The sequence below is a fragment of the Achromobacter sp. LC458 genome (assembly GCF_001005835.2).
Classification (GTDB): domain Bacteria; phylum Pseudomonadota; class Gammaproteobacteria; order Burkholderiales; family Burkholderiaceae_B; genus Achromobacter; species Achromobacter spanius_B.
Genome location: NZ_LBHW02000014.1, coordinates 1 through 115,343 on the forward strand (window position 1 = coordinate 1; position 115,343 = coordinate 115,343).

The 115,343-nt window shown below is 65.7% G+C and carries 96 protein-coding genes (1 of these 96 running past the window's edge); 46 read left to right on the forward strand and 50 right to left on the reverse strand.

Annotated elements, in window-relative coordinates:
• From YH64_RS30540 to YH64_RS13680, 3 genes are all read right to left on the reverse strand, one after another.
• The coding region (locus tag YH64_RS30540) for a YbfB/YjiJ family MFS transporter (RefSeq protein WP_143215379.1) at positions 1-1,413 on the reverse strand (1,413 nt) is incomplete at its 3' end.
• A gap of 177 nt (positions 1,414-1,590) precedes the next feature.
• Positions 1,591-2,454 carry a LysR family transcriptional regulator gene (locus YH64_RS13675; RefSeq protein ID WP_046804790.1) on the reverse strand — a complete coding sequence of 288 codons (864 nt, stop codon included), beginning with the start codon at positions 2,452-2,454 and terminating at the stop codon, positions 1,591-1,593.
• A 16-nt stretch (positions 2,455-2,470) separates the two neighbouring features.
• On the reverse strand, positions 2,471-2,839 hold the full coding sequence (locus tag YH64_RS13680; RefSeq protein ID WP_046804895.1) for a VOC family protein: 369 nt from the start codon (positions 2,837-2,839) through the stop codon (positions 2,471-2,473).
• 93 nt (positions 2,840-2,932) lie between these two features.
• On the opposite strand from YH64_RS13680, the gene YH64_RS13685 reads away from it, so the two are divergent.
• The gene (locus YH64_RS13685; RefSeq protein WP_046804791.1) at positions 2,933-3,157 is read left to right on the forward strand and encodes a hypothetical protein; all 225 of its coding nucleotides are present in this window, start codon (positions 2,933-2,935) and stop codon (positions 3,155-3,157) included.
• Here the strand turns inward: YH64_RS13685 and YH64_RS30710 are convergent.
• Positions 3,110-3,487 carry a CrpP-related protein gene (locus YH64_RS30710; RefSeq protein WP_370512746.1) on the reverse strand — a complete coding sequence of 126 codons (378 nt, stop codon included), beginning with the start codon at positions 3,485-3,487 and terminating at the stop codon, positions 3,110-3,112. The genes YH64_RS13685 and YH64_RS30710 overlap by 48 nt on opposite strands.
• 149 nt (positions 3,488-3,636) lie before the next feature.
• On the opposite strand from YH64_RS30710, the gene YH64_RS13695 reads away from it, so the two are divergent.
• Positions 3,637-4,116 (forward strand): carboxymuconolactone decarboxylase family protein, encoded by a 480-nt coding sequence (locus tag YH64_RS13695; RefSeq protein ID WP_046804792.1) that lies wholly within the window; start codon positions 3,637-3,639, stop codon positions 4,114-4,116.
• Positions 4,117-4,126: 10 nt separating this feature from the next.
• The gene (locus YH64_RS13700) at positions 4,127-4,882 is read left to right on the forward strand and encodes an SDR family oxidoreductase (RefSeq protein ID WP_046804793.1); all 756 of its coding nucleotides are present in this window, start codon (positions 4,127-4,129) and stop codon (positions 4,880-4,882) included.
• Here the strand turns inward: YH64_RS13700 and YH64_RS13705 are convergent.
• The 3 genes from YH64_RS13705 to YH64_RS13715 all read right to left on the reverse strand — a co-directional run bounded on the left by YH64_RS13705 (position 4,774) and on the right by YH64_RS13715 (position 7,541).
• Entirely contained in the window at positions 4,774-5,874 is a 1,101-nt protein-coding gene (locus YH64_RS13705; RefSeq protein WP_082134468.1) for a LysR family transcriptional regulator, read from the reverse strand. The genes YH64_RS13700 and YH64_RS13705 overlap by 109 nt on opposite strands.
• Positions 5,875-6,116: 242 nt before the next feature.
• The gene (locus tag YH64_RS13710) at positions 6,117-6,533 is read right to left on the reverse strand and encodes a cupin domain-containing protein (protein WP_046804794.1); all 417 of its coding nucleotides are present in this window, start codon (positions 6,531-6,533) and stop codon (positions 6,117-6,119) included.
• Between the two features lie 135 nt (positions 6,534-6,668).
• A complete protein-coding gene (locus YH64_RS13715; protein WP_046804795.1) occupies positions 6,669-7,541 on the reverse strand; it encodes an RNA polymerase sigma-70 factor in 873 nt (290 codons plus the stop codon).
• Between the two features lie 249 nt (positions 7,542-7,790).
• Here YH64_RS13715 and YH64_RS13720 point away from each other — a divergent pair, with 249 nt between their 5' ends.
• Positions 7,791-8,723, forward strand: a complete 933-nt coding sequence (locus YH64_RS13720) for an MBL fold metallo-hydrolase (protein WP_046804796.1) — start codon at positions 7,791-7,793, stop codon at positions 8,721-8,723.
• 32 nt (positions 8,724-8,755) lie between these two features.
• On the opposite strand, the gene YH64_RS13725 is transcribed toward YH64_RS13720, so the two are convergent.
• The 17 genes from YH64_RS13725 to YH64_RS13805 all read right to left on the reverse strand — a co-directional run bounded on the left by YH64_RS13725 (position 8,756) and on the right by YH64_RS13805 (position 25,096).
• The gene (locus YH64_RS13725) at positions 8,756-11,170 is read right to left on the reverse strand and encodes a TonB-dependent receptor (RefSeq protein ID WP_255444424.1); all 2,415 of its coding nucleotides are present in this window, start codon (positions 11,168-11,170) and stop codon (positions 8,756-8,758) included.
• Positions 11,171-11,387: 217 nt separating this feature from the next.
• Positions 11,388-12,476 carry a FecR family protein gene (locus tag YH64_RS13730; RefSeq protein WP_082134469.1) on the reverse strand — a complete coding sequence of 363 codons (1,089 nt, stop codon included), beginning with the start codon at positions 12,474-12,476 and terminating at the stop codon, positions 11,388-11,390.
• The gene (locus YH64_RS13735) at positions 12,463-12,963 is read right to left on the reverse strand and encodes an RNA polymerase sigma factor (protein ID WP_046804798.1); all 501 of its coding nucleotides are present in this window, start codon (positions 12,961-12,963) and stop codon (positions 12,463-12,465) included. The genes YH64_RS13730 and YH64_RS13735 overlap by 14 nt, the downstream gene beginning before the upstream one ends.
• Positions 12,964-13,067: 104 nt before the next feature.
• A complete protein-coding gene (locus YH64_RS13740) occupies positions 13,068-13,802 on the reverse strand; it encodes a helix-turn-helix domain-containing protein (RefSeq protein WP_046804799.1) in 735 nt (244 codons plus the stop codon).
• Positions 13,803-13,980: 178 nt separating this feature from the next.
• Positions 13,981-14,646 carry a response regulator transcription factor gene (locus tag YH64_RS13745; protein WP_082134470.1) on the reverse strand — a complete coding sequence of 222 codons (666 nt, stop codon included), beginning with the start codon at positions 14,644-14,646 and terminating at the stop codon, positions 13,981-13,983.
• The gene (locus tag YH64_RS13750; RefSeq protein WP_046804801.1) at positions 14,631-15,719 is read right to left on the reverse strand and encodes a PAS domain-containing sensor histidine kinase; all 1,089 of its coding nucleotides are present in this window, start codon (positions 15,717-15,719) and stop codon (positions 14,631-14,633) included. The genes YH64_RS13745 and YH64_RS13750 overlap by 16 nt, the downstream gene beginning before the upstream one ends.
• A gap of 175 nt (positions 15,720-15,894) precedes the next feature.
• Positions 15,895-16,419: a flavodoxin family protein gene (locus YH64_RS13755; RefSeq protein WP_046804802.1), complete on the reverse strand. Its 525-nt coding sequence runs from the start codon at positions 16,417-16,419 to the stop codon at positions 15,895-15,897.
• Between the two features lie 28 nt (positions 16,420-16,447).
• Positions 16,448-16,903, reverse strand: a complete 456-nt coding sequence (locus YH64_RS13760; protein WP_046804803.1) for a CBS domain-containing protein — start codon at positions 16,901-16,903, stop codon at positions 16,448-16,450.
• A 167-nt stretch (positions 16,904-17,070) separates the two neighbouring features.
• Positions 17,071-17,496 (reverse strand): universal stress protein, encoded by a 426-nt coding sequence (locus tag YH64_RS13765; protein WP_082134471.1) that lies wholly within the window; start codon positions 17,494-17,496, stop codon positions 17,071-17,073.
• A gap of 101 nt (positions 17,497-17,597) precedes the next feature.
• Positions 17,598-18,443: an N-acyl homoserine lactonase family protein gene (locus tag YH64_RS13770; RefSeq protein WP_046804804.1), complete on the reverse strand. Its 846-nt coding sequence runs from the start codon at positions 18,441-18,443 to the stop codon at positions 17,598-17,600.
• The gene (locus YH64_RS13775) at positions 18,440-19,747 is read right to left on the reverse strand and encodes an alpha/beta fold hydrolase (RefSeq protein WP_046804805.1); all 1,308 of its coding nucleotides are present in this window, start codon (positions 19,745-19,747) and stop codon (positions 18,440-18,442) included. The genes YH64_RS13770 and YH64_RS13775 overlap by 4 nt, the downstream gene beginning before the upstream one ends.
• Entirely contained in the window at positions 19,692-20,432 is a 741-nt protein-coding gene (locus YH64_RS13780; RefSeq protein WP_046804806.1) for a GntR family transcriptional regulator, read from the reverse strand. Before YH64_RS13780 ends, YH64_RS13775 begins: the two co-directional genes overlap by 56 nt.
• Before the next feature lie 117 nt (positions 20,433-20,549).
• Positions 20,550-21,263 (reverse strand): ABC transporter ATP-binding protein, encoded by a 714-nt coding sequence (locus YH64_RS13785; protein ID WP_046804807.1) that lies wholly within the window; start codon positions 21,261-21,263, stop codon positions 20,550-20,552.
• Positions 21,260-22,000: an ABC transporter ATP-binding protein gene (locus YH64_RS13790; RefSeq protein WP_046804808.1), complete on the reverse strand. Its 741-nt coding sequence runs from the start codon at positions 21,998-22,000 to the stop codon at positions 21,260-21,262. Before YH64_RS13790 ends, YH64_RS13785 begins: the two co-directional genes overlap by 4 nt.
• On the reverse strand, positions 21,993-22,970 hold the full coding sequence (locus YH64_RS13795; RefSeq protein WP_143215380.1) for a branched-chain amino acid ABC transporter permease: 978 nt from the start codon (positions 22,968-22,970) through the stop codon (positions 21,993-21,995). The genes YH64_RS13790 and YH64_RS13795 overlap by 8 nt, the downstream gene beginning before the upstream one ends.
• Positions 22,967-23,827, reverse strand: coding sequence for a branched-chain amino acid ABC transporter permease (locus YH64_RS13800; protein WP_046804809.1), 861 nt, complete (start codon positions 23,825-23,827; stop codon positions 22,967-22,969). Before YH64_RS13800 ends, YH64_RS13795 begins: the two co-directional genes overlap by 4 nt.
• Positions 23,828-23,875: 48 nt before the next feature.
• Positions 23,876-25,096 carry an ABC transporter substrate-binding protein gene (locus YH64_RS13805; protein ID WP_046804810.1) on the reverse strand — a complete coding sequence of 407 codons (1,221 nt, stop codon included), beginning with the start codon at positions 25,094-25,096 and terminating at the stop codon, positions 23,876-23,878.
• 228 nt (positions 25,097-25,324) lie between these two features.
• Here YH64_RS13805 and YH64_RS13810 point away from each other — a divergent pair, with 228 nt between their 5' ends.
• From YH64_RS13810 to YH64_RS13820, 3 genes are all read left to right on the forward strand, one after another.
• Positions 25,325-25,738 carry a carboxymuconolactone decarboxylase family protein gene (locus YH64_RS13810; protein ID WP_046804811.1) on the forward strand — a complete coding sequence of 138 codons (414 nt, stop codon included), beginning with the start codon at positions 25,325-25,327 and terminating at the stop codon, positions 25,736-25,738.
• Positions 25,735-26,649, forward strand: a complete 915-nt coding sequence (locus YH64_RS13815) for an NAD(P)-dependent oxidoreductase (RefSeq protein WP_046804812.1) — start codon at positions 25,735-25,737, stop codon at positions 26,647-26,649. The genes YH64_RS13810 and YH64_RS13815 overlap by 4 nt, the downstream gene beginning before the upstream one ends.
• A gap of 114 nt (positions 26,650-26,763) precedes the next feature.
• Positions 26,764-27,741, forward strand: a complete 978-nt coding sequence (locus tag YH64_RS13820) for a tripartite tricarboxylate transporter substrate binding protein (protein ID WP_046804813.1) — start codon at positions 26,764-26,766, stop codon at positions 27,739-27,741.
• Positions 27,742-27,760: 19 nt separating this feature from the next.
• Here YH64_RS13820 and YH64_RS13825 read toward each other — a convergent pair whose 3' ends face one another.
• On the reverse strand, positions 27,761-28,651 hold the full coding sequence (locus tag YH64_RS13825; protein ID WP_046804814.1) for a LysR substrate-binding domain-containing protein: 891 nt from the start codon (positions 28,649-28,651) through the stop codon (positions 27,761-27,763).
• A 134-nt stretch (positions 28,652-28,785) separates the two neighbouring features.
• Between YH64_RS13825 and YH64_RS13830 the strand changes: the two genes are divergently transcribed.
• The 4 genes from YH64_RS13830 to YH64_RS13845 all read left to right on the forward strand — a co-directional run bounded on the left by YH64_RS13830 (position 28,786) and on the right by YH64_RS13845 (position 33,326).
• Positions 28,786-29,832 carry a tripartite tricarboxylate transporter substrate binding protein gene (locus YH64_RS13830; protein ID WP_082134472.1) on the forward strand — a complete coding sequence of 349 codons (1,047 nt, stop codon included), beginning with the start codon at positions 28,786-28,788 and terminating at the stop codon, positions 29,830-29,832.
• Between the two features lie 91 nt (positions 29,833-29,923).
• Positions 29,924-31,303, forward strand: a complete 1,380-nt coding sequence (locus YH64_RS13835; RefSeq protein WP_052946014.1) for an MmgE/PrpD family protein — start codon at positions 29,924-29,926, stop codon at positions 31,301-31,303.
• A gap of 77 nt (positions 31,304-31,380) precedes the next feature.
• Complete coding sequence (locus YH64_RS13840) at positions 31,381-32,394, forward strand: tripartite tricarboxylate transporter substrate binding protein (RefSeq protein WP_082134473.1); 1,014 nt, start codon at positions 31,381-31,383, stop codon at positions 32,392-32,394.
• A 32-nt stretch (positions 32,395-32,426) separates the two neighbouring features.
• Positions 32,427-33,326 carry an NAD(P)-dependent oxidoreductase gene (locus tag YH64_RS13845; RefSeq protein WP_046804815.1) on the forward strand — a complete coding sequence of 300 codons (900 nt, stop codon included), beginning with the start codon at positions 32,427-32,429 and terminating at the stop codon, positions 33,324-33,326.
• Positions 33,327-33,380: 54 nt separating this feature from the next.
• Here YH64_RS13845 and YH64_RS13850 read toward each other — a convergent pair whose 3' ends face one another.
• The 4 genes from YH64_RS13850 to YH64_RS13865 form a co-directional block, all read right to left on the reverse strand.
• Entirely contained in the window at positions 33,381-34,445 is a 1,065-nt protein-coding gene (locus YH64_RS13850) for a hypothetical protein (RefSeq protein ID WP_046804816.1), read from the reverse strand.
• Between the two features lie 252 nt (positions 34,446-34,697).
• Positions 34,698-36,029: an MFS transporter gene (locus YH64_RS13855; RefSeq protein WP_255444430.1), complete on the reverse strand. Its 1,332-nt coding sequence runs from the start codon at positions 36,027-36,029 to the stop codon at positions 34,698-34,700.
• Positions 36,030-36,035: 6 nt separating this feature from the next.
• Complete coding sequence (locus tag YH64_RS13860) at positions 36,036-37,046, reverse strand: NAD(P)-dependent oxidoreductase (RefSeq protein ID WP_143215381.1); 1,011 nt, start codon at positions 37,044-37,046, stop codon at positions 36,036-36,038.
• A gap of 98 nt (positions 37,047-37,144) precedes the next feature.
• Positions 37,145-37,798: a hydrolase gene (locus YH64_RS13865; RefSeq protein ID WP_046804818.1), complete on the reverse strand. Its 654-nt coding sequence runs from the start codon at positions 37,796-37,798 to the stop codon at positions 37,145-37,147.
• A 265-nt stretch (positions 37,799-38,063) separates the two neighbouring features.
• Between YH64_RS13865 and YH64_RS13870 the strand changes: the two genes are divergently transcribed.
• Positions 38,064-38,960 carry a LysR family transcriptional regulator gene (locus tag YH64_RS13870; protein ID WP_046804819.1) on the forward strand — a complete coding sequence of 299 codons (897 nt, stop codon included), beginning with the start codon at positions 38,064-38,066 and terminating at the stop codon, positions 38,958-38,960.
• A gap of 74 nt (positions 38,961-39,034) precedes the next feature.
• Here the strand turns inward: YH64_RS13870 and YH64_RS13875 are convergent, their stop codons facing one another.
• The 3 genes from YH64_RS13875 to YH64_RS13885 all read right to left on the reverse strand — a co-directional run bounded on the left by YH64_RS13875 (position 39,035) and on the right by YH64_RS13885 (position 42,583).
• On the reverse strand, positions 39,035-41,320 hold the full coding sequence (locus YH64_RS13875) for a bifunctional diguanylate cyclase/phosphodiesterase (protein WP_046804820.1): 2,286 nt from the start codon (positions 41,318-41,320) through the stop codon (positions 39,035-39,037).
• Between the two features lie 78 nt (positions 41,321-41,398).
• The gene (locus tag YH64_RS13880; protein ID WP_082134474.1) at positions 41,399-41,575 is read right to left on the reverse strand and encodes a DUF3606 domain-containing protein; all 177 of its coding nucleotides are present in this window, start codon (positions 41,573-41,575) and stop codon (positions 41,399-41,401) included.
• Between the two features lie 81 nt (positions 41,576-41,656).
• Positions 41,657-42,583 carry an oxidoreductase gene (locus YH64_RS13885; RefSeq protein WP_046804821.1) on the reverse strand — a complete coding sequence of 309 codons (927 nt, stop codon included), beginning with the start codon at positions 42,581-42,583 and terminating at the stop codon, positions 41,657-41,659.
• A 252-nt stretch (positions 42,584-42,835) separates the two neighbouring features.
• Between YH64_RS13885 and YH64_RS13890 the strand changes: the two genes are divergently transcribed.
• From YH64_RS13890 to YH64_RS13905, 4 genes are all read left to right on the forward strand, one after another.
• The gene (locus tag YH64_RS13890; protein ID WP_255444432.1) at positions 42,836-45,082 is read left to right on the forward strand and encodes a hypothetical protein; all 2,247 of its coding nucleotides are present in this window, start codon (positions 42,836-42,838) and stop codon (positions 45,080-45,082) included.
• Positions 45,083-45,092: 10 nt separating this feature from the next.
• Positions 45,093-45,359, forward strand: a complete 267-nt coding sequence (locus tag YH64_RS13895) for a hypothetical protein (protein ID WP_052946016.1) — start codon at positions 45,093-45,095, stop codon at positions 45,357-45,359.
• Positions 45,360-45,420: 61 nt separating this feature from the next.
• Positions 45,421-47,565, forward strand: a complete 2,145-nt coding sequence (locus YH64_RS13900) for a phosphocholine-specific phospholipase C (protein ID WP_046804822.1) — start codon at positions 45,421-45,423, stop codon at positions 47,563-47,565.
• A gap of 66 nt (positions 47,566-47,631) precedes the next feature.
• Positions 47,632-48,516 carry a LysR substrate-binding domain-containing protein gene (locus YH64_RS13905; RefSeq protein ID WP_046804823.1) on the forward strand — a complete coding sequence of 295 codons (885 nt, stop codon included), beginning with the start codon at positions 47,632-47,634 and terminating at the stop codon, positions 48,514-48,516.
• 74 nt (positions 48,517-48,590) lie between these two features.
• Here the strand turns inward: YH64_RS13905 and phnX are convergent, their stop codons facing one another.
• From phnX to phnD, 5 genes are read right to left on the reverse strand one after another with little or no spacing between them, the layout of a single operon-like run.
• Positions 48,591-49,430: a phosphonoacetaldehyde hydrolase gene (gene phnX, locus YH64_RS13910; protein WP_082134475.1), complete on the reverse strand. Its 840-nt coding sequence runs from the start codon at positions 49,428-49,430 to the stop codon at positions 48,591-48,593.
• Between the two features lie 59 nt (positions 49,431-49,489).
• On the reverse strand, positions 49,490-50,581 hold the full coding sequence (gene psrA, locus YH64_RS13915) for an iron-containing alcohol dehydrogenase PsrA (protein WP_046804825.1): 1,092 nt from the start codon (positions 50,579-50,581) through the stop codon (positions 49,490-49,492).
• Between the two features lie 25 nt (positions 50,582-50,606).
• Positions 50,607-51,425 (reverse strand): phosphonate ABC transporter, permease protein PhnE, encoded by an 819-nt coding sequence (phnE, locus tag YH64_RS13920; RefSeq protein WP_046804826.1) that lies wholly within the window; start codon positions 51,423-51,425, stop codon positions 50,607-50,609.
• A gap of 1 nt (position 51,426) precedes the next feature.
• Complete coding sequence (gene phnC / locus YH64_RS13925) at positions 51,427-52,236, reverse strand: phosphonate ABC transporter ATP-binding protein (protein ID WP_046804827.1); 810 nt, start codon at positions 52,234-52,236, stop codon at positions 51,427-51,429.
• A complete protein-coding gene (phnD, locus tag YH64_RS13930) occupies positions 52,233-53,123 on the reverse strand; it encodes a phosphonate ABC transporter substrate-binding protein (RefSeq protein WP_082134486.1) in 891 nt (296 codons plus the stop codon). The genes phnC and phnD overlap by 4 nt, the downstream gene beginning before the upstream one ends.
• Positions 53,124-53,236: 113 nt before the next feature.
• Between phnD and YH64_RS13935 the strand changes: the two genes are divergently transcribed.
• The gene (locus YH64_RS13935) at positions 53,237-54,112 is read left to right on the forward strand and encodes a LysR substrate-binding domain-containing protein (RefSeq protein WP_046804828.1); all 876 of its coding nucleotides are present in this window, start codon (positions 53,237-53,239) and stop codon (positions 54,110-54,112) included.
• A gap of 211 nt (positions 54,113-54,323) precedes the next feature.
• On the opposite strand, the gene YH64_RS13940 is transcribed toward YH64_RS13935, so the two are convergent.
• From YH64_RS13940 to YH64_RS13955, 4 genes are all read right to left on the reverse strand, one after another.
• Entirely contained in the window at positions 54,324-55,637 is a 1,314-nt protein-coding gene (locus tag YH64_RS13940; protein WP_052946017.1) for a 3-hydroxyacyl-CoA dehydrogenase, read from the reverse strand.
• Between the two features lie 23 nt (positions 55,638-55,660).
• The gene (locus YH64_RS13945) at positions 55,661-56,812 is read right to left on the reverse strand and encodes an acetyl-CoA acetyltransferase (RefSeq protein ID WP_046804829.1); all 1,152 of its coding nucleotides are present in this window, start codon (positions 56,810-56,812) and stop codon (positions 55,661-55,663) included.
• Positions 56,813-56,903: 91 nt separating this feature from the next.
• Positions 56,904-57,311, reverse strand: coding sequence for a Zn-ribbon domain-containing OB-fold protein (locus tag YH64_RS13950; RefSeq protein WP_255444435.1), 408 nt, complete (start codon positions 57,309-57,311; stop codon positions 56,904-56,906).
• 272 nt (positions 57,312-57,583) lie between these two features.
• Positions 57,584-58,513 (reverse strand): LysR family transcriptional regulator, encoded by a 930-nt coding sequence (locus tag YH64_RS13955; RefSeq protein WP_082134477.1) that lies wholly within the window; start codon positions 58,511-58,513, stop codon positions 57,584-57,586.
• Positions 58,514-58,785: 272 nt separating this feature from the next.
• Between YH64_RS13955 and YH64_RS13960 the strand changes: the two genes are divergently transcribed.
• The 11 genes from YH64_RS13960 to YH64_RS14010 all read left to right on the forward strand — a co-directional run bounded on the left by YH64_RS13960 (position 58,786) and on the right by YH64_RS14010 (position 76,098).
• Positions 58,786-62,103, forward strand: a complete 3,318-nt coding sequence (locus tag YH64_RS13960) for a carboxyl transferase domain-containing protein (RefSeq protein ID WP_046804831.1) — start codon at positions 58,786-58,788, stop codon at positions 62,101-62,103.
• A 14-nt stretch (positions 62,104-62,117) separates the two neighbouring features.
• Positions 62,118-64,583, forward strand: a complete 2,466-nt coding sequence (locus YH64_RS13965; RefSeq protein WP_370512747.1) for a CoA transferase — start codon at positions 62,118-62,120, stop codon at positions 64,581-64,583.
• 54 nt (positions 64,584-64,637) lie between these two features.
• Positions 64,638-65,645 carry a tripartite tricarboxylate transporter substrate binding protein gene (locus tag YH64_RS13970; protein ID WP_046804833.1) on the forward strand — a complete coding sequence of 336 codons (1,008 nt, stop codon included), beginning with the start codon at positions 64,638-64,640 and terminating at the stop codon, positions 65,643-65,645.
• Between the two features lie 289 nt (positions 65,646-65,934).
• Positions 65,935-66,705, forward strand: a complete 771-nt coding sequence (locus YH64_RS13975) for a hypothetical protein (protein ID WP_143215382.1) — start codon at positions 65,935-65,937, stop codon at positions 66,703-66,705.
• 578 nt (positions 66,706-67,283) lie between these two features.
• Positions 67,284-69,422, forward strand: a complete 2,139-nt coding sequence (locus YH64_RS13980) for an ATP-dependent endonuclease (RefSeq protein ID WP_046804835.1) — start codon at positions 67,284-67,286, stop codon at positions 69,420-69,422.
• On the forward strand, positions 69,422-71,200 hold the full coding sequence (locus tag YH64_RS13985) for a UvrD-helicase domain-containing protein (RefSeq protein WP_046804836.1): 1,779 nt from the start codon (positions 69,422-69,424) through the stop codon (positions 71,198-71,200). The genes YH64_RS13980 and YH64_RS13985 overlap by 1 nt, the downstream gene beginning before the upstream one ends.
• Positions 71,201-71,304: 104 nt before the next feature.
• Positions 71,305-72,360 carry a hypothetical protein gene (locus YH64_RS13990; protein WP_221935902.1) on the forward strand — a complete coding sequence of 352 codons (1,056 nt, stop codon included), beginning with the start codon at positions 71,305-71,307 and terminating at the stop codon, positions 72,358-72,360.
• Positions 72,361-73,130: 770 nt separating this feature from the next.
• The gene (locus YH64_RS13995; protein WP_046804837.1) at positions 73,131-74,111 is read left to right on the forward strand and encodes a tripartite tricarboxylate transporter substrate binding protein; all 981 of its coding nucleotides are present in this window, start codon (positions 73,131-73,133) and stop codon (positions 74,109-74,111) included.
• A 114-nt stretch (positions 74,112-74,225) separates the two neighbouring features.
• Positions 74,226-75,008: an aldolase gene (locus YH64_RS14000; RefSeq protein ID WP_046804910.1), complete on the forward strand. Its 783-nt coding sequence runs from the start codon at positions 74,226-74,228 to the stop codon at positions 75,006-75,008.
• A 141-nt stretch (positions 75,009-75,149) separates the two neighbouring features.
• The gene (locus tag YH64_RS14005; protein ID WP_046804838.1) at positions 75,150-75,704 is read left to right on the forward strand and encodes a helix-turn-helix domain-containing protein; all 555 of its coding nucleotides are present in this window, start codon (positions 75,150-75,152) and stop codon (positions 75,702-75,704) included.
• Positions 75,705-75,732: 28 nt separating this feature from the next.
• Positions 75,733-76,098, forward strand: a complete 366-nt coding sequence (locus YH64_RS14010; protein WP_046804839.1) for a cupin domain-containing protein — start codon at positions 75,733-75,735, stop codon at positions 76,096-76,098.
• Positions 76,099-76,130: 32 nt separating this feature from the next.
• Here YH64_RS14010 and YH64_RS30545 read toward each other — a convergent pair whose 3' ends face one another.
• Positions 76,131-76,550, reverse strand: coding sequence for a hypothetical protein (locus YH64_RS30545; protein WP_255444436.1), 420 nt, complete (start codon positions 76,548-76,550; stop codon positions 76,131-76,133).
• A 229-nt stretch (positions 76,551-76,779) separates the two neighbouring features.
• Here YH64_RS30545 and YH64_RS14020 point away from each other — a divergent pair, with 229 nt between their 5' ends.
• From YH64_RS14020 to pdxK, 15 genes are all read left to right on the forward strand, one after another.
• Positions 76,780-77,463, forward strand: a complete 684-nt coding sequence (locus YH64_RS14020) for a secretin and TonB N-terminal domain-containing protein (protein WP_046804840.1) — start codon at positions 76,780-76,782, stop codon at positions 77,461-77,463.
• Positions 77,453-78,040, forward strand: a complete 588-nt coding sequence (locus YH64_RS14025; protein ID WP_082134478.1) for an RNA polymerase sigma factor — start codon at positions 77,453-77,455, stop codon at positions 78,038-78,040. The genes YH64_RS14020 and YH64_RS14025 overlap by 11 nt, the downstream gene beginning before the upstream one ends.
• Positions 78,041-78,042: 2 nt before the next feature.
• On the forward strand, positions 78,043-78,999 hold the full coding sequence (locus YH64_RS14030; RefSeq protein WP_255444437.1) for a FecR domain-containing protein: 957 nt from the start codon (positions 78,043-78,045) through the stop codon (positions 78,997-78,999).
• Between the two features lie 112 nt (positions 79,000-79,111).
• The gene (locus YH64_RS14035) at positions 79,112-91,921 is read left to right on the forward strand and encodes a filamentous haemagglutinin family protein (RefSeq protein WP_052946020.1); all 12,810 of its coding nucleotides are present in this window, start codon (positions 79,112-79,114) and stop codon (positions 91,919-91,921) included.
• Between the two features lie 342 nt (positions 91,922-92,263).
• A complete protein-coding gene (locus YH64_RS14040) occupies positions 92,264-93,877 on the forward strand; it encodes a ShlB/FhaC/HecB family hemolysin secretion/activation protein (RefSeq protein WP_046804842.1) in 1,614 nt (537 codons plus the stop codon).
• Between the two features lie 34 nt (positions 93,878-93,911).
• Positions 93,912-95,897, forward strand: a complete 1,986-nt coding sequence (locus YH64_RS14045; protein ID WP_046804843.1) for a DUF2341 domain-containing protein — start codon at positions 93,912-93,914, stop codon at positions 95,895-95,897.
• A gap of 10 nt (positions 95,898-95,907) precedes the next feature.
• Positions 95,908-96,327: a biopolymer transporter ExbD gene (locus tag YH64_RS14050; protein WP_046804844.1), complete on the forward strand. Its 420-nt coding sequence runs from the start codon at positions 95,908-95,910 to the stop codon at positions 96,325-96,327.
• A 16-nt stretch (positions 96,328-96,343) separates the two neighbouring features.
• Positions 96,344-97,057 (forward strand): TonB C-terminal domain-containing protein, encoded by a 714-nt coding sequence (locus YH64_RS14055; protein WP_046804845.1) that lies wholly within the window; start codon positions 96,344-96,346, stop codon positions 97,055-97,057.
• 36 nt (positions 97,058-97,093) lie between these two features.
• Positions 97,094-98,788: a putative porin gene (locus tag YH64_RS14060; RefSeq protein ID WP_046804846.1), complete on the forward strand. Its 1,695-nt coding sequence runs from the start codon at positions 97,094-97,096 to the stop codon at positions 98,786-98,788.
• Between the two features lie 10 nt (positions 98,789-98,798).
• On the forward strand, positions 98,799-99,491 hold the full coding sequence (locus tag YH64_RS14065; RefSeq protein WP_255444441.1) for a DNA repair protein: 693 nt from the start codon (positions 98,799-98,801) through the stop codon (positions 99,489-99,491).
• 57 nt (positions 99,492-99,548) lie between these two features.
• Positions 99,549-100,022, forward strand: a complete 474-nt coding sequence (locus tag YH64_RS14070; RefSeq protein WP_104144094.1) for a YbjN domain-containing protein — start codon at positions 99,549-99,551, stop codon at positions 100,020-100,022.
• Positions 100,023-100,048: 26 nt separating this feature from the next.
• Entirely contained in the window at positions 100,049-101,182 is a 1,134-nt protein-coding gene (locus YH64_RS14075) for a peptidylprolyl isomerase (RefSeq protein WP_046804848.1), read from the forward strand.
• A 13-nt stretch (positions 101,183-101,195) separates the two neighbouring features.
• Positions 101,196-101,657 (forward strand): antitoxin Xre/MbcA/ParS toxin-binding domain-containing protein, encoded by a 462-nt coding sequence (locus tag YH64_RS14080; protein WP_223264850.1) that lies wholly within the window; start codon positions 101,196-101,198, stop codon positions 101,655-101,657.
• Positions 101,654-102,187, forward strand: a complete 534-nt coding sequence (locus YH64_RS14085) for an RES family NAD+ phosphorylase (protein ID WP_046804850.1) — start codon at positions 101,654-101,656, stop codon at positions 102,185-102,187. Before YH64_RS14080 ends, YH64_RS14085 begins: the two co-directional genes overlap by 4 nt.
• Before the next feature lie 58 nt (positions 102,188-102,245).
• Complete coding sequence (gene pdxK, locus YH64_RS14090; RefSeq protein WP_046804851.1) at positions 102,246-103,109, forward strand: pyridoxine/pyridoxal/pyridoxamine kinase; 864 nt, start codon at positions 102,246-102,248, stop codon at positions 103,107-103,109.
• Between the two features lie 162 nt (positions 103,110-103,271).
• Here the strand turns inward: pdxK and cynS are convergent, their stop codons facing one another.
• The 6 genes from cynS to YH64_RS14120 all read right to left on the reverse strand — a co-directional run bounded on the left by cynS (position 103,272) and on the right by YH64_RS14120 (position 108,697).
• Entirely contained in the window at positions 103,272-103,715 is a 444-nt protein-coding gene (gene cynS / locus YH64_RS14095; protein ID WP_046804914.1) for a cyanase, read from the reverse strand.
• An 11-nt stretch (positions 103,716-103,726) separates the two neighbouring features.
• Complete coding sequence (locus tag YH64_RS14100; protein WP_046804852.1) at positions 103,727-104,521, reverse strand: ABC transporter ATP-binding protein; 795 nt, start codon at positions 104,519-104,521, stop codon at positions 103,727-103,729.
• 4 nt (positions 104,522-104,525) lie between these two features.
• Entirely contained in the window at positions 104,526-105,368 is an 843-nt protein-coding gene (gene ntrB / locus YH64_RS14105) for a nitrate ABC transporter permease (protein WP_104144089.1), read from the reverse strand.
• Positions 105,368-106,780: an ABC transporter substrate-binding protein gene (locus tag YH64_RS14110; RefSeq protein ID WP_046804854.1), complete on the reverse strand. Its 1,413-nt coding sequence runs from the start codon at positions 106,778-106,780 to the stop codon at positions 105,368-105,370. Before YH64_RS14110 ends, ntrB begins: the two co-directional genes overlap by 1 nt.
• Positions 106,781-106,914: 134 nt before the next feature.
• A complete protein-coding gene (locus YH64_RS14115; protein WP_046804855.1) occupies positions 106,915-107,553 on the reverse strand; it encodes a response regulator transcription factor in 639 nt (212 codons plus the stop codon).
• Between the two features lie 7 nt (positions 107,554-107,560).
• On the reverse strand, positions 107,561-108,697 hold the full coding sequence (locus YH64_RS14120) for a PAS domain-containing sensor histidine kinase (RefSeq protein WP_143215384.1): 1,137 nt from the start codon (positions 108,695-108,697) through the stop codon (positions 107,561-107,563).
• A 900-nt stretch (positions 108,698-109,597) separates the two neighbouring features.
• On the opposite strand from YH64_RS14120, the gene YH64_RS14125 reads away from it, so the two are divergent.
• Entirely contained in the window at positions 109,598-110,530 is a 933-nt protein-coding gene (locus YH64_RS14125; RefSeq protein WP_185975378.1) for an N-carbamoyl-D-amino-acid hydrolase, read from the forward strand.
• A 279-nt stretch (positions 110,531-110,809) separates the two neighbouring features.
• Positions 110,810-111,748 (forward strand): ornithine cyclodeaminase family protein, encoded by a 939-nt coding sequence (locus YH64_RS14130; protein WP_046804857.1) that lies wholly within the window; start codon positions 110,810-110,812, stop codon positions 111,746-111,748.
• Between the two features lie 73 nt (positions 111,749-111,821).
• Here the strand turns inward: YH64_RS14130 and YH64_RS14135 are convergent, their stop codons facing one another.
• Both YH64_RS14135 and YH64_RS14140 read right to left on the reverse strand, forming a co-directional pair.
• Positions 111,822-113,114, reverse strand: a complete 1,293-nt coding sequence (locus YH64_RS14135) for a phospholipase A (RefSeq protein WP_046804858.1) — start codon at positions 113,112-113,114, stop codon at positions 111,822-111,824.
• A 200-nt stretch (positions 113,115-113,314) separates the two neighbouring features.
• On the reverse strand, positions 113,315-114,817 hold the full coding sequence (locus tag YH64_RS14140; RefSeq protein WP_046804859.1) for an aldehyde dehydrogenase family protein: 1,503 nt from the start codon (positions 114,815-114,817) through the stop codon (positions 113,315-113,317).
• Between the two features lie 231 nt (positions 114,818-115,048).
• On the opposite strand from YH64_RS14140, the gene YH64_RS14145 reads away from it, so the two are divergent.
• Positions 115,049-115,343 carry the 5' portion of an amino acid ABC transporter ATP-binding protein gene (locus tag YH64_RS14145; RefSeq protein WP_046804860.1) on the forward strand. Its footprint extends 455 nt past the window's final position, so the window shows 295 of its 750 coding nt (coding positions 1-295); its start codon is at positions 115,049-115,051; the stop codon falls past the right edge of the window.

Below are 115,343 nucleotides of genomic sequence, written 5' to 3' on the forward strand. Positions count from 1 at the left end.
AGCCGCGCCCAGGCGGCGGCCAAGGGCGCGTTCAATCGGGCGCAGTTCGGCCAGCAACGCTACCACCAAAGCCACCGCGCCCACCGCGAACAGCATGCGGTGTTGGCCTCCGGTGGCGCTGAATACGGCCGAGTAGGCGTATCCCGCCACCGCCTGAAAGGTGGCGAAGCTGACGGTGGCGCGGCTCCATGCGCGGTTCTGCGCCAGCGGATCGTGCGGGATCAGGTCGTGAATGCGCGCCAGCGCCAGCGGCACGATGCCCGGGGGGAAGGTGCCCACCATGAACGCAGCAGCCGCCAGCAACGCGCCGCCGTGCGCCAGCGTCAGCGCGGCCATGGCAACGGCCTGCATCGCCAACACCAGGCGCAAAGCGCTGCGCGGACCCAGCCTGTCGCCCAGCCAGCCGTACAGCGGCGGCCCCATCATCGCGCCCACCCCGTACAGAATCCAGTAATACGCACCGGCGTGCGGATCGCCGGTCAGGCCGCGTTGGACAAAGTCCACCAGAAACACCATCGGCGCCACCAGCGCTACGGCCATCAGACCGTATTGGCCGAACAACAACACGACTCCGGCGCGCGGGTCGGAAGCGTTCGCGCGGCCTGGCGCGGGCGCGGATGAGTCGCGGGACGTGCCCCTGCCGGACGTGCCCGCGCCGCTCGTTCCAGCGCCGGTCGTTCCAACGACGGTCGTCCCAGCGCCGGTCGTTCCAGCGCCGGTCGTCCCAGCGCCGGTCGTCCCAACGCCGCTCGTCCCAACGCCGGCGCTGACCGAGGCCAACGCCGACGGCGACGGTGCCGCCGGCGATACGGGCACGGTCACGCCATGAGCTGGCCACGCGCTCCATGTCAACAAGGTCAGCACCGCCGAGATCGCGGCCAGCCCCAGCCATGCGGCTTGCAGGCCGAAGCCCAGCAGCCACGGCACAACCGTGCCCGAGCCCGCGATGCCCACGCCGATACCCAGGAATATCGCGCCGCCCGCCAGCCCCCGGCGTTCGCGCGGCACGTGCGGCAGCACGGTGGCGGCGGCCAGCACCATGATGGCGCCGCCCGCGATGCCCGACATCAGGCGCCAGCCGAAGAACCAGCCCAGCGCTTGGCGGTAGGCACAAGCCAGAAACGCCAGCGTCACCAGCGCCATCATGGCGCGCAGTACCTGGGTGTTGGAAAAACGCCGCGCCAAAGGCTGACCGATCAGTGCGCCGACCAGGTAACCGGTCAGGTTCGCGGCGCTTAGAAACACCACGCTGGACGACGAAAACCAGTGCGCCTGGATCAGCGCGGGCACCAGGGGCGCATAGGCAAAACGGGCCAGCCCGATGCTGGCCAGACTGGCGGCAAACCCGGCCAGCACGTAGCGCCAGGGGGCGCCGGGGCAGCCTGGCAGGGCAGGGGTGGATGGGCGTGACATGGTGGGACCTCTACGTTTTCAGCACGACCCAATCGGGTCGATATGCCAAAAAGTATAGGAACGCCAGGTGCTGGAATCACGCAGCAATTTGCAAGGGCAACGATGCAAAAACGCAGCGGTTTGTAGGCGGCGTGCGCGGGGCGCGGCATCGATCCACCAGCCGCCTTGCGTACCGCGCTATTCGAACTGCGCCACGACCGTATCGATGAAGGCGCGCATGCGCGCCGTGTGGCGCAGGTCCTGGTGGGTGACCAGCCAGACGGCAAAGCCACCTTCCCGCTCGCGGTCGGACCATAGCCGTGTCAGGCCCCCGCGTTCGCCCATCGGCACCGGCAATTCACCGATGCCCACGCCGCTAGCGATCAGCGTGCGCAGCATCAGGCTGGAATTGGCCGTAGCCACGATGCGGCCCGCTTGCGCCGGTTGGCCCACGATGGTCGGCGGCCGTCCGCCTTCCAGGTAGGGCTGGTAATACACCAGATCGTGTCCCTTGAAGCCGCCATGCTCGGTGGGCGCGCCGTGTCGTTCCAGATAGCCTGTCGAGGCATACAGGCCCACCGGCCACAGCGCCAGTTGGCGCGCGATCAGGTCCGGGTTGTCGGGCTTCATGTTGCGGATGGCGATGTCGGCCTCGCGCCGCGCCAGGTTGGCCATCTGCGTGGCCACGCTCAACCGCACCCGCACGTCGGGGTGGCGCGCGTGCAAGTCGGCGATGGCCGGAATAACGAATTCCATCGCCAGCGAATCGGTGGTGGCCACCTTCACTTCGCCTTCCAGCCGCCCGTCCGTGCCCTGGGCCTGGCGCACCAGGTCATTGGCGAACTGCTCCATGCGTTCGGCGGCGTGCAGCACCGCGCTGCCGGCCGTCGTCAGCGTGTAGCCGGTGGAGCTGCGCAGAAACAGGGTGGCGCCCAGGTTGTGTTCCAGCACGCCGATCCGCCGTCCTATCGTGGCTTGGTCCACGCCCGCCACACGCGCCGCGCGGCGCAGCGTTCCTTCGCGTTGCAGCGCAAGAAATATTCTTGCATCGTCCCAATTCATGGTGTCGTCCCGGCGCTCAGGCCGGGGGCAGGTGGCACACGGCTTCCAGGTTGTGGCCGTCGGGCGCCCGCACGAAGGCGGCGTAGTAATTGGGGTGGTAGTGGGGGCGCAGGCCCGGGGCGCCATTGTCGGTGGCGCCTGCCGCCATGGCGGCCTGGTAGAACGCGTCCACCTCGGCGCGGTTGGCGGCGGTGATGGCGATGTGCAGCGGCGGCGACACCGCCTGGGTGCCGTACAGCCACATTGAGGGCTTGCCCGCGCGGCCCAGGCCCACGCTGTCGGGCCCTTGCATGGCAAGGCCAACCCCCAGGGGAGCCAGCGCTTGCAGGAAGAATGCGCGACTGCGTTCCATGTCGCTGACGCCGAATCCGATGTGATCGAACATGCTGGCCTTAATCAATTGAATGCGGCGGCCGATGGCCGCCGGGTATGGCGTTTGCTTCGCACGGCTCTTGTCGGCCACACAGAGGCGAAACCCATGCTACAGGACGAACTACTTGCAAAGATGATCGTAAAAACTGCACCGTGTCGTCGTTTTGACGACTGGGCCGAGGTGCTGACGGAATTCGCCAGCTGTCTGGTGCAGATCAGCCCGCGCCTGAGCCCGGAGGAGTGCGACAGGCTGATCAATATTGGCGCCTCGTTCTATCGCACCCTAGCCCGTGCGGAGGACTACCGGCGCACTTCGATCCATGGCGACTAGCTGATGCGCGCGGTCGCGCGCCGGCGTCGGGCGGCTGCGCATCTGCATGCGCCACCCGGCTTCCCAGGCGCGCACCTTTTCACGCCACTGGGAGATCGACTCGCCCGTGTGGCCGGGCATTTCAACAGCGCGATAGTACGGGCAATCCCACAAGGTCAAGCCCTGCCGGGCGGCGTTCGCGCCGAGCTTCTGGATGTCATCGCGATGCATTGCTGAACCCTCCAAAAGTATGAAGAACGGACCGCCAGTATCGTGCGGTTCGGGGGGGCTTTGCAATAGTGTTGCGGCACCAGATGGGGGGAGTTGGATTGTTCCTGGGGCAAGGCGCATTGTTGCCCCGCGGGCAACACCGTGCTCCCTGGTGCAGGCCTACTGCCGTGGTGTGGGCAGGCCTACGATTTGGGCGTCGTTCAAGCATCCCGCGCCCCCCGCGACACCGCGCGGCGCGCTTACCCCAATCCAACCTCCCGGGAGCCACCATGAGTCAACGCCTTAACGCTTTTGCGCAATCGCCCACGCTGTTCAAGAAGTTTGTCGAATTCGGCATGTTGTTGAAGTCGGGGTCGATCGAGCCGTCCATCCTGGGCCTGATCGAGATCCGCGCGTCCCAGATCAACGGCTGCGGCTTCTGCCTGGACATGCACGTGAAAGAGGCCAAGATCCGTGGCGAAGGCGAATTGCGCCTGCACCATGTTGCGATCTGGCGCGAGTCCACGGAATTTTCACCGCGCGAACGGGCCTGCCTGGCATGGACCGAAGCACTGACGACGTTGGGCGCACACGGCGTGCCGGACGACATCTACGAGCGCGTACGCGGCGAATTGTCCGAAAAAGAAATCAGCGACCTCAGCTTCGCCATCATGGCCATCAACGGGTGGAACCGGCTGAACGTGGGCTTTCGCACCGTGCCGGGCTCGGCCGACAAGGCCTATGGCCTGGACAAAGCCAACTTCAGCTAAGGAAAGCGCCATGAAAATCCTAGTCATCGGCGGAACCGGCCTGATCGGCTCAAAGCTAGTGAAGCGGCTTGCCGAACGCGGCCACGAGGCCATCGCCGCCTCGCCCGCCACCGGCGTGAACACCACCACGGGCGTGGGCCTGGATAGCGCGCTGGTGGGCGTGGACACCGTGGTCGACGTGGCCAATTCGCCCTCGTTTGAAGACGACGCCGTGCTGGAATTCTTCCTGGCGTCGGGGCGCAACCTGCTGGCCGCCGAAGCGCGCGCCGGGGTGCGGCACCACGTGGCACTGTCGGTGGTGGGCACGCATCGCCTGGCCGAAAGCGGCTATTTTCGCGGCAAGATCGCGCAGGAAGCGCTGATCGAGGCGGGCGGTATTCCCTACACCATCGTCCACAGCACGCAGTTCTTTGAGTTCCTGGGCGGCATCGTGCAGGCGGGCGCGCAGGGCAACGACGTGCGGCTCTCGCCCGCCTTTGTGCAGCCGATTGCGTCCGACGACGTGGCCCTGGCCATGGCGGACGCCACGCTGGCCCCGCCGGTGAACGGCATCGTGGAAATCGCCGGGCCTGAGCAGGTGCGGCTGTCCACACTGGTGCAACGATACCTGGACAAGACCGGCGATACCCGCACGGTGCGCGCCGACCCCGGTGCGCGCTATTTCGGCGCGCTGCTCAATGACGACACCCTGGTGCCGGCGTCCTCGGCGCGCTTGGGTTCGATAGACTTCGACACCTGGTTCAGCCAGTCGGGCGTCAGGAAATAGCGGGGCGGCGCCGGGGGCGGCAGCAAGCCGGAGCCCCGGATGTGCTCGGTCATGTAGTCGATGAACACGCGCATGCGGGCGGGCAGATGCTGGCGGCTTAAAAAGCACAGGTAATGCCCGCGGTCATCGGGCGCGTGCTGCGGCAGGCAGGCCACCAACGTGCCGGCACGCAGATGGTCGCAAACCTGGTAGGCGGCCATCTGCGCAATGCCGTGGCCGTCCAGCACCGCCTGCAACACCAGGTCGGCGTCGTTGAAGGTCAGCATCGCGGGCGGCGTCACCTTCTGCAAGCGGTCGCCCAGCTTGAATTCCCATTCAAAGATCCGGCCCGACGCCAGTCGGAAGTTCACGCCACGGTGGTCCAGGATGTCGTCCACGCTGGCGGGCAGGCCGTGCGCGGCGGCGTAGCCGGGCGAGGCGCACAGCAGCATCTGCATGGGGATGATTTTTTTTGCGATGACCTGGCTGTCTTCCATGCGGCCATTGCGAAACGACACGTCAACGCCGTCCGCCGCGAAGTCGGTCGGCCCATCGTCCAGCAGCAGGTCCACCGCAATGCCGGGGTTGGCCCGGCAGAACCCGTGCAGCAGGGGCGCGACGACCTTGCGGCCAAAGCCCACGGTGGAACACACGCGCAGGTGGCCCGACGGCGGGCCTTCGCGCAGCTCGCGCATGTCATCCAGCGCTTGCACGATACGCGCCACGCCGGGATGGCACTGGTCGTAAAACTGCCGCCCCTCGGCGGTCAGTGACGTGCTGCGCGTGGTGCGCACGAACAGCCGGGTGCCCAGCTGGTCTTCCAGTTTCTGCACGCTGCGGCTGACGGCCGACCGCCCGATGCCCAGCCGGTCGCCCGCCTTGGCGAAGTTGCCTTCGACGGCCACCGCAATGAATGCCACCACGCCGGCATAGCTGGTGGCAAAGCTGTCGGCCAGGGAATCCGGCCCAAGGGGAGAGGGGGTGATCGATGGGGCAAACAAGGGTGTCGACATGGTGGCGGCGCGGCAAGGGTGGGTCTTATGGCTAAGACGGCGCACGCGGCCATTCTGTGACATTGGATGGGAAAAACTCGGGTTTTCCCTAGGATGGGGCGCCACCCAAAGAGGCATTAAAAAGCGCGTCAAAAGGCGCATCAAAAGGCGCATCAAAAAGCGCCTCAAGCGCGGGCGCGGATTGCGCCCGGCAGGGGCGGACGGCGCCCGCTGCCCGGCGCGTCCGGCTCAGGGGGGGCGGCTTAGTGAACGGGGATCAAGGCGGGGGCGCCCTTTTTCTTGATCAGCACCACCACGAACTTCGCCGGTTCGGTCTGGCTGGCGTTGCGCCCCACCGTGTGCACATCGTCCGGCCCTTCGAAGAAGGTCTGGCCCGGCGTCAAGGTGACTTCCTTGCCGCCCTTGACCTGCATGATGATGCTGCCTTGCAGGACATAGACGAAGCTGTACGCGTCGTGGCGGTGGATCGGGTCGGCCGCGCCGGGCGGGTAATCGACCGTGATCATCAAGGCGTCTTTGCCGGGAATGTCCGGCAGCGGCTTCGTCATCAGTTCGGTAACGATGGGTTCGGCGGGCGCGGCCTGGGCCGGGGCGTTGCCCAGCAGGGCGCCGGTTGCGACCAGGGCCAGGGGCAGGGCAAGCTTGAACAGTTTCGACATGGGCGTTCCTTGGCGGATGTGACAAGGCCTCATCGTAGAAGTGCCGACCGGCGTGGCGGTAGAGCCGCGCAAGGGATCACCATGTTGCCCGCTGCGCACCATCGCCGCGGCAAAGCCCCATCGCCGCGTACCGCCTTATGCCAACGCTGCTGCGATCCGCGCGAGCTTGTCGGGGTTGCGCTGCACCAGCACGCGCGTCAACCGTTGTCCGTCCGTCTCGTACGACTGCACCGATTCCAGTTGCCCGTCGATGTATCGAAGCAAGGTCCATTGCCCGTTGATCTCTACGACCTCGGCGCGCAGGCCGTCGCCAAAGCGGCGCTTGCCCGCGTAGAACAATTGCGCCAGCCGTTTGCCACCCACCAGCCGCGCAAACGCGGTGGCCTTGCCACCGCCGTCGCCGATCAGTTCGGCGTCGTCGCTTAATAGCGCATGCAAGCCGTGGAAATCGCTGCGCTGCATGGCGTCGGCAAAGGCCAGCAACAAGCGGTGCAGGGCCGCGCGCGAGACGGTTTCACGCGGCGCGCCCTGGCGCAGTTGCAGCCGGGCGCGCCGTACCAGCTGGCGGCAGGCTGCCTGTGTCTTGCCCAGCGTGTCGGCGATGTCTTCGTAATCGGCATCGAACACGTCGTGCATCAGGAAGGCCGCGCGCGCGTCGGGCGACAGACGTTCCAACATGAACAGAAACGCCACGGACACATCGTCCGCGAATTCGTGGATCTGTTCAGGCGTGGACGGCGCGGCCATCAGCATGGGTTCGGGCAGCCATACGCCCGTGTACTGGGCGCGTTCAAGCTTGGCCGCGCGCAGGCGGTCGATGGACAAGCGCGTGGTGGCCGTGACAAGCCAGGCCTCGGCGTTTTCCACCAAGGCGTGGTCGGCGCCGTGCCAGCGCAGCCATGCTTCCTGCACCACGTCCTCGGCCTCAGCCACCGCGCCCAGCATGCGATACGCCAGCGCGAACAGGCGCGGGCGGTGACGCTCGAAAAGTAGCAATGAATCGGTCATGTCGGACGCAAACGCCAGGTAGAAGTCGGGGCGTGCAGCCGCGTATTTTGCCGCACTTTGCCGGGGCAATGGGTCAGCCGGGCAATGGGTCAGCCGGGCAATGGGTCAGCGCGCAACGGTGTGCAAGCCGTAACACCCGCCAGCGATTGGTGCGCCGTTCGCAACATGGCGCTTCACCTCGCGTGGCTACCGCGCATCCGGGGCCGCGCCTAGGATGGCTACGCTGTCCAGCCACTTAGGAGATTCGTTATGTTTCGCACCGATACCCCCCTGTCCACCTCCCCTTCGCATGCCGGCGTCCAGACCCCCGTGGACCTGGTCCCGTCCCGTTACGCGGTACGCATCGGCGACATCGACGCGATGGTCGTCAGTGACGGCGTACTGCCCCTGCCCACGTCCACGATGGCCACCAACGCCGACCCCGCCGACCTGGCGGACTGGCTGGACCACATGTTCATGCCGCCCGATGCGTTCGACTGGCCGCTGAACGTGATGGTGGCCCGCAGCGGCGAGCAAACCATCTTGATCGACGCGGGCCTGGGCGGGCAGTTTCCCGGCTTCCCGCGTGCCGGGCTGTTTCCGCAGCGGCTCGCTTGCGCGGGCATTGCGCTGGAATCCGTGACGGACGTGATCATCACCCACATGCACATGGACCATGTTGGCGGCCTGCTGGTGGACGATGTGAAAAAGCGGCTGCGCCCGGACGTGCGCATCCACGTGGCGGCTGCCGAGGTCGCGTTCTGGACGTCGCCCGACTTTTCGCAGACGGTGATGCCCAAGCCGGTGCCCGACGTGCTGCGTACCACGGCCACCGCGTTCTATAACGAATACCGCGACCGGCTGCGCCTGTTCGACGACAAGCACCAGGTGGCGCCGGGCGTGACGGTGCGCGTCACCGGTGGCCATACGCCAGGCCACAGCGTGGTCGATCTGGTCTCGGGCGGCGACCGCCTGACCTTTGCCGGAGACGCGATGTTTCCCGTGGGCTTTGACCACCCGGACTGGCACAACGGCTTTGAGCACGACCCCGACGTATCCGCCCAAGTTCGCATCGGGCTGTTCCGCGAGCTTGCGGAAAACCGTGGGCTGCTGGTGGCCGCCCACTTGCCGTTTCCGTCGGTGGGCCGGATTGCGGTGGCGGGCGACGCGTTTCGCTGGGTCCCGGTGATTTGGGATTTCTGATCGCCGCGCGTCGCCCGGTCTGCCTTAACGCATCAGTAGTTGATCGACGCCGACAACATATACGTGCGACCCGCCGCGTTCGTCACGAAAGAGCCCGAGGCCAGCCAGTACTTCTTGTCGGCCACGTTTTCGACGTTGGCGCGGAACACGACGTCCTTGCCGGCGATCTGCGTCGCGTAGCGCGCGCCCAGGTCAAAGCGCGTGTAGCCGGGCAGGCGCAGCGTGTTGGCGTTGTTCAGGTAGACCGACGACGTGCGGATGGCGCGGCCGTTCAGGCTCAGGCCCTGCACCCATGGCGTGTCCCAGTCCAGCCCCAGGTTGTAGGTGCTGGCGGGCACGCCGGCCGGGCGGTTGCCCTGGCTGACGCCGCCGGGCGTCTTGGTCAGTTCGCTGTCGATGAAGGCGGCGCTGGCCATCAGGCGCAGTCCGCGCACCAGTTCGCCGTAGCCGGTCAGTTCCAGGCCACGGTTGCGCTGTTCGCCGAAGTAGCCGTAGACGTTGCTGTCGTCGGCCTGGCCGGACGGGCGCGCAATCTGAAAGAGCGACAGGGTGGTGATGATGTTGCCGTCCCAGTCCACCTTTACGCCGGTTTCATACTGCTTGGACTTGTAGGGCGCCAGCACCGCGCCACGGTTTTCGTAGGTGTCGCCCACGATCGTGCCGCGCGTCAGGCCTTCGGTGAAGTTGGCGTAGACCGACACGTTCTGCAGCGGCTTGACAACGATGCCGCCGATGGGCGAGTTGGCGCTGGCCCGGTAGCCGCTGGTGCGCGCGCCGGCGGTGTTGTAGCTGTCTACGTCCACGACCTGGTGGCGGATGCCGGCCGTCAACAGGATGCGGTCCTGTGCAAAGGACAGCGTGTCGGCCAGCGCAAAGCTGGTCAGCGTGGTGTCGGACGCTTTTTGCGGCGTCAGGCGCACGGCGGGGCCGTCGGGAATGGGCGTGGGGTCGTAGATGTTGGACGCCACGATGGCCGACCCGGTGGAATAGGCGTTGCCCAATTCCTGCTTCATGTAGGTCGCGCCCAGCGTCACGCGGTGATTGACCGGGCCCGTGGCAAAGCGCGCGGTCAGGCCGGCGTCGCCGCTGCGCGTTTTCGAGTACGAGTCGTAGTACGTCGTCATGACGTTGAAATTGCCGTCCTGGTCCACCGACTGGCGCGCGCCGGCCATGTTGACGGTGACGGGGAAAATCTGCCGCACCTTGCCGTCGCGATAGCCCGCCGCGATGTGGCCGGTCAGGTTGTCGGTGAAGTCATATTCCAGGCGCGACATGATCGTGCTGTCGCGCTGCGACAGACGCGTGCCGGGGTAGAAGTTGATGTCGCCGTCGGGCGGCGAGGGCAGCTCGGTCACGTTGGCCTGCCAGCCGATCTGCGAGCGGAAATTCTCGATCACGTCTTCCTGGTGGATGGCGTCGGCTGACCAGCGCAGCCGCGCGCCGCGATAGTCGATGCCCAGCGCGCCCATGTCCAGGCCTTGCTTGCCGTCGCGCAACGTGGATTCACCCCCGCGCTTGACGCCGTTAAAGCGCAGGCCCCAGGCGTTGTCTTCGCCAAAGCGGCGGGCCAGGTCCAGTTGGCCGGTGAAGTTGGCCTTGCTGGCGTAGCCCAGCGTGGCGCGCGCCAGCGGTTCGTCTTCGGCGCGCTTGGTCACCACGTTGATCGCGCCACCGATGCTGCCGTTGGGCGGAATGCCGCGCATGAAGGCGCCGGGGCCCTTGAGCACTTCCACGCGTTCCAGGATCTGCACCGGCACGCGGCTGGACGACACCAGGCCATACAGGCCGTTCACGCTGACGTCGCCGCTGCCCACGGCAAAGCCGCGGATCTGGAAGTCTTCGCCAAAGCCGCCGCTTGAGGTCAACGTGCGCACCGACGCGTCGTTGACCACCACGTCGGCCAGCGTGCGGGCCTGTTGGTCGTACAGCAGTTCGGACGTGTAGTTCACGGTGCTGAACGGCGTGTCCATCACGTCTTCCGAACCCAGCACGCCCAGGCTGCCGCCGGTGGCAAGCTGCCCGCCGGTAAAGGGCGGGGCCAGCTCGCCCAGAATGCCGGCGGTGACGGTCACCGCTTCAAGCTGCACGGCGCCGCCGGCCGTGGCCGGGCGCGACAGCGTGACGTTGTTGCCGTTGCGCGTGTACTCGATGCCGGTGCCCTGCAACAGCTGGCGCAGCGCGTCTTCGGGCGCCAGCTTGCCCGACAGGGCGCGTGCCTGCTGGCCGGCAAGAATGTCCTGCGAATAAAAGATCTGCAAGGAAGTCTGCGAGCCCAGCTGCAACAGCGCGTCGCCCAGCGGCTGCGCGGCAATGTTGACGCTGACGGGGGCTTCCTGCGCGTGCGCGGCGGGTGCCATGCCAAAGGCAAGCGATAGCGAGAATGCAAGCGCGCTGAGAACCACGCGCGAGGGCACGCGCAAAGCGGGTCGGGCAGATACGGGTTTCAAGATCGGTAGCTCGGGTGGAAGGCGCGCCCGCACGGCGCGCCGGTTTCAACGGAATCGGGCAGGGTGCCCTGGGGCGGTTGGCCCCTTCCTATCTAGACGCATGAGCCCCACGAAAACCGGAATAAGAATCGATATTATTGTGTAACAGGTATGTTACAAAAGGACCGGCGCGCCCGGGACCAGCGGATCGGCTGACCCGGGGATCAGCGCCTCCCCCTCAACGCGCCACGATGCGTATCGCGCCATCCTGTTGGCGGTCCAGCGTGACGGGGGCAATGGCCGGCAGCGCATCGATCATCGCTAGCGGGTCGTCCACGCTGAAGATGCCGGACACGCGGTGTTGCCCCAGCGCGGGGACGTCCAGGCTGGCGGGCCGGGGCAGGTAGCGGTTCATCTCGCTGATGACGGTGGCCAGCGGCACGTTATTGAATATGATTTTGCCGCGCTGCCACGCCGTCAGGTCCTGCACATTGACGGCGGCGACCTCGCTTAACGTGCTGCCCGGGTAGGCAACGGCTTGCTGGCCGGCGGTCAGCCGGCGTTCGTGCCGGCGCCACCAGGACCCCGTCTGCAAACGCACGGACCCGGATTCCACGCTGACCTGCAAACGGTCGCTGTCGCGCCGCACATTGAACCGGGTGCCCGTCACGGTGACTTGCCCCAGCCCGCCGACCACCACGAACGGGCGCGACGTATCGTGCCGCACATCGAAAAATGCTTCGCCCTGTTCCAGTTCCACGCGCCGCTCCCCCGCGCCAAAACGGGCCGCCACGCGAGTGTCGCCGTTCAGGCTCAGCACCGAGCCGTCCGGCAAGGTGACCTCGCGCCGCTCATTCTTGCGCGTGGCGTAATTGACCAGCGTGTCGTTGCCGTCAAAGACGAACGGCGCCGCCACCAAGCCGGCCACCAGCGGCACCGCACAGGCCGCCGCCACGCGCAGGCCAAAGCGCCGCCGCGACATCGCGGGCGGGCGGGGCGCCGTCAGCGAGGCGTCCATCAAGCCGCGCAGGCGCGCATGCGGCAGCGACAGCACGGCGTCCCATTGGGCGCTCAGGCGGCGGTAATCGCGGTCGTTGTCGGGGCTGGCATCGCGCCAGGCCGCGAAGGCCTGCCGGTCCGCGGCAGTGACTTCGCCGGACTGCATACGCGCAAACCAGTGGGCGGCGTCGGCGGGATGGTCCAGCGCGTCGCTGCCATCGCTGCCGCCATCGCTGCCGCCGTCGTCATTGCGCGGCGGCATGCGCGGGTGCCTGGGGTCGTCGCCACCGTGGCCGGGGTTCGGGTAGCCGGTTTCAGAGTGGGGCATGGTGTTGCAGCCGTTCGTTGATGTGACGCACCGAGCGCGTCATGTATTTTTCCACCATGCTGCGCGACAGGCCCATTTCTTGCGCGATCTCGGTATGCGTCCAGCCTTCCAGCCGGTATCGCAGATAGACGTGCCGGCACTTAGGGGGCAGGTCTTCCAGTGCGCGGGTAAGTTCGTCGGCCAGTTGCTGAAACCGCACGCCGTCATCGGCGGGCGGCGTGGCGGGGTGGTCGCTGCGCGCCATGTCGTCCAGCGACGTGATCTCCAGCGTGCTCACATGCCGATGCTTGCTGACCAGCCGGTTCGAGGTGCCGCGCGACAGGTAGGCGCGGGGATCATAAATTGCCGCGACGTCGCCTTCAAGCATGCCCACCACGGTGTCGTGCATGGCGTCCTCGCCATCCTCGTGCCCCCGCCCGCGCCATTTGCCGATCATCTCCGCGTAATGGGCGAGCCAGTCTTTCCTGGCCTTGGGAGGGTGGGACATGAGAGAGAAACGCTTGGGCAAATGAAAAGTTATTGATTCTAATATGCATTTGCGTCTTTCGGTCAACTGCCGTGCTGGACGGCGCACCGGCGCCGCGCGACCCGCTAACCGCAACTCATCTTGCGCAGCGCGTCTACGTTACGGATCTCCAGTTGCCGTTTGCGCACCTGCACCAATGCCGCCTCCTGTAGCCGCGAAAACACCCGGCAGACGGTCTCGACCTTCATGCCCAGATGGTTGGCGATGTCCTCGCGCGTCATCTTCAGCGTGAAGGCCATGGGCGAATAACCGCTGGCGGACATTTGTTCGGAAATGCCGATCAGGAAGCCCGCCACCCGTTCTTCCGCCGACATGCAACCCAGGGTCAGCAGCAGCCGGCAGTACTGGTTGGTGTCGTGGGCGATCAAACGGTTGAAATGCTGGGCCGCGCCAAAGTCGTCGCGGCAGTTGCGCATCAGATCGGCGAACGGCAGGACGCAAACCAGCGAATCTTCCAGGGCGATGGCGTCGCAGGTATGGTGACCCGTTTCGATGCCGTCCAACCCCAGCATGGCGCCGGCAACCGGGAACGCGGTGATCTGCTCCAGCCCCGAGGAGTTGGTGACCCGCATCTTGACCGATCCCGAACGCAGCAGGAAGAAATTCTGCAACGCGTCTCCGGTCCGGTAGACGGATTCGCCGCGATGAATCACCTTGCGGCTTCGGTTCACGGGGAACATGGAAGACGGTTCGGCTTGCCCCACCGGACGGCAGAAGCGTTCGGCCGAGCACGTCTGGCAAGCGGAAGGCATGGCGGGCTGCCATGCGATGTTGCTGGGACTGACAAGGGCAGCGTCCATGGCGGCATCTCGCTAGGTTGGGACGACGGGACTTTCCTCGTCCGAGGATCAGAGCGCTGCTCACACCCGCAGGCTCGACCGTAGTATGGAAGTCTTGCCGGCCTCCGGCTATCAGCGCGGCTCATCAGTTGACGCCGAAGAAGCCTGACGCGCGTAGGAATATTCCTACACGGTGCACTTAGTCATCCGGCGGGTCGTGATCGTCGATCAGGCGATGCCGGATGGCATAACGCACCAGGTCGGTCTGGTTGCGCAGGCTCATCTTGACCAGGATCCGGCTCTTGTAGGTGCTGACGGTCTTGACGCTAAGGAACAAGCGCCGCGCGATGTCTGAATTGTCCAGACCGGAAGCCAGATAACGGAACACGGAGAGTTCGCGATCGGACAACAACGAATGCGGCAGGTCGCCGGTCTGGCCGTGCCGCTCGAATGCGATGCTCTCGGCCAGCAAGGGACTCAGGTAGCGCCCCCCCGCCGCCACTTTTCGCACCGCCTGCACCAGTTCTTCGGCGGCGCTGTCCTTGGTCAGGTATCCCGCCGCGCCCGCCTTGATCGCCTGCACGGCGTACTGCTGTTCACCGTGCATGGTCAGCACAAGGATGGGCAGCGTCGGATGCGCATTTTTGATTTGCCGGATCAGTTCCACGCCGTCGCGGCCCGGCATCGACATGTCCAGCACCAGCAGATCCCCCTGATGTTGCCGCAGCAACTGCATCGCTTCGACGCCGTTTGCCGCTTCGCCTTGAACCAGGATGTCGCCCGCCTGCTCCAGCAGGCGCCGAAGGCCTTCTCGCAGCAAGGTGTGATCGTCTGCCAGCATGACGGTAATCACGATTCCTCCCATGGGGACTCGGGATGCTGCGCCGGCACGTCGGCGTGCAGCCGGAATCCGCCTTTTTTCCGGGTGTTGATGGTGACTTCTCCGTTAAGCAGCCGCACGCGCTCGCGTATGCCTTGCAGCCCTAGCGACAGGGGCAGCTTCTTGGTCAGGCTTTCCGGCGTCGCGCCCACGCCGTTGTCTTGCACCGTCAGCTTGCAGTGCGTTTGGTCGCAAGAAAGTTGGACGCGCACCTGCGTGGCCTGGGCATGCTTGGCGATATTGGTCAGCGCTTCCTGAACCACCCGAAACAGCGTCGTGGCGACACGCTTGGAGGGTTCGGCCGGCCCCATGCGTATGTCGGCATGGGTGTCGATGCCATAGCGCGACACAAAATTGGCGACCAACCATTCCACCGCGGCGGCCAGGCCCAGGTCATCCAGCATGACGGGCCGCAGGTCCGAGGCAATGCGCCGCAGCGAAGCGAAGGTCGCCTTGATCACCCGACGCATGGCGCGCACCCGCTCGCGGGCGCCTATGTCCTCCGGCGCCAGCCCGGCTTCCAGTTGGGCCAGTTCCATGGTCAGCGCCGTGAGGCTCTGGCCCAAGTCGTCGTGCAGCTCGCGTGCGATGTGTTTCTTTTCCTGTTCGCGCACATGCAGCAAGGCGTTGGACAGCCGCGTCAACTCGTCGCGCGAGGCGCGCAGGGCCTGGTCGATGCGTTGGCGTTCTGTGATGTCGCGCAGGAAGATGGACAGGAATACGCCGGCATCGGTCCGGGTTTGCGAGATGGACGCTTCCATCGGGAATTCTTCGCCGTTGGAACGCAGACCCCATAACGGCGCGCCCAGGCCCATCTGCCGATCCGACACGCCCGTATCCTTGAATCGGCTGACGTGCTTGGCGTGAACCGCGCGAAAACGCACGGGTATCAGGATGTCCAGGCTGGCGCCGATGGCCTGTCGGGCCTGGCATAGAAACACGCGTTCGGCCGCCGGGTTGAACATCACGATGCGTTGATGCTCGTCGATCGTGATGATCGGCTCGGTAGCGGACTGGATGATGTCCAGCAGCGGCGGGGCGATAGGCGATGGCGTCATTGCAAAATGTGCGAAGCCCCGACTTGGCCTTGAACGGCGACAAATCATTGCAGCACACATTACTGCGCGAATCCATAGACATCACGACACCGCGCCATGCGCGCTGCGCAGTGCGAAATGCGCACTAGTACGTATGAACGATGACGCCGCCCGGCCGAAGCGTCAGGGGCAGGCGTCAGGCGTCGATCGAGGGCAGCAGCGGGTCGTTCCAGCCGCCCGGGCCCGGGGCAGCCAGCGTCTGCTCGCGAAAGCGGCAAAGGGACGCATCGCATTCCTCGGCCAGCACCTCGGACTCCTTCAACAGCAGCACAGAGCGAGGCTTGGCTCCCGCGGCGCGGACCATATCGTCCACCGCGCGGAACCCGCCATATCCGGACATGACGCAGATCACCGAGTACGCGCGGATCAACCGGCCGTGCGCTGTCAGGAACGAGCGCATGGGCGCCGCCAGCGCCCGCATCCACACGGACGCGATCAGCACCACGTGTTCAAACTGGTCCGGCGCGGGGCCGTCGTAACGAAACGGCGGGCTGCGCTTGAGCAGAACGTCCAGCACGCAGCGCAGATCGCCCTGCAACCCCACGCGCGGCGAGACATCGCGGATTTCGTAAGCGGGCCAGCCGCTGACCGATGCCAGGCGCTGGGCCACCATGCGCCCGGTGCCGGTGCGTGAATAAAAGAAAATGCCGATGCGTCCCATGGTCAGGCCCCTTGCCGCCGGAGCGGCATCATGTTTCCTGAGCCAGCAGCGCGCGCAGGATGTCGCGCCGGCTGACCACGCCCACCAACTTTCCTTCGCGCGTGACGGGCACGCGCTTGATCCCATGCGTGAGCAGCACGTCCGCAATCTCGGCCACGCCGGCCGTCTCCCGCACCGTGATGGCAGGGCTGCTCATCACGTTGGCGGCGGTTTGCTCGCTGAGTTGCAGGCTGTGCAGGAAATCCAGATTCAGCGACTCGCCTTCCGCCAGCGCCGCCAGCCAATGATCCAGCTTTTTCTGATGCCCGCTGTCTTTGCGACGGACCAAGTCGCCCTCACTGACGATTCCCATCAAGGCGCCGTCGTCGCCCAGCACCATCACGGCGCTGATCTCGCGGTCCAGCAGGGCATGCATGATCTGCGATACAGGGGTTCTGGCGGTCACGCAAAAGGGGGCGGGGGTCATGAGATCGCGCGCAAGCATGGTGTTCTCCGGAATGGCGGGGCCGTATCCTGTCCTGTGGAATCGTTGATTCCATAGTGGCCTTCTGCCAGGCCGCAACGTTGATCTGGGTCAAGCAGGGTCGAGCGAAAAGGGCGGGGCGGCCGAGTTGATGAGCGGCCTTGCCGGGGCATTGATAAGCCGTCGGCCTAGTTCACCAGCGTGACCGGGATGTGGACCGCGTGCAGTACCTTCAAGGCGACAGACCCCAGCAGCAGGCTGCCCGCCGCTCCCAGCCCGCGCGAGCCCATGACGATGTGATCGCACTGGTGCTCGGAGGCATACGCCTTGACCGATTCGGCGATGGGTCCAACCCGCATGCTTGCTTCATACTGGACGCCCGCTTTGTCCAGCGCCGCTTTCGCATCGGCCAATGCCGCCTTGGCCTCGTCGTTGTAGTAGTCCTGGATCATTTCCTGCGATACGAACGCAAGCACCGAGCCCGACACGATGGGTAATTGGACATTGAGCAGATGCACGGTGCAGGGGCCATATTCGCGGATGTGCTCAACCATGTAGTGAACCGCGCGCAGCGCGTTGGCGGACCCGTCCACGGGGATCAAAACGTTTTTCACGATGCCTCCAGATCTTGGTCGCCCACGGCCCGATGGCCGTCGGTGCGCATGTCATCTTTGCACCGTGGCGCGTGCATCCATTGACCGTGATCAAGTTTCTGTTAACCAGACTCGGAGGTAGCGGGCGCGCAATTTGTCCCCGATTCGGCATTGCGCAAAGGAGCCTGGTGCAGCGCCACGATCTCGGCATTGCCTTGCACCAGGGCGGGGTAGCGCACGCGCACCAGCGGGTCGTGGCCGGGCACGATGTGGTCGGGGGAATCCGCAAACTTCAGCAGCGTGTCATAGCCGGCCAGCATGTCGGCCACGTTCAACACGATGGGAAAGGGCGCGTCCAGGCCCATGTTGTCGTAGTAGTGGCTGGCGTCGGAGGCCAGCACCACCCAGCCGCGCGCCGTATGCACGCGCACCGCCTGCAAGCCTTGCGTGTGGCCACCGATGTGCAGCAGTTGCAGGCCGGGCGCGATTTCGTCGTGGCCGTGGTAGAAGGCCACCCGCTTGTCATATACCCCACGCACCACATCAACCACGTCCTCCACGGCATAGGCGTGGCGCAGCATGTCAAAGCGCATGTTGCAGCCGCAGGCGTAATGCAGTTCGCTTTCTTGCAGGTGCAGGCGGGCGCGTGGCAGCTTGCGGATGTTGCCGGCGTGGTCGTAGTGCAGGTGCGTGACGATCACATCCTGGATATCGGCGGGCGCGATGCCCAGGGTATGTAGCGCATCGATCGGGCAACGCAAAAACTCCCGGCCCCGCGCCTGTGCGGCGGCTTCGTTAAAGCCCGTGTCCACCAGCCACACCCGCTTGTCATGGCGGATGACCCAGACGAAATAATCCATCGGCATGGGACCGTCGTGCGGGTCGGGCGGGGTAATGAAGTTCTGGCTGCGACGGCGCGCCACGGTGGCGTAGCGCAAGGCATAGACTTCGTGGTTCGGCAGCGTCATGCATTTCCCCGGGTGGCGCGCAGGTGGTCCAGTTCAGGCTTCAAGTACTGCATCAGCCGTTGCGGGTTTTCAACCATTGGGAAATGGCCCAGCTCGGGCATCTCGGTGAAGCGCGCGCCGGGAATGCGCGCCGCCACGCGGCGGCTGTCGTCCGGGCTGGCGGAATAGTCGTAGGCGCCCGTCAACAGGGACACGCCGAAGCGGCGCGTGTCCAACCCCGCCAGGTGTTCGGCGGCATCGAAGTCTTCGCTATAGAACCAAAGGTCGTTGGCATACACGTTAAAGCCGCCTTGCGAGTAGATCCACGCGGCGTCCCGGCGCGCGTCCAGCGTGGCGGCCGGGCCCATCAGGCCGCGCACATAGGCCGGGTTGTGGGCCGCCTGGTTGACCTGGGGATGGCACAGCAGCGGCGTGCGCCGGCCGCTGGCCTGGTACGGCGCCTCCAGCGCCACCACGCCGGCCACATCGTCCGGGCTGCGGGCGGCGACGACCAGCGCCATCGCCGCGCCCATCGAACAGCCCAGCAGGACGGCGGGGGCGCCCACCACCTGGCGGATCACCGCCACACAGGTGCGCAGATACGCGTCCCGGGTCAAACCGGCTTCGGTCCAGGCCTGGCCGGGCAAGGGCATGCTGCGGCCGTGGCCGGGCATGTCAAAAGCGATCATGCGCCATTGGCGGCGAAGCTCGGCGTCGGCCATCAGCGCGTGATATTGGCGCGAATCGGCGCCGGCGGTGTGCAGCATCAACAGCGGCGGGCCGTCCGCCAGGCCGCTGGTTTCCACGTACAGAGAGGTGGGGGGTGTGCCCCCGTCGGTCGCGCCCCGGTCGGTCGCGCCCCGGTCGCTCGTGCCCCGGTCGCTCACGCCCCGGTCAGCCCCGCCCAGCTCCAGGTTGACGTAATGGCCCGCGATGGCGCTGCGGTCCAGCAGGGTGGGCGCCGCGTCATGCTGGCCGCGCAAAATCTCGAACAGGCGTTCCAGGGCATGCAGCGCCTGCGCAATGGCCAGCGCATCGCCTTTGACGCGCAGGCCGTGGGCCTGGCGCTGCGCGGCGGTAAACGAGTGATAACCCGGTGGCGGGGCGGGTTGCAGCAGCTTGCGCCATGTGTCCGGCGGCGCGCTGATGACCAGGCACTGCGACGGGGCGGCGGGTTGGCCGGCCCAGGCAAGCATGCGGTCCTCCGGCTGCGCGCCCACTTGCAGCCAGATGGCGCTGGGCAAGCCCCGGGTGGCCGCGATGAATTCGCTATCCTGCTGCGCCAGGGCCGTCGCGGCCCTCAGTTCCTGGTCGATCGCCTTCACGGGTGGATGTCTCCTCTTGTTGGCGCCTTAGCACTTCAAGCGCCGTGCGTTCCGCATTCACAATGTGGTTTTGCGCGGCGGCTTGGGCGCCTGGCGCATCCCGAGCCTGGATGCGCTCGAAGATGTGGTCGATTTCGGCCATGCTTTCCGGCAGCCGTTCCGGCCGTGCGAAGGACGTGGCGCGCAGCAGATTGATGCGCGACAGCAGGCCCGGCAGCATGTCCTTGATCAGATCGTTGTCACAGCCCGACAGCAGCACGTCATAGAAATCGCGCTTGGCCGCCAGCAAGGCCGACTTGTTGCTGCCCTTGGCCTGGCGGTGCAGCGCGTCCACCGCCTTGCGCAGGCGCTCGACGTCGGCGTCGCTGGCCAGCCGCGCGAATTCATGCGCGGCAAAGCCCTCCAGCAGCGCGCGCAGCGAATACAGATCGCGCGCGGCCTTCTCGGTAATGCGCACCACCGTCGGGCCGCGATGCGGTTCGATGGAAATCAGCCGTTCGGCTTCCAATGTGCGCAACGCCTCGCGCAGCGTGCTGCGGCTGATGTTCAGCTGTTCGCACAGTTCGGCTTCGCGCAGGCGTTCGCCGCCCTTGATGCGCCCGTCCATGATGGAGGCGCGCAGGAATTCCTCGACGCGGGTGCGCAGGGTGGTCGGTTTTTCAAATACTGCGCCGTTAGGGGGCATGGCTGTCTCTCGCTTTGCGTAGCGGTGCGCGCAGGCGGCGACAGGGGCTTTTGGCCCGGCCGCGGCGCACCGCCGGTTCAACGTAAAGACGCAATATATCCCGCCGGCAGGCCATCGCTATAACCCCAGGTACGCCGCGCGCACACGGCTGTCTTCCAACAGCGCGCCGCTGGGGCCGGACAGCACCATCGTCCCCGATTGCAGCACGTAGGCGTGTTCGGCCACCGACAGCGCCAGGCGCGTGTTCTGTTCCACCAGCAAGATGGTCAGCCCGCTGCGGTGGATGTCGATCATGGCCTGGTGCATTTCCTCGACGATCTTGGGCGCCAGGCCATGGCTGGGCTCGTCCAGCAGCAACAACCGGGGCTCCAGCATCAGCGCGCGGCCAAAGGCCACCATCTGCTGCTCGCCCCCGGACAGCGTGCCGGCGGCCTGGCGGCGCCGTTCAAGCAGGCGGGGAAACAGGGCGTAGACGCGGTCGCAACCGCGCTTGATGCCCGCCATGTCGCGGCGGCGCGTGTAGCCACCCAGGTACAGGTTTTCTTCTACCGTCATGTCAGGAAAGACGTGGCGGCCTTCGGGCACGTGGGCGATGCCCAGTTCCGGAATGCGGTGCGGCGGCAAGCGCAGGATGTCGCGGCCGTCGAAAAGAATGCTGCCGCTGACCTTGTCCAGCAGCCCTGATATGCAGCGCAGCAGCGTGCTCTTGCCCGCCGTATTGGCGCCCACCACCGCGATGAAGCCGCCTTCGGGCACGTCCAGCGACACCTCGTGCAGCACCGGGCTGCGGTCATAGGCGGCGGTCAGGTTCTGGATCTGCAACAGGCTCATGCCGCCGCCTCCGACTGTTCCAAGGATTTGCCCAGGTAGACCTCGATCACCGTCGGGTTCGACGCGATCTCGGCCGGGCTGCCCTCGGCAATTTTCTGGCCGAACGACAGCACCAGGATGCGGTTGCACAGCCGCATGATGGTGCGCATGTGATGTTCCACCACGATGAAGGTGATGCCCGCCTCGTCGCGCAGCGTGCGGATCAGATCCAGCAGGGCATCCATTTCGGATTCGTTCAGCGCCGCCATCACCTCGTCCAGCAGGAACACCTTGGGGTCGGTGCACAGCGCACGCGCCAGCTCCACCCGGGCCTGCTCGGGAAACGACAGCTCGCCGGCCGGCTTGGCGGCAATGGCGGACAGGCCGACGCGGTCCAGGTTGTCGCGGGCGACCTGGCGCGCGCGCGGCACGTCGTGGCGCAGCAGGCCGCCCACCAGCACGTTGTCCAGCACCGTCATTTCGGGAAACAGCGCCACGTTCTGAAAAGTCTTGGTCATGCCGCGCGCCGCGATCTGATGGGGGCGCAGGCCGCTGACGTCCACACCGTCCAATTCAATGCGGCCGCCCTGGCTGGCATATAGGCCAACCAGCAGGTTGAACAGCGTGGTCTTGCCCGCGCCGTTCGGGCCGATCAGGCCCAGGATGTCGCCGCGCGCCACGCTGAACGACACATCGTCCACGGCCTTCAGGCCGCCAAAGCGGCGTTGCACGTTCGATACCTTCAGGATGTCAGGCATGCTGGCCCCGCGTCAGGTTGCGCAGCCGCGTCCATAGCGCCGTCAGGCCGCGCGGCTCGATCAGGATGATGGCGATCAGGATTAGCCCGAAGGCCAGTTGCGATACGCCCGCCGTGTGGCCCGAGAGCCAGTCGTTGAACACTTCTTCCAGGGGGATGATGACCAGCGCGCCGATCAGCGGGCCGGCCACCGTGCCCACGCCGCCGATGATGCAGATGAGCGCCACGCGCACCGAGATGCCCACCAGCGAAAACACCGTGTCGGGGTCGAAGAAATAGATGAACTGTGCGTACAGCGTGCCGCAGGCGCCCATCAACGCCGCCGAGATCACGGCGGCAAGTATGCGCGTTTGTGCGGTGTTCACGCCGATGACTTCCGCCGCCTGCGGGTTGGCCTTCACGGCGCGCAGGCGGTAGCCCAGGCGCGAATGGCTGATCAACGCGAAGACCACCGACGTGACCAGCGCGGCACCCAGCATCAGGTAGTAGTAGGGGATGCTGGACTTGAACTGCATCTGCGCCACGCCTTCAGCAAACGGAATCGACAGGCCTACCGGCCCGCCCGTCACCGATGACCAGGTGTTGGCCACCGCGCGCAGCACCTCGCCGAACGCCAGCGTGGCCAGCGCGAAATAATGGCCGCGCAGCCGCATGGTCGGCAGGCTGAGCAGCGCGCCCGCCACTGCGGCAACGGCCATTGCCGCCACGATGCCCAGCCAGGGCGAAATGCCGTAGCGCAGCAACAGCAGGGTGGAGGTATAGGCGCCTAGCCCAAAGAAGGCGGCGTGGCCCAACGATATCTGGTTGGCCAGCCCGCCCACGATGTTCCAGGACTGCCCCATGGCGGCAAACAGCAGCACCAGCGTCAGCACGCGAATGCCGTAGCCCTGGTCTTGCATCAGCCAGGGCGCGCCCATCGCAACGGCAAACAACGCGGCCCATGGCAGGAATTGTCGAGTCGTTGCCATCATGCAGCCCTTTTCAAAAGACCTTCCGGGCGCACGGCCAGGACGAGGATGAAGATGGCGAACAGCACCAGGTTTTGCAGTTGCATGGGCAGCACCAGCGACGACAGCGACTGGATCACGCCGACCGCGATGCCGCCGACCACCGCGCCCAGCACGCTGCCCAGCCCGCCCAGCACTACCGCCGTGAACATCAGCACGCTGAACTGCGCGCCGACGGTGGTGGACGCCGTCAGGTAGGGCAGGATGATTCCGCCGCCCAATGCCGTCAGGCCCACGCCCAGCCCGAAGGCCAGCTGATGCACGCGATGCGTGGAAATGCCCGACAGCCGCGCCGCCATCGGGTCCTGCGCCGTGGCGCGCACCGCCATGCCCCACCACGTTTTCTTCAGCACCCACCACAGCGTCAACCCGGCCACCGACGCCACCGTGAAGGCCAGCAGGTACGGTGCGCTCAGCAGAATTGGGCCAACCGCCAGCGCCGTCATCTGATACGGCGTCTGCACCGAGCGGAACTCCGAGCCGAACAGGATCAGCGCCAGGTTCTCCATGACGATCAGCAGGCCCACCGTCAGGAATATCTGCGCCACCGCCGGCGCCTTCAACACCCGGTTGATCAGGAACTTTTGCGTCAGCACGCCCAGCACGAAGGCCACCGCGAATGACAGCAAGGACCCCAGCAGCGGGTCCAGCCCCAGCAGCTTCCAGGCGAAGTAGGCGACGAACATGCCCACCATCAGGAACTCGGCCTGGGCGAAATTGACGATGGACACGACCCCGAAGACCAACGTCAACCCGATCGAGATGACCGCGTACACGCCGCCCAGCAACATGCCGTCCACCAGCGCCTGCAAGAATTGCATGACTGTCCCTTGTGCTTGGTTCGTAAGCTTGCTTGTGTGCGGCGCGCGCTAGCTGGCGGCGATGACGGCGCCCTTGGCCAGCGCCTTGGGCCACACCGAGACCAGCTCGTTGTTCTGCCACTGCACCATGATCGGCTGCGCCAGCGTGTTCAGGCCGTTGGCGTCAAAATGCACGCCGCCACCCGACATCACGCCCGCCCAACCCTGGTCGTACTTCTGCGCGCGCAGCGCCTTGGACACCGCCTCGGGCTTGTCGGACGCCGCCACCTCAAGCGCTTGCGCCAGCACGCCCGCGCACACCGCGTGTTCCAGCGCCTCGTGCGGCATGAAGGTGCCGAAGCGCTTGCGATAGCGCTCGGTGTATTCCGGCGCCTGGTCGTAGTTGGCCGGCGCAATCGACAGCACGGCCTGGGAATACTGCCCCAGCGCCTTGGCAAAGTCGGGAATCACATAGCCCGCCGCGCCGCCCACGATGGGCACCGTCAGGCGTTGCTGGCGCATCACCCGGATGATCAACAGGCTGTCGTTCAAGTACGAAATCGGAAACACGATCTGGGCGTCCGACGCGCGCAGCTTGCTGATCAGTGGCGTGACGTCGGTAATGCCCAACGGGTACGCCTCGTCCAGCACGATTTGCGCGCCCGCCGCCTTGGCCGCGTTGCGCACACCGATCGCCTGCGACGTGCCGTAGGCGGTGTCTTCGTACAGCAGCGCGATCTTCTTGATGTCGGACGCGCCGGCCACGACAGAGGCCGCATAGTCGTATTGCGCGCGGCCCAGCACCGAGCCCTTGGAGACCACCTGGAAGATGTGCTTGAAGCCGCGTTCGGTCAGCACGTCCGAGAACGACATGGTCAAGAGCGGGATGCCACGCCGTTCGGTCACTTCGGACACGGCCAGGGTCAAGGACGAGGCATAGGCGCCGATCAGCGCCACGCATCGGTTCTGCGTGATCAGGCGCTGCGCGACGGTGGCGGCGGTAGTGGGCTGGGACGTGGCGTCCGCGATGATCAGTTTCAGCTTGGCCCCGCCCAACGCCTTGATGCCGCCTGCCGCATTGATCTCGTCGGCGGCCAGTTCCAGGCCCTGCCGCGAATTAATGCCGAACTGCGCGTTGGCGCCAGACAAGGGCAGGATCACCCCGACGTTGATGTCGGCCGGCGCCGCCAGCGCGCGGCCCGGCAGGGTGGCTGCCAGCGCGGCCGCGCCCAGCCCCGCGACAAATTCCCGACGCCCGTGGCGCACGGCCTGTTTGGGAAAGCTTTTCATGGTTGTCTCCTGGCTTTTGTGGTTGAGGGCGCACGGCAGCCAGCCCGGCGCTTTGCCGCATTATTGTGTTCAAACTTTAAGCAGTCAAGAAGATTGTCGGACAATCCGACTATTGACGTTCGGACGAAACTTGACTGACAATCAGACAAACTAGAACCGACTCCAGACAAACCCGCGACCGGGCACAGACCCGGTTTGACACCCGTCACCATCACCAACGAGGAACCTATGGCAGACACCAAATCCGAAACCCAAGCCCTGTTCGACCAAGGCCTGAAGCTGCGCCGCGAAGTGCTGGGCGCCGAATACGTGGACGGTTCGCTGGCCCGCGCCAACGACTTCATGATGGCCTTCCAGCACATCACCACCGAATGGTGCTGGGGCTACGCCTGGGGCCGCCCCGGCCTGGAAAAGAAAACGCGCAGCATGCTGAACCTGGCGATGCTGACGGCGCTGAACCGACCGGCGGAAATCAAGTTGCACGTCAAAGGCGCGCTGACCAATGGCGTGACGGTTGAAGAGATCAAGGAAATCCTGCTGCAAGCCACCGTGTACTGCGGTATCCCCGCCGGGCTGGACGCCTTCAAGGTGGCCAACCAGGTGCTGGAGGAAGAGGGCGCCTTCAAGGAGCAGCAAGCATGAGCGCATCGCAAGAACGCGTGGGCCTGATCGGCATCGGCAGCATGGGCTGGCCGATGGCGGCGCGGCTGGTGCAGGCGGGCTTCGCGGTGACGGTGTTTGATGCCGTGCCCGGCCAGGCCGATAAATTCGCGCAGGAGGTCGGCGGCCAGGCCGCGACCACCTGCGCCGAACTGGCGGCGCAGTCCGACATCATCGTCACGATGCTGCCCACCAGCGCCATCGTGGAACAGGTGCTGGGCGGCGACCAGGGCGCGCTGGCGGGGCTGCGCCCCGGCAGCGTCGTGGTGGAAATGAGCTCGGGCGTGCCGACGCATACGCAGCGGCTGGCCCAGGCCGTGGCCGCCGCCGGTGGCCAGATGGTGGACGCGCCCGTGTCGGGCGGCGTGCCGCGCGCGCGTACCGGCGAACTGTCCATCATGTACGGCGGCCCCGCCGCCACGCTGGAACGCGTGCGCCCCGCGCTGTCCGCGATGGGCACGTCGATTACCCCCGTGGGCGATGTCGGCAGCGCCCATGCCATGAAGGCGTTGAACAACCTGGTGTCGGCGGGCGGCTTTTTGATCGGCGTTGAAGCCATGATCATCGGCCAGCAGTTCGGCCTGGACCCCAACGTGATCGTGGACGTGCTGAACGCGTCCACCGGCATGAACAATTCCACGCAGAAAAAATTCAAGCAGTTCGTGCTGTCGCGGGAATTCAATTCCGGCTTCGGGCTGGACCTGATGGTCAAGGACCTGGGCATTGCGCTGGGCATCGCCACCGATACCGGCACGCCCACGCCGTTTGCCTCGCTGTGTCGCGAGCTCTGGGCGTCAGCGGGCAAAACGCTGGGCAAGGGCCAGGACCACACCGCCGTGGCGCGTCTGTCCGAACAATTGGCCGGCGTGGAGCTGTCGGCCAAGAAAAGCTAGGCCGTCTCCACCACGGCGCGGCAGCCGCCGCGCCCCTTTCAACCTGCATCACCCCAACCGCCAAGACAAGGCGGAGGGCCGGCTGTTGCCGGCACAAATAGCGAGGAGCAAACCATGAAGAAGATTTTTCTGGCGACCCTGGGCGCCGGCCTGATCACGCTTGGCGCCAACGCCCTGGCGCAAAACTATCCCACGCGTGCCATTTCGATGGTGGTGCCGTACGCGGCCGGCGGGTCCACCGACGGGCTGGCCCGCATCGTGGCGCAAGCCATGGGAGAGAACCTGGGCCAGACCGTCGTGGTGGAAAACCTGGGCGGCGGCGGCACCATGATCGGCAACCAGCGCGTCACGCGCGCCGCGCCCGACGGCTACACCATCACCTTCGGCAACATGGGGTCGCTGGCCATTGCGCCGTCGCTGTACCCCAAGGCCAAGTTCGACCCGCGTCGCGACATGAGCGCCATCGGGCTGGTTGCCACGGTGCCGATGGTGCTGTCCGTCAGCAAGAAAAGCGGCATCACCACGCTGCCCGACTTTGTTGCGCGTTTGAAAAAGAATGGCGCCGACGTGAACTTTGGCAATGCAGGGTCGGGGTCCACCAGCCATATCGCTGCTGCGTACTTTCTGCATGTGACGAATACGCAGGGCATGCAGGTCCCGTATCGGGGCGCCGGCCCGGCCATTGCGGATTTGATGGCGGGTACGGTGGACGCGGTGATTGACCAGACCGTCACGATGATTCCGATTCATGAAGGCAAGCGCGTCACGGCGCTGGCCGTGGCCGCTGCCTCGCGCCTGCCGCAGATTCCCGACGTGCCCACCTTCGCGGAAGGCGGCGTACCCGACTTCAACATGAGCGTGTGGAACGGCATCGCCGCGCCAGCCGGCACGCCGCCCGCCGTGATCGCGCGGCTGGAGCAGGCCCTGGCGGCGGCCTTGAAAAGCCCCGGGGTGCGCGAGTCGCTGGACAAGCTTGCCGCGCAGGCCCCGGACGCCAAGCAGCAGGGCGCGGCTGCGTTCCAGGCGCTGATCGCAAAGGACGTTCCGCGTTTTGCCGAGCTGATCAAAGAAGCGAACATCACCGTGAATTGATTGCGTAAAACAACCCGCATCAAGGTCCGCCGCGCGCCTGCTTCACGCTGATCAGCCAATCGGTAAACGTGCTGAACGGCGCGGTGGCGGCGCGGTCGGGCTTGCTGACCAGGTAGTAGCCGTTGCTGCTGCGCGCGGTGTGGGCCAGCGGTTGGACCAACTGGCCGGTGGCGAAGTCCTGCGTGATGTAGGCGCGTTGCGTTACCGCGATGCCCAGCCCTTCGGCGGCCGCTTGCAAGCACAGCACGGCATTGGCCAGCGGGATGAAACGGGTGTCGCTGCTTGCGCTCAAGCCCGCCGACAGCAGCCAGCGGTCCCAGCAGTCGGGTGCAATCATGGATTGCAGCAGCGTTTCGCCTAGTACGTCTTGCGCGCGATGCACGCGCTTGGCCAGCGCGGGCGAGCACGCCAACACCAACTCGTCCGGAAATAACAAGTCGGCCCGCAGGCCGGGCCAGTGGCCGTCGCCGCAACGCACGACGAAATCGGCGTTGTGCAATTCGGTGTCATCGGCGCGCGCCACCGTGGCTACTTCAATGTCGATATCGGCGTGTTGCGCATACAGCGATCCCAGCCGTGGCATCAGCCATTTGATGGCAAAGCTGGGAATTACCTTGACGCGGATGCGGCGGTTGGCGCCGGCCTCGGCCGCCCTGGCCAACGCGGCTTCCAGTTGATCGAAAAGTTCGGCGGCCTCCAGGGCAAGCTCGGTGCCGACGGTGGTGAAGGCGATGTCGCGGCCGTCCTTATGCACCAATTGCACCCCCAGATCGCTTTCCAGCCGGCGCAATTGGTGGCTGACCGCACCGGGCGTGACGTGCAGCAATTCGGCCGCGCGCCCCACGCCGCCGCCTCGGTGGACGGCATCCAGAACCCGCAGTGGGCCCAGGCGATTTCTGAGTTTGTGCATGATTGAAAACAACTCAATGGTCGAACAATAAGATTCGACAGACGCTGAGAAAGAACGCGCCTACAGTCTGCCTTGATTGATAAAACTAAATCAAGCGTTCGCATGCAGTGCGGCGCCACAAGGAGGAGACAAGCATGCACGGATTTATTCGACGGCGCGCTAGCGTCATGGCACCGCTGCCCCGGTTTTGCGCGGCATTGGGCGTGATGGGCGGTGTGGCGTGGGCGGTGACTTTCGGTACGGCATCGTGGGCCGCCGGCGCGCAGGCGGCTTACCCCGAACGATCCATCCGCCTGATCGTGCCTTTCGCGGCGGGCAGCGCGGCCGATACGCTGTCGCGCGTCGTCGCATCCGCCTTGTCCGACGAGCTGGGTCAACCGTTGGTGGTAGATAACAAGGGCGGCGCCGGGGGCACCATTGGCACGGTTGACATTGCCCGCGCCAAGCCGGATGGCTACACGTTAGGCATCGCCGCGCAAGGCACCTTCGTCAACAACCAGGTGCTCTATAAATCGCCCGGCTACGACTCCATCAAGGATTTCACTTTCATCAGCGAAATTGCCGACGTGCAGAACCTGCTGGTGGTTGACACAAAATCGCCGTACCAGGATGCCCCGTCGCTGCTGGCCGCCATCAAGGCCAAGCCCGCGGAAACCTTCCGCTATTCCTCAAGCGGTGTGGGCACCAGCCACCACATCGCCGGCGCCACCGTGGCGCAAATGCTGAACAAACCGCTGCTGCACGTGCCATACACCGGCGCGCCCCAAGGCTTGGGCGCCATCATCAGCGGCGACGTGGACATGGGCCTGTACAACCTGCCGGCCGCTATCGGGCTGGTGCGCGGCGGCAAGCTGCGGGCGCTGGCCGTCACCGGGCCCAAGCGCTCCACGCTGCTGCCTGACGTGCCTACGATGCAGGAAAGCGGCCTGACGAACTACTCGGTCACGCTGTGGTGGGGCCTGGTCGGTCCGGCTGGCTTGCCGGCCAACGTGTCAACGCGCCTGCATGCCGCGCTGGACAAGGTCATGAGCCAGCCCGCACTGCGTGACAAGCTGATCGGACAGGGCTTTACCTTGCCCGACACGCCGTTGCCCAAACCGGCCGCTTTCGAGGCCCTGGTGCGCCAGGATCTTGCCAAATGGGTTCCCGTTCTGAAGGAACTGGGAACGGCCGCTCAGTGAGTGGCGTGCAGTAACGCTCGCGCGGCAACGGCTCACGCAGCAACGGCCGCGCGGTAACTCCCGCCGTCACGCACTCTTCAAGGAAACCACTGTGCAATCTTCTTCCAAGGCGCGCCCGCTGGCGCGTCAGTTGGCGGACCTTGTCATGTCCACGCCCGCCGACGCGCTGCCCGCCCTGGCGCTTGAACACGCCAAGATGAGCCTGGCCAGCACCTTGGCCAGCGCCGCGATGGGCTATGACATTGCATCGGCCCGCATCATTCGCGACATCGAACTGGCCAATGGCGGCACGCCCGCCGCCAGCCTGTGGTTCGACGGCCGGCGCTTGCCGCTGGCAGCAGCCGCGCGCGCCAACGCCGTGGCCAGCGACGCAGCCGCATCGGACGACAGCGACATGCGCAGCATTGCCCACATCGGCACCATCGTGTCCAGCGTGGCGCTGGCGGTGGGCCAACAGCAGGGCGCGAGCGGTCGCGATGTGCTGGCTGCCATGGTGCTGGGCTACGAAGTGGCCGGACGCATCGACGAATCCTTGACCCCGGGCCGCATGCAACGCGGCTTTCACGGATCATGGTCAACCGTGTTCGGCGCCTGCGTCGCCGCGGGCTTGTTGCTGCGCCTTGACGCCTTGCAGCTGGCGCACGCCATGGCGCTGTCGGCAACGTCAGCCAGCGGCATGGCCATTGCGGCCGACACCAGTTGCGCGCGGGAATATCACGCCGGCCAGGCCGCCGGCGCAGGCATACGCGCCGCGCTCGCGGCGCAGCGCGGGTTTGAGGGTGAGCTGGGAATCTTCGAAGCGCCGCGCGGGTTTCTTGATGCACTGGGCGGGCAGGCGCGCGAGGACATCGTGTGCGATTGGGGCGAATCGTGGGACATCGTCACCGACTTGGCCATCAAGCTGATGCCCGGCGCACACCCCTTTCACGCATGCGCCGAGGCTGCGGCCGAGGCCGCGCGCGCCGGCACCGTCCGGCCCGCCGACATCGATCGCATCGTTGTGTCGGCCGCCGTGCAATGGACCAACTTCAAAGGCGAGCCACACCCCCGCAATCTGGTCGATGCGGCGCACAGCCTGCCGTACTTCGTGGCCGCCGCCATCGCCGACGATGGCTTTGCCTGGGCCCACATGGACGAGACCAAAATGGCGGACCCCGTCATTTCGGCCTTGCAGGACAAAGTCGAATTCGATCCCGACCCGCCGCCGCTACCCGACCGCTTTCCCCACCGCCACGGCGGCACGGTATCGATCATCCTGCGCGACGGCGCCGTGCATCGCGCGACGTGCCGTGCCCCCCGAGGCTCCGGCGCGCGCGGCATCGACTGGCAAGACGTGCGCGACAAATTCCTGCACCTGTTCCCGCTGGGCGGGCTGCCGCCCAGCGCCACCGATGGCTGCTTGCAAGCCATCTTGGATCTGGACAAAGCGGGCGGCGTCGGCACGCTGGTGGAGCTGTTGCGCCGGCGCTGAGGCGCATATCGCATAGCGCATATCGCAGATCGATAACGCGGCGTGACACCGCATCGCCGCTGAACGAAGGAGACGACATGAAGCGACGTATCGCATCCCGCTTGCCGGGCGCGGCACTCTGGCTTGGTCTTGGCCTGGTGCTGGGCCCGGGCCCAAGCCTCGCCCAGACCGCCAAAGCCGAGGACGCCTTCCCATCCAAGCCCGTCACCATCATGGTTGGCGTTGCGCCCGGCGGCAGCGTGGACGCGCTGGCGCGGCTGGTTGCCACCGAACTGGGCAAGGCCACCAAGACCACTTTCGTGGTCGAAAACGTCACGGGCGCGGGAGGCCTGCTGGCATTTCAGCGTCTGGCGCGTTCGGCGCCGGATGGCTACACCCTGATGTTCAGCAATCAATCCATGGTGCTGATTCCCTTGCTATACCCCAAGGCGGGCCTGGACATCGTGCAGGACACGAAGGCCGTCGGCACTGTTGCCAACGTGCCTATGGTGCTTAGCGTCAGCAATCAAAGCGGCATCAAGGACCTGCCGTCGATGCTGGCGGGCATGCGCAGCGGCGAACTCAAGATGAACTTTGGCTCAGGCGGACCGGGCACCACCGCGCATTTGGCCGAAGCGATGTTCCTGCGCATGGCCGGCGTCCAAGCGCAACTGGTCCAGTATCGCGGGTCGGGCCCCGCCATCACCGACCTGATGGGCGGGACCATACAGTCGGTGCTGGACCAGACCGTCACGATGCTGCCCCTTCATAAAGCCGGGCAGATCAAGGCCATCGCGGTGGCATCGCCCCAGCGCCTGCCGCAGATGCCCGACGTGCCCACCTTCGCCGAGGGTGGGGTTGCGCAGTTCGATATGCAGATCTGGAATGGCCTGGTGGCGCCGCGTGGCACGCCCGACGCCGTGGTGGACAACTTGGCGCGGGTCCTGAGCCAAGCGGTTCAGTCGCCTGACTTCAAGGCGCGCATCGACAGCTTGGCGGCGCGCGTTCCGTCAGCACAAGAGCGCAGCCCCGCCGCCTTCGCGCGTGTCCTGCAACAAGACCAACAGCAGTTTTCCGAACTGGCCACACAAATTGGCCTGCAACCGCGCTGATGCGCCGCCGGCATCGCGCCCAAGGAACAAAAATGAGCAAGACAATTTACGGATTCATCGGATTGGGCAATATGGGCAACCCGCTGGCCAGACGCTTGATCCAGGCCGGCCATACGCTGCACGTTGCTGATACCGATTCAGCCGTGCGCCAGCAACTGGAAGCGCTGGGCGCCGAGGGGCACGACACCCCGCGCGCCGTTGGGGATGCGGCCGATGTGGTGTTCTTGAGCCTGCCCGATGGCAAGGTGGTAGACGAGGTATTGGGCGGTGAGCGCGGGCTGGCCGCCGCGTCGCGCGCCAAATGCGTGGTGGATCTATCGACCGTCGGCCCAGTGGCGGCGCGGCGCGCCTATGACACGCTGGCAGCCCAGGGCATCGACTACGTGGATGCGCCGATCAGCGGCGGACCCACCGGCGCGGAACGCGGCACGCTGGCCATCATGGTGGCTTGCCCCCCGTCGCGCTACGACGCTTTGGGCGAGGTGCTGAGCCACTTCGGCAAGACCTTTTATCTGGGCGCCGAAGCCGGCCAGGCCCAAGTCATGAAGCTGGCCAACAACCTGCTGTCCGCCACCGCCGTGGCCATTACGTCGGAGGCGATGGCGCTGGGCGTCAAGGCCGGGCTGGACCCCAGCGTGATGCTGGACGTCATCAACGCCGGGTCCGGCCGCAATTCGGCCACCCTGGAAAAGTTTCCCCGTGCGGTGCTGACCGGCACCTTCAACGTGGGCTTCGCTGCGCGCCTTGCCCACAAGGATGTGCGCCTGTGCCTGGAAGAAGCCGAGCGTCATGGCGTGCCCATGGTTGTGGGCTCGTCAGTGCGCGAGATGCTGGTGATGACGACCGCTATCCATGGCCGGGACGCCGACTACGCCGACGTGGCGCGGATGGTTGAAGATTGGGCAGGCGTGAAAATCCGCGCCAGGGGTTAAGAGCGGGAAGGGCGGACAGGGCTGCATGACGCCGATGGCACTTGGCCTCCCGCCTTATCGCCCCTTCATCGACACCGGCACGCCCCACACCGGGTCTTCCATGCCTTGCTTGCCCAGCGGCGTGATCTGCATGGCTTGCAAGGTGGAAAGCAGTTGCCGGTGCGCGTCGCTGACGTTGGTGCGCTGCGCGATGAGCTTTTGCGCGAAGTCCATCGGTGCGGGGCGCGTGTAGACGGTGAAGTCTTCCAGCGGGCATTCGATCATCTTGGGGTCGACCGCGCGGCAGGCCGATTGCTTGTACTGGTAGCTGGGCGTCTTCATGTGCATGCGCTGGCTCAGCACGAACTGGCCGCCCTTGAGCGTAAAGCTGGCCAGCGCCAGCTTCGGCGGCACGCGCGATTGCACCTTGATCGCCGGGATGTCGCGCCAGGCCGTCTCTTCGTAATAGCCGGCGCGCGAGCCTTGCGTGGTTTCGGTGTACTGCTCTTCGCCCCAGGCGACGCAGGCGCCCGTGCCCCGATGCACCGCCGTGCAGACGGTGCGCGTCTTGAGCTGCGAGCCCGTGGTGCCCTCATGCCAGTTGGTCTCTTTATAGAACTCGCGGTAGAGCTCCGGCGACAGATACGCGGTGCCGTTGGCGCCGCGGCCCGAGCCCACCGGGCCGCTACGCGCGCCCACCTGGTCCAGCAAGGCGTTCAGCTTGTAGTCGTCGCCACCGGTCAGCAGGTATTTGCCGGGCGGCAGGATGTGCACTTCAAACGCCTTGAACAGATAGGTGGCCTTCTCGTCACGTTGCAGCGAGTTGTTCTGAAACTTGCGGCCGAAGGTGATCTTCGGCTGTTGCTCGTGCATCCAGACCGTGTTGCCGGTCCACTTCGTCATGGACATTGCATCCTTGAGCGTGGCGTGCGGCATCACGTCGGCCACCAGCACCACCGCCATGTCCGCCTTGAGCGCTTCGTCAATCAGGTCCAGCAACTGCGCGTAGCGCGGGTCGTCCATCGTGCCTTCGCCCTTTGAATCCGGCAGGGTGATGCACCCGGACAAGGCAAGCGGCAGGGCCAGGGTCAAGGTCAGGCGCAGGGCGGAAAGGGCAACTCGCGGTCGCGGCAGCGTCATGGGGGGCGGTCCTTGGAGGGGCGGAGTCGGTTCAATGACCGCGCATCCTACTGGCTTGGATAAACGCTGCAAGCGTTGGGTGACCGCTGAAACATGGCGCGCGTCCGCGCACGCAAGGGGCGACGCGGTCGGCAAGCGTGGCCGGGGTGGCATCGTTGCCGCGCGGACCCACGGCGGACGCGGCTTGTGACCCGTCGGCGGCGGTGGCGGCGTCAAGCCAGGTCGTAGAACCGCGTCGGGCGCGTCCGTAAATTATTGTTGCGACTGTTTCTTGCACGCTGGAAACCGGCGGCGCTGGGCATTGTCGGCGGTCTCGGCCCGTGCGATTCCCGCCGTCAAGGCAAGGGCGGCAAACAGGATAACGGCGTGATTGGCCGTGAAACGGTCCATCAGCAGCCCGAAGATCGCCGCGCCCGCCGTCTGACCGATGGCCAGCGCCAGAAACGCAATCATCACGCCGGTGGCGGGGCGTTGGGGCAGGGCCGACACGCCCCATAGCAGATAGGCGCCGGTGATCGTGATGTAGGCCACGCCGAACAGCGCGCCGCCCAACAGCGCCAAGGGCGCGGACGTGCCGTCGATGCCGACCAGCAGCACGCTTGCGGCCATGGCCGTCAGGAACACTCGGTGCACGCGGTCAATGCCGAACCGTGCGATCCAGTGCCCCGCGCCCGCGCCCACAATGCCGGCAGCGCCGATGGCGGTCCACAGCAGGCCCGCGCCGGCGCTGCTCCAGTTCAAGCGCAGGCCGACCAGCTGCCCTCCGAAAGACCAGATCGCGGTGCTGGCCGCGCCCGTCAGGAAGGCCGCCGCGATCAAGCGCCGCAAGACGCCACTTAACATCGGGATGCCGTTGCCGGTGGTGGTAGTGCCGGTGGTAGCAGTGCCGGTGGTAGCAGTGCCGGTGGTGGTAGCGCCGGTGGTGGTAACGCCGGTGGTGCTAGCGCCGGTGGCAGTAGCGCCAGCAGCAGTAGCGCCGGCGGTCGCGCCCTGCGTGCGCCGGGGCAGGATGAACGCCACGGCAAACGCCAACCCGAAAGCCACGGCGGCAAAGCCCGCGAAGGCCACGCGCCACTGCTCGCCCATCATCAGCGCGACGGGGCCGGACAAGGCCACGCCCGCGCCGGTGCCCGCGTTGATGAAGGCGTTGGTGGCGTTCTGGCGGCCAGGCGGAACGCCCGCCGCAACCGCCGCCGCCAGCGCGGGCGATACCAAACCTGTGCTGGATCCGGCCAGCATGACGGCGCCCGCCAGCCAAGGCGCGGTGGGCGCCGCCGCGATACCCGCCATGCCCGCCGCCGCAATCAGCGCCGCGCCGATGGCGACAAAGCGGGGGCCCAGGCGTTCGGTCAGCCAGGCCGACAGGATGACTGCCACGCAGTAAGTCAGAAATGCCGCGCCCGACATCAAGCCGCTCAGGGTTGAAGACAGGCTAAGTTCCGCGTCGATCCGAGGCAGGAAGAGCCCGAAGGCAAACCGCGCGAAACCGTAGCAGGCGGCGATCAGGGCAAAGCCCGTGATGCCCAGATAGCGGCTGGTGTTGATGGCCATGTCGTCGACGCCCGGATTTGACGCGGTTGTCACCGGCCCCTACTGCACCGGGTCAAGCGCGATGATGCTGCCGCCCTCGGCCCGCAGGCGCGACAGGTAGGTACCGTGATCGACCACCTGAAAGGGAAAGAGCAGCCCCGGCGGCGTGGGCGGATTGCCGTCCAGGCCGGCCAGCCGCTCAAGAATCATGCTGACGCCCAGCGCCGTCAAATGGGCCGCGCCGCGCGGGTGGAACACCGCATGACGGGTCCGCAGCGCACGGCCGTCATGGCCTTTGCCCGCGAGCTCAATGATGATCTCGGTCGATTTCGGTTCACCGCGCCGCCGCGATGAACTGATGCCGGTGGCGATATTGAACTGCACGTTGGGCGCCCCGGTTGCCGTGGCCAGACCCGCCACATCGATGGACGAGAAGCCGTGCGCTTGCATCACCGTGCCGTCGATGGCGCGAAACTCGGCCCGGGCGTCTTCTTTGCCGCGCCAGACGTAGCGGCCATCACGTAGCGTCAAGGCGGCCGGCATCATGCGGTTCAGGCGCTCGAAATCCTCGGCCACGGCAGGGCCGCCGCCGTCCTGATCGTCGACAAGGGCGCCGATCTTGATGTCGTGCAACTGCGCAAAGGCGCGCGCGCAATCGAACGTGGCGATGGTGGTGGCGCCCACCAGCCATTCATAGCCCAGCACGATGGCACAGGTGCCGGGCGACTGCATGTACGCAGCCACTTCGGGCGCAATCTCATAGACACCGGAAGAAATTCCCAGGTGGGGCGCACCGCGACGCTGCGCAAAGCGCAGGCCGGCCAATCGATCATCGGCGTAAAACACGGCCACGGCCGCTACCGGCCGCTCGCCCAGCCCCAGATCGTTGGCGCGCGAGTCAATCACCACGCCTTCGGCGTTGCCCAGCTTGGCCGCCGCGTCGGCACTTTTTGCCGCATCGCGCCCGCCGATCAGCAACGGGACATCGGGGTAAACGGCCCGCAAAGCGCGGGCGCTCAAGCGGCCGATGGAACCGGTGCCTCCCATCAGCAAGACAGCGTTTGTCGTCATATCAGCATTCCTCGGCACGTTGTCCCGGGCCGGAATGGCCTCGGCGCCAGGCAGGGCAACTTATGCCGTCCTGGCGCCGGTTCGGGGCGCCGCCGCGATCAGCTTGCGGTGGCGGGCGCGGGCGTATTCAGCAACTGCTGTTCCCACAGATATGCGATGCCGCTGCCGGCCGCGTGTTGGACCAGTACATTGGTCAGCGCTTCGGCGGTGCCCAGGCGCGCCCAGTCGCGCTGCCATTCGGCGGCCACCGCCAGCCACGTCATCAAGTTGACGCCGGCCGCCGCCATGCGCTGAAGCGCCACTTCGTGCGCTTCGACCGACACGCCGCCGGACGCGTCGGTCACCACCGTCACATCCCAGCCTTCGCCCGCCGCCTGGATCGCCGGCATCGCCACGCAGACCTCGGTCCACAAGCCGGCAATGATCAGCTGCTTGCGGCCCGTGGCCTTGGCCGCTTCGACAACCTTCTTGTCTTCCCACGTGTTGATGAGCGTGCGGTCGATGACCGCTTGCCCGGGGAACACATCGGTGATTTGCGAAAAAATGCGGCCGCCCCGGTCAGCAATCACGCTGGTCAGGATGGTGGGCACGTTGAACGCCTTGGCGGCCTTCGCCAACGCCGTCGAATTGTTGACCACCATGTGCGGGTCGTGGCTGTTCAGGTTGGTCAGCTGGTAGGGCTGATGGTCGATCAGAACCAATAACGAGTCTTCAGGACGGAGTAGCGAATCGAGGCCATTACGAAATTTCATTGGTGATCCCTGGCTTGCTGTGGTTGGAGGGGGTGCTCTGCAACATGCAGTGCCGGGTGGCGGACGCGGGTAGCGCCGTCCCCGGAATGGGCATTATGTTTTTGTGGCCCGGGATGCGGTAGTGACGTTGCGCGATGAGCTGTGTCGCGCGTTGCGGAACACCGGCGCGCGAGGCGTCTTCCATCGCGGCAGTTGGGGCTGTTGGTGCCGGATTGCGTAGTGCTATCCTGCGGCGAACTGCGTCGCAAAACGGGGGCAACGCCAAGTGGATATCGAAGAGCTACAGACTTTTATCGAGGTGGCAGACGCGGGCGGCGTGTCGCCGGCCGCGCTTCGGATGGGCGTGTCCAAGTCCATCGTCAGCCGTCGCCTGCTGCGCCTGGAAGAAGAGCTTGGCGTGCAGTTGCTGGCGCGCTCGACACGCGGCGCGGCGCTGACGGAAGCGGGCGCCACCTTCCGTGACCATGCGGCCCGCGCTTGCGCCGAAATAGACCTGGCGCGCGAAACCATCGTGCCCGCCGGCGAACTGCGCGGCCGCCTGCGCGTGGCCGTGCCCGTGTCGTTCGGCCTGACGCACTTTGCGCCGGTGGTCGCGGAAATGGCGCGGCGCCATCCCAAGCTGCACGTGCAGACCTGCTACAGCGACCGCTTTGTCGACCTTATCGCCGAAGGCTACGACTGCGCGATCCGCGTCGGTTATCTGCAAGACTCCAACCTGGTCGCCAGGCGCGTCGGCCCCATCCTGGGCAAGCTGCTTGCCAGCCCCGACTACATCAAGACGCATGGCGCGCCGGAAACGCCTGCCGAACTCGCTGCCCATCAAGCGCTGATGCAGGGCACCGAGGCGTGGCAATTCATGGACGGCGACAAGATCATCACGGTGCGTCCGCAAGGGCGCTTCAAGGCCGACAACGGCGCGGCCCTGGTTACGGCGGCCGCGGCCGGCCTGGGCCTGGCGTACCTGCCCGATTGCCTGACGCATGACTACGTGGTGGCGGGCGCGCTGGTGCCCATCATGCCCCGCTACCCGCCGCCGCCCGCGGGCGCCTACGTGATCCGGCCGCCCGGTCAGCATCCCGCACGCAAGATCCGCGTTTTGACGGAATTGCTGATCGAACACTTTGGCAGCTCGCCACATTTTGCGGGCACGGTTTCGGCGTAAGCGGCATTCGGCCCGGTGGCCCGCTGGCCCGGTGGCCCGGTGGCCCGCGGGCGCGTCGCCCGTTCGCCCAACGTTCAGTCCACCGCGCGTGCCATTTGCAAATGCTGCGTAATTTCTTCCGCCGGCACCGCCTTCGAAAACAGAAAGCCTTGCAGCTCGTCGCAGCCGGCAGCGCGTAGAAAATCGCGTTGCGCCGCCGTCTCGACGCCTTCGGCGTTGACCGTCAGCCCCATCGAGCGGCCCAGCGTCACGACGGCATTGACGATGGCGGTGGAATCCGCGCCTTCGCCGATATTGGCCACAAAGCTGCGATCGATCTTGATTTTGTCCACGGCGAATTTCTGCAAATAGCTCAGGCTGGAATAACCGGTGCCAAAGTCGTCCAGCGCGATCCGGAACCCTACCGCGCGCAACTGTGCGATGGCGTTTTGCACGCGCCCGTCGTCCTCGATGAACACGCCTTCGGTCACCTCCAGTTCGATCTGCGTCGGGCTGACGCCCGCCGAAGTCACCAGGTCGATAACGCGGGCAGCAAAGCCGGTGCTGCGAAACTGCACCGGGGAAAGGTTCACCGCGATGGACAGGCCCGGCCATTGCAACGCGGCGCGGCACGCTTCGCGCAGCACCCAATCGCCCAGCTCCACGATCAGCCCGGTCGACTCGGCAACCGCCACGAAAATCTGTGGCGGCACCGCGCCTTGGGTCGGGTGATGCCAACGGATCAGCGCCTCGACGCCCACCAGCTGATGCGTGCTGCTGTCGATCTGCGGCTGGAAACGCACACTTAGCTGGCCGCCGTCCGCCAGTGCGGCGCGCAGGTCCGCTTCCATCAACGCCTTGGCCTTCAGCGTCTCGTCCATTTCCGGTTCGAAGAAGCAATACTGATTTCTGCCTGATTCTTTGGCGCGGTACAGCGCGATATCGGCTTTGCGCATCAATTCACTGCGCGTCGTTGCATCGCGGGGCGCCATGGCAATGCCGATGCTGGCGCCGACAAAAGCGCGCCCGCCCAGCAGCTCGAACGGGGCGCGCACTTCGGCCAGGATGCGCCGGGTCAACGCGTTGGCGGACGCTTCGGAGGTGTTCTGCGCAAGCACCGCGAACTCGTCTCCTCCAAGGCGTGCAATCACATCGTCCGGCCCCAGGATGGCTTTGACGCGTCGCGCGAATTCCTGGATCAGCGCGTCGCCGGCGGCGTGCCCCCAGGTGTCGTTGACCTGCTTGAAGTGATCCAGGTCCAGCAGCAGCACCGCGCAGCTGGAATCGGGTTGTCTGCGCACCAGCGCCTGGTCCACAAAGGTGGCGAAGTAGGCGCGGTTGGCAAGGCCGGTCAGCACGTCATGAAAGGCCAGGTGCTGGGCATGCGCTTCGCTGGCTTTCAGCTCTACGTGCGCCGCGCGCAGCGCGCTCAGATGCGATTGCTGATCGCGCAATAAGCGGTACGTGCGCAGCGCCAGGAACGCCACAATAACCAGGGCGCCACCGATCATGGAGACGAAGGCGGGCAGCATCGCCCGCCATAATTCCGAGCCGGGAAGGTCGGGCCGCCACATCAGATACCCGATAGGCGCGCCGTCCGATGAAGTCAACGCCAGCTCGCGTTCGCCGTCATCGTCATGGTGGACGCGTTCAGGATGGTAGTGCAGCCCTTCAACCAGATTGCCGCGCGAAAACGCGTACAGAAAATCACCATCGATATACCGGACACTGACAAGCAGATTGTGCGGAGCGGCTCCCGGCGTGGCGGGCCGCATCTGAAAGTGGTCGATATGCATGGCGCTGACGACGGCGGGCCGATCCTGCACGATGGCAAGATCCGTGGCGTGCACGGCGGACGGGGTCGTGCGCAAAGTGGCCTCGGTAGCCGGCGCCTGGCCTGGCAAGCGTTCATGGTCGTTGTTGGGCCGGCTGATGCGACCGCGCGCCAAGTCGACGAATCTTTTGATGGCGGCCTGGTACGACGGGTACATCGACGGCGAGGCCGCCTGGCCGTTCACGCTGGCGTAGACGGGGGCATCGTCCGGACCCAGGATGAAAATAACGTCCTGGTTGAACAGCCGGTGCAACAAGGTGCCCACGTTCTCGTCCAGCCAGGCCTGGTCGGGCTTGGGCTTGGCAAGTTCATCCAGCAGCATGTCCCACAGCGCCACCCCCTCTTGTGCCTGCGACACGTCGTCCAGCACATTGCTGACGGCCTGGGCCAGCTCGCGGCGTTGCCGTTCGGCCGACATGTCGTCGCTTTTTTCCACTGAAAGATGCAGGGAAAACACCATGGCCGCCAGGAACAGCCCAAAGGCCGCCAGCAGCAGGACAAGAAGCCCCCCGGCAAATTGCGGAAGTCGCTCGACGCTTGTTTTCATGCCCGTGTCTCCGGGAAGGGCTGGCGCCTCGTCAACAAGAAACAGAAAAGGGCCGGCACTGACGCGCCGGCCCTGACTTCATTTACCCAGATGCTTGCGAACCGCGGCGGCTGATGCGCCCACCGCCTGCACCGCCTCGCGCAGTTGCGCTTCGGTAACCCCAAGCGCCTGCGTCCAGTAGCGCAGTTCGTGGGCTTCGTTCACATTGATGCGGGACCGGTCTTGGGGTCCTCGATCCTTCAGGTCGTCGGCCATGATGTCTCCTCTGTTGGAAGAAACACCTATCCAGCAAGCCGCGTTCCCGATGCGCAGCTTGCGGCCGGGGCTTGCCGGAGGTCAGCCCGGTCCGTCGCTGGCGGCGGCCAGCAGCGGCACCACGATGTCGCTGATTGGCGTGGCAATGCCATGCGCGCGGGCGCGGCGCGCGATGACGCCGTTGCGGATATCCCATTCCAGCGGCCGGCCCGCCTGGCGGTCCGCCAGAATGGACGTGCCCATGTCGGCCGGAGCGGCCTGGAACTTTGCAAGAATCTCTTCTGGGGTCTCGTCGCCCAGCTGCGCGCCTTCCGCGCGGGCCACGGCCAGGCATTCCTGTAGATAAGCGATGGCAAGCGTGGCGATGTCGGGCCGCGCGAACATGCCGGCGCGGCGGTGGGTAAGCGCCATCAAGCCCGCCACCGCGTTCTGCAACAGCTTGCGCCAGGCCAGCGTCTGGAAGTTGGCGGTGACGTCCACCGCGCACAGCGTGCCGCGCAGCGCCTCGGCCACCACGTGCGCCGCCTGCGTGTCCGGCAAGCTAAGGCGCGCCTCGCCACGCAAGCGCACCGAGCCGTCCGGCTGCCCCTGCGCGGGAAACCACACCACGGCGGGAATGATGCGAGCGCCAGGAGAGTCCGAGGCGTTTGGGGACGTCGGGGCGTGCCGGGCGACCTGCTCCATTTGCTCGACCCCGTTCTGCAAGACGCACACGACGGTGTCCGGGCCGCACAACGCCGCCAGCCAACCTGCCGCAGCCTCGGTCTGGGTTGCCTTGACGGCAAGAAAAACGATATCGACGGTGCCATCGAGCTGGCCGGGATCGTTGCGCACCGGTCCCGGAACCGTGATGCGGCGCTCGCCGTCCTCAAGAATCAGTTCACTGCGCGGCGTGCGCCCGCACAGCAAGGGCGTACGGCCAGCCTGGTGCAAGGCCGCCGCCACCGTGGTGCCGATGGCGCCGGGTCCGACGATGGCGACGGTTGCTGCATCTGTTGCGGTACTCATGGAATGGGGTTCCTTGAAAAGCACGGTGGAGGGCGGGGGCGCGGATCGCGCCCGGACCGTGTGTCGTGCCTGGCGGTCGCGTTCGGGTTGGCCCGACGGGCACGGTTCGATCGCTATTACAACATCCCGGGCCCAGGCGACCTTCCGAAAAGATCGGCAGCAAAGACGATCAACTCCTAGGAAATCGTCGCCACTGCGTAACCGCGCTCGGCTCAAATCCGGTCATTCCTACCCAACGGAGACCGTCGAAAAATGAGAGCCCAGCATCCCGCCATTTCCGCGCTGACGCGCCCGTCAGCGAATCGGGCGCTACGCGTCCACCTGACGCACGACCCGCACAACCGGAGCCGCCGGCACCGCGACTTGCGCGCTGCTGCATGGATGCGTCTGGCCGCCACCGCAATGCTGTCGTTGGCGCTGACTGCATGCGGCGGCAGTGACGACGACACGGATGCGAGCGCGCCCCAGCCGGAAACACCCGCCACGCCACAGCCGCCTGCCGCATCCGCCAGCCGCCATGCGCTGGTGATCGACGTGGACAGCGCCGTTTACCGCGCGGTGCAAAGCGGCATTGCTGCCGGCACGCTTCCGAACCTGGCGCGGCTGCAGGTGCAGTTGGCCTGCAACGGCGGCGTCGCGGGCACCCCCAGCCAGCAGCCCACGTTGGACATGCCGGGCTGGGCCACCTTGTTGACCGGCACGTGGGCGAATAGGCATGGCGTGATCTCAAGCGCGCCCGTGCAAGCCTTGCGGGCCCCCACGCTATTCCAACAATCCAAGGCCGCGAACACGGGGCTGAACGGCGCGGCCGTGGCATCGCCCGAATTAGCGCAATTGCTGGTGGCCGACCACGACGCCGGCTACCTGGACACCATGGCCGACTGTTCGGACCAGGCCGCCACTATGGATTGCGTGTCGGATCATGCCGTGCAGATGATCGGCGGCGGCTATCGCACGGTGGTCGCGCAATTTCGGTCCGCCAAGGACGCTGCGCTGGACTACGGCCTGGGCTCGCCCCAATACACGGCCACGCTGGCCAAACTGGATCGCGCCGTCGGCGCCATGCTGGACGAGACCGGCAAGCTTGCGGACCGCCAGTGGCTGATCGTCGTGACGGGCAACCACGGCCTTAGCGACAACAGCCAGGACGACGGACTGCCGCTGCTGCCGGAATCGGCCACCTTCATCGGCTTGAACCAAGCCACGAACAACGGCGGCCTGGGCATCGGCGCGCCGTTGCCTGCCACGCTGGACGATCTGTATGGCTATGCCGGCATGGCCGATGTGGCGCCGACGGTCTTGGCATACCTGAACGCGTTGCCGCAGGCCACGCAGTACACGTTTGATGGCGGCAGCCTGCTGGGGCCGCAACCGGTGTCGCGTCTGGCGGCGGCGGTTGCCGACAACAACTCGTCTTCCGTCAACGTGGTGTTGACGTGGACGGCGCCGCCAGACCGCCCCATCGACGTGCTGCGTGACGGCCGCGTCATTGCCTCCCGCCTGCCCGCGGGCACCACGACTTACACCGACAACCAGCTGACAGCGGACCTGTCCGCGCGCGGCACCTATCAGTTCACCTACACCGTGCAGGCAGGCGAAGGCGACAGCGCGGCATCGCGCAGCATCGTCAGCCCGCCGTTGTCGTACACGCCGCCGGTGCCGCTGGCTGACACGCTGCGCAACGGCCTGGTGTCCTATTACCCGTTCAGCGCGACGCTGCCGCCCGTGGACGCGCAGGGCAACAGCACGATGGGCCCCGCCTCAAGCGACCTGCCCGCGTCGGCCGGCCTGGTCGTGCCCGGCCCGTTCGCGGGCACCAACGGTTTGCTGGTGGACACCAACTTCGTTACCACCGCCGGGTTGGAAGGGTATCGCCTGACGCCCGCCAATGGCTTCGATGTGTCCAAGGGCACGGCGCCGCAGTTCACCATCGGCTTCTGGTTCAAGGCGCCGGAATGCGTGTCGCGCAGCAACGTGACGATCCTGTCCAACAAGAACTACGTCAGCGGCGGCAACGCCGGCGTGGCGATCGGCATGTTCTCCAGTTCGGGCAGCCAGTGCGGCATCGCGTTCAACATCGGCTCGGGCGGCGGCGTGCGCGCGGACGGTCCGACCAGCCCGTACACGCAGATCACCGTGGGGCGCTGGAACTACATCGCGTTTTCGGTGGACGGCGTTGCCAAAACCATGAACATGGTGGTGTTCGATTCCGTCACGGGCATGACCAACCGCGTGGCCACGGGCAAATCGACGGGGTCGGTCGATATGTCCAAGCTGTCTCCGTACCCGCAATGGGGCATCGGCGAAGACGGCACCGGCGCCTATCTGATGAACAAGTGCGGCGCCACGCCGCCGTACACGGTGGGGCTGTGCACCACCGCGCCTGCGTACCAGCAGGTGTTTGGCGATCTGGCCATGTGGAACCGCGTGCTGACCGACAGCGAACTGCAATCCATCTTCCTGTCGAACAAGCCGCTGTCCACGCTGCCGGCCCAGTAAGGAGAAAACGATGACGACTTCTTCCCTGGCAGGCAAGTGGCGTGTATCGGCCATCAGCCGCGTGTTGGTGGCAATGATGGCGTGCACCATGGTCGCCGGTTGCGGTGGTGACGACGATTCGGATGGCGATGCGCCGGCCCCGGTTGCGCAAGCGGGCGAGGGTTCGGCGACGCAGGCGCCGATCGTGGCGCCTCCTCCGGCCGGCGCCTGCCCGGACGGCGGCGCCCAGGCGGCGCAGCCCCCGGCCCTGAACTCGACGCTGGACTGCGCGCCTTGAGTCCACGGCGGTGCCGCGTGCGCGCCGCCGCCCCTCATCTATCGAACGGAACCCGATCACCATGACCCTCATGAATCGCCGCAATTTCTTGCGCGCCGCCGCGGCCACTGCCGCGCTTGGGCCCTTTCCGCCCGCCATCCAGCGCGCACTGGCCATTCCGGCCAACAACGCCACCGGCACGATCAACGACGTTGAACACGTCATCATCCTGATGCAGGAGAACCGGTCCTTTGACCACTACTACGGCACGATGCCCGGCGTCAGGGGCTTTAGCGACCGCTTCACGATACCCATGGCGTCGGGCCAGCCGGTCTGGATTCAACAAGGCACCTCGGGAACCGTTCAGCCCTATTACCTGGACGCCACCAAGGGCAACGCGCTGCGCGTGGGCGGTGCGCACAATTGGGCCGACCAGCAAGCGGCCTGGGATGGCGGCCGCATGGCCGCGTGGCCGCGTGCAAAAAACACCAAGGTCGCGATGGGCTATCTGCAGCAATCCGACCTGGCGTTTCACTGGTCGCTGGCCAATGCCTTCACGGTATGCGATGCCTATCACACGGCGATCAACACGGGCACCTTCACAAACCGCATGTTCCTGTGGAGCGGCACCAACGGCGCCAACGTGACCGATCACGCCTGCGTGACCAACGCGAACTGGGGAGGCCTGGGCCCGTCGCAAGACGGGCTGGACTGGATGACCTACCCCGAACGCCTGCAAGCCGCCGGCGTCAGCTGGAAGGTCTACAACACGCCCGGCAACAACAGCAACAACAACCAGCTGGTAGCGTTTGCCGCGTATCGGGCCGTCAACGAGCGGCTGGCCGCCGTGGGCTCGCCGTCCGCGCCCTACACGCCTTCCATGGAAGCGATGTCGCCCTTGTACAAGGGCTATGGCAACACGATGCCCGATGGCGGTTACCTGCAAGCGATCGCCGACGACATCGCCATGGGCACGCTGCCGCAGGTGAGCTGGATCGTGGCGCCCGGCCCCTACAGCGAACATCCCAGCATGTCGGTGCCGGGGCAGGGCGCCTGGTTTGTAGAGAAGCTGCTGGAAACGTTGACCGCCAACCCCGACGTCTGGAGCAAGACGGTTCTGATCTTGAACTACGACGAGAATGATTGCTTCTTTGACCACATGCCGCCGCCCGCGCCGCCCTGGCGCGATGCCGACGGGGCGCAGTCGGGCAAGTCAACCGTGGACATCGAAAAGGAGTACTACACGATGCCCGCGCCGCCGGGAGACACCAGTAAGGTCACGCCCGACGGCAGGCCGTTTGGCGCCGGGCCGCGCCTGCCCACGCTGGTGATATCGCCTTGGAGCGTGGGCGGATGGGTTAACTCGCAGCAGTTCGATCACACCTCGGTCCTGCGGTTTCTGGAGCAACGCTTCGGCGTGGCCGAGCCGAACATCAGCGCGTGGCGCCGTGCGGTCTTTGGCGACATGATGTCCTGCTTCAACTTCAAGGACCCCAACACTGCCAAGCCCATGCTGACCCCGGCGCCGACGCGTGCCGAGGCCGACGCCACGCTGGCCCAGCAAGTCGGCTCGGGCACCGTGCCCGTGCCGGACGTGGGCACGGTGCCCCTGCCCACGCAGGCGCGCCTGGTGCGCCCGTCGCGCGCACTGCCCTATCACCTGCACACCAGCGCCAACGTGGATGCAAGCGCCGGGCAGGTCTGGCTGACGTTCAGCAACACTGGCGCGCAGGGCACCGTGTTTCACGTGTACGACGAGCTGAACCTGGCCCGATATCCACGGCGTTACACCGTGGAAGGCCGCAAGATGATCTCGGACTCCTGGCAGGCGACGGCCGACAATGCGGGCCGCTACAGCCTGTGGGTGCTGGGGCCCAATGGCTACCACCGGGGCTTCAAGGGCGACATCAGCGCATTGGGCGGTGGACCGAACCCCGAGGTGCGCGTGTGTTACGACGAGCGTGGCCGCGCCGTGTCGCTCACCATCATGAACATGGGCACCGCGCCCGCCACGGTAACCGTACAGGCCAACGCGTATCGCGCTGACGGGCCCTGGACGTACACCGTCGACCCGGGCATGCAGGTCGAGCCACGCTGGTCGGTAGAGGCAACGAACAATTGGTATGACTTCACCGTCACCATGGGCTCTGACTTCGAACGCCGCTTTGCCGGCCGCATGGAGACCGGCCAGGACAGCACCAGCGATCCAGCGATGGGGGTCGTGTAAGCGTCATGTACCTCCGGCATCATTGCGGCCAACCTAATCTTCAATGGCCTGCAGAGACCGCCATTCATGACGCTTAATCAGATACGCGCCTTCATCATGGTGGCCCAGCACGGCGGCTTCACGGCGGCCGCCCGTGTGCTGGGCATGAGCCACACCACGCTAAATTCCCAGATCCAGATGATCGAGCGCGAGTACGGCACCGAACTGTTCCACCGCCGGGGCCGGCGCGTGGAACTGTCCGCGCTGGGGCTTGAAATGTTGCCGCTGGCGCGGCGCATGGTGTCGCTGGAAGCCGATATGCGGCTGATGCTTGACGATAGCGGCAAGCTGCGGCGCGGGGCGCTGAAGGTGGGCGCGGTGGGGCCCTACCACGTCACGGAGATGATCGAGGCCTATCATGCGGTCTATCCACGGATCTCGCTGTCAATCACGCTGGGCAACTCGGAAGTGGTGCTCGACGATCTGGACAAATACGTCTGCGACGTCGGGGTGGTAGCCAGCCGCTATCCCGAAGAGCGCTACTACATGCAGCCGTATGCTCGCTATCCGGTCATTGCCTTTGTGCGGATCGACCACCCCTTCGCCCAGCGCGAATCCATCCAGTTAAAGGAACTATCCGACCAGCCCTTGCTGATGCGCGAACCCGGCTCGACAACGCGCAAGGCGCTGGAAGATGCGCTGCGGCAGCACAACGTCCCGGTGGAAGTGGCCATGGAAATCGGCAGCCGCGAGGCGCTGCGCGAGGCGGTGGTGCGCGGACTGGGCGTGGGCACCGTCTCTGAATCCGAGTACGTGCCGGATCCGCGCCTGCGGCCCGTGCGTATTGAAGGCGACGTGGTCTCGACCCATATCCACGTGTGCTGCCTGCGCGAGCGTCGCGAGAGCCCGCTGATTGCGTCGTTCTTCGACGCGATACGGCATTGCGATGCCGCGCGCGCGGACGCGTACTGACGCAGGCGACGTCTCGTGGAAAAAAAGCGCCGACGGGAAGCATCCCGTCGGCGCCTTTTTACTCGTTCCGAGATTCAGGGCGTTTCGCCGCGCGCCAAGCGTTGCCTGATCTGTTCAATGACGGCGGGCAGATCGGCCACGCTGTCGATGGCGTAGTGCGCGCCGGCCTGCGTCAGGCGGCGGGCGGCATGCGCCACACGGGCCTGCACCTGGACGGGGTCGGCGGCGGCCAGTTCCGCTTGCGAGTAGCCCACTTCGTTGCCGGACAGCGTCAGGCCCACGCACCACATTCCGGCGTTGCGTCCTTCCTCGATGCCCGGCGCGGTGTCATCGACCTTGATGCAACGGCGCACGTCTTGCGCACCCAACGCCAGCACGTTGGCCAGCGCCATGAAGGGGCCGGGCCGACCACCCGCGGGCAGTTCGTCTCCGGCCACCACCCAGTCCGGCGCAATGCCGTCGGCCGCGGCATGCGGCAACAGCACGTCCAGTACCTGGCGCGGATAACCCGAGCATGACCCGATCTTGATGCCTTGTTCGCGCAGGGTCTTCAACGTCAGCACCGCGCCCGGAATCGGCTGCGAGTACGCGGCCACTTTTTCGATCTGCATCGGCATGAAGCGCTGATAGATCGCGTCGATGTCCGCGTCCGTTGACGCCCGGCCGAACGCTTGGATCCATTGCGCCTGGATGGGCGGGTCGGCAAGCAGCGTACGGATGTGATCGCGCTTGGACAAGCCCATGGGGCCGCGCGCCTGCTCCAGCGTGATGTGCACGCCGAAGGTGGCGAATGCGTCGACAAAGATCTGCGTGGGCGCCAGCGAGCCGAAGTCCACCAGCGTGCCGGCCCAGTCAAAGATCACCGCTTCAATCGCGGGCAGGGGTTCGCCCTGGGGCATGGAAACCTGATTCATGTTCAACAACCTGAGAAGGGAAGTAGTGCCGAAGTCGGCAAAAGGGGCATCGGCGCGGCTCATTGGGCGCCGACAAAATTGCGGCCGCGCGGCCCCAGCAGTGCATCGGCCACGCGCTTGTCCCACTGGTCCGGTGCAACGCCATACGCGGCGGGGTCCGTGCTGACGCCCAGGTCTTCAAGAAAAGCCGTCAACACCCGCGCGGCATGGTCGGCATCGCGCGCGTCGAACACGGACAGCAGCAGGGCGTCCAGTTCCGCGTCTTTGCCAAACGCCATCTGCATGACACGCGGCAGGCTGAACGAGCAGGCAATACCGTGCGCGATGCCGTGATCCAGCGTCAGTCCGTACGACAACGAATGCGCCAACGCAGTCTTGGTATTGGAGAACGCCAGTCCGGCCAGGGTGGCGGCCACGGCAACGCGTGAGCGCAGCGCCTTGCTGGTCGGGTCTTGCATCAGCAGCGGCAGGGCGGACAGCACCTGGCGCGCAGCGGACACGGCCAGGCTGGCCGAGACGGGATTGCGATGGACGTTCCATAGCGATTCCAGCGCATGCGACAGGGCGTCCAGGCCGCTTGCAAGCGTGGCGCCATACGGCAGGCTGAGCATCAGCGTGGGGTCGATCAGGGCCGCTTCCGGCCAGGTCCAGGGCAGATGCAAAGAGTATTTGCGGTTTTTCTGCTGGTCCCACAGAGTGGCCCACGGGGTGACTTCGCTGCCGGTGCCGGCCGTGGTCGGCAGTGCGATCAAGGCGCGCGCGCGGTCCGGCGGGCTAGTCATCGCCGCGTTGCCGGACAGGCAGTCCAGCAACTCATCGAAGGTGCCCGACGGCGTGCGCGTCAGCATGGCCTTGGCGCAGTCAATCACGCTGCCTCCGCCCAGCGCGATGATGCATTCCACCTCGGGGTACTCGCGCCACAGGCGTTCGTACATCGGGGCCAGCCAGGCGACATCCGGATTGGGATGCACATCGGTTTCGATGGCTACGAGCTGTTCGCCCAGCATGGCCTGGACCCGGTCGCACAGGCCCAGCGCTCGCGCCTCGGGAAATGCAATCAGGATCGCGCGCCGCGAACCCAGCCGCTGGGGCAGGCGCTCCAGCGCGCCATCGCCCGCGTCGACGCCGACGGGATTATGAAAGTGCCACATGTCAGTCTCTGAAAATGATGGGGATTCAGCCACGCCCGTTCTCGCGGATCGCAACCCGCAGGCGGTTGGAAATCAGGTCGGCCACGATCACCATGACGGTGATGACGACAATGCAGGTTGCCGTTTCCTGGTACTTGAACAGCTTTAAGCTGCTGACCAGTTCAAAGCCCAATCCGCCGGCGCCTACCATGCCAAGCACGGTGGCGGAACGCAGGTTGACTTCAAAGCGGTACAGGATCACCGCGATCCATGCCGTGATCACCTGGGGCAGCACGCCGAACACGATCACCTGCAACGGCCGGGCGCCGGTGGAACGCAGCGCTTGCAGCGGGCCGTCGTCGATTTCCTCGATACTTTCGGCAAAGAACTTGCCCAGCATCCCTACGCCATGCACGGCCAGCGCCAGCACGCCGGGGAAGGGGCCCAGCCCCACCGCCGCGACGAATACCAGCGCCAATATCAATTCGTTGATACTGCGGATCACGTTCAGAATCTGCCGCGTGGCGCGATACAACCACGGGTTGACGTGCAGGTTGCGCGCGGCCAGGAACGACACGGGCAGGGCGCCCAGCACACCCAGCAAGGTGCCCCAGATGGCGATCTGCACCGTTTCGATGGCCGGGGCCGTCAGCGAATGCAGGATGCGCCAGTCGGGGGGAAAGGTCCGGCTCAGGAAGTCGGCAATTTGCGGAATGCCGGCAGCCAGCTCGGCGGCGCTAAGTTGCGCGCCTTGGGCGCTCCATTGCAGCGCCGCGATCGTCAGCGCCAAAGCCGCCATGACCCATGCCCAGCCCTTTACGCTGGTGGGCAAGGGCGCGACCCACAGGTATTTCTTGTCGTCCATCTCAGGCTCCTTTATGCGCGGCTTGCAGCGTTTCGGCGGAGAACGGCGCGTCGCCGGCGGCAGGGGCCGCGCCGCCGGCGGGTTCGGCACCGGGGTAGATGCGGGCAAGGTCGGCCTCCTGCATGGCGCCGGGCAGGCCGTCGTACACCACGCGGCCGTGCGCCAACCCCACGATGCGGTCGGCAAATTCCCTGGCGTAATCGACCTGGTGCAGGTTGCAGACGACGGTGATGCCTAGCTCACGCGTAGCGCAGTGCAGATACTGCATAACCAGCCGAGCGGTCTTCGGGTCCAGGCTGGCGACGGGTTCGTCGGCCAGAATCACGCGCGGCCGCTGTGCCAGCGCCCGGGCAATGCCGACGCGCTGGCGTTGGCCGCCCGACAGGGAATCGGTGCGGGCCTGCGCCTTGTGCGCCAAGTCCACACGCGCCAGGCATTCCCGCGCCAGCGCGACGTCGGCGCGGCTGAACAATTGCAGCACCGAAGTCAGCACCGGCACGGCGCCCAGCCGTCCGGTTAGCACATTGCGCAACACCGACAGGCGCGGCACCACGTCGTGGTGCTGGAAGATCATGGCCACCTGGCGCCGCAGCGCACGGGTGTCGCGGTCGGCCATGGCGTTGATACCCGCCACGGTCATCTCGCCCGCGTCCGCCTCGACCAGGCGGTTCATGCAGCGCAACAGCGTCGACTTGCCCGCGCCGGACTGTCCCAGTATCACCAGGAATTCGCCGGCGTCCGCTTGCAGATCCACGCCGCGCAGCACGTCGTTGGCGCCGTAGCGCTTGGTCAGGCCGCGCAGCGAGATCATTTCATGCTCCGCAGGTCCAGCTTGAGCACCTTGGCGGTGTCGCGAACCACGTTATAGGCGGCGTCGGTGGTGGGCTGGAATCCGTTGAGCATGCCTTGGTCGCCCCACGGCACGTCCTTGATATTGGCCAGTGCGCGCGCCACCTTTTCCTTGACGGCGGGGTTCAGGTCCTTGCGCCAGACCATGGGCGATTCCGGGATATCGCTGGACCTCCACACGACGCTCAACTCATCCTGGCGCAGCTGGCCTTTCGCGATGGCGCTGGCGTAGATGCGGTCGGCCACGGCGGCAGCGTCAACTTTCTTGTTGGCCACGGCCAGCAGGCTGGCATCGTGCGAGCCCGAGAACACCACGCGCGAGAACAACTTGGCGGGGTCATAACCGGCTTGCTCAAGCCCGGACTTGGGAAACAGATGGCCCGATGCGGAGCTGGGGTCGACAAACGCAAAGGTGTGGCCCTTCAGGCCTTCCACGCTATTGATACCGCTGTCCTTGCGCACCACGATCAAGCTCTTGTAGGCGCTTTTGCCGGACTTCTTGGTCACGGCTACCGAGAACGCCTCGACATCGGCGACCGACGCCGCCAGCACGTACGAGAACGGTCCCAGATACGCAACGTCCAGCTTCTTGGCGCGCAGCGCTTCGATGATGCCGTTGTAGTCGGTTGCCACGAACGGCTTCACTTTCATGCCGGTCTGTTGCTGCAACTGCTCGATCACTTGCTTGCTGGATTCGATCATCGCCTGCGAATCTTCGGCGGGAATCAGCCCGATGGTGAGTGTGTCTTGCGCTGCGTTGGCGCCCGTGGCGCCCAGGAGGCAAAGCGCGATCGCGGCGGTGGCGGCGGTGAAAGAACGGCGGGCGGTAATGCGAAGGGGGGCTTTCATGGCAAGCATCCTGGCGTGGTGGAAGGGAATGCCAGGAAGCTTAGGGATGTCACATGTCCTTCATATTATCGATTTAGCATCCGTTTCATCACTCATCCATAGATGGAACCTATATGTCGGTTGCCCGCCTGCGCGCCTTTCTGGCCGTCGCGCGTCACGGAAGTTTCAGCGCCGGAGCCCGCGCGCTGGGCTTGGCGCAACCCACCTTGACCACGCAGGTCCAGGCACTGGAAAAGCAGCATGACGTGGAACTGTTCCATCGCCGTGGACGCGGTGCGCAACTGACGCAGGTCGGGCTGGCGCTGCTGCCGGTGGCCCAGCAATTGGGCGCCTTGGAACTGGACGCCTTCAACCTGCTGCATGATGCGGGCAAGCTCAACACGGGCAAGCTGCGTATCGGCGCGGTGGGCCCGTTTCATGTGATTGAAATGGTGGACGCCTACCACCGCCTTTACCCAGGCGTGGACATGTCGATACGGGTCGGCAATTCCGCCGAGGTGCTGGCCGACCTGGAAAACTACGTGACCGACATCGCGGTACTGGCCGGCGCGCGCGACGAGCCGGGCCTGAGCGCGGAGCATTACGCCAGTCATGCCGTCATCCTGTTCGCGCCCGTGTCCCATCCCCTGGCGCGTTTCGACAGCGTGCCGCTGTCCGCCCTGCATGACGCACCCTTGCTGCAACGGGAAGCCGGGTCCACCACACGCGCCGCCCTGGAGGCCGTGCTGGAACAAGCCAATGTGCGGCCACGTCCGGTGATGGAGATCGGCAGCCGCGAAGCCCTGCGCGAAGCCGTGGCGCGCGGGCTGGGCCTGGGCACGGTATCAGAGGCCGAATTCATTCCCGACGCCCGCTTTCGCGCCATCCGCATAGAAGGGGACCCGGTGCGCACGGAGACCTATCTCTACTGCCTGAAAGAACGCCGCGAAAGCCGCCTGCTCAGTTCGTTTTTCGAGCAGGCGCTGGCGGTGCGGGACGGAGAGGGTTGAGTTTTTCAGGGAAGGGGGGGGCGGTGCGGCGGGTGCGACGGCACCCCTGCCCCTGAGCGCACGGAACAAGATTCGCTTTATGTGCGAACGCCTTGGCTTCGGTGTTGGCGCTGTCGGTGCGCCGAGCTGCCCACACAGGTCATGTATCGACAGTGCCTGCATCCCTCCGGAACAGCGTAGACGTGCTCTCTTTTATTGCGTGTGCACGGATTCAGGCAGGGCCATCGCGAAAGCCTCGCCCCTCCTGAGCGAGCTTGACGATGAGATTGGCCGGCTTCCAGTATTGGGAGCCGTGCACGGCTTCATACTTGCGCAGCCCCGCCAGAATGGCAGGCAGGCCGATCTGGTCCGCATAGCACAGCGGGCCGCCCCGATAGGCGGGAAATCCGTAGCCTTTGAGCCAGACGACGTCGATGTCGGAGGCGCGTTCGACGATGTTCTCTTCCAGGATATAGGCGGCTTCGTTGATCATCGAGTACAGGCAGCGCTCCAGGATTTCCTCGTCGGAGATGTGCCGCGCTTGTCTGCCTGAGGCGGCGCGGTGTGCGGTGACCAGTGCTTCGGCAGCCGGTGATGGGGTGGCCTTGCGGTCGCTGTCATAGTCGTAGAAACCGCCCTGGGTCTTTTGGCCCAGCCGGCCCGCGGCGACCATGCGGTCCAGCATGTCGCACTGCCGCTCGCGCGGCGTCAGGCGTTGCAGGCGGCTCTGGCGATTGCGCCAGCCCACGTCCAACCCTGCCAGATCCGCCATGGCGAACGGCCCCATCGGAAGGCCGAAGTCGCGCAGCACACGATCGATGTGAAAGAACGAGGCGCCTTCCTGGAGCAGGAAATAGCTTTCGCGCGTACGCTTGGCCAACATGCGGTTGCCGACGAATCCGTCGCAGGACCGCACCAGCACGGCGACCTTGCCCAGGCGGAGGCCCACGTCCATGACGGTAGCGCACACGTCGTCCGAGGTGACGGAGCCGCGCACGTTTTCCAGCAACTGCATGACGTTGGCCGGGCTGAAAAAGTGCATGCCGACCACGTCCTGGGGCCGCTGAGTGGCGCTCGCGATAGCGTCGATGTCCAGGAAAGAAGTGTTTGAGGCCAGGATGGCGCCGGGTTTGCAGAGCCGATCGAGCGTCTTGAATATCTCGTGTTTGAGCCCGATTTCCTCGAACACCGCTTCAATGACCAGATCCACGTCGGCCAGATCCTCGAAGCGCGTGCTGCCCTGTATGCAGGCGAGACGCTGTGCGACCTCATCTGCGCTGAGCCGGCCGCGCCGCGCGGAGTTGGCGTAGTTTTCTTTGATGCGCGCCATGCCCTGGCTGAGGCGCTCGGCGTCTTTTTCCAGCAGCACCACGGGTATGCCGGCGTTGGCGAAGCACATCGCAATGCCGCCGCCCATCGTGCCGGCGCCTATCACCGCCGCTCGGTTGACGGACCTGGCCTTGGCCGCAAACGGGGGCTTGTGCAATTGACGTTCGGCCACGAAGGGATGGTGGGTGACGACTGGCGTGCTGGTGGTGGTGCTCATGAGTGTGTCCGCGGTTTCAACGATTACAGGGTGGCGCGCGATCCGAGAATCGCCGTGACCTGGCTGGCCAACTGGCCGCCATTGCCGTGAGCCAGGGCCAGATCGACGCCGTCAACCTGCCTGGCGCCTGCGGAGCAGCGGATCTGGTGCACCGCTTCGATGGCCGCAAAAATGCCATACATGCCCGGGTGATTGCAGGACAGGCCGCCGCCGTTGGTGTTGACCGGCAGTGCGCCACCGGGCGCGGTCACGCCTGACGCCACGAACGCGCCGCCTTCGCCCTTGGCGCAGTAGCCCAGGTCCTCAAGAAACAGAATCGGGTTGATGGTGAATGCGTCATAGAGTTGCAGGACGTCGATCTCTTGCGGTGCGACGCGCGCCATCTCGAAGGCGCGTTGGCCGGATCGCACGGCACCGGTGACCGTGAGGTCTTCCATGCTTGAAATTTGGCGATGCGTGGTTGCCGCGCCGACACCCAGGACATAGGCCGGCGTGTTGGCAAATTCCGGCACGCGCTCCGCGGCGACCAGAATCATCGCTCCGCCGCCGTCCGTCACCAGGCAGCAGTCCCGCAGCGTGAGCGGGTCGGATATAGGCCGGGAATTCAGAACGTCGGCGATGCTCAGGGGGCCGCGCTCGTGGGCGGCAGGATTGAGCTGCGCCCATTGGCGCGCGGCGACCGCGACGCTGGCCAGCTGCTCGCGCGTGGTTCCGTACTGGTGCATGTGGCGTGCGGTCGCCAAGGCGTAGCCGCTGATGGGGTTGCGCGGCGAATACATCGCCTCCCAGGGGGCGGGCTCGGTCAGGGTGGTCAGCTTGCCGCCCGCCGACAGTTGGTTCGACCCATAGCAAATGCAGGCCACTTTGCACAGCCCGGCTTGCAAGGCAAGCGTGGCCGACAACAGGTGGGCAAGAAATGAGGAGCCGCCGATGTTGGTGCCATCCATATAGGTCGGATGGATGCCGAGATACTCCGCCACGGACAGGGCGGGCATGAAATGCGTCAGGGTGGACGTGAACAAGCCGTCGATCTGGTTCACGCCGATGCCCGCATCGGCCGCCGCCGCCTGAACGGCGATGCCGAGCTGATCCAACGCCGAGAACCCGGGGCTGTTCCAGCCAGGCGTGGTGCCGACCCCGACAATTGCCGAGGCCCCTCTTGTACTAGTAGCCATCAAGTCATTCCAATTAACAGGCGTCGCGCGGTCAGCCCGCGCGCACAGACACCACACGCGGTGAGCCCGCGCGCACAGACACCACACGCGGTCAGTCCGCGCGCACGAACACCACGCGCGGCACGCCAGAGGACTGGCGCCGCACTTCTGCACGGACTCGCATGCCGATCGTCACCGCAAGCGGATCCATGTCGACAACGGTACTCATCAGGCGCGGCCCTTCTTCAAGGTCCACCAGGACGACGCAGTAATTTCCACCCCGTTCGGGGCGTTGGCGCACCACAGTGGTCGAATAGATGGTGCCGCCGCCACTGGCCGCTTCCCAGCGCAGGCGTCCGCCGCCATAAGGGGAGATGGCCCGAGGATAGAAAACGGCGCGGCCGGTGGTTTCGCAGCGCTGAATCATGAACTGCCCTTGTTCGAGCATGCGCTGGAAGTACTGCTCCGGGCCGACTGCCTCGTCGCCCGCTGTGTGTGTGCTGTTAGAGGAATTCTGCACATTCGCCTCCCAAGATTCCTGGCCCCGGCCGGCCGGCAGGCGGACGGGGCATACACCCGTTGGGTGCATGGCTTGTCTGCTGGCGATGCCACGACGCGGGAATGATCTTAGGGGGGCGACCCGTCTCGGGACAATTAACTAATTTTGACGAGGGTCATAGCGATTGAGCATAGCTGGGCCGTGGCCCGGTGCGTGCCGGGTGCCGCGCAGAGGGGGCACGCGGAGGGTGTACGCGGAGGGTGTACGCGGACGTTGCAGGCAGAGGGATGTATTCAATCAGCCAGCCAGCGTACGCCGACGTACTCGAACTGTTTGATGTAGGGCTCGAGCAGGCGGATTAGCTCGGCGTGCAGCACATTGACGATGCGGGGGTTGCGGTTCAGCACGGCGGTGCCGATGATCACGGTGCGTTGCAGCGTGGGGCTGATGATGGGCGCGCCTTCGATGCGCTTTTCGGCCAGCATCGTCATGATGGGAATGACGGGCAGGATGGTGTAGCCGACGCCGCGTAACACCAGATCAAGAATGACCGCGGTGCTGTCCGACTCGGCAACCAGATTCAGGTTGACGCCAAGGATGGTGCAGGCGCGGTCTATCACGTTGCGCAAGCTGCGCGCTTCCGGCACCACCATGGGCATTCTGGAGACGGCCTCGAGCGTCATCGGGGTGTCTTCGGATAATCCGGATCCTGGCAGGCCGAAGACGTAGATGGGTTCGGAATAAGCGGGCGAGGTCTGCAGAAGTTCGGATTGCAGATAGTCGCCCATCAGGCAGATATCAAGCTTGCCGCCCTCCAGCCCCTCTTGCAGGAAATCCGAAAAGCCGGTGGCGATGCGCACGCGCAGATTGGGATACTGCTGCTGCAACGCGATGACGAGCGGGCCGGCAAGCGGGGCCGCCAGGCCGGGCAGCATGCCGATGGACACCGTGCCAAGCAAATCCGATTTTGCAGCGCCGATGTCGGCCCGGGCTTCATTGAGCCCCTTAAGGGAAACCCGCACCTGATCGACAAACCGGCGGCCTGGCACCGTCAGCACCATTCCAAGCCGGTTGCGCTCGAAAAGCGCAGTGCCCAGTTCGTCTTCCAGTTGCTTGAGCTGCCGGGACAGGGCGGGCTGCACAACGTGCAGCAGTTCCGCCGCCTTGGTGAGGCTGCCGGTTTCCGCGATCGCCAAAACCGTTCTTAATTGCCTGAGTTCCATTTCCGCCTGCTTTTATCGAGACACATGCCGAACGGCTATAGGGGTCAGAGAAAAATGTGAATTGTGCGGCTGTGGCACGACTCCTACCATCCTCACCAAGTTAACGACAACCGCCGGATCAAGCCGGGCTGCGATTGCGCGTATCCGCTTGCATGTTAATGCCTATCGGGGCCTGCCCGCGGGCGCGCCTCGTCTGGCAGGAACATGCAAGGGCTAGGGGCAGCAGCCGAAGAACTTGAGCATAAGAGTTAGAGCAGAGACATAGGATCGCTATGAAAAGAGTGTTGGTTGCCAATCGTGGCGAAATCGCCGTGCGAGTCATTCGCGCGGTGCGCGACCTTGGGTTGGAAAGCGTCGCGGTGTATTCCCAGGACGATTCAAACTCCAGGCATCGAATTGTTGCGGATACCTCGGTTGCGCTGACCGGCTCCGGTCCGGCGGCTTATATCGATATCGACGCCATCATTGCCGTAGCCATGGCCGAGCATTGCGATGCCATCCATCCGGGGTATGGCTTCTTGAGTGAAAGGGCGGATTTTGCCCTGGCTTGCGATGCGGCGGGAATCACGTTCATCGGCCCGAATGCCGATCACCTTGCCCTGTTCGGAGACAAAGGACGCGCGTTGCAACTGGCCCGCGAATGCGGCGTGCCCGTCATGCCCGCCACGCCGGGCGGTGCAAGCCTTGCGGACGTCGAACGGTTCTTCGACGAGCAGGGCGGGGTCGGGATCGTCATCAAGGCGGTCGGCGGAGGCGGCGGGCGCGGGATGCGCGTCGTCAAGTCCAAAGCCGATATCGCCGAACGCTATGCCCGCTGCCGGTCGGAAGCCATGTCGGCCTTTGGCGTGGACGCGCTGTACGCGGAACGTCTGGTCAATCGCGCGCGTCATATCGAAGTGCAGATTGCCGGCGATGGGGCGTCGGTGGTCGCGCTTGGCGATCGGGATTGCACGCTACAGCGCCGCTTTCAGAAAGTGGTCGAGATCGCGCCCAGCCCGGTGCTAAGCGCCCAGCTGCGCGCCGCCATTCTTGCCGCGGCAAAGAAAATGGCGGCCAAGGTGGAGTACCGCAGCCTGGGCACCTTTGAATTCCTGGTCGAAGAGAACGAGCACGGGGTGCAGACGGACTTTGTGTTCATCGAAGCCAATCCCCGGTTGCAGGTCGAACATACGATCACCGAGCAGGTCACGGGGGTGGATCTGGTGGCCTTGCAGATCGGCGTCGCGCAGGGCAAGCGCCTGGCCGAACTGGGCGTGGACCCGGCCAACCCGCCGGGGCTGAACGGTTACGCCATCCAGGTGCGCATCAATGCAGAATCGACCGATGCCACGGGCATGGCACGCCCGGCACACGGCAGGCTGGCGCGTTTTGAGCCGCCCGCCGGCCCCGAAGTGCGCGTCGACACCCATGCCTATAGCGGCTACGCGCCGGCCCCGGCGTTCGACACGCTGCTGGCCAAGCTGATCGTGTTCAGCAGCAATGACGATTTCTCGGGCGTGGTGCGGCGCTTGCGCCGCTGCCTGGCCGAGTTCCGCATTGCCGGTGTCGCGACGAATATCCATCTTTTGCAGGCGCTTGTGGCCCGCGAGGACTTCCTGTCGCAGCGCAACCATACGCGCTACATCGAGGCCATCCTCGGGGAACTGCTTGCAGCGGCCGAGCAGTACGCAAAGGAGCAGCAGGCCAAGGACAGCCTGATCGGGGATTCGGGCGGGCGCAGCGCGGCGGCGGCCAACTTGCCGCAGGCAGCGCAGGCCGCGCTGCCCGAAGGGCTGTCGGCATCGCGCGCGCCGCTAAGCGGCCGCCTGGTCGAGATGTCCGTGAGCGCTGGCGCGGTCGTGCTCAAGGGCCAACCCATCGCCGTGATCGAAGCGATGAAAATGGAATACACCGTCGTCGCCGACTTCAATGGCAGGGTCGTCCAGGTGCCGGCCGCCAGTGGCGGCAACGTGCTTGAAGGCCAGATCCTGGTCTTGCTGGAGCAGGAATCGAGTGGTGACGACACCGATGTCGTGACAGACGCGATCGATCTGGACGCGGTGCGCCCTGACCTGCAAGCCGTGCTCGACCGCCATGCGTCGCTTTACGATGACGCGCGCCCGCAGGCCGTGGCCAAGCGCCGTTCGCGAGGGCAGCGCACCGCACGGGAGAACGTGGACGACCTGTGCGATGAAGGCTCGTTCGTGGAGTTTGGCGCGCTGGTCATTGCCGCGCAGGCCAGCCGCCGCAGCAAGGAAGACCTGATCGCCAACACGCCCGCGGACGGCATAGTCACCGGCATTGGCAACGTCAACGGCGACGCATTCGGCTACGACGGGTCGCTGACCGGGGTGATGGCCTATGACGCGACGGTGCTGGCGGGCACGCAGGGCAAACGCAACCACATCAAGACCGACAGGCTGGTGGAACGTGCGCGCCGCGACGAAATGCCGATGGTGTTGTTTGCCGAAGGCGGAGGCGGGCGGCCGGGCGATGTGGATTTTCCGTTCGTGTCCGGGCTGTATCAGCCGTCGTTCGCCGCGCTGGCCGAACTCAGTGGCGAAGTGCCTTTGCTAGGCATTGTTTCGGGACGCTGTTTCGCGGGCAACGCCGCCTTTCTAGGGGTCTGCGATGTCATCATCGCGGACAAGAGCGCCAACATCGGCATGGCCGGCCCGGCGATGATCGAAGGCGGAGGACTGGGCATCTTCCGGCCGGAGGACGTTGGCCCCGCGCCGGTGCAGTTCGCCAATGGCGTCATCGACATCCTGGTCGACAACGAGGCGCAGGCCGTCGCGGCGGCCAAGCACTATCTGTCCATGTTCCAGGGCCGCACCAAGGATTGGGTGGCGCCCGACCCGCGCCACCTTCGTCATGTGGTGCCCGAGAATCGCCTGCGCGTCTACGACAGCCGCAAGGCCATCGAAGGCATTGCCGACGTAGGCAGCGTATTGATGCTGCGCTCGGGATTCGGCCTGGGAATGCACACCGCGCTGGCTCGTGTGGAAGGGCAGCCTGTCGGGATCATCGCCAACAATCCGCATCACCTGGGAGGCGCCATCGACGCCGATGCGGCCGACAAGGCGGCACGCTTCATGAACCTTTGCGATATCCACGGCCTGCCCATTATTTCGTTGATCGATACGCCGGGATTCATGGTCGGGCCAGAGCAAGAGGCCAAGGCACAAGTGCGGCATGTGTCGCGCATGTTCGTGGTCGCGGCCAAGCTGCGCGTCGCCATCCTGGCAATTGCCTTGCGCAAGGGCTACGGCCTGGGCGCCATGGCCATGGCTGGCGGGGGCTTTCGCTCGGCCAGTTGCGCGGTGTCGTGGCCAACGGGCGAATTCGGCCCCATGGGCCTGGAAGGCTCCATCCGGCTGGGCTTCAAGAAAGAGCTTGAGAACGTCCCCGAGGGGCCACAGCGCCAGGCGCTTTACGACGAGTTGGTGGCTCGCGCCTACGAACGCGGGCACGCCATCAATGTCGCGTCCACGACGGAGATCGACGCAGTCATCGACCCCGCGCAGACCCGCACGTGGATACGCCAAGGCATCGCGTCGGCCTCTTTGCGCGCCGGCCGGGCCCGCCGCGCCTTTGTCGATACCTGGTGATCGGGGCAAGTGTTTTGGAACAGGTTGCGACGATGCATACATCTGAAAGCCGGCTCGCCTTCGCCGGGGTGCGCGTGCTGGAAATCGGCTGCGGCGCGGCAGTGGCTTATGCCGGGAAGCTCTTTGCGGATTTTGGCGCCGAGGTCATCAAGCTGGAGGACGCCGACGGCGACACGCTGCGCCGCCTGCCGCCCCTGTTGAACGAGGCCAATGACGAGCCCGCAAGCGCCTTGCATGCCTGGCTAAATACCAACAAGCGCAGCGTGGCACGACAAGGAAAGACAGGCGCGGATGCCGCGTGGCTGTCACGGATCGCGCGGACATGCGATGTGATTCTTGACGCCCGCGCCCTGGACGAAGGCTTGGAGGTCCTGAAGCGCCCCGCCTACGCCGGCGATGGGAATGACGGCCAGGGCAATGTGCCGATCGAAGTCTGTCTGACCTGGTTCGGTGAGTCCGGACCCTACCGTGGTTTCGCGGGGACCGAGGCCGTGTGCCGCGCCCTGGCCGGCGCGGTGTATTGCAGCGGTGCACAGCAGGGGCCTCCCCATCTGCCGCACGACATTCAGACCGCCATTGCCGCCGGTGTCGCCGCATTCTCAAGCGCGACCGCCGCGTTGCTGGGACGATCCGACGGCAGCCGGCGTTATCTGCTGAGCATCCATGAGATTGCGTTTTCGCTGGTCGAGATGGAAGCCGGCATGGTGCAGGATGGCCGGCATCCCTTGGCCAGGCTGGGTGTCAACCGGTTCTGCACGACGCATCCTGCCGGCATCTACGAGACCAAGAAGGGCTGGATTGGGCTGTTCGCCCATACCGGTCCGCAGTGGGCTGCGCTGTGCGCGGCCATCGGCCACCCGGACCGGGCAGCGAATCCGCGGTTTGCAAGCGGGCCGACCCGTATGGTCCATGCCGACGAAATCGATGCGTTCCTGATTCCCAGCCTGCGCGCCAGGACAGCCCAGGAATGGTTCGAAGTGCTGCGCAAGGAAAAATTTCCCGCTGTCATCGTGCCGACCATGGCAGAACTGCTTGAACAAAGCGTGCATCGCGAACGCGGCGCTTTTGTTCCCGTCACGGTGGGCGCAGCCGAATTCGAGGGGCCTGTCGTTCCGCTGCCCATGGGCGATGCGGGCCCCTTGCCGGGCGGCAAGGCAGCGCGTTTGGACGCTGACGGCCCCCGCTACCGCGACGTGCAGAGCCTGACGCCGGCCGCCGACTTGACCCCGGCTGCGCCGGGCGCGCTGCCCTTACGAAACATCCGCGTGGTCGATCTGACGATGGGGTGGGCCGGGCCATTGGCGGCAAGGACGCTGGCGGACTTTGGCGCGGAAGTCATCAAGGTTGAAAGCACGCGCTATCCGGACTGGTGGCGGGGCACGCATTACACCGATGAGTTCTATCAAGAAAAGCTGTACGAAAAGAACTCGAACTTTGCGCTGATGAACCGCAACAAGCTGGGCATCACGCTTGATCTGACCCGCGCGCAAGGGCGTGCGGTCCTGCTCGATCTGGTGGCCAAGGCCGATATCGTCATCGAGAACTACTCGACCGAGGTGCTGCCCAAACTTGGGCTGGACTACGCCGTGCTGTCCCAGGTCAATCCGCGCTTGGTCATGGTGTCCATGCCGGCATTCGGGTCGGGCAATGAATGGAGCACGATCAGGGCCTATGGCGGCACGCTGGAGCAGGCCAGCGGCCTGCCCCATCACACCGGTTTCGCGCAGGACCCACCGGCGCTGACCTCCTACGCCTATGGTGATCCCGTGGGTGGCTTTAACGGGGGGGCGGCAGCGTTGTTGGCGCTGTTCGAGCAGCAGCGCTCGGGCAAGGGGCGCCACGTCAACCTGTCTCAGGTGGAATGCATGCTGCCCATGACAGCGCCGTTCGTCATTGAACAATCGGTGCACGGCAACACCACGCCCCGCATCGGCAATGCGCATCCTCTTCATGCCCCGCAGGGGATTTACCCGTGCGCGGGCGATGACGCCTGGGTGGTGGTGAGCATCACGAGCGATGCGCAATGGCAGGCATTGCTGGCGGTCATGCAGGCAACTGATCTTGCCCGGGACCCTGCTCTGGAGAAGGCGGCCGGCCGACGGACCCGGCAGGAAGAGATAGACCGCAGGATCAACGCATGGACCCGCGCGCGCTCCGCACAAAGCGCAATGACCGAACTGCAACAGGCGGGCATCAGCGCAGGAGAAGTCAAACCGGTCTGGACGCTGCTCGATGACCCGCATCTGAAAGCCCGTGAGTTTTTCAAGGCGACTTCCCGGCCTTATATCGGCGAGTTTCTGGCGACCACGCCCTGGTTCAGGGAGCCGGACGCTACGGTCGCGGCGGTGCGTCCGGCGCCTACGCTCGGGCAGCACAATGGCGATGTGTTTTCGCGCGTGCTGGGCATGAGCGTGGATCAGCAGCAGTCGCTGGAGCGCGACGGAATCATCGGAAACACCGCAACCAGAAAGGCGGCCTGACAAGCCCCGCAAGCACGACGCAATGCACAAGACCTAACCTCGTGGAGACAAAAAATGGCTACATCCGATTCCCGCCGTCACTTCCTCATCACTTCCGCGCACCTTGCCGTGGCTTCGGCATTGGGCTTGGGGGCTACCGCCGCGTTCGCGCAGGACAAAGCATGGCCCACCAAAGCCATCAAGATCATCGTGCCGTTTCCGGCCGGTTCAATCACGGACACGATGGCTCGCCTGCTGTCGGACTCTTTGTCCAAGACGCTCAAGCAGCCCGTCATCGTGGAAAACAAGGGCGGCGCCAATGGATCGATCGGGGCGGCCGAGGTGGCCCGTTCGGCGCCGGATGGCTACACGCTGCTGACCACCAACAGCAGCAGCATCACCGTCAACCCCTTGATCTACAAGAACTCCCCGTACAAGACCAAGGATTTCGCGCCCATCGCCCTGGTACTGGACGCGCCGTTCATTCTGAACGTCAACCCCGAATGGGCCAAGAAGCACGCCATCGCGTCGGTCAAGGACCTGGTTGAGTACGCCAAAAAGAATCCGGGCGATCTCACCTATGGGTCGGGAGGTCAAGGCAACCTGGCCCATCTGGCGTTTGCGCAACTGAGCAACGACACGCAGTTCAAGGCCACCCATGTCCCTTACAAGTCGGCCTCGCAAGCAAGCATGGCGGTCATGGCGGGCGAGGTGAACACGTCTTTCGATACGCTGGCCAGCGCACCGCAAGTGGCAGCCGGCAAGTTGAAAGCCCTGGCGGTCACGCAGAAGCAACGGATTTCCCAAATGCCGGATATCCCCACGATGGCCGAGGCAGGCTATCCAAACATCGACGTCACTTTCTGGCTGGGCCTGTTCGCCCCGGCAGGCACCCCAGCCCAGATCGTCGACACCTTGTACGAGCAGTCCAAGCTTGCAATGGAACAGCCCGCTGCGAAGTCTTCACTCAGTGCGCAGGGTAGCGTCGTCATGAGCAATCCGAAGGAATTGTCCACGCGCATCGGGCGTGAGGTCGATCAGCTGTCTCATGTGGTGAAGCGGGAGAATATTGTCATCGATTAAGGCGAGCCCGGCGCGCGGCGGACGCCAGCCAGGCGTCTTGCCGCCGATTTGGCGGGCAAGGATTGGCGCGGTGGAGCTGCACGCTGCTCTGGTTTCGTGTAGAGGGGACGCTGTCCGCTACCGACCCATTGCCGACATTCACCAGGTGTATTCCCACAGGCCGCCGAATCCGATTGAGAATCGGATTGTTGACCTAGCCGGCGCACACTAAGATCCAGCCGTATCACAGCACGGCGCGCCATGGGCGGTGCGTTGTAGGTAAGGGCGGATTAATTAAGGGGTAACACTCATGTCAACCATTTCAATCGCGGAAGCTATCCTAGAGCATTGGGGGGCAACAGTTGAATCAGTACCGACTTCGCAGAAGGAGGAGTCGGACTGGCTAGCAGTTCTAGATGGATTCCGCCTTTTGATCGAAGAGAAGACGAAGCTGGAGAATCCGGAGAGCGCGGCAGCTCGGATGGCATCAATACAGAGCGGTCAAGTTTATGGCTCGACTACTCCTCTAAGCCCCAACAATCGCGTCTCAGGGATCATCGGAAAAGCCGCAAAGCAGTTGAGATCCACAGGCGCAGATGTACAGCACGACGCTCGCGTTATTTGGTTCACATCGGTTGGGTTTGACCGGGAGACTAAGGACCATCAGGCTTACAGCACGCTATACGGAGCAACAAAGACATTCGACGTAGACCGGAGATCTCCGCTTCAGGATTGCTTCTTCTTTTACAACAGCGAGTTCTTCCGGCATCAGGACATTGATGGTGCTTACCTGGTGGTAGCAGACCAAGGAACTGCCACGGTTCGCCTCTGCCTCAACCCTTTCTCAACTCGCTGGACGAGTCTGCGTGATAGCCCGTTTGCTAAAAGGTTAGTCACGGGCCTCGTTGATCCCGTCGCTCAGGAGGCTGCGGCTGAGGCGATGCTCGTAGATGGTCCTGTAGATCGCCGAGACAGCGGGGCTGTGTTGAGTTACTTGCGCGCTAAATACGGCATCCAAAAGCTGATGAATATGGATATGAACATGGCGTCGGCTGTGGTTGCGGTACCACATGAGCATTAGCAATTCACCCGGGCCGACGCAGCTTCGCGGCGAGGCTCAGTTGAGGCGCGGCCCGTGTCCGCTCCTGGCCGCACGCCGACTATCGCGGACGTCGGCTTCCGCCCCTAAACCGACATTCGGCGCCCTGAATCTCGTCCTCCTTGACCGGTCGATCGGACCTGTCGTATCTGACGGCGCTCCCCAGTATGACGCTGTTGAGATCTCCGAGCAGACGGAGATCTGACGTGGTGGAAGTCCTGCGGCGTGGTTTGAACACCGCTGCTGCGGGACTGGAATGGTCGCTGACTGGCGCCCGACTTCCCTGACGCTCGGGGTCATTAGCGGCTTTGTGTGCGTCTGCGTGCCGACGATTCATCGCTCGGGAGCACCTACGGTAAGCCATCGCTGCTGTGGCGGCCGTGGTCCCGGCTAGCTGCAGACTTAAAGCGCTGAATCTTAGCCAAGCACGCGGCGCGGCCATGCGTCGCCAGTCGATGCGCCGATGGTCATACAGTTTGACGCACCCCGCAAGCAACGGAGTATGCTACGTTATTTTACAAATAGACACTGGCGTCCCGGGAGGAATGAGGGTCAAAGATATGCACATCTCCAAGCTTACGCTGGTTAATTTTAGAAATTTCAAGAGCACCAAGCTGGCGTTTCAGCGTGGTGTCAATACGGTCATCGGAGAGAACGGCGCGGGCAAGTCCAACGTCCTTCGCGCCATTCGGCTGCTCCTGGACGACAACATGGTCCGCGCAGCTTATCGGCTGGACGAATCCGATTTCAGCCGCGCGCTGGATTATTGGAAGGGCCACTGGATCATCATCAGTATGGAGTTCGAGAACCTCAGCCCGGATGAAGCGGTCCAGGCTCTGTTCTTGCACGGCACCGCGGGCATTCACGCCGGACCGATCTCCAAGGCCACCTACAACCTGATTTTCCGCCCCAAGAAGGAAATCCGTTTGAAGCTGGCGGCTCTCGACTCCTTTGACTTCGCTGGGTTGAAGGCCGTCCGTGACAGCATCACGATCGCTGATTACGAGACCATATTCACTGGTCGCAGCAGCGCGGATTTCAGCGACCCGGAGGTGTACCAGCGGATCGTAGGGGATTTCGACCTGTGCGAGTTTCCCGACGAGACCGAGTTCCCTGAACTTGGCGCGAAGGTGCCCGGCTTCCTGTCGGTCACCAAGGAGGTGTCACTCACCTTCATCCAGGCGCTTCGCGACGTCGTAGCGGAGTTTCACAACAACCGCACCAATCCGCTGCTTACTCTGCTGAAGAGCAAGAGCGGCGAGATTGACGCGGCGGCACTTGTCCCCATAGTGGGTAAGGTACGAGATCTCAATGGTTCCATCGAAGGGCTTGAGGATGTGCAGGCGGTGCGCATGCACATTCGCCAGACGATCAAGGACACCGCCGGCGAGACCTACTCCCCGACGTCGTTGTCGATCCGGTCGGACCTGCCGGAAGACGCGGAGCAGCTTTTCCAGTCGCTGCGGCTGTTCGTCGGGGAAGCGGAGGATGGGTATGAAGGGACGATCAACGAGCTCAGCCTCGGCGGTGCCAACCTAATCTACCTGACCCTCAAACTGTTGGAGTTTAAGTACCAGCGCGAGAAGATGGCTATTGCGAACTTCCTGCTCATCGAAGAGCCTGAAGCGCATATCCACACGCATATCCAAAAGACGCTGTTTGATCGCATCGCCTACGACGATGCCCAGGTGATCTACACAACACATTCGACCCACGTCTCCGAAGTGAGCAATGTGAGCAACGTAAACATCCTAGGGCGGCGCGGCGCGTTCTGTGAGGCTTACCAACCGGCGACTGGCCTGAATCCTGCCCAGGTGACGAGCATCCAGAGATATTTGGACGCAGTGCGGAGCAACCTGCTGTTTGCCAAGAGCGTAATTCTGGTGGAAGGGGATGCGGAAGAGATCCTGATCCCTGCGCTCATCAAGCTGGTTTTGGGCCTGAGCGTTGATGAATTGGGGCTCAGTGTCATTAACATCCGCAGCACCGGGTTCAAGAACGTCGCGGTCCTGTTCCACGACACCCGTATCCGCAAGCGGTGTGCAATCGTCACAGATCTAGATAGGCCCTTCTTCGACACTGCGCCGAATCCTGCGGATAACGACGCTTTGGCCGCCAGGAAGCGAAAGGCAATCGGGTCGGAAACGGCCGGAGCGCGGCGAAAGATCGACCTAGACGCATTTGGCTTAGGCAATGCCTGGGTACGAAGCTTCTACGCCACGCACACGTTCGAGGTGGATTTGGTGAAGGCGGGCAATCATGAAGCGATTGTGCGCAGCGTAGACAAGGTCTACACGGCGCCGGCGACGATTACACAGGCAAAGGCTGACCTTCGCTCGGGCCTCATCCGTCAAAGTGGCTACCGAACCCTGACTATGGCTGAGCAGGAAGGCAAGGGTTGGTTCGCCATCTTGCTCGCGCAAACCCTGGATCACCAAGCCGTGGTACCCGGCTATATCCGAGACGCCGTGCTGTTTGCGCATGGCCCCTTCTCGCGACCGCTGGTCATGCGAATCCTCCGGCATCGCATGAACCGCCTGTGGGCAACAGATCCCGCTGCGCGTCCGCGCTTGGCGGCCTTTAATGCTGAGGTGGAATATTTTGGCCGCTCAGCGCTCGATCTACCGACCCTTCGCGCTGCGGCCGCGACCGCTTTGCCAGGAGACGTGGCCCATGCGTTCCTGGACGGGCCGACCTGATGTTTGTCTGGGACGCCACGGAGCTCAATGCAGAGCAAGCGGCCGCTGTTGAAGAGCCATCGAGCGTATTCCTGGTCGCCTGTCCGGGCAGCGGAAAAACGCGCGCGCTGACCTACAAGATCGCCTACGAACTGTCCCGACGTACGGACAAGCGCATCGTCGTGGCCATCACCTACACCCATCGGGCCGCTGATGAGATTCAGGAGCGAGTTGAAACTCTTGGAGTCGACACCACCGCCCTTTGGATTGGGACTATCCATTCGTTCTGTCTCGAATGGATCATCAAGCCATACGCGATCTATGTTCCTGAGTTGGCGCGTGGGTACGCGGTCCTGGATCTACACGACCGGGAGAAGATCCTCGAGCGGCTCTGCGCACCGTACCGCGGCGTGACCGTGTATGACTGCGACTATTACTTCGAAGAGGACCATTACCTGCTGGGGTGCGCCGACATACGAAAGCATGAAACGATCCATAAGGTGCTGGCAGCCTACTTTCGAGAATTGGCGGACACGAGACGAATCGATTTCGAATTGATCCTCTGGTACTCCCAGGTACTAATGCGGAATCAGCCACATATAGCAGCGCTGCTTTCGCAAGTTTTTTCCTATATCCTCGTCGATGAGTACCAGGATACGAAGCGGATCCAATACAACCTGGTGGGGGCCATCCTGCGGGCGGGTGCCGGCAGCACCAAGACGTTCATCGTGGGAGATCCCAATCAAGCGATTTACGGCTCGCTTGGCGGCTATGCCATTTCAGTGGAGGACTTTCGAGTGCTCACGGACATCCCCCTTAGGGAGATGGCGCTGCGCTTGAACTACCGCTCAAGCGCCCGGATCATCGGGCACTTTTCCAACTTCAATGTCCACGCCACCGACATCGAGGGTGCAGGGGAAATTGTCGGCTTTCCGAGCCAAGTTTCTTACAACCGACTCGTGTCTCACGAACACCTCCACGATGAATTGGTCAGGCTCATCCAAAAGAGTTTGGCCGAAGGACATGCACCCGAAGAGATTTGCGTGCTGGCGCCGTGGTGGGTCTTGCTAGCGTCTACCACCCGAAAACTTGTGGCGCAGCTCCCCGAGCAGCAGTTCGACGGCCCAGGATTGGTGCCGTTCAGCAATGATCCCGACAACTTCTGGTTCAAACTCTCCAAGATCTTGCTAACGGAGTCGTCGCCCCAAATGTTGGTGCGACGCACGCGATGGGCCCGGGACGTCATTGCCGACCTGCGAGATTTCGGCGTCGACACGGCCAAGATCACGCAGCGATCGCTGCTGCGGGAGTCCAACTCCCTCGCCATTACCGAAACAGACGGCTTGGCGTATCTGGATCAAGCGTTCGCCGCGTTGCTCAATCGCCTGGGGATCGAAATGCGTGCTTTTCCCGCGCTGATGGAGCATCGTGAGGCATTCTTTGCGAGCTCCCAGGCGCGGCTGGAGAGGCTGCAGAACTCCGGCGCCGGCTACATCACCGATCTCTCGTTCTTCAAGAAGGTGTTCCGTGAACGGACCGGGATCACCGTGTCGACGATTCACGGGGTCAAGGGCGCGGAGTTTGACGTAGTCATTGCATTCGGTCTTCTCCAGGGCATGGTGCCCCACTTCAGCGATTCCGACGGTGATGTTGCAGCCAGCAAGCTATTGTACGTCCTGGCCTCGCGCGCTCGAAAGCACTTGCACCTCATCTCGGAGGCCGGTCGCTCACGTGGTAGATATGGGAGCTACGAGCCCACGGAGATCCTGGCCCGCTGTGATTTCGATTACAACGGTTAAATCCATGAGCCCAAAGCTGCAACGCTGATAGAGGAAGATCAATAAGTAACGGCTACGTCAATCTAGCTTCCGCAGCTAGCAAAACATTGGGGGAAATTGTGAAGTTGAAAAGGGAAGCAAAGACGCTGAAAGCCAAGGCTATCGCATCCTTGAAGCGAGGGCTTCAGGCATTCAATAACCACGACGATGATGGAAGGCCAGAGACTGTCCTGCTCATGCTTCAGCACGCCAGTGAAATGTTAACCAAGGCATTGTTGGTTCAGAAGGGGCAGAACGTCTTCGACAGTGAAAAGGGCACTTCCATCGGTGTCGAGAAGGCGTTGAACGTTGCTCAGTCCAAAGGGTGGATGAGCGCAGCGCAAGCTGGGGCCGTTCGCGTCATCGACGCGATGCGGGACCAAGCTCAGCACTGGTTGATCGTGGTTCCAGAAGACGCTCTTTACATCAACGCCAGGGCGTTGATTACCGTCTTGGATGAAGTTCTGACTGAACACTTCGCAGACACTCTCGCTGACAACCTTCCGGTACGGGTCCTTCCCCTGTCTACTCAAGCCCTTCCAGATTTCTTGATGCTAGTGAATCGGGAATACCAGCAGATTCGAGAACTGCTTGCTCCTGGTCGAAGAGCGCGAGTCGAAGCCAGGGGTCGAATTACAGCCCTCCTTGCGATGGAGGCCCATGTTAGTGAGGAAGTCGCGGTTTCCAAGCGTGACCTGGATCGAATCGAGAGTGCCATCAAAGAAGACACTCCGGTAGAGCAGGTGTTCCCACGGTTGATGACCTTAGCAACGAACGTGGAAGGAGAAGGCCCCACCATTCGTGTCCGAATCACCAAATCGGCAGATGCGCCAGCTATTCGGTACATATCCGGTGATGACCCAGAAGGCGCCGCGGCTATCCGTGAAGTAGATCTTCAAAAGAAATACCATTGGAGTCCGAGCGCATTGGCGGCCAAGTTGGGGCTGTCGGTCAACAAGACCAAGGCGGTCCGCGACTTTCTGCGTATAGACGAAGATCAGGCAAACGTCATGGTGTTCGAGTTCGGATCTCAGAAGCATCCACGATTTTCCGACAACGCGTTACGCGTGCTACGGGAAGCCATTACGCCAGAACTGGTCGATCAAGCTTGGCGTGAGCGTCCGAATGGTCGCGGTGTGTAGTCAGTGAAAGGATGCAATAGATCACGCGAAGGGCTAACAAGGCAGGAAAAGATAAATTGGCGAAATAGTTTCCAGACAGCCAAAAGGCGCCGATTTTCATCACCGAGGCACTCGGCTCGTTGAGGTAGCCCAATCCCGCATGGTCGCGGGAGCGCTGTCGGGCGGGGGGCGAATCCTTTAGCACGAGGCCCCCGTCAAGTTGAATGCGCGATTCTCTAGTCTCCTTTACCATTCCCGCGCCGACTCGTGGGCAAGGAAGCGACGCGCGGCGACCACGTAGAAACGTCCGCTCGCTGGTGGACTGTGGGGGCATTCTGTCAACCAGCGCCGCGCACGACAATGTCTTCTTCTGGCCCGAAAGCGGCCACTGACCGCAGGATCCTCCGGGCCTTCCACACAAGACAGCTTTCTTCTCTTATCGCTCCCAACCTAGAGCGGAGTGCCTCGAGACGTCCGTCGCCCTTGCCTAATGCCCTTAGGGAAAGCCCCGAATCTGCGGGCTTGGCCTCTCGCGCCAATTTAATCGCGCTTAACGCGAAGTTCGCCTTTCTCCAACCCGCAGGCCGTTCATCTGCACAGAAGAAAAGATGTTGCCCGCGCAATAGCAGACGTTGCCCGCCAAACCCAACAGGCAAACTTCATCAAAAAGCGCGAACTTTATTCGCCGCCCCTCATACACCCTCCATCCAAAATTCCCCTTGCGGAAAATCAATGTTCTGTAGGACACTTTGTGTCATTAGGGCAAATAAAGCCCGTCCAAGGGGAATGACATGAAGGTGCTTGGCAAGTTCGCCGCGCTGGCGACGATGTGTGTGACGGCGGGAATGGCCGCCTGGGCGGGTGGGGCGCATGCGGCGTATCCCGATCGGCCGATCCGGCTGGTGGTGCCGTTTGGTGCGGGCGGGATCACGGATATCGTGGCGCGGCAGGTGGGCAAGGGGATGGGTGATGCCTTGGGGCAAAGCGTCGTCATTGAAAACCGGCCCGGGGCCGGCGGGGTGATTGCCGCGCAGTTGGCGGCCAGCGCGCCGGCCGACGGCTACACCGTCTTCATGGGCACCGTGGGCACGCAGATCGTGAATCCGCTGATCTACAGCAAGCTGAGTTACGACGCCGGCAAGTTCGTGCCGGTGGGCATGGTGTCTGGGTCGCCTTTCGTGCTGGCTACGCGCGCCGGGTTGCCGGCTGCGGACTTTGCTGCGTTTGTGGCTTACGCGCGTGCCAATCCCGGGCGGTTGAATTTCGGGTCGGCGGGCAATGCCAGTTCACCGCATCTGGGGCTGGAATTGTTGAAGCTGACGGCCGGCGTGGATATTGTGCATGTGCCGTTCAAGAGCGGCAGCGAAGCAGTCAACGCGGCCATCGGCGAACAGGTGGATGTGGTGATGGACGCCAGCCCGATCATCATGCCGCACGTGGCCTCGGGCAAGTTGCGCGCGTTGGCGGTGGCGGCGGACAAGCGGCTGGCGTCGGCGAGCGCCGTGCCCGCCAGCGCGGAAGTGGGCGATGCGGCCTTGCAGATCAGTTCGTGGAACGCGTTGCTGGCGCCCGCGGGCACGCCGCCCGAGGTGGTGGCCGCCTTGAACGCCGCGTTGCAAAAGACGCTGGCCTCGGCGGAATTGAAGGATCGATTGGCGGCGCAGGGCACGCAGTTGTACACGGGGTCGGCAGAGGAATATCGGCGCTTTATCGCAGCCGAGAATGCCAAGTGGACCGACATCGTCAAGCGGGCCAACATCAAGATGGATTGACCGGCGGGCGGTCGCGACGCGGCCGCCCTTTATGCTATGGACACCCCGGCAAGCGCGCCCATGTGCGCGGCCGGGATTTACGCCGTTGATGAAGGACGGCACGACGGAGACATGATGACCGATACGATGCACCTGGGAAAAGAAGAACTGATCGCGCGTGCGCAAGCCGAGATGCAGCGCCAGTTCGATACGCCGCAATGGAGCTTGCGCGAACGGCTGGCGCTGACGTGCCGCATCTTGTTCGATGGCGGCCACGATTCCGGGCTGGCGGGGCAGATCACCGCGCGTACGCCCGAAGCGGGCCGCTATTACACGCAGCGGCTGGGCCTGGGCTTTGATGAAATCACGGCCGGCAATCTGTTGGTGGTGGATGAAGATTTGCGCGTGCAAGAGGGCGGCGGCATGCCCAACCCGGCCAATCGTTTTCATTCGTGGATCTATCGCGCGCGCCCCGATGTGAATTGCATTATCCACACGCACCCCTTGCACGTGGCGTCGCTGTCGATGCTGGAGGTGCCGCTGGAGGTGTCGCACATGGACAACTGCACGCTGTACGACGATGTGGCTTTTCTGAAGGACTGGCCGGGCGTGCCGGTGGGCAATGAAGAAGGCGAGATCATCTCGGCGGCGCTGGGCGACAAGCGCGCGATTCTGTTGTCGCACCACGGTATGTTGATTGCGGCCGGGTCGGTGGAAGAGGCCTGCGTGCTGGCCTTGCAGTTCGAACGCGCGGCGCGCATGCAGTTGCTGGCGATGTCGGCGGGCAAGATCCAGCCTATTCCGCCCGCGTTGGGACGCGAAGCGCATGACTGGATCCTGACGCCCAAGCGGTCGCAGGTGGGGTTTTCGTATTACGCCCGCCGGGCGCTGCGCGCGCATCCGGACGTGTTGTCGTAGCCCGAGGCAGCGGGCGGCCGGATAGGAGACCGGACAGGCGAGCAGGATGCGGCGCGGATCGGGCAGCCAGGCCGGGCAGGGCGGCTCGACGGCGGCGCAGGTTTCGGGCATTCTTACCGGTCCGATTTTCCACCCCCCGCCATGATCGACCTGCCCCCCCGCCTTCGCACCCTGCGCCGCCAGCAAGCGCTTTCCCTGGAACAGCTGGCGCAGCGCACCGGGCTGACCAAAAGCTACCTGTCCAAGCTGGAACGCGGCCTGAGCGAACCGTCGATTTCGACGGTGCTGCGCCTGGCTGAAGCCTATGGCGTGGGCGTATCCCAACTGGTCGGCGAAGACGGCGCCGCGCAAGACGAAGTGGTCAGCGTGGTGCGTGTGGGCGACCGCGAGGCGCTGCAACGCGGCGGGCCGGGCGTGCAATACCACTACGAATCACTGGCCGGGCGTCGCAAGGTCAAGGCGATGGAACCGTTTGTGGTGCATCCGCCGCGCGACTTTCCCGATGCGACGGCGGTGTTTCCGCACCCCGGTGAAGAATTCCTGCTGGTGCTCAAAGGCGCCGTCGAAGTGCAGGTGGGCGAACGCCAGTTCCGCCTGGAAACCGGTGATTCCGTCTACTTTGATTCCGAACTGCCGCACCGCATGCGCACGGTCAGCCGCGCCATGGCCGAGGTGTTGGTGGTGGCGGCGCACTGAACCCAAGACAACTTTGCATAGGTAAGCCATGAAGCACGATTCATCGCGGCTAGTCCGCATCGACGCAGGCCCGATGAAGAATCCGGTGCCCGGCAAGCCCCGCCGCCCGATCTCGGGCGATGCGGCCTTTCAGACCGTCACCGCCTTTGAAGGCAACGCCGGCAAGGCGGAAGCGGGCGTCTGGGAAAGCACCGCCGGGGTGTTCCAGGCGAACACGACGGGCTATATCGAATTTGGCACCATCGTGGAAGGCGCGGCGCGGCTGGTCGATCCGGACGGCACCGTGCACGAACTGACCGCGGGCGTAGCCTTCGTGATGCCCGAGGGGTATACGGGCCGCTGGGAAGTGGATCAGTTCGTCAAGAAAATCTATTTCATCTGCCGCACGGTGTAGCGCCGCGCGGGAGTGCGCCACAGTCACTTCCATTACGGCTGCGGCCGTTGCGGATAGGCTGACGTACCAAACGTGTTGCCCATGCGGTTGCCGATGGTGGCGGGCGTGGGCAGGCCCATCTGGTTGGGCGGGCGTTGCGTGATGGCCTCGGACGCCAGCCCCGGCGACGGCCGGTTAGCCGTGGTGTCCGGCGCCATCTTCTGGTTCAGGCAGTCGTAGGACAAGGCCCGGTAGCCGTTGACCTCGGTCTCGATGCACGCGCCACTTGATCGGGTCGAAGCCGGTGGCAGGGCCGACTGCGCCGGCTTCGGCTCCTCTACACCCCGCGCCTCCACGGTCTGCGCCATGGCCCCCGCGCCCACAAGCCCCAACGCACCAACCACGCCCAGCGCGCCGCCGCCCATCACGACGATCTCCAGCCACAGGCCCCTGGCCCCCCGCACCTTGCGCATGCGCGCTCCCTTGAACGGTCCGGCCAAACGTGGCCGACGCAATCCAAAAAGTATAGAGACCGCCCGCACCCCGTAGGTGACCGTTGCGTGGCGGCGGCGCGCGCCGCGCGCGTCAAGTGTCACGAATGCGTCATTCAGCCGCTCTAGCATGGCGGCTTTTCCAGGCGCGGGCGCTGATGGCGTTCTCTGTTGCGGCCATGTCAGGCACTTTTCCCTTGCGGTCACGTTTATGAAGAGCGTCTTCAAGGGCCGTGGCGTGGCCTTGCGCGCGTGTCTGGCCTGGGGCCTGCTGGCGTTGTCGCCGACTGGGCATGCCGCGGCACCCCCCGCCAAGCCCATGCGCTTCGAGATTGCCGCGCAGCCCCTGGCGCAGGCGCTGGTGGAATACAGCCTGGCCAGCGGGCTGACCGTGTTGGTGGACAGCACCTTGACGGCGGGCAGGCAGGCGCCCGCCGTGGTGGGCGCCTACACGCCCAGCGAAGCGTTGCGCCGGCTGCTGGCCGGCTCGCCGCTATCGATTCGCTATGCCAGCGCGCGGTCTTTCACGCTGGTCGCCAAGGACGATGACACGGCGGCAGGCGCCGGCGCGGCGGGCAAGCGCCTGCGCGACACGCCTTACGCCGCCGTGGTGCAGACGGCGTTGAAACGCGCCCTGTGCGCGGCGGCGGCCACGCAGCCGGGCAACTACCGCGCGCTGGTGCAATTGTGGTTCGACAAGGCCTGGCGCGTCAGCCGGGTTGGGTGGGTGTCGTCAACGGGGCAAGCCGGCCTGGACGGACGCCTGGAAGCGGCGTTGCGCGGGGCGGTGATTGGTCCGCTGCCGGCAGGGATGCCACAGCCGTTGACGGTGCTGCTGACACCGCGCAGTGCGGCGCAATGCGATGCGGACAGGGGAGCCGGCAGTGCGGGATAACAAACCGGACGGCTCGTTGCGGGCGTTGTTTCTGGAACGCTACAACGACTTTCGCAGTCAGCTGCGTCGACGACTGGGTTCGGACGACCTGGCGCACGACGCCATGCAGGAAGCGTTTTTGAAGGTGAACGACCTGCCCGCCAGTTCGTCCATCCAGCAACCGGCCGCCTATCTGTTTCGCGTGGCGCTGAACATCGCGGAAGACCAGCGTCGCCGCGACTCCCGCCTGCTGACGGGCGTTGAAATCAGTGAATTGATCCACCTGGCGGACGAGGCCGCGGACCCGGCCCGCATCGCGCAAGGCCGCAACCAGATCGATGCGTTCCAGCGTGCGCTGAAGAAACTGCCCGAACGGACGCAGCAGATGGTGCTGGCCGCGCGTGTGCAAGAGCTGCCGCATGCGGAAATTGCACGGCGCTATGGCGTGTCAGAGCGCATCGTGTCCAAGGAACTGAAGCGCGCGCTGGAACATTGCGCGCAAGAACTCCTTGCGGCCGGGCAGGCGACGGGCAACGGAACGAGCCACCCGGGCGTCCCCTCCCGCGAAGCGTGCCGGGACGAAACACCATGGCGTTGACGATGAGCATGCCCCGACGGAACAAGCAGGAAGACGCCGCCACCGTACAGGCGCGCGAGTGGCTATTGGCGCTGACCTCGGGCCGCGCCACCGAAGACGACGCGCAGGCGTTTCGCGATTGGTTGCGGGCAGACAGCCGAAACCCCGCCGCGTTCGCCGCCCAGAAGCAGCTGTGGCAGGGCATGGGCCCCGCCATTCAGGGCGTGGTTGCCGACCGCGCGAGCCGCCGTGCGCAGCGGCCGGCATTGAACGGTCGCCGCGCGTTCCTGGGCGGCGCGCTGGCGGCGTCAGCGGCGTATCTGGCGTTCAAGCCCCCGCTGGGCTTGTGGCCCGGCGTGGACACGCTGGGCGCGGACTACCGCACGGCGGCGGGCGAACAGCGCCGCGTGGCGCTGGGCCAGTCGGTGGACGTAGACATGAATACGCTGACGCGTCTTAACGTGGGCAACGACGCAAACGGTGCGGTGATCGAGCTGGCCGAAGGCGAAGCCGAGATACGCGCCGGTGCGACGCCGGCCGTGGTGGTCGCCGGCAAAGGCCGTATCACCGCGCGCGAAGCCACGTTCAACCTGCGCTATATCGACGGGCAGGCGCGGCTGTGCTGCCTGTCCGGCGCGTTGCGGCTGGTGCATGCCCAAGGCGTGTTCGATGTGGCCGCCAACCGCGAACTGCGCTATGACGATGCGCGCGTGATGCCGCCAGTGGCGGTGGACACGGCGGTCGTCACCGCGTGGCGTCAGGGCTGGCTGGTGTTCAACCAGCAGCCGCTGGCGCAGGTGGTGGATGAACTGAACCGCTATCGCCGGGGCCGGCTGGTGCTGATGAACGATCAACTGGGCAAGCGTCTGGTGCAAGCGCGGTTTTCGTTGGCACAGGTGGCTGACGCCGAACGCCTGATCCGCGATGCGTATGGCGCGCGTGTGACACATCTGCCCGCCGGCGTGGTGTTGTTGTCATAAGCGCGTCGTAAAACGCCTGTCTGGATGAATTATTTGTGACAGCGTTCTGGTCTGCATTTTTCTATCCGTCTGTCTTGTTCTAAGTGAAGAACTCGCGCGATTGGAACAAGGGATGGCGATCATGCAGGCACGGATGTCGGACTCGGGTGGCAAGCGGAACATGGGGCGGGTGCCGGGGCGGCAGCGCCCGAACTGGCGTCCGACGCCACTGTCCCAGGCGGTCACCGCGCTGCTGATCGCAGGCAGCGCCAGCGGCGCGGCGCAGGCGCAGCAGCGCGCCTTCAGCCCCGGCTGGTTCTCGGACAAGAATGCCGTGCAGTCGACGGCGCAGCGCACCGGCCGCATGCCCGACGGCAGTATGGCGGGCATAGGCGCCGGCGCGCGCCAACAGGCGCAATCGCGCCAGCAGTTGCAGCGGTCGCTGGATAACCTGAACCGCTCGGCCGCCGCCGTCGCCGCGCAGCAAGCCGCGCAGGCGGCAGCGCGCGCGGCGGCCGCCGCCGGTGGCGCCGATGTGCCCGACGGCCTGGTCGAGGGCGGCTTGTGGGCCGCCACGGGGGACCTGGCCAAATGGGAAGGCGCGAAAGCCGCGTCGCCCAGCGTGCAGAACGGCCGCCAGGTCGTCACCATCGAACAGACGCAATCGCGCGCCATCCTGAACTGGGACAGCTTTAACGTCGGGCGCAACACGACGCTGCAATTCAAGCAGGGCGCGGACGACGCGGTGCTGAACCGGGTGGTGGGCGCGGCGGCCAAGCCCAGCCAGATCCAGGGCGCGATCAAGGCCGACGGCACCGTGATGGTGGTGAACCAGAACGGCGTGATCTTCACCGGCACCAGCCAGGTCAACGCGCGCAACGTGGTGGCCGCCGCCGGCGCGATCACCGACGCGCAGTTTCGTGACAAGGGGGTGTACGCCGACAACGGCGCGCAGCCGACCTTTACCGACGCGCGCGGCAATATCGACGTGCAGGCCGGTGCGTTGATCGGCACGGCGGCGCCGGCCACGTCCACGGCGGGCGGCGGCTATGTGCTGCTGCTGGGCAAGGAAGTAAACAACGCGGGCACGATCAACACGCCGTCCGGGCAAGCCGCGCTGGCGGCGGGCGACAACTTCGTCATCAAGCGTGGCCAGGGCACGTCCGGCAATCTGCTGTCCACCACCAAGGGCAACGAAGTCACGCCCACCGGCACGCCGGGTCGCGTTGCCAACACGGGCCTGATCCAGGCCGCCGTGGGCGACGTGACGATGACGGGCGGTGACGTCGTGCAAAGCGGCGTGGTGCTGTCCAGCACGTCGGTCGATACGCGCGGCACGGTCCACCTGAACGCGGTGGGCGAGGGCGGCAAGATCACCCTGGCTGAATCCGGCACCACGGCCATCCTGCTGGACCGCAGCGGCGCACTGGCGCTGGACAGCCAGCGCGACGGCCTGCGCGTGCCGGTCACCCCGGCAACCGATGCGACAGTAGTGGCGGCGGGCGCGGACCGGCGCGAGTTGTCGCGCGTGGAAATCAACAGTTCCGGCACGGTGGACTTTGCCACCGGGTCGATCACGCTGGCCACGGGCGGGCAGATCGCCGTGCAGGCCACGCAGCGCGCGCTGGTGCGCGAGGGCGCGACTCTGGACGTGGCGGGCGCCGTGGGCGTGCCCGTGGCGATGGAGAACAACAGCGTCAAGATCAACGTCCAGGGCAACGAGCAGCGCGACGCGCCGATCAACCGCGATAGCGGCAAGCTGAACAACAACGACATCTGGGTAGATGCGCGCGACCTGGTGCTGGTGCCGGCCGGCACCAACGGCTACGCCACCGACCGCTGGTACACGGCGGGCGGCCTGTTGGAGGTGAGCGGGTATCTGGGCACGCAGGGCCATGCGGTCAACGAATGGATGGCGCAGGGCGGCAACGTGGAATTCACGGGCGGCGACGTCGTGACGCGGGCCGGTTCGCAGATCAACGTGTCGGGCGGCACGCTGGACGTGCAGGACGGCAAGATCCGGCAGACCTGGCTGCGCGGGGCGGACGGCCGGCTGTACGAGGTGTCGCGCGCGCCCGGCGACCTGGCCTATACCGGCCTGTACAAGGGCTATGAGGCCACGCACGAGCGCTGGGGCCAGACGCAGTATTTCTACAATCCGCTGATCGCGCCCAAGGAACGTTTCGAAAGCGGCTACACGGTGGGGCGCGACGCGGGCAGGCTGTTGATCGGCACCCGCAGCGCGGTGCTGGAAGGCGAGCTCGTTGGCCAGACCTATCAAGGCGAACGCCAGACCGCCGCCGCGCAAGCGGGGCTGGACGGCTATCAGCAATCGCAACGGGCGGCGGCGCGCGGTGCGCAGCTGGTGGTGGGCACGTACACGCCTTACTACGACAAGCGCACGGGCGCGTTGCAATACGCGCTGGGCCTGTCGGAAAACACGATCCAGCACGTCAGCTTGTCGGATCAGGTGGCCGCGATTGCGGCGGGTCTGGATCTGGACACGGCGTTGCCGGACGACCGCGCGGGCACCCTGCAACTGGACACCGCGCAGCTGAATCGCGCGGGGCTGGGCGCCATCAAGATCGCCGCGCAGGACATCACCGTGCAGTCGGATCTGAAGGTGGGACCGGCCGGCGACATCACCTTGTTCGCGAACCAGGTGTCGGTGGATGCCACGCTGACGGCACGCGCCGGCAGCATCCGGCTGGGCAATGTGTTGAGCCAGATCTCGCCGTCGGGCGTGACCGATACGGTGGCAGGCGTGGCGGGCGCGCCGGGCGAGGGGGATGGGCCCCGCGTCGCGCTCAGCGCGCGCACGCGGCTGGACGCCACGGGCATGTGGACCAACCTGGCCCTGTCGCCCGAACAGACGGCCGCCATGCCGTACCTGAACGGCGGCTCGGTGTCTGTGCGCGGCAGCGGCGATATCCACCTGGCGGCGGGCAGCGTCATCGACGTCAGCTCGGGCGCGGTGTTGCGGCCCAAGAACAAGGTGACGGGCGGCAAGGGCGGCAACACGACCATAGACGCGGTGGCGGCCGGCGACGGCTCCGTGGGCGATGTGACCCTGGGCGCGCAATTGCGCGGCTACGGCGTGGAAGGCGGCGGCACGCTGAAGCTGGTGGCGGGCAAGATCGTGTTGGGCGATGGCCCGGCAGCGGTGCGGCCCTCCGTGCCGGGTGCCGTGCCGGATGCGTCCGGCACAGCGGCCGGGGGCGCGGCAGCCGTGGCTGTCGGCGCCGACCCCTTGGCGTCCGCCGAGGCCATGCTGACCCTGGCCGCGCCCTTCTTCCAGCAGGGCTATTCGCGTTACGAGATTACCGGCAGCCAGGGCCTGACCGTGGCTGACGATGCGCGCGTGGATGTGCTGATGCCCGTCTATCGCCCCGTGTCGGGCGCGCAAGGCGTGCCCACCGGCACGGACCCGGCAGCGGTGTTGAACACGTGGCTGCCGCCCGTCTATCAACATGATCCCGTGGCGGGCACGGCAACGCGGCGGCGCGGCGCCAGCCTGCTGCTGCAAAGCGGTCGCAGCGTGGCGACCGCGGGCGCCGACAAGCTGGTCGAACTGAATATCGGCCGGGGCGCGCGCATCAACGTGGACCCGGGCCAGAGCATCGAACTGCTGGGCGCCGGGCAGATCACGGTCGCGGGCGCGCTGACGGCCGCCGGCGGCAAGATCGATATTCGCCAACTGCGCGTGGGCACGCTGGACGTGGCCGAGTCCTTCGACACCGCCGATGGCGAACTGCACAACCGCTCGATCTGGATCGGCGAACAGGCGGTGCTGGACGTGGCCGGGCGCGCGGAAAGTGGCATCGACGCGCAGGGCCGCCGCTATGGCGTGGCGGACTCGGGCGGCGTCATCGTGATCGGCGGCGAGATCAATCACGACCGCGCCACGGCGACGTCGGCCGACGCCTACGTGATTGTGCGCCCCGGCGCGGTGCTGAACGCGTCGGGCGCGGGCACGGTGGTGGACGTGAACGGCGTGGGCGCGGTGCCGCTGAACGGCGACGGTGGCCGCATCTCGCTCAGTTCCTACAACGGCCTGCATCTGGACGGCACGTTCATCGCACGGGCGGGCGGCGCCAACGCATCGGGCGGCACGCTGGATATCGCGCTGGAAACCCCGCTGTACCGCATTGCGGGCGACAACGTTTCAAGCATCGACGTGCAAGTGCCGCGCGAGCTGGTGCTGGGCGCGACCGCTCCCGGCCAGGGCCTGCGCGCCGACCTGAAACCGGGCGAGGCCGAAGAGGGCCTGCGTTATGGCCAGACCCGCCTGGACACCACGCGCTTATTGGCAGGCGGAGGCTTCGATCATCTGGGGCTGCTGTCCAACGGCCTCATGTCCTTTGACGGCGACGTCAACATCCAGACGGCGCAAAGCCTGCGCCTGTATGCCGGCGCGTTCTCGGTGGCGCCGCAAGCCGAGGCACCAGCCGACGCAACAGCCGCCGCAACAGTCGCCGCCCAAACGCGCGTGAACCTGGCTTCGTCGTATGTGCGGCTGTCCGGCCTGGGCAAGTATGCGGCCACCAATGGCGTGCTGCGCCCGCGCGTGTTGTTCGCCGATGCGGCAGAGGTGGGCGAAGGCGCCTTCACCGTGCGCGCCGGCAATCTGCTGGAAGTGGGCAACAGCTTGTCCTTCGGCACGCAGGGCTCGATCGTGCGCGGCGTGGGCGGTGCGCTGCCGGTGGCGCGCGCGGGCTTTGATCGCGTGACGCTGGACAGCGCCGGCGACCTGCGCTTTCTGGCCAACAACGACAACGAACCACGCACGCGACTGTGGACACGTGGCGATCTGGCATTGATTGCCGCGCAGGTCTATCCCGCCACCGGCGCCGAGGCCGAAGTGCTGGCCGGCTACACGCGGCGCGAGGACGGCACGCAGGGGTTCGACCCCGATCGCCGCCTGACCGTGGCGCGTCACGATGCCGCGACGGCTGCGTTGCCGCCCATTCCGTATTCGGCGTTCGGCTCGTTGCGCCTGGCAGCCGCCACCGTAGAGCAGGGCGGCGTCATCCGCGCGCCGCTGGGCGCCATTGTGCTCGGCGACCTGAGCGAACGGATGGGCACGCAACGCCTGAGCCTGCTGCCCGGCAGCGTGACCTCGGTCAGCGGCGCCGGCTTGTTGATGCCTTATGGCGGCACGACGGACGGCGTGTCGTATCAGTTCAAGGGCGCGCCGGTGTCCTTGGTGGGCGTGGGGGGCGCAGCCGGCATCGGCGACCAGGCCGCGCTGCGCACCGGCGTTACCCTGGCATTCCAGGACGTGGATGCGCTGCCGGGCTCGGTGCTGGACCTGTCCGGCGGCGGCGAGCTGACCGGCGCGGGCTTTGTGTCTGGCCGGGGCGGTTCCACCGATGCGCGCTACGCGCCGCTGGTGCGCAACAACCCCGACGGCGGCTTTACGTTGCCCGGCCTGGCCGCCAACCCGGTGTACGCCATCGTGCCCGGGGCGCAGGCGCCCGTGGCCCCGGTGGGCGGCGAGGCCGGCGCGTCCACGCCCGGCGTGGGCCGGCAGATCACGTTGGGCGCGGGCGTGCCGGGCTTGCCGGCCGGCACCTACACCTTGCTGCCGTCCACCTATGCCTTGCTGCCCGGCGCATTCCGCGTCGAGATCAACGGCGCGGCCACGGCGGGCGCGGCGGTGACGCCCATGCGGATGCGCAACCAGTCCTGGGCCGCAAGCGGGTCCTTGTCGACCGCCGGCACACAGGTGGCGAACAGCCTGGCCAGCGCGGTCATCCTGACGCCGGCGAACGTGCTGCGGACCCTGTCGCAATACAACGAGATGAGCTACGCCAGCTTTGTGGCGGCGGACGCCGTGACGCGCGGCGTGCCACGCGCGATGCTGCCCGCCGACGCACGCACCCTGCGCTTGGCGCTGCATCCCGGTTCGTCCGACGGGCAGGCGTTCAGTTTTGAAGGCCAGGCCAATTTCAAGGCTGCGCAAGGTGGCTTCGGTGGCGCCGTGGCGGTGAACGGCGGCAGCACCGCGGTGGAGATCCTGGCCCCGGGCCAGGCGCCCACGGCAGGCTTCGCGGGCACGTCGGTGGGCGCCGATGCGCTGACGGCGCTGGGCGCCAGCCGCCTGGTCGTCGGTGCGATGCCGGTGGTGTCCTACGGGCAGGGCGGGCGCTTTTATACCTTCCAGCAGTCCGCCCGCGAAGTGGTGCTGCGCACCGGCGCGCAGCTGACCGCGCCCGAAGTGCTGCTCTCGGCGAACACCATCGAGCTTGAAGCTGGCGCCGGGATATCGACGTTGGGCCGGGGCGCGCCGTCCGTGGATTCCACCAGCGGCTACGCCTTCCAACCGGGCAGCGCCAGCCTGCTGGCCGTGTCCAATGGCCGCCTTGACGTGCTGGCGCCCGACGCGCTGGCCACCGGCGCCATCCGCATCGGCACATGCGCCACCACGGCGTGCAACGATGTGACGCGCCTGTATTCCGAAGGCACCATCGCCGCCGCCACCAACGGCGCCTTCGACCTGGGCGAGCAGGTGCGCTACGGCACCCGCAACCTGTCCTTGGCCGTTGGCGCCGTCAATGTCGGCACGGCGCAAACGCTGGCGCAGGCGGCGGCGCAGGGCATCCTGCCCAGCGGCCTGACGCTGAACCAGGACATCCTGGCCCGCTTGCTGCGCGGCGACACCAGCATGGGCGCGCCCGCGCTGGAAGTGTTGACGCTGACCGCGCGCGACGCGATGAACTTCTACGGCACCGTCGCGCTGGACACGCGCGACCCGGTCACCGGCAAATACAGCCTGGCGACCTTGGCGCTGGGCACCCCGGCCATCTACGGGTTTGGCGACGCGGGCGACGAGGCGGGCATCCGCACCCAGAACCTGATCTGGAACGGCGCAACCCAAGCGCCCGGCGCAGTGGTGGCCGGCGGCGCGGGCACCGGCAAGGGCGTGCTGCGCATCGACGCCGAGCGCATCGAATTCGGCTATGGCCAGGGCGCGCAGCCCAGCGGCCAGGAAGACAATGCGCGTCTGGCGCTGGGCTTTGCCAGCGTCAACCTGAACGCCAGCGACCGGATCACGGCAAACCATCGCGGCAGCTTGTCCGTGTATGAATCGCAGGGCGCATTCGACAGCAGCACCGGCCGCTACGCGTACCGCGGCGGCAACCTGAACCTGAACACGCCGCTGTTGACCGGGGGCGCGGGTTCGGTGAACCAGATGCTGGCGGGCGGCGACGTGCGCCTGTCCGGCGCCGGCGCCGGGCCGGTGGCGGCCGTGCAGGACCTGGGCGCGCAAGTCGGCCTGTCTGGCGCCACGGTGCAAGTCGACGGCCGTATCGTGTTGCCCAGCGGCAAGCTCACGTTGCAAGGGCGCGACGGCGTGTTGCTGACCGGGGCGTCCCAAATCGACGTGTCCGGCCGGGCCATCGCGTTCAACGACGTGCTGCGCTACAGCTGGGGCGGCGACGTGATCCTGGAAAGCGCGCAGGGCGGCATCCGGCAAGCGGGCGGTGCGCTGATCGACCTGTCGGCGCAACAGAACAACGCGGGCACGCTGCGGGCCGATGCGCTGGCGGCGTCGGCCGGTGTGGTCGACCTGCAAGGCCGCATCCTGGGCGCCAGCTCGGGGCATTACGATGCCGGCGGTACCGCCGTGCCGTATCGCGCGGGCAGCATCGACGTGCGCGCCCAGCATCTGGGCACGGCGGCCACGCTCAGCACGGATTTCGATGCGCTTAACCAGCGCCTGAACGAGGGCGGCGTCTTCGGCGCGCGCAGCTTCCAGCTCAAGCAAGGCAGCCTGACGCTGGGCAACACGCTGCGCGGCAATGACATCAATCTGTCGATCGACAGCGGCAGCCTGACGGTGGCCGGCGTGGTCGATGCCAGCGGCGAACGCGTGGGCCGCATCCGCCTGGCCGCGCGCGACGGGCTGACCCTGGCGTCCAACGCCGTGCTGGACACGCACGGCACCGTGTTGCGCGTGGACAGCTACGGCAAGATCATCGACGCGCCCAACCGCGCGGTGGTCGAACTGAACGCCGGGCGCGGCGTGTTGACGCTGGCCAGCGGCGCGCGCATCGACCTGCGCCACGGCACGGCCGCCACGGCAGGCACCGGCGCGGGGCAGCACGATGGGGCCTCGCGGGGCACGCTGGACTTGCTGGCGCCGCGTATCGACGCGTCGGGCAACGCGGGCGTCAATGGCGGCGCGGCGGCCACGGCCGGCGACATCGCTATCGACGCGCGTGGGCCGCTGACCATCGACGGCGCCAAATCCATTTCGCTGGTGGCCATGCAGCGCTATGACGACGCGCGCGTTGGCGACCCGGCCGACCGCGCCAACGGACGCAGCCATCAGATCATCGACCAGGCCTATCTGGACACGCTGCATGGCGACAGCGCAACGTTCATCGGCAACGCACTGGCAAACGGCAATCTGCTGAACGCCAAGCTTGCAGGCTTGAACAACGCCACCTACCGCGACGTGTTCCACCTGCGGCCGGGCGTGGAAATCGTCAGCAAGACGGGCGATGGCGACCTGGTCGTGCAAGGCGACCTGGACCTGTCGGGCTATCGCTATGCCAGCCTGAACCCGCGTTCGGCCATGACGTCGGTGTACGGCTCGGGCGAGGCGGGCGCGCTGACCTTGCGCGCCAAGGGCAATCTGGACGTCTTCGGCAGCATCAACGACGGCTTCGCGCCGCCGGCAGCCACGCCCGACGACGAGCACGGCTGGATTCTGACGCCGGGCGCGCAGCCCTTCGGCGGCGATGTGGTGTTGCCGCGCGGCGGCGTCGTGCTTGCCGACGGCACCGAATTTCCCGGTGGCAAAACGCTGAACTACGCGCTGCCTTTGCAGCCGACGACGCTGGCCGCCGGCACGCGCCTGCCCGTTGAAGCGGCGCTGAACCAGCCGCTGTCCATCGCGGCAGGCACGGTGTTGTCCGGCGACGTGCGCGATGCGGCCGGGCAGTTGCTGTACGCGGCGGGCAGCATCCTGAAGCAGGCGGTGGACCTGCCGGTGGGCACGCGCCTGGGCGCGGGCACGCTGTTGACGGCGGGCACGGCCATGCAGGCGTTCACGTGGCCGGCCAATGTGGCGCTGCCCAACCTGTACACCACGCAAGGCTACGAGCCCAACGTGTTGTTGATGGCGGGCACGATCACGCTCAAACAAGGCGCGGTGATTCCGTCGCAGGCCAAGCTGGTGTTTCCGGATGGCGTGGACTATGTCGAATTGCGCCCCGGCACGACGGCCGACCAGCGGCGCAACTGGGCGCTGGCGCAGATGTTGCCCGCCGGCAGCCAGTCGTGGTCGTTGCGCCTGGTGGCCGGCGCGGACCTGGATGCGGCGGACCCGCTGCGCGTGCAACCCGGCCCTGGCGCCGGCAAGCTGAACCTGGCCGACAGCCACTACAACGTCACGCTGGCGATGGGCGCCGGCCTGGTGTGGGGCCCCGAGGCGGGCCCCTCCGGCTTCGAGCCCTATGCGCCGGTGCCGGAAGACCTGCTGTGGTTGTGCGACGCGATCGAAGGGCTGTGCCTGCCACCGCCCCGCTGGGCCTGGGCGCCGGACAACACGTACGGTCAGCCCGCCGGGTCGCCGGTGTCGGACGAAGACCTGGAAAAGTGTGCGCGCTCGCCAGAGCAGTGCTATGAGAACAAGTCGTCGACGACGGTAACCGCGCACACGCAGAACTTCAGCGTGCTGCGCACCGGCTCGGGCGACCTGGACCTGGCGGCCGGCGGTGACATCAGCCTGATGTCGGCTTACGGGGTCTACACGGCGGGCACGCAATCCGCCGACGTGGCGCCCGCCTACCAGCTGCCGCGCGGCCGCTACGAAGCCACGGTGCTGGGCGATGCGCATTCCAGCACCTACGAACCCTTCGTATCGGAGGGCGGCACTTATCAAGCCTGGTATCCGGAACAAGGCGGCAACCTGGGCCTGTACACCGGCGGCACCCTGCGCGGCGACGTGTGGGGCAAGACCACCGGTGGCCCCTTCGACGCGCGCGTGCTGGCGCCCAGCGTGGGCGTGGGCAACTGGTTGTGGCGGCAAGGCTCGGGCAGCGCCAACGGCGGCGATACGCCCACCGCGTGGTGGATCAACTTCGGCAGCTACGTCAAGGCGCCTTCCGACTTCAAGGACAACACGCCGCTGCTGGTGGGCTTCACGGGCTTTGGCGCGCTGGGCGGCGGCAACGTCAACCTGCGCGTGGACGGCGACGCCGGCAATATCGAATCGCGCGGGTCCGTTGCCAACCCGCGCGGCCAGGGCTTGATCGTGGCGGTGGGCAGTACCGGGCGTGTCGCGGCCGATGGCGCCATCACGCTGACGGGCGGCGGCGACATCGACATCCGTGTGGGCGGCGGGCTTAACCCCACGCAGAGCGCACGCGGACGGGTCTCGTCCACCGTGGGCCCCACGCCGTACTACGGCGAACCCGCGCTGGACCTGCAAGGCGCGCTGATCAACCTGCGCGGCCACGCCGGGCTGTCCAGCGGCGCGGTGGGCGGCCTGGATTTGCGGTACGGCAACGAAGTCAACCAGCAGGACGCCAAGGACAGCCGCGGCTACGACCCGTATGTCTCCACCCTGGCCAGCGCCACGGGCGGGCTGGTGCTGATTCCCGGCGACTCGGTCATGCGCATTGATACGCGCGGCGACCTGGTGGTGGGCGGCGCCGGCGACCCCGGCCGCGTGGCGGTGCCCAACACCACGCCGTACCACCTGCTTGATGGCACCCTGCGCACCGGCGGCGGCACCAGCTGGTTTTCGATGTGGACCGAGAACACCGCCATCGAACTGTCCAGCGCGGGCGGCAACCTGACGCCCAGCCGGCAGACCTCGCACAGCGCGCAGGGGCTGTCGGTGCAGACCGGGCGCAATACGTCGCCGTCGGACGGACGCTATCTGTATCCGTCGATTCTTCGCGCCACGGCCTACGACGGCAGCGTGTATGCGGGCGGGTCGGCCGGCTACCTGAACAACGAGGCCTCGGGGCTGCCGTATTCGTTGACCCTGGCGCCGGGCGCGCGTGGCCAGCTGGAAGTGCTGGCCGGCAATTCCATCTACGCGGGCGGCTACGCCATCAACCGCTCGGGCGCCGACCCCGCCAGCGTGGCCAACGTGTTCGCGCCGGCCTTTTCGGGCTACCTGTCCGAAGCCAACTCCAATGTGGCCCTGGGCAACAAGGGCGTGGACGGCATCGATGGCGCCCGCGACACCCATTTCCCCTTGTTCTATTTCAATGCGCCGACGGCCGGCGCGGCGGGTTCCAATGCGGTGACGCGCTTTTACGCCCGCGATGGCGACATCGTGGGGCTGCGCACCGGCGAAGCACTCTCGGTCTTGCAGGGGCCGAATACCGGGCAGACGTGGTACGAGGCGTCGGGCCCGGTGTGGATGATGGCGGGCCGCGACATCGTGGCCTCGGGTACCGACACCGGCGTCAAGACCGATGTGCCCACGACCAACGGCATGAACTTTGGCGCCAGCTCGACGTCGGTGACCTCGGCGGGCAACCTGTTCCTGCACCGCGACGCGCTGGACGTATCGCGCGTGTCCGCCGGGCGCGACATCCTGTACAGCTCGTTCCAGGTGGCCGGCCCCGGCGTGCTGGAGGTATCGGCGGGGCGTCACGTGTTGATGGCGGATCGCGCGTCCATTACCAGCCTGGGGCCGGTGCTGTCGGGCGACCACCGGCTGGGCGCGTCCATCGCCGTGCAGGCGGGCGTGGGCGCCAAGGGGCCGGATTACGCGGGCTTTATCGACCGCTATCTGGACCCGGCCAAGGCCGCCGACCCCGGCCGCCCCTTGGTCGACCAGGGCCTGGCCTTCAAGACCTACGAGGCCGAACTGCTGCTGTGGTTGACGCAGCGTTATGGCTTTGCCGGCAGCACGGACGATGCGCGCGCGGTGTTCGCGGCGCTGCCCGCCGAGCAGCAACGCATCTTCGCGCGGCAGGTGTATTTTGCCGAGCTGCGTGCCGGGGGCCGCGAATACAACGACAAGAGCAGCCCGCGCAACGGCAGCTATCTGCGCGGTCGCCAGGCCATCGCCGCGTTGTTTTCCGACGCGACGCCCGGCGCGTATGACGGCGACATCACCTTGTACGGCGCGGCGGGCATCCGCAGCAGCTTCGGCGGCGACATCCAGTTGATGACGCCGGGCGGGCAGCAGGTGTTCGGCGTGGAAGGCGTGGCGCCGCCCGCCACGGCCGGCATCATCACGCAGGGCGAAGGCAACATCCAGCTGTATGCGCAAGGCAGCATCCTGCTGGGGCAAAGCCGCGTCATGACGACCTTTGGCGGCGGCATCACGGCGTGGTCGGCCGAAGGCGACATCAACGCGGGTCGCGGGTCCAAGACCACGGTGCTGTATTCGCCGCCCAAGCGGGAATATGACGCCGTGGGCAACGTGACCTTGTCGCCCAATGCGCCCAGCACCGGCGCGGGCATCGCCACGCTGGCGCCGCTGCCGGAAGTGCCGGCGGGCGACGTGGACCTGTACGCGCCGCTGGGCACGATCGACGCGGGCGAGGCCGGCATCCGCGTGTCGGGCAACGTCAACATCGCGGCCTTGCAGGTGGTGAACGCCGCCAACATCCAGGCCCAGGGCGACAGCGCGGGCGTGCCGGTGTCGGCGGCCGTCAATACCGGCGCGTTGTCATCGGCCAGCGCGGCGGCGACTTCGGCCGTCAATGCGGCCGAGGCCTCGGCGCAGCGTGCGCAAAACGAAGCGCGCCAGAATCAGCCGTCGGTCATCAATGTGCAGATCCTGGGCTATGGCGACGAGCCGGTGGCGGGCGCCGCCCCGACCGCGCCGCCGGCCGGGTCGGCATCGGCGGCGCCCAAGTACGACGCCGCCAGCGCCGTGCAGGTGCTGGGCGCGGGTGCGCTGAACGCCAGCGAAACCGGCGGCTTGAGCGCCGAGGAGAAAAGCCGCCTGACGATGTAAGGGAAGTGCCTCCTGCATGCCCCAACCATGCCTGGTATGCGCGGCCGGTTTGCACCGGCCGCGTTTTTTTTTCGCCACGCCGCTTGCACTGCATTCGCCGTCATGTCGCGTGGCCAGAATCCCCGCGCAAGGCGGCGACCCCCGGCGACCGCGCACGCCGCGATTCTTTTTCATGAAGTTTTTCTTACAACGCGTCGTCCCGGGCCTGCCAGTACGTCTAGTAACAAGCAGAAGCCATGGACGCGCTGTTGCGGGCAAAAGCCGTAACGAAATTGTCGCGTAGCGCTGCACGGTAGCGGCCGGCACCGACCGGTTTTCACACAAGGAACTGAGTGCATCGTCATGCATGATTTCGAAAGTAGGGGTAGCGCGTTGCGCGCCATATTGCGCCGTGCGCCGCATGCGTTTGCCTTGGCCATTGCCATGAACGGCGCCCTGGCGCAGGACGCGCCCACGGGCGCCGAGCGCCGCGTCAACATCAACGAATACATCGTGCGCGGCAACACCGTGCTGCAAGCGCGCGACATCGAGCGCGCCGTCTATCCCTATCTTGGGCCTGACCGCACGCTGGCCGATATTGAATCGGCGCGCGAAGCCTTGCAGACGATTTATCAGGAACAGGGCTACCAGTCCGTCTATGTGGACCTGCCCGAGCAGCAGGTGGCCGATGGCATCGTCTTCCTGCAAGTGTCCGAAACCAAGATCGGCCGCGTGCGCGTGGTGGGCGCGCAGCACTATTCGCCGCTGACCATTCGCGACGAGGTCCCCGCGTTGCAGGAAGGGCAGGTGCCCAACTTCAACCAGGCGCAGGCCGAGCTGACCGGGCTGAACAAGGGCGCCGGCCGTCAGGTGGTGCCGCTGGTCAAGGAAGGGCGCTTGCCGGGCACGATGGACGTGGACCTGAAGGTGGAAGACAAAAGCCCCTGGCATGCCAGCGTCGGCTTGAACAACGACTACAGCGCGGATACCTCGCGCCTGCGCAGCACGGCCTCGCTGGGCTATGACAACCTGTGGCAGTTGGGCCATTCCGTCAGCCTGACGTTCTTTACCGCGCCGCAGGATACGGACAACGCCAAGGTGTGGTCGGGTTCGTATTCGATGCCGCTGGCGCCGCGCTGGGCCTTGCAATTCTCCGGCTACAAAAGCGACAGCAACGTGGCCACCATCGGCGGCACCAACGTGCTGGGCAAGGGCTATTCGTTCGGCTTGTCGGCGATCTACACGATGGACCCGCAAGGCGACTGGAGCAATTCCCTGTCCCTCGGCCTGGACTACAAGAAGTTCGACGAGTCCACCCGCTTTGGCGCCAACGAAGACCAGATTCCCATCAAGTACCTGCCGTTCACGCTGGCCTACAACGGCTACCGCTACAGCGAGTCCTCGCAAAGCAGCCTGGGCTTGTCGCTGGTCGGCGCCAGCGGTTCCTTCTTCAACCAGGGCAGCGACTGGAAGGAATTCGACGACAAGCGCTATCAGGCCAACCCCAGCTTTGCCCTGGTGCGCGGCGACGGCACGCACACGCAAAACCTGTTTGGCGACTGGCAGCTGGGCCTGCGCGGATCGTTCCAGCTGGCCTCGGGTGCATTGGTGTCCAACGAACAATTCTCGGCGGGCGGCGCGACCAGCGTGCGCGGGTACCTGGCGGCCGAACGCACGGGTGACGACGGCATCCTGGCGTCGCTGGAATGGCGCACGCCGTCGCTGGCGCGCTGGCTGGGCGCGAACGTCAACGAATGGCGCTTCTACGCTTTTGCCGACGCGGCCAGCCTGCGCTTGCGCGACCCGCTGCCTGAGCAGGATTCGCGCTATTCGCTGGCCAGCGTAGGCCTGGGCACGCGCCTGCAAATGATCGATTGGCTGTCGGGCTCGCTGGACTGGGGCTATCCGCTGAAAGACGGCCCCAATACCCGCAAACACGATCCCCGCCTGAACTTCAGCGTGCGCGCCAGCTTCTGAGCGCACGCCACTTTTCCATCCCGGAGTCTTACTCATGCAACGCCTATTGATGCTCCTGCTAACCGTGCTGGCCGGCGTCTTGCCGTCGGCCGCCAACGCCTGGTGGCAACCGGATTGGCAGTACCGCAAGCAAATCACCGTTGACAGCACCGCGCAGGGCCTGCCGCTGGGCGGCCCCGCCGGCCGCACGCCGCTGCTGGTGCGCCTGCATACGGGCAACTTCACCTTTGACGGCATCAACGAGAAGGGCGCCGACATCCGCTTCGTGGCGGCCGACGATCAGACCGTGCTGAACCACCAGCTGGAATCGTTCGACCCCTTGCTGGGCATGGCGCTGGTGTGGGTGGACGTGCCGGAACTTGCGGACGGCCAACGCCAGGACATCTGGATGTACTACGGCAACCAGAAGGCGCCCGCGTCCGCCAATGGGCAACTGAGCTTCGACCCGAACTACACGCTGGTCTATCACTTTGACGGCGCGGCCGGTGCGCCGCCGCGCGACACCACCGCCTACAGCAACCACGGCCAGACGCCGACGGGCGCTGCGGTCGACGGCGTGATAGGCCGCGCCGCGCAGTTCACGGGCAACGCGCCGCTGATGCTGCCCGCCAGCCCCTCGCTGGCCATCCCGGCCGCGGGCGCGTTCACGTTCAGCGCCTGGGTGCGCGCCGACCAACCGGCCGGCGAACAGCTGGTCTATGCGCGTCGCGATGCCGGCAACGCCTTGCTGATCGGCATCAACCAGGGCGTGCCGTTTGTGGAAGTGAACGGCCAGCGCAGCCAGCCCGGCCAGCCGCTGACGCCCGCCGCGTGGCAGCACCTTGCCGTGACGGCCGATGGCAGCCAGGTGCACCTGTACGTGAACGGCCGCGCCACCGCGTCGCTGGCCGCCAGCCTGCCGCCGCTGGCCACGCCTGCCGCGCTGGGGGGCGACGTGCCGATGCCGGCCGCCTCCGCCGCGTCGGCCACGTCGGCAACGCCTGCCACGCTGGCGACGAACTCCGCGAGCTCCGCGAACGCCGCGAACGCGGCGAATACCGCCAGCGGTGCGGCCTCCGCCGACGCCGCCGCGCCTGCTGCCGCACCGCGTCCGGTGTACGCCCCGTTCGTGGGCGCCATGGATGAAGTGCGCCTGTCCAAGGTTGCGCGCCCCGCCGCGCTGATCCACGCCGACGCCGCCTCGCAAGGCGCCGAGTCGCGCCTGGTGGCTTACGGCGCGGATGAAGAGCAGTCGGGCTTCGGTTTCGGCGGCCTGGGCTTTCTGCTCAAGGCCGTGCCGATCGACGCCTGGATCATCATCGGCGTGCTGGTGCTGATGATGGTGCAGTCCTGGATCATCATGTTCAAGAAAAGCCGCAACGTGGCGCGCGTGGCCGCCGCCAACGAGGTGTTTCGCGACAGCTTCGCCACGGTCGGCCAACGGCTGGAATTGCTGGCCGATGACAACGCCTTGGCGCAACGCCTGGCGAACGCCTCGCTGTGGCGCTTGTACCGCGTAGCCATCAACGAAATCCGCACGCGCCGCGCGCAGGGCGCCGACACGACGTCGATTTCGGCCGCCACCATCGAAGCCATTCGCGCCTCGATGGACGCCGTGCGCACCAAGGAAAACCTGGCGCTGGGTTCCAAGCTGGGTTCCTTGTCCAACGCCATCGCGGGCGGCCCCTACATCGGCCTGTTGGGCACGGTGCTGGGCATCATGGTCGTGTTCCTGGGCACGGCAATGGCGGGCGACGTGAACATCAACGCCATTGCCCCCGGCATGGCGGCCGCCTTGCTGGCCACCGCGATGGGCCTGTTCGTGGCCATCCCCGCGCTGTTTGGCTACAACCGCCTGGTGTCGCGCAACAAGGAAGTCAGCGCCGACATGCGCGTGTTCGTCGACGAATTCATCACGCGCCTGGCCGAAGTGCACGGCGAGACCCAGGCGCAGGAAGCGGCGCATCACACCGCCCCGCGCGCGCCTGCCCCCGGCCACCCCGCCATGCGCGAGGCGCAGCCCGCGCCCGCCCACGCGTAAGGAGCACAGCATGGCTTCCGTATCCACTTCCCAGGACGATGATGACGACGCGCCCGTCGACGGCATCAACATCACGCCGCTGGTCGATGTGCTGATGGTTGTGCTGGTCATGTTCATCCTGACCGCCACCGCGCAGATCGCCGGCATCAAGGTCAACCTGCCCAAGGCCAGTTCCACCATGGCGTTGTCGCAGCCCAAGACCAAGGCGATTTCCGTCAACGACGCCGGCCAGGTGTTCCTGGACGCCTACCCCGTCACCTTGCCCGAACTGGAAGACCGGCTGCGTACCGAGAAAGCACTGAACCCCGACTTCCCGGTGATTGTGCGCGGCGACGCCGCCGTGCAGTACCAGAAGGTGGTGGAAGTGCTGGACCTGCTGCGTCGCCTGGAGCTTGCGCAGGTCGGCCTGGTTACCGGCAAGCCGCAATAGGGCCGGGAACCACGTCATGTCGCAACACGCATCCGATCCCTTGCGCGGGCCGCATCCGGCGCGCCGCTGGCTGAAGCTGGCGGCCGTGGCGGTGGCGGCCGTCGTGGCGGCCTATGCGCTTTGGCGCTGGGCCAACGATATGTCCGGTGTCCGGCGCGATGCGCCCAAGGTCACCGCCATCATCCCGCTGCCCCCGCCGCCGCCGCCGCCACCCGAACCCGAGAAGCCGCCGGAAACCGAGCCACCCAAGGAAGAGCCCGTGGCCACGCCCGAGCCCGAGCCGCAGCCCACGCCCGAACCGCCCAAGCCGCAGGACGAGGCGCCGCCGCGTCCGGCCGACGACCTGGCCAACCCGATGCAGATCGACGGCGATGCGCAAGCCGGCAGCGACGCCTTCAACATCGGCGCGGGGCAGGGCAAGGGCATGTCGGGCGGCGGCGGTGGCCGCGCGGGCAACGCCACCTACAGCCAGTACCTGGCCTATGCGCTGCAAAAGATCCTGCGCGAAGACGAACGCACCCGCAACCTGACCTTCCGCCTGCAAGCCAACATCTGGCTGACGGCAGCCGGCCAGATCACCCGCGTGGAATTGACGCGCGGCAGCGGCGATGCCGACGTCGATGCGCGCGTGATCGCCGCCTTGCGCGCGGTGCCTGGGCTGGACGAGCGCCCGCCGGCCTCGGCCAACATGCCCATCCGCGCGTCGCTGACTGGCCGCCGCCCGTCTTGATGTCCCAAATTGAATTGATCCTGGAGTGACAACAGCATGAAGTTCCCTTTGAACCGGTTGGCGGCATCGCTGGCGCTGGCCGTGGCGGGTGCCGCCTGCCTGCCGGCGCACAGCGCGCCCGCGCCGTCCGAGAACGCCACCATCAACCTGATCCGCCTGCTGGTGCAGCAAGGCGTGCTCAAGCCCGAACAGGCCAATGCGCTGGTCGCGCAGGCGGAAGCCGAAGCCAAGGCGGCCCGCCAGGCCACGCCCGACCGGGGCGCCGCCGTCGCGCAGGCCGGCGATGTGCGCGTGCCCTACATTCCCCAGACCGTGCGCGATCAGATTCGCGACGAGGTCAAGGCGGAAGTCATGGTGCAGGCCAAGGAAGAAAACTGGGCGCAACCCAATACGTTTCCGGATTGGGTATCGCGCATCACGGTGGAAGGCGACGTGCGGGTGCGCGATGAATCGCGCCTGTACAACGGCGGCAACAGCAATGAAATCACTGACTTTGCCAAGCTGAACGCCAATGGGCCGTACGACGTCAACCCCAACACCAACGGCGGCTATCCGCCCATGCTGAACACGCGCGAAGACCGCCGCAACCAGTTGCGCATCCGCGCCCGCCTGGGCGTGCGCGCGGAAATCTCCGAGGCCTGGACGGCCGGCATCCGCCTGGCCACCGGCAGCGACGACAGCCCGGTATCCACGTCGCAGACGCTGGGCGGCGGCATGGGCAAGAAGGACATCTGGCTGGACCAGGCCTACCTGACCTATCGCCCGGCCAAGTGGGCCACGGTGACCGGCGGGCGCATCGCCAACCCGTTCGAATCGACCGATACGCTGTTCTCCAACGATCTGAACTTTGACGGTATCGCCGCCATCTTCAAGCAGCCGCTGCAAGGCCGCGACGTGACGCTGTTCGGCACGCTGGGCGCGTTCGCGACGGAATACGCGAACAACGGCTGGAGCTCATCGTCGATGAGCGAAGGCGAAACGGAAAACAAATGGCTGCTGGGCGGGCAGGTGGGCGCAGACTGGAAGATCAACAACCAGAACAGCCTGCGCGGCGCGTTGGCCTACTACCACTTCGACAACATCGCGGGCAAGCGATCCAGTTCATGTTCGCCGTGGGCGGGTGCTGAAAGCTGCGACACCGACTGGTCGCGCCCGGCGTTCATGCAAAAGGGCAACACGCTGTTCCTGCTGCGCAACATCGCGCCCAACCCGCTGAACCCGGCCGACACGCCGCAGCCGCAATACGTGGGCCTGGCGTCCAAGTTCGATCTGCTGGACCTGAACCTGCGTTGGGACACGCGCGTGTTCGACGGCCTGGGCCTGCGCCTGAACGGTAACTACATCCGTAACCTGGCCTACAGCAAGAGCAAGATGGCAAGCCGCTCGCAAGGCTACATCGTCAATAACTTCGGCGACAACGGCGATATCGAAAGCGGCCCCAATGCCTGGATGCTGCAAGCCACGCTGGGGCGCTCGTATGACCTGAAGGACAAGGGCGATTGGCTGGCCTTTGTTGGCTACAAGTACATCCAGCCGGACGCGCTGCCCGACGCCTACAACGATTCGTCGTTCCACCAGGGCGGCACCAACGCGCGCGGCTACTACATCGGGGCGGGCTACGCGTTCGAAAAGAACGTGTATGGCGTGTTCCGCTGGATGAGCACCAAGGAGATCTACGGTCCGCCCTTGGCCATCGACACGATGCAGTTTGAAATCAACGCCAGGTTCTAAGGCCATGGACATGCATACCGTTTGGGATGAATCCCGCCACGCGGCCACGACGGGACGCGGGCGGCGCTTGGCGGCGGCCGTGGCCTTGTGCGCGGCCGGCTTGAGCGTGGCGGGCGGCGCGCGGGCCGAAAGCATGGAAGAGCGCCTGCGCGCGCAGCTGCGCAGCACCACGCAGCAGCTACAGCAGCTGCAAAGCGAGCAGGCGCAGATCAACGCGGCCAAGACGGCGGCGGAAACGCAACGCGACGCGGCGCAGAAAGAACTGGAGTCGCTGCGCGCGCAGTTGGCCAAGACCCGTGGCCAGGCCGAAAAGCTGGCCGGGCAACAGGACGCCGTGGCGCAAGCCGCGCAGTCGCAAGTCGCGGCCAGCCAGGCACAGCTGGGCAAGTTCAAGGGCGCGTACGACGAGCTCTTGACCTTGTCGCGCGCCAAGGAAGCGGAGCGCGCCGCGCTGGCCCGCACGGTGGCGCTGCGCGATGCAGACATCAAGACCTGCGTGGCCAAGAACCGCCAGATGTACGAGGCAGGCAAAGACATTCTGAACGCCTACGAAGGCATCAGCACGGGCGACATCCTCGCCATCAAGCAGCCCTTTGCCGGCAAGGCCCGCGTGCAGTTCGAAGAGCAGGCACAGGCCTATGGCGATCAGCTGTACGACGCGCAGGTGGCTGGCAGTCAAGCCGCTGCAACGTCGCGCCCGTAGCCTTGCTTGCCCGAATTGCTTCCTCCGATTGCTTCCCCATTTTTCAGGACCCTAAGAATGACCGAAACCAGCTTGATTCTTGATGTCGATGCCGAACGCCTGCAAGCGTTGCTGCAATCCGTGGGCTACCGCGTCACGCTGTCCGAGCAGAACGGCATGGTGCAGTTGCTAAGCGCCAGCCAGGGCGTGGGTTTTGCCGCCCGCATGGGCAACCCCGCCCAAGAGGACGGGCATTTTCTGGACTACACGCTGAGCTGCGCGCTGCGCGTGCAGGGCGACGTGCCCGCCGGCCTGGCAGAGCGCTGGAACGTGGAAAAGCGCTTTGCCCGGCTGACGGTGCAAGGCGTGTTCCTGGTGCTGGAGCTGGACGTGATCGTGGCGGGCGGCGTGTCGGAATCGTATCTGCGCGCCACGACGGAATTGTGGGACCGCTTGCTGCAAGAGTTCCTGCTGTTCCTGCGCGCCAATGCGTCGCCGCAGGGGGACGTCAATGCGTTGGAAACGCCGGCCGACTCGTTGGCGACTGCGTAACGTGGATTGCCTGAAGGGATAGAACCATGAACCAGACCCTGACCGCCAACAAACCGCTGCGCGTCACGGCGGCAGTGTTGCTGATCGCCGTGCTGGCGGGCGCCGTCGCGTTGATGCGCGGCAAGGATGCGCAAAGCAGCGAGGCGTCGCCCACGGCTGCAGCCGCCGCATCGGCCTCGGCCCCCGCTCCCGCACCCGGCTCGGCGAAGGCCCGAACGCTCGCCGCCACGGCAGCCACCGCCACGCCATCCGCCAACGCCACCGCCAAGCCGCAAGCAAACTCGCCCCAGCCCCAACCGGCCACGGCCATCGCGACGCTGGGCGCCGTACGCGTGGATCGCGATGAGCTGCTGCGGCAATTGCAGGCCTTGCCGCCGCAAGCGCGCCAGCAGTTGCAGGACAACCGGGCGGGGCTCGAGCAATGGCTGCGTGCCCGGCTGGCAGAGAAGGCGCTGATCGAGCAGGCGCGCGCGCAGGGCTGGCAGGATCAGCCGGAAATCCGCCGTGCGGTGCAGGCGGCCGAGGAACGCATCGTGATGCAAAGCTATCTGGAGTCGGTCAGCCGCGCGCCGGACGGCTACCCCACCAACGCCGACCTGCAAGCGGCGTACGAACGCGCCAAGCCGCAGCTGGCCGTGCCCGGGCAGTACCACGTCAGCCAGATCTTCCTGCCCGCGCCGCTGGGCGATGCCGACGCCGTTGCCGCTGCGCGCAAGCAGGCGCAGGACCTGGTCCGCCGCGCCCAGGCGCCCAAGGCCGACTTCGCGGCGCTGGCGCAGGCCAATTCCCGAGACGAGACCACGCGCGCGCAAGGCGGTGACATCGGCTTCGTGCCCCTTGCGCAATTGACGCCGGAAATGCGTCCGGTGGTCCAGCAGATGAAGGCGGGCGATGTGTCGGCGCCGGTGCAGTCGGCGGCCGGCTTTCACATTTTGAAGCTGACGGCGTTGCAACCGGCGGGCGTGACGCCGTTCGACCAGGTCAGCCAGCAACTGCGCGCCGCGCTGCGCAGCCAACGTCAGGAACTGGCCGCGCGGGCCTATATGGAGGGCTTGCTGAATGCCGGAACCGTCAGCATCGATGGCGCGGCACTCAACGCCGCATTGGAGCAAAGCACGGCGGCAACGCCCGGCCCGGCCTCCGTCGCCCGCGCTCCGTAAGCGGCCGGTTGCCGTGGACGATGCGCCGGCAAGCACGGTGATCCACGCGCCGCCCGGCGCTGCGTCAGCAGCTGACCACGGCGTCACGCTGGCGTTGGACTGGCGGCTGACGCAGGCCCTGGGCACGACGCGCGCACCGTCTACGTTGCAGGGCGCTGCCCCGCTGTTGCAGGCGTTGCGGCAGACGTTCCCGGACGACTTGGCGCGCTGGTTTCCGCTGGTGCCGTTATGCCCACCGGAGCCCGGCCTGGCATTCGGCCTGGACGTGTCCGACCTGCGGGTGCTGTATCGGGCGCTTCGGGTGGTCTGGCTGGCCGAGCTGGTGTTCGGCGGCCGGGACGAGGGGCAGCGCTGGCTGCGCAGCCCCAAGCGCCGGCTGCTGGGCCGGGTGCCGTTGCTGCTGTGCCAGCACGGGCGCTATGCCGGGTTCATCGAAAGCTGGCTGATCGATATCGACGAAGGCAACGGACCATGATGATGCTGTGGCGCTTGAGCAATGCCGGCGATCTACAGCCGCGCGCCTGCCCGCCTGGCCGCTGGCATGGCGCGGGCGTGCCGGTCATCGTGCTGGAGGCCAGCCCGGCGGCGGCGGTGTTGGCGCGGCTGGTGTTGGCCGAGGTGACGCACCCCGACGCCTTGCCGCGCGGCTATCAGCTGCTGTCGGTGACCACGCCCGGCCGTTCGGTCAGCGTGGCCGACGCGCCCGCGCCCGGGCAGACGGACCTGCGCGCCACCCGCGCGATAGGCGACGCGTGGGCGGCCAGCGGCCAGTCCTTGCTGCTGCGCGTGCCGGCTACGTCCGGCGGCTTTCAATACCTGCTTAATACCGCGCATCCCGACATGGGGCAGTGCCGCGTCACCGCGTCGTCCGCCTATCCCTATGCGCCGCATCTGGGCGCCATGGCCAAAGCGATACGCGACGGCGCCGATTGGCTGGCCGCCGCCGGCCAGGGCGGAGCGCGGGAGGGATCGGCCGCTGCCGTCGATGGCGCCGCGCGGGACTAGAATGTTGCACAGCCGGCGCTACGCCGCATGCAACCTTGTTCCGTCAGGAGCCCGCCGTATGACCGTCATCTCCGCTGCCCTTACCGCCGGCGCAGCGTTGCCTGCCACCACCGCGCAGGTGGACATTATTTCGATCCAGTCCCAAGTGGTCTATGGCTACGTGGGCAACAACGCGGCCATGCCGATCTTTCGTCGCGCCGGGCTGCGAGCCATCGCGGTGCCGACGGTGCTTCTTAGCAACACGCCGCACTATCCCACGCTGCATGGCGGGGCGGTGCCGCTGGACTGGTTCGCCGGCCTGTTGAAAGGGCTGGACGAACGCGGCGTGACGCGCGTGGCGCGCGCCGTGGTGTGCGGCTACCTGGGGCAGCCGGGGCAGGCGGATCTGCTTGCCGCCTGGCTGCCCGCCCTGCGCGCCGCGCGGCCGGACGTGCGCGTGCACATCGACCCGGTCATGGGCGACCGCAATGACGGGCTGTATGTGGACGCGGGCCTGGTCGCGCAATACCGCGACCTGCTGGTGCCCTTGGCCGACGGCATGACGCCGAACCATTTCGAACTGGAAATGTTGGTGGGCCGGGCGTTGTCGACGCTGGACGAGGTGGCGGCGGCGGCGCGCGAGCTGATGGCGCTGGGGCCGACATGGATTGTCGTGACCAGCGCGGCGCCGATGGCGGCGGCGCCCGGGACCTTGCAGCTGGCGGTGGTGACGCAGGACAAGGTCAGCGTCGTGACGCATCCGGAAATCGCCATCCCGCCGTCGGTGCACGGCACCGGCGACGTGTTCATGGCCAGCGTCACCGCCCGGCTGTTGACCGGGCTGGATCTGGTGGACGCGGTGCGCGAGGCGGCCGACGAGGTCACGGCCGCGCTACAGCGCACGCGCGAGCTGGGCTGGGAAGAGCTGGCGGTGGAGGGGTAGGCGGTGGAAGGGTAGGCGGCGGAAGGGTAGGCGGTACGCCGACCCCTGGCGCCCAAGCCGGGGCTCAGTCGCCAAGCCGCAGCCGCAGCCGCGAGCCCAGGCCCAAGCCCTGCCGCAGCCACAGCCGCAGCCCGCTACCCAGCAACGCTGCGGCGCAATCCCTTAATACGTCTTGTACGGCAGGAATTTGCCGCTCATCACGATCTGCACGCGGTCGCCCTTCGGGTCGGCTTCGCGCGACAGGTCCATCTTGAAGTCGATGGCGCTCATGATGCCGTCGCCGAATTCTTCGTTGATCAGCGCCTTGAACGTCGTGCCGTAGACGTTGATCAGTTCATAGAAGCGGTAGATCAGCGGGTCGGTGGGCACGGTGCTAGGCAGCGAGCCCTTGTAGGGCACCACTTGCAACTGCACCACGGCGTCGTCGGGCAGGTCCAGGATGCGGGCCGCGGCCAGCGCCTGTTCCTCGGTCAGCGTCATCTGGCCCAGCAGCGCGGCGGTGGTCCATTCTTTGCTTTGGCCGACGGCGTCGGCGATGGCGGTCCAGGACAGCTTTTTTTCCAGCTTGCGGGTAACGACCAGTTCGGTCACTTCAGCGCGGGACATCATGATGGGGTTCACTCCTTATGGGATGCCTTGTCGACCAGGAAGTCGACGAGATGGTTACGGATGTCGTAGTAGCGGGGTTCGTGGTGCAGGCTGGCGCGCGTCCGGTCGCGCGGCAGGTCCACGCTGACGGACTCGGCAATGCGGGCATAGGGGCCCGCGCTCATGAGCAGGATGCGGTCCGACAGCAAGATGGCTTCGTCCACATCGTGCGTGATCATGAATACGGTCTGGCGGGTCTGCTGCACGATGGCGCGCAGCTCGTCCTGGATGGTGCCGCGCGTCAGCGCGTCCAGCGCGCCGAAGGGCTCGTCCAGCAATAGCATCTTGGGCTGGATGGCGAAGGCGCGGGCGATGCCCACGCGCTGCTTCATGCCGCCCGACAATTCGCTGGGCTTCTTGGCGGCCGCATGCGCCAGGCCCACCATGTCCAGGTAACGCATGCTGTGTTCGCGGACCTGATCGCGGCTGTACGCGGGCCAACGCGAGCGCACGCCGAATTCCACGTTTTGCAGCGCCGTCAGCCAGGGCAGCAATGCGTGTGCCTGGAACACCACGCCGCGTTCCAGCGACGGGCCAGAGATCTGGCGGCCGTCCATGATGACGACGCCTTCATTGGTGTCGTCGATGCCGGCCAGCACATTCAGGATGGTGGTTTTGCCGCAGCCGGAATGGCCGATGACGCAGACGAACTGGCCCTGTTCGATATCGAAGTCGATGTTCTCGAACACCGGCGCTTGGGGCTGCCCATTGCGCCCGGGATAGCGTTTGCCCAGGCCCTGGACTTGCAGAAATGCATGGGTCATGGCGTCATTCCCGATAGCTGACCAGCCGCGCGGCACGTGCCAGCACGGTGTCCAGCAGCATGCCGATCAGGCCGATGAAAAATATCGCGCAGATGATGTTGGCGATGGACAGGTTGTTCCATTCGTTCCAGACGAAGTAGCCGATGCCGGTGCCCCCGATCAGCATTTCGGCGGCCACGATCACCAGCCACGCAATGCCGACCGAGATGCGCATGCCGGTCATGATGGTGGGCGCGGCGGCGGGCAGGATGACTTGCAAGGCGGTGCGCAGGCGCGACACTTCCAGCGTGCGCGCCACGTTCAACCAGTCCTGCCGTACCGCACCCACGCCGAAGGCGGTGTTCACCAGCATCGGCCACAACGAGCAGATGAAGATGACGAAGATGGCGGAGGTGTCGGCGTCCTTGATGGTGTAGAGCGCCAGCGGCATCCAGGCCAGCGGCGAGATCGGTTTGAGCACCTGGATGAAGGGGTCGAACGCGCGGTAAACGGTCTTGGACATGCCGATCAGAAAGCCCAGCGGGATGGCCACCAGCGCGGCCAGGCTGAAGCCGGTCAAGACGCGCGCCACCGAATACGCCAGCTGCACGCCGATGCCTTTGTCGTTGGGGCCGCGGTCGTAGAAGGGGTCCTTGATGTGTTGCCACAGCTTTTCTCCGACCTCGGCGGGGCCGGGAAACGGCGTCTTCGACCCGCTGGCCGCGGCGTTGCCGACCAGCGCGGCATAAGCCGGGTCCACCGCCACGCCGCCGGTGTCGGGGCGGGTGGCGGCGTGCCAAAGCAGCAAAAACGCCAGGAACAGCGCGACGGACAGAAACGTTGCCCGCCAATATTGCACAGACCGCATCAGGTTCTCCGGATCTTGAAGCTGGCCAGATAGGCCTCGGGCTGCGCCGGATCAAACGGCTTGCCCATGACGCTGAAGGTCTTGGCCGATTCCGCCGGCGGCGTCAGGCCGGCTTCGCGCATCAGGCGTACGGCGTCGGTGGCCAGGAAGACGTCGGCCGCGACCTTCTGGTAATCGATGTCGCCCTTGACCTGGCCCCAGCGCTTCATCTGCGTCAGGATCCATACGGCAAACGACTGCCATGGCATGGGATCGAAGTCGATGCGGTTGGGGTCGGTCAGCACTTTGCCCAGGCCATCGGCATAGGTGCCGGTCAGCACTTGTTCGACGACGGTGACGGGCTGGTTCAGGTAGTTGGGGGCGGCGATGTCGGACGCGATCTCTTTGCGATGCGCGGCGTCACGAGCGTAGGCGGTGGCTTCGATGATGGACTTGAGCAAGGCCTGGTAGGTGTTGGGCATGGCCGTCACGAATTCCTTGCTGGCGGAAAACGCGCAGCAGGGGTGGCCGTCCCAGATGGCTTTGGACAGGGTGTGGATGAAGCCGACGCCGTCGTACACGGCGCGTTGGTTGACGGGGTCGGGCGCAAGAAAGCCGTCGATGTTGTCGGCGCGCAGGTTGGCGACCATCTCGGGGGGCGGCACGGAACGGATCTGCACGTCGGTGTCGGGGTCCAGGCCGTGTTCGGCCAGGTAGTAGCGCAACAGGTAGTTGTGCATGGAAAAGTCGAACGGGACGGCAAACTTGAAGCCCTTCCAGTCTTTGGGGTCGCGCCGGTCTTTGTGTTTCATGGACAGGGTGATGGCCTGGCCGTTGATGTTCTCAACGGCGGGCATGGTCCATGGCACGGCGCGGCTGGCGCCCACGCCCATCGAGATGGCCAGCGGCATGGGCGACAACATGTGGGCGGCGTCGTATTCGCCGGACATGGCTTTGTCGCGAATCAGCGCCCAGCCGGCGGTCTTGACGACTTCTACGTCCAGGCCTTGCTTGGCGTAAAACCCCATGGGGTGCGCCATGATGATGGGCGTGGCGCAGGTGATGGGGATGAAGCCGACTTTCAGTTTCTGCTTTTCCAGCGGGCCGGTGGATTGCGCGAAGGCTTCGCGGGCGGCGGCCAGCGGGAAGATCGACGCAATGGCGGCCATGGCGGTGCTGCTGCCCACGGCGCGCAGGAAGCGGCGGCGCAAGGCGTCTTGCGGAAACAGGGCGCGCATGACGGCTTGGTCCACGGCGTTGCTCGTGGTGTCGTCGTGGCTGGCGCGGAGTTGGCCGGCGCCTTGGCGGCCAAGCGCGGCGGCTGCCTCCGTGGCCGATTGCGTGGCGCGTTCGTGGTCGGCCTGCGAGGCGTGGCGGCCGCAGCCGCAGGCAAGGCGGCTGTTGGCGTCGAACGGGTTGCTGAATAGGGACATGGGATGGCTCCGGCCAGAAGGGTTGGAGCCATCATGGGGCCGGGCGCGTGGCGCCGGTATCCCGGGTTCGACGATATGCGTGTAGTGCGTGTACTACGCGGTGCGCGGGCGCGCCGCGCTGGTGCGCCGGGGGGCTAAATCGCACCCAGCTGGTGCGTGTTGGCGTAGGCGACCAGCTCGACCAGGGTGCGCACGCCCAGCTTTTCAAAGATGCGGCTGCGGTAGGTGGAAATGGTGTTGACCGACAGCGCCAGCTGTTCGCCGATGGCAGAGACGGATCGCCCGGCGACCAGCAGTTGCAAGACCTGGAATTCGCGGTTGGACAGTTGTTCGTGCGGGGGGCGGGTGCTGTCCTGGCGCACGGTATGGGCAAGCAGTTCGGCCACGGCGGGGGTGACGTAGAGTTTGCCGGCGGCGGCGTTGACCAGGGCGGACAGAAGTTCGTCGGGGTCGCAGCCTTTGTTCAGGTAGGCGTGCGCGCCGGTGCGCAGGGCGCGCACGGCAAACTGGGTTTCGGGGTAGACGGACAGCATGACGACGCCAAGCGCGGGGTAGTCGGCGCGCACGGTTTTCAGGACGTCCAGGCCATCGCGTTCGCCCAGCGCCACGTCCAGCACCATGGCGTCGTAACGGGTCTGGCGCAGGGCGCGCAGGGCCGAGGGGGCGTCGGCGGCTTCGTGTACCAGGGCCACGCGCGGGTCTTCTTCCAGGATGCGGGCCAGGCCGCGCCGGATGATGAGGTGGTCGTCGACGATAAGCAGGTTCAGGGCCATGGGAGTGTCAGGTTGGATTGAGCCGCAGGCGGGCGCGCATGCCGGCGCCGGGGGCGCTGTCCAGGGCAAGGTCGCCGCCGATGCCGCGCGCGCGTTCGCGCATGCCCAGGATGCCGAAGGTGTGGCGGGCTTCGGGCAGCTGCATGCCGATGCCGTCGTCTTCAACGGTCAGCAACAGCCCGTCGTCGCTCCAGACGGCGTTGACGCTGACGCTGCGGGCGCAGGCGTGGCGCTGCACGTTGGTCAGCAGTTCCTGGACGATGCGGTAGACGGCGATTTCAGCATTGCGGTCCAGGCGGCGGCGTTCGGTGTCGGGCGGGCACAGGTAGCGGCATTGCAGGCCGGTGCGGGTCTGGAGGTCTTGCAGCAGCGTTTCCAGGGCGGCCCACAGGCCCAGGTGGTCAAGCACGACGGGGCGCAGGTCGCTGAGGATGCGGCGGGTGGCGCCCATGGCGGTCTGGGTGACCTCAAGCATGCGGTCGACGTGGGATTGCAGGGCGGGGGTGGCGCCAAGCTGGCGGCGCAGCCAGTTCAGGTCCAGTTGCAGAGCGGTGAATGAGGCGCCCAGATCGTCATGGATGTTGCGGGCAATGTGGGCGCGTTCTTCTTCGCGCAGGGTGGACAGGTGGGATGACAGGCGGCGCAGCGAATCGTGGGCATTGCTGAGTTCGGCGGTGCGTTCGCCCACGCGGCGTTCAAGCAGGGCCTGGGTGCTATGCAGTTCGCGTTCGATGCGTTTGCGGTCGGTGATGTCTGAAAACGTGACCACGGCGCCGACCACTTCGCCATCATTGCGGATGGGGTACGAGGCGTACTGGGCGTCAAAGCAGGAGCCGTCGCGGCGCCAGAGCACTTCGTCGTCCACACGCACGCCACGGCCTTCACGAAAGGCCTGGAAGATGCGGCAGTCATGCACGGGCATCAGGGCGCGGTCGGCGTGGGAGTGGTGGATCAGGTAGTGCATGTTGCGGCCCACGACTTCGTCGGGGGTGTAGCCCAGCAAGGTGGCGCCGGCGCCGTTGATGAAGATGCAACGGCCACGCAGGTCGATCCCGTAGATGCCTTCACCCGCGGATTCCAGCAGCATTTCCAACTGACGACGCCAGGCGGCGTGGTGGGATAGATGGTTCAGGTCGGCAAACATGATGGGGTTGTTGCGGGGCGAGGGCGGATTTTTTGGGGAAGTTTACGGGAGGCTTGGCGCGGGAGAGGGGAGGGAATGCCCTTGGTGCGTGAGGGATTGAGGCACTAGAGGTGGGGTTCTTGAGGCGCTTGGTGTGAGGGGCGTTGGGCGATCGGGGGGCGGTTCTTGAGATGATCAAGGCTGGGTTCTTTAGACGCCCGGGGCGGCGGCGTCCTGGCGGCGCGGGTCAACGACTGCGGTCCGGAGCCTTCGCTCCGGACTGCCCCGTCGTCATCCTCGTTGCCGCCTGCGGCGGCTGCCTTCGGATTCCCTCGGGCTTATCGACTCCCCGCGCCACCAGGCCGCCACCACCCCGAGCTGCGCCGCGCAAACTTGTCGGTCGCCGGGGCGGGCGGTGTGCTTGGCATGCTTCTGTGAGACCGGGGGGGAGTGGAAGAGTGTGCAGGGCCGCCAAAGCGGGCCGCGCGGGCGGCATCTTTTGGCATGTGGTTCGGTGGCATTTTGCGGGCGTGATTCGACGGACCTAGCCTCGGCACCTGACGCGACGGTACTTTGTAGGATGGGCGAAGCGCGGCACGCCCGGCACTGCGGGGAAACCCGATATAAAAGTTTGCATGGCGTCCATGATCCAGGGTTATGCCTCGGCCGTCCGCCAACACCGTCCGCGTGCTGAATCTTCAATCTAATCAGCGCTTTGGCCACAATCCCAGCCCTGGCCACCGCCCGCCGCAACCCAACTGCTCACGGTATCGCAAAGTCGCGAAGGCATGCATGCTTCTTTCCTACGGTCGCGCGCGCCATTCACCGCCGCCATCTGCCACCCCCCCCCGGCACTCGAACCCCATTCGAAACGAACCCCTGGAGATTGACATCGTGAGTAACGCATCCCCCGCCCGCAAAATGGGCCTGGCAGTCGCCCAGATGGGCGCCGTGAACCTTGCCGACACCCGCGCGGTGGTTGTGCGCCGCCTGGTCGAGATGATGCGCGAGGCCGCTGGTCGCAAGGCGGAATTTGTCGTGTTTCCGGAACTCGCCCTGACGACCTTCTTTCCGCGCTACTGGATGGAAGACGCCGAAGCCGTGGACCGCTTCTTTGAAAAGTCCATGCCCAATGCCGATGTGCAGCCGCTGTTCGACACCGCGCGCGAGCTGGGCATCGGGTTTTACCTGGGCTATGCGGAAGTGACGCCGGAAGGCCGCCAGTTCAACACGGCCATCTTGGTTGACCGTACAGCCAAGATCATCGGCAAGTACCGCAAGATCCATCTGCCGGGGCATTCCGACCACAAGGTTGATGCACCGTTCCAGCATCTGGAAAAGAAGTTCTTTGAAGTCGGCGACCTGGGCTTTGGCGTGTGGGAGACCAACGACGTCAAGATCGGCATGTGCCTGTGCAATGACCGACGCTGGCCCGAGACGTACCGCGTGATGTCGCTGCAAAGCGCCGAGCTGATTGTGCTGGGCTACAACACGCCGTCGCTGAACATCCATTGGAACGAACCGGCGCACTGGCGCACTACCACGCACGAGATCGTGTTGCAGGCCAGCGCCTATCAGAACGCGGTGTGGGTCGGCGCTGCCGGCAAGTGCGGCCATGAAGACGGCCACCACATGATTGGCAGTTCGATGATCGTGGCGCCGTCCGGCGAGATCGTGGCGCGTTCCAGCGGCGAGGAAGACGAGGTGATTACCGCGAAGATCGATCTGGCCATGGGCCAGACCTTCCGCGAACACGTCTTCAATTTCGCTAAACATCGCAGCCCGCAGCACTACAAGCTGATCACCGAACGCACAGGCGCGGGTGATCCGCTACCCGTGCCGGACGTGGCCTAAGCCCAGTTGAAAATTGCCTGCGTTATCGCAGGCAATTTTTTTGGAGACCAGGGATAGCTGCGCCAGGGAATGCCTTCAATGGAGGGCTGGGGCTCATCCAGGAATGCCAGTGGCAATGGATGGTGAAGGTTCAACCCGGAGTGGAGGCAGGTGCACCAAAAGCTCCCCGCGTGAGTGCGGGATCTCGACAATCCGGCCCTCGATCATCACACCCGAGGACCGCGCTGCTAGACTGCCTTCGGCCCTTTGATTGATTGACCCTTTTCCGGCACCCCTCCCATGCGCTTTATCGACACCGAACAGACTCGCGGCGCCCTGTCATTCGACGCCGTCATCCCCGCCCTGCGGGAAGCCTTCCGCCAAGGCGCCACCGTGCCCACGCGCCACGTGCACGCCATCCGGTCGGGCGATGCCCAGGGCACCACGCTGATCATGCCGGCCTGGAGCGACCGGGGTTACTTCGGCGTGAAGATCATCAACATCTTTCCCGAGAACACGCACCAGGGCCTGCCCGGCCTGCACGCCACCTATAACCTGTACAGCGCCACGACCGGCGTGCCGATCGCGCAGGTGGACGGCGATATCGTCACCGTCTACCGCACCGCCGGCGCGGCCGCGCTGGGCGCCGACTATCTGGCGCGCAAGGAGGCGAGCACGCTGCTGATCGTGGGCTCGGGCCGCATCGCCGGCCTGCTCGCGCAAGCGATGCGTACGGTGCGCCCGATTCAGCGTGTGTTGGTGTGGAATGTGCGCCAGGCCGGCGCCGATGCGCTGGCCGAAACGCTGCGCGTACAGGGTTTTGACGCCCAGGCCACGTCCGACCTGGAATCCGCCGTGCGCGAGGCCGACATCATCAGTTGCGCCACCCTGTCTACCGTGCCGCTGATCCAGGGCGCCTGGTTGCGCCCGGGCGCGCACCTGGACCTGATCGGCAGTTTCACGCCCCAGATGCGCGAGACGGATACGGCGTGCTTTGATGGCACGTCGGTGTACGTCGATACCGACGAGGCCCCCACCAAATCCGGCGACCTGCTGTCGGCATTCGAGGCCGGCGTGCTGACCCGCGAGGCGATCCATGGCGACCTGCACCAGCTGACGACCGGCGCCCGCCAGGGTCGGCGCAACGATCAGGAAATCACCGTGTTCAAGGCCGTGGGCAGCGCGCTTGAGGACCTGACGCTGGCGACGCTGGTGTATGAATCAACGAACGTAGGGTGATTGCGGGGTGATTGCGAGGTGATTGCGAGGTGATTGCGGGCTGTCGCGGGCTGTTGCCCGCGATGCCCGCGCATTACGGCACCAGCGACAAGCCCACCCGGAACTGCGATTCGTTGCGCTGGTTGTAGCCCAGCAGCGTTTCGCCGTACCCGTTGAAATACTGCAAGTGCAGATACCCGTTCATATTCAACCACGTGCGTTGCAGCGGCCACGCGAAATCCAGCTGAGTCGTGCGGCGCTTCTGGTCGCCTTGGCGGTACATGGCGGAGACCACCGCGCCGTTGTCTTGCGCCCAACGCAGCTGCCAGTCGACGCGGCCGGCGTAGTCGGCGTAGTCGCGGTTTTCGTCGGCCACGCCGAAGTAGGCCTTGACCTTGGGGGCGAAGGTCAGCGTGCTGCCGCCATCAAAGCGATAGTGAAAGCGCGGTTCGATGTAGCCGTCGTTGACCGAACGCGAGTCGTCGCCGTCCTTGCCGTTCGAGCTGTGCTCGACCCCGGTGTTCATGCCGAAGCGCCAGTTCTGGTTGGCGGACTGCCAGATGTTGTCCGACAGCCAGAAGGCGCTGGGGTTGAACGTGGTGTCGATGAAGGGCATCGAATCGCTTTGCAAGTCCCACAGCGAGGTCTGGGTGTAGGCCAGGTAGAAGTTTTGGCCCCAGGTGGCCGGTTGGTCGCCGGCGGGGCTGAACAGGCGGTACTTGGCGCTGATCTGGAAGCGGGCGGTGGTTTGGCCGCGCGTGCCGATGTCGAAGTAGACGGGCTTGTATTCCGAGATGGAACTGCGGAAGCGGTCGAACGCCGTTTGCGGCTGCACGCTGGGCATGACGGCGGCGTCGGGCGCGGGGCCGCCTTCGGGCGAGGCGCCCACGGCAGTCACGGCGGCAACCGGTACGGGTTCGCCGCTGCGCGCGTCAACGACGGGGCCTTGGGCGGGGCGGCTGGCGACGGTGCCGGCGTCGCGGCCGGTCGCGTCCAGCGCCATCATGGAAGGTTGGCCTTCAATGGAGACTGCTTGCAGGCCGTGGGCGGTGCTGGGCACGACGGCGGTCCACGCCATGCGCGCAAAGTTGTTGACGGGCACGCTGTAGCTGGCACGGTCGCCGGCCAGTTTGGCCAGGCTGCGGACAATCTGGCCGTCTTGGCTGCGCCATTGCAGAACCAGTTCCGGCGGGGCTTCCCAATTGGCGCGCGCGCTGCCTTCGTTGAAGAACACAGCTTCGATGGTGACGGTTTCGCCGGGCGCGGCCGAGGGGCGGTCCAGGCGGTACGACACGCCCGCGGCGGCAGAGCCGGCGGCGCCAAGGGCAACGGCGGCGGTCAGGGCGCGCAGGGCGAAACGGCGATGAGCAAGACGGCGTAAGGGCATGGTTGCGTGTGTTGTTCTTGTGACGAGGCAATGTAGCATCGCGCGCCGCAACTGTTTGTAAGGCAGGCTTATCGGATGTAGGAGGTGTAATAAACAGGCGTTACGCGGCGTGTCGCGGGCAGACATGGCCCATGCAATAAGGCCCCGCGCGTTGCGGACAACGCGCGGGGCCTTGTGCATCAAATCACGCGGGGGCGGGTTTATTCGCCGAACTTGATGCCTTGCGCCAGCGGCAGGTTGCGCGAGTAGTTGATGGTGTTGGTGGCGCGGCGCATGTAGTTGCGCCAGGCGTCGGAACCGGATTCGCGGCCGCCGCCCGTTTCTTTTTCACCACCGAAGGCGCCGCCGATTTCCGCGCCGGACGTGCCGATGTTGACGTTGGCAATGCCGCAGTCGGAACCGGAGGCCGACAGGAAGGTTTCAGCTTCGCGCAGGTCATTGGTGAAGATGGCGGACGACAGGCCCTGGGGCACGCCGTTTTGCAGGGCAAGCGCGTCGGAAAATTCCTTGTAGCGCATCACGTACAGGATCGGCGCGAAGGTCTCGTGGCAGACGACGTCGGTCTGGCCAGGCATTTCGGCGATGGCGGGGCGCACGTACCAGGCGTTGGGATAGTCCTTTTCCAGCACGCGTTCGCCGCCGGTGACCTTGCCGCCTTGTTCACGCGCAGCGCGCAGGGCATCTTGCATGGCGTCGAACGAGCCGCGGTCGATCAGCGGGCCGACCAGGTTGCCAGCGTCCAGCGGGTTACCGATGGTGGCGCTGGCGTAGGCTTTGTGCAGGCGTTGGACCAGGGCGTCGGCCACGCTTTCGTGCACGATCAGGCGGCGGGTGGTGGTGCAGCGCTGGCCGGCGGTGCCGATGGCGCCAAAGACGATGCCGCGCGCGGCCATGTCCAGGTCGGCAGTGGGGCCGACGATGATGGCGTTGTTGCCGCCCAGTTCCAGCAGCACGCGGCCGAAGCGTTGGGCAACGCGCGGGCCGACCTGGCGGCCCATGCGGGTCGAGCCGGTGGCGGAAACCAGCGCGACGGCGTGCGAATCGACCAGCGCTTCGCCAACTTCGCGGCCACCGATCAGCACTTCGGACAAGCCGGCGGGGGCGTCGCCAAAACGTTGCATGGCTTGCGCGAACAGGGCTTGGCAGGCCAGGGCGGTCAAGGGCGTTTTTTCAGACGGCTTCCAGACCACGGCGTTGCCGCAGACGATGGCCAGCGCGGCGTTCCAGGACCAGACGGCAACGGGGAAGTTGAAGGCGCTGATGACGCCGATGACGCCCAGCGGGTGCCAGGTTTCCATCATGCGGTGGCCGGGGCGTTCGGACGCGATGGTCAAGCCGTACAACTGGCGCGACAGGCCGACGGCGAAGTCGCAGATGTCGATCATTTCCTGCACTTCGCCTTCGCCTTCGGCCAGGATCTTGCCGGCCTCCAGGCTGACCAGGCGGCCCAGTGCGGTTTTGTTCTGGCGCAGCGTTTCACCCAGCAGGCGGATCAGTTCGCCGCGGCGGGGGGCGGGCACGTCGCGCCAGGCCAGGCTGGCCTGGCGTGCACGCGTGATGGCGGAATGGGCCTGGGCCACCGTGTGTTCGTGCACCCGGGCCAGCTCAGCGCCGTCGATCGGGCTGCGCGCGGTCAGGGTGCCGCCGGTAAGGGCGTCGGCGGAAAGGCCGAGCGCTTGCAGGATGGTTTGAGGGGTGTCCATGCCGGTTCCTTGGAGTGCCAGCGAAATCAATGCTTCGCTAAGTGGTTATGCGGGTTATGCGGGAAATGCGGGGGTTATGCGGGTTATGCCTAAGTGGCGATTCGGGAAAAAAATTTACTATACGAAACTCCAGCGTGAATTGCGAAACTTTTTTTCTAAACCGGCTTTAGCGTCGTTTGCCCGTTGGCGGTGGGCGCGGGCAATAGAAAAACCCCTCTTCGAGGTGCATCAGTGGCAGACGCTTTACTTGATGTCCAGGCAGTCACCAAGACGTTCCAACGCGACGGGCAGCCCCCGCATCTGGCGCTGGATCACGTGGACTGCCAGTTGAATCGAGGCGAGGTCATGGTGGTCGTCGGGCCGTCCGGGTCCGGTAAAAGCACCTTGCTGCGCACGCTCAATGGTCTGGAAAGTATCGATAGCGGCACGATCCGCGTGGACGGCGTGTCGCTGACCGACGCGGCTACCGACGTGAACCACTGGCGCACCGAAGTGGGCATGGTGTTTCAGCACTTCAACCTGTTCC

Excerpts from the sequence above, each read along its gene's own strand:
- YH64_RS14135 (WP_046804858.1), bottom strand. The coding sequence starts at position 113,114 with ATGCCCTTACGCCGTCTTGCTCATCGCCGTTTCGCCCTGCGCGCCCTG.
- YH64_RS14030 (WP_255444437.1), top strand. The coding sequence starts at position 78,043 with ATGAGCATGCCCCGACGGAACAAGCAGGAAGACGCCGCCACCGTACAG.
- YH64_RS13715 (WP_046804795.1), bottom strand. The coding sequence starts at position 7,541 with ATGACCGATTCATTGCTACTTTTCGAGCGTCACCGCCCGCGCCTGTTC.
- YH64_RS14050 (WP_046804844.1), top strand. The coding sequence starts at position 95,908 with ATGGCTTCCGTATCCACTTCCCAGGACGATGATGACGACGCGCCCGTC.
- YH64_RS13680 (WP_046804895.1), bottom strand. The coding sequence starts at position 2,839 with ATGTTCGATCACATCGGATTCGGCGTCAGCGACATGGAACGCAGTCGC.
- YH64_RS14000 (WP_046804910.1), top strand. The coding sequence starts at position 74,226 with ATGACCGATACGATGCACCTGGGAAAAGAAGAACTGATCGCGCGTGCG.
- YH64_RS13710 (WP_046804794.1), bottom strand. The coding sequence starts at position 6,533 with ATGTCGAAACTGTTCAAGCTTGCCCTGCCCCTGGCCCTGGTCGCAACC.
- YH64_RS13685 (WP_046804791.1), top strand. The coding sequence starts at position 2,933 with ATGCTACAGGACGAACTACTTGCAAAGATGATCGTAAAAACTGCACCG.
- YH64_RS14040 (WP_046804842.1), top strand. The coding sequence starts at position 92,264 with ATGCATGATTTCGAAAGTAGGGGTAGCGCGTTGCGCGCCATATTGCGC.
- YH64_RS13880 (WP_082134474.1), bottom strand. The coding sequence starts at position 41,575 with ATGGCCGACGACCTGAAGGATCGAGGACCCCAAGACCGGTCCCGCATC.
- YH64_RS13760 (WP_046804803.1), bottom strand. The coding sequence starts at position 16,903 with ATGCTTGCGCGCGATCTCATGACCCCCGCCCCCTTTTGCGTGACCGCC.
- YH64_RS13865 (WP_046804818.1), bottom strand. The coding sequence starts at position 37,798 with ATGAAATTTCGTAATGGCCTCGATTCGCTACTCCGTCCTGAAGACTCG.
- YH64_RS13795 (WP_143215380.1), bottom strand. The coding sequence starts at position 22,970 with ATGATGGCAACGACTCGACAATTCCTGCCATGGGCCGCGTTGTTTGCC.
- YH64_RS13980 (WP_046804835.1), top strand. The coding sequence starts at position 67,284 with ATGCACATCTCCAAGCTTACGCTGGTTAATTTTAGAAATTTCAAGAGC.
- YH64_RS13705 (WP_082134468.1), bottom strand. The coding sequence starts at position 5,874 with ATGTCGACACCCTTGTTTGCCCCATCGATCACCCCCTCTCCCCTTGGG.
- YH64_RS14110 (WP_046804854.1), bottom strand. The coding sequence starts at position 106,780 with ATGTCCCTATTCAGCAACCCGTTCGACGCCAACAGCCGCCTTGCCTGC.
- YH64_RS14060 (WP_046804846.1), top strand. The coding sequence starts at position 97,094 with ATGAAGTTCCCTTTGAACCGGTTGGCGGCATCGCTGGCGCTGGCCGTG.
- YH64_RS13700 (WP_046804793.1), top strand. The coding sequence starts at position 4,127 with ATGAAAATCCTAGTCATCGGCGGAACCGGCCTGATCGGCTCAAAGCTA.
- YH64_RS14115 (WP_046804855.1), bottom strand. The coding sequence starts at position 107,553 with ATGGCCCTGAACCTGCTTATCGTCGACGACCACCTCATCATCCGGCGC.
- YH64_RS13845 (WP_046804815.1), top strand. The coding sequence starts at position 32,427 with ATGAGCAAGACAATTTACGGATTCATCGGATTGGGCAATATGGGCAAC.
- YH64_RS14070 (WP_104144094.1), top strand. The coding sequence starts at position 99,549 with ATGACCGAAACCAGCTTGATTCTTGATGTCGATGCCGAACGCCTGCAA.
- YH64_RS13770 (WP_046804804.1), bottom strand. The coding sequence starts at position 18,443 with ATGACGCTGCCGAACCACGAAGTCTATGCCTTGCGCTACGCCACCGTG.
- YH64_RS14065 (WP_255444441.1), top strand. The coding sequence starts at position 98,799 with ATGCATACCGTTTGGGATGAATCCCGCCACGCGGCCACGACGGGACGC.
- YH64_RS14010 (WP_046804839.1), top strand. The coding sequence starts at position 75,733 with ATGAAGCACGATTCATCGCGGCTAGTCCGCATCGACGCAGGCCCGATG.
- YH64_RS13720 (WP_046804796.1), top strand. The coding sequence starts at position 7,791 with ATGTTTCGCACCGATACCCCCCTGTCCACCTCCCCTTCGCATGCCGGC.
- YH64_RS13860 (WP_143215381.1), bottom strand. The coding sequence starts at position 37,046 with ATGACGACAAACGCTGTCTTGCTGATGGGAGGCACCGGTTCCATCGGC.
- YH64_RS13985 (WP_046804836.1), top strand. The coding sequence starts at position 69,422 with ATGTTTGTCTGGGACGCCACGGAGCTCAATGCAGAGCAAGCGGCCGCT.
- YH64_RS13885 (WP_046804821.1), bottom strand. The coding sequence starts at position 42,583 with ATGAGTACCGCAACAGATGCAGCAACCGTCGCCATCGTCGGACCCGGC.
- YH64_RS13940 (WP_052946017.1), bottom strand. The coding sequence starts at position 55,637 with ATGAGCACCACCACCAGCACGCCAGTCGTCACCCACCATCCCTTCGTG.
- YH64_RS30545 (WP_255444436.1), bottom strand. The coding sequence starts at position 76,550 with ATGCGCAAGGTGCGGGGGGCCAGGGGCCTGTGGCTGGAGATCGTCGTG.
- YH64_RS14035 (WP_052946020.1), top strand. The coding sequence starts at position 79,112 with ATGGCGATCATGCAGGCACGGATGTCGGACTCGGGTGGCAAGCGGAAC.
- YH64_RS13745 (WP_082134470.1), bottom strand. The coding sequence starts at position 14,646 with ATGGGAGGAATCGTGATTACCGTCATGCTGGCAGACGATCACACCTTG.
- YH64_RS13840 (WP_082134473.1), top strand. The coding sequence starts at position 31,381 with ATGAAGCGACGTATCGCATCCCGCTTGCCGGGCGCGGCACTCTGGCTT.
- YH64_RS14045 (WP_046804843.1), top strand. The coding sequence starts at position 93,912 with ATGCAACGCCTATTGATGCTCCTGCTAACCGTGCTGGCCGGCGTCTTG.
- phnC (WP_046804827.1), bottom strand. The coding sequence starts at position 52,236 with ATGATCTCGCTGCGCGGCCTGACCAAGCGCTACGGCGCCAACGACGTG.
- YH64_RS13945 (WP_046804829.1), bottom strand. The coding sequence starts at position 56,812 with ATGGCTACTAGTACAAGAGGGGCCTCGGCAATTGTCGGGGTCGGCACC.
- YH64_RS13790 (WP_046804808.1), bottom strand. The coding sequence starts at position 22,000 with ATGCCTGACATCCTGAAGGTATCGAACGTGCAACGCCGCTTTGGCGGC.
- YH64_RS13740 (WP_046804799.1), bottom strand. The coding sequence starts at position 13,802 with ATGGACGCTGCCCTTGTCAGTCCCAGCAACATCGCATGGCAGCCCGCC.
- YH64_RS13935 (WP_046804828.1), top strand. The coding sequence starts at position 53,237 with ATGTCGGTTGCCCGCCTGCGCGCCTTTCTGGCCGTCGCGCGTCACGGA.
- phnX (WP_082134475.1), bottom strand. The coding sequence starts at position 49,430 with ATGAATCAGGTTTCCATGCCCCAGGGCGAACCCCTGCCCGCGATTGAA.
- YH64_RS14020 (WP_046804840.1), top strand. The coding sequence starts at position 76,780 with ATGAAGAGCGTCTTCAAGGGCCGTGGCGTGGCCTTGCGCGCGTGTCTG.
- cynS (WP_046804914.1), bottom strand. The coding sequence starts at position 103,715 with ATGTCCCGCGCTGAAGTGACCGAACTGGTCGTTACCCGCAAGCTGGAA.
- YH64_RS14100 (WP_046804852.1), bottom strand. The coding sequence starts at position 104,521 with ATGACCCATGCATTTCTGCAAGTCCAGGGCCTGGGCAAACGCTATCCC.
- YH64_RS13995 (WP_046804837.1), top strand. The coding sequence starts at position 73,131 with ATGAAGGTGCTTGGCAAGTTCGCCGCGCTGGCGACGATGTGTGTGACG.
- YH64_RS13900 (WP_046804822.1), top strand. The coding sequence starts at position 45,421 with ATGACCCTCATGAATCGCCGCAATTTCTTGCGCGCCGCCGCGGCCACT.
- YH64_RS14140 (WP_046804859.1), bottom strand. The coding sequence starts at position 114,817 with ATGGACACCCCTCAAACCATCCTGCAAGCGCTCGGCCTTTCCGCCGAC.
- YH64_RS13895 (WP_052946016.1), top strand. The coding sequence starts at position 45,093 with ATGACGACTTCTTCCCTGGCAGGCAAGTGGCGTGTATCGGCCATCAGC.
- YH64_RS13755 (WP_046804802.1), bottom strand. The coding sequence starts at position 16,419 with ATGGGACGCATCGGCATTTTCTTTTATTCACGCACCGGCACCGGGCGC.
- YH64_RS13750 (WP_046804801.1), bottom strand. The coding sequence starts at position 15,719 with ATGACGCCATCGCCTATCGCCCCGCCGCTGCTGGACATCATCCAGTCC.
- YH64_RS14085 (WP_046804850.1), top strand. The coding sequence starts at position 101,654 with ATGATGATGCTGTGGCGCTTGAGCAATGCCGGCGATCTACAGCCGCGC.
- YH64_RS13815 (WP_046804812.1), top strand. The coding sequence starts at position 25,735 with ATGAGCGCATCGCAAGAACGCGTGGGCCTGATCGGCATCGGCAGCATG.
- YH64_RS14055 (WP_046804845.1), top strand. The coding sequence starts at position 96,344 with ATGTCGCAACACGCATCCGATCCCTTGCGCGGGCCGCATCCGGCGCGC.
- YH64_RS13675 (WP_046804790.1), bottom strand. The coding sequence starts at position 2,454 with ATGAATTGGGACGATGCAAGAATATTTCTTGCGCTGCAACGCGAAGGA.
- YH64_RS13960 (WP_046804831.1), top strand. The coding sequence starts at position 58,786 with ATGAAAAGAGTGTTGGTTGCCAATCGTGGCGAAATCGCCGTGCGAGTC.
- YH64_RS13975 (WP_143215382.1), top strand. The coding sequence starts at position 65,935 with ATGTCAACCATTTCAATCGCGGAAGCTATCCTAGAGCATTGGGGGGCA.
- YH64_RS13780 (WP_046804806.1), bottom strand. The coding sequence starts at position 20,432 with ATGCCCCCTAACGGCGCAGTATTTGAAAAACCGACCACCCTGCGCACC.
- YH64_RS13785 (WP_046804807.1), bottom strand. The coding sequence starts at position 21,263 with ATGAGCCTGTTGCAGATCCAGAACCTGACCGCCGCCTATGACCGCAGC.
- YH64_RS30710 (WP_370512746.1), bottom strand. The coding sequence starts at position 3,487 with ATGCGCCTTGCCCCAGGAACAATCCAACTCCCCCCATCTGGTGCCGCA.
- YH64_RS13825 (WP_046804814.1), bottom strand. The coding sequence starts at position 28,651 with ATGCACAAACTCAGAAATCGCCTGGGCCCACTGCGGGTTCTGGATGCC.
- YH64_RS13820 (WP_046804813.1), top strand. The coding sequence starts at position 26,764 with ATGAAGAAGATTTTTCTGGCGACCCTGGGCGCCGGCCTGATCACGCTT.
- YH64_RS14005 (WP_046804838.1), top strand. The coding sequence starts at position 75,150 with ATGATCGACCTGCCCCCCCGCCTTCGCACCCTGCGCCGCCAGCAAGCG.
- YH64_RS14075 (WP_046804848.1), top strand. The coding sequence starts at position 100,049 with ATGAACCAGACCCTGACCGCCAACAAACCGCTGCGCGTCACGGCGGCA.
- YH64_RS13810 (WP_046804811.1), top strand. The coding sequence starts at position 25,325 with ATGGCAGACACCAAATCCGAAACCCAAGCCCTGTTCGACCAAGGCCTG.
- YH64_RS13695 (WP_046804792.1), top strand. The coding sequence starts at position 3,637 with ATGAGTCAACGCCTTAACGCTTTTGCGCAATCGCCCACGCTGTTCAAG.
- YH64_RS14125 (WP_185975378.1), top strand. The coding sequence starts at position 109,598 with ATGGGCCTGGCAGTCGCCCAGATGGGCGCCGTGAACCTTGCCGACACC.
- pdxK (WP_046804851.1), top strand. The coding sequence starts at position 102,246 with ATGACCGTCATCTCCGCTGCCCTTACCGCCGGCGCAGCGTTGCCTGCC.
- YH64_RS13905 (WP_046804823.1), top strand. The coding sequence starts at position 47,632 with ATGACGCTTAATCAGATACGCGCCTTCATCATGGTGGCCCAGCACGGC.
- YH64_RS13735 (WP_046804798.1), bottom strand. The coding sequence starts at position 12,963 with ATGTCCCACCCTCCCAAGGCCAGGAAAGACTGGCTCGCCCATTACGCG.
- YH64_RS13890 (WP_255444432.1), top strand. The coding sequence starts at position 42,836 with ATGAGAGCCCAGCATCCCGCCATTTCCGCGCTGACGCGCCCGTCAGCG.
- YH64_RS13875 (WP_046804820.1), bottom strand. The coding sequence starts at position 41,320 with ATGAAAACAAGCGTCGAGCGACTTCCGCAATTTGCCGGGGGGCTTCTT.
- phnD (WP_082134486.1), bottom strand. The coding sequence starts at position 53,123 with ATGAAAGCCCCCCTTCGCATTACCGCCCGCCGTTCTTTCACCGCCGCC.
- ntrB (WP_104144089.1), bottom strand. The coding sequence starts at position 105,368 with ATGCGGTCTGTGCAATATTGGCGGGCAACGTTTCTGTCCGTCGCGCTG.
- YH64_RS13955 (WP_082134477.1), bottom strand. The coding sequence starts at position 58,513 with ATGGAACTCAGGCAATTAAGAACGGTTTTGGCGATCGCGGAAACCGGC.
- phnE (WP_046804826.1), bottom strand. The coding sequence starts at position 51,425 with ATGGACGACAAGAAATACCTGTGGGTCGCGCCCTTGCCCACCAGCGTA.
- YH64_RS13970 (WP_046804833.1), top strand. The coding sequence starts at position 64,638 with ATGGCTACATCCGATTCCCGCCGTCACTTCCTCATCACTTCCGCGCAC.
- psrA (WP_046804825.1), bottom strand. The coding sequence starts at position 50,581 with ATGTGGCACTTTCATAATCCCGTCGGCGTCGACGCGGGCGATGGCGCG.
- YH64_RS14120 (WP_143215384.1), bottom strand. The coding sequence starts at position 108,697 with ATGTTTGCCGACCTGAACCATCTATCCCACCACGCCGCCTGGCGTCGT.
- YH64_RS14130 (WP_046804857.1), top strand. The coding sequence starts at position 110,810 with ATGCGCTTTATCGACACCGAACAGACTCGCGGCGCCCTGTCATTCGAC.
- YH64_RS13805 (WP_046804810.1), bottom strand. The coding sequence starts at position 25,096 with ATGAAAAGCTTTCCCAAACAGGCCGTGCGCCACGGGCGTCGGGAATTT.
- YH64_RS13850 (WP_046804816.1), bottom strand. The coding sequence starts at position 34,445 with ATGACGCTGCCGCGACCGCGAGTTGCCCTTTCCGCCCTGCGCCTGACC.
- YH64_RS13800 (WP_046804809.1), bottom strand. The coding sequence starts at position 23,827 with ATGCAATTCTTGCAGGCGCTGGTGGACGGCATGTTGCTGGGCGGCGTG.
- YH64_RS13830 (WP_082134472.1), top strand. The coding sequence starts at position 28,786 with ATGCACGGATTTATTCGACGGCGCGCTAGCGTCATGGCACCGCTGCCC.
- YH64_RS13730 (WP_082134469.1), bottom strand. The coding sequence starts at position 12,476 with ATGCCCCACTCTGAAACCGGCTACCCGAACCCCGGCCACGGTGGCGAC.